The 115,343-nt window shown below is 45.1% G+C and carries 76 protein-coding genes (1 of these 76 running past the window's edge); 52 read left to right on the top strand and 24 right to left on the bottom strand.

All coding sequences use genetic code 11. From position 1 onward, the window contains the following. Positions 1-170: 170 nt before the first annotated feature. The 11 genes from HMPREF1536_RS17060 (at position 171) to HMPREF1536_RS17110 (ending at position 22,249) form a co-directional block, all read left to right on the top strand. On the top strand, positions 171-3,596 hold the full coding sequence (locus HMPREF1536_RS17060) for a SusC/RagA family TonB-linked outer membrane protein (protein ID WP_028726851.1): 3,426 nt from the start codon (positions 171-173) through the stop codon (positions 3,594-3,596). A gap of 32 nt (positions 3,597-3,628) precedes the next feature. Next, positions 3,629-5,530: a SusD/RagB family nutrient-binding outer membrane lipoprotein gene (locus tag HMPREF1536_RS17065; RefSeq protein ID WP_028726850.1), complete on the top strand. Its 1,902-nt coding sequence runs from the start codon at positions 3,629-3,631 to the stop codon at positions 5,528-5,530. Positions 5,531-5,599: 69 nt separating this feature from the next. Further along, the gene (locus HMPREF1536_RS17070; RefSeq protein WP_028726849.1) at positions 5,600-6,238 is read left to right on the top strand and encodes a hypothetical protein; all 639 of its coding nucleotides are present in this window, start codon (positions 5,600-5,602) and stop codon (positions 6,236-6,238) included. A 533-nt stretch (positions 6,239-6,771) separates the two neighbouring features. Next, positions 6,772-10,200, top strand: a complete 3,429-nt coding sequence (locus HMPREF1536_RS17075) for a SusC/RagA family TonB-linked outer membrane protein (protein WP_028726848.1) — start codon at positions 6,772-6,774, stop codon at positions 10,198-10,200. Positions 10,201-10,240: 40 nt separating this feature from the next. Next, on the top strand, positions 10,241-12,112 hold the full coding sequence (locus tag HMPREF1536_RS17080; protein ID WP_028726847.1) for a SusD/RagB family nutrient-binding outer membrane lipoprotein: 1,872 nt from the start codon (positions 10,241-10,243) through the stop codon (positions 12,110-12,112). Between the two features lie 97 nt (positions 12,113-12,209). Further along, the gene (locus HMPREF1536_RS17085) at positions 12,210-12,596 is read left to right on the top strand and encodes a hypothetical protein (protein WP_028726846.1); all 387 of its coding nucleotides are present in this window, start codon (positions 12,210-12,212) and stop codon (positions 12,594-12,596) included. Between the two features lie 482 nt (positions 12,597-13,078). Then, positions 13,079-16,246, top strand: a complete 3,168-nt coding sequence (locus tag HMPREF1536_RS17090; protein ID WP_028726845.1) for a SusC/RagA family TonB-linked outer membrane protein — start codon at positions 13,079-13,081, stop codon at positions 16,244-16,246. Between the two features lie 26 nt (positions 16,247-16,272). Beyond that, positions 16,273-18,192 carry a SusD/RagB family nutrient-binding outer membrane lipoprotein gene (locus HMPREF1536_RS17095; RefSeq protein WP_028726844.1) on the top strand — a complete coding sequence of 640 codons (1,920 nt, stop codon included), beginning with the start codon at positions 16,273-16,275 and terminating at the stop codon, positions 18,190-18,192. A gap of 121 nt (positions 18,193-18,313) precedes the next feature. After that, entirely contained in the window at positions 18,314-19,891 is a 1,578-nt protein-coding gene (locus HMPREF1536_RS17100) for a carboxylase (protein WP_028726843.1), read from the top strand. Between the two features lie 622 nt (positions 19,892-20,513). Next, positions 20,514-21,269: a DUF4469 domain-containing protein gene (locus HMPREF1536_RS17105; protein WP_028726842.1), complete on the top strand. Its 756-nt coding sequence runs from the start codon at positions 20,514-20,516 to the stop codon at positions 21,267-21,269. A 236-nt stretch (positions 21,270-21,505) separates the two neighbouring features. Continuing rightward, the gene (locus HMPREF1536_RS17110; protein WP_028726841.1) at positions 21,506-22,249 is read left to right on the top strand and encodes a sulfotransferase family 2 domain-containing protein; all 744 of its coding nucleotides are present in this window, start codon (positions 21,506-21,508) and stop codon (positions 22,247-22,249) included. A 110-nt stretch (positions 22,250-22,359) separates the two neighbouring features. On the opposite strand, the gene HMPREF1536_RS17115 is transcribed toward HMPREF1536_RS17110, so the two are convergent. The 10 genes from HMPREF1536_RS17115 to HMPREF1536_RS17160 all read right to left on the bottom strand — a co-directional run bounded on the left by HMPREF1536_RS17115 (position 22,360) and on the right by HMPREF1536_RS17160 (position 35,171). Beyond that, positions 22,360-24,039: a sodium:solute symporter gene (locus HMPREF1536_RS17115; protein ID WP_028726840.1), complete on the bottom strand. Its 1,680-nt coding sequence runs from the start codon at positions 24,037-24,039 to the stop codon at positions 22,360-22,362. A 31-nt stretch (positions 24,040-24,070) separates the two neighbouring features. Further along, on the bottom strand, positions 24,071-24,502 hold the full coding sequence (rpiB, locus tag HMPREF1536_RS17120; RefSeq protein ID WP_028726839.1) for a ribose 5-phosphate isomerase B: 432 nt from the start codon (positions 24,500-24,502) through the stop codon (positions 24,071-24,073). A 101-nt stretch (positions 24,503-24,603) separates the two neighbouring features. Beyond that, positions 24,604-26,631, bottom strand: coding sequence for a transketolase family protein (locus HMPREF1536_RS17125; RefSeq protein WP_028726838.1), 2,028 nt, complete (start codon positions 26,629-26,631; stop codon positions 24,604-24,606). A 61-nt stretch (positions 26,632-26,692) separates the two neighbouring features. Further along, positions 26,693-28,369: a ribulokinase gene (locus HMPREF1536_RS17130; RefSeq protein ID WP_028726837.1), complete on the bottom strand. Its 1,677-nt coding sequence runs from the start codon at positions 28,367-28,369 to the stop codon at positions 26,693-26,695. A 3-nt stretch (positions 28,370-28,372) separates the two neighbouring features. After that, entirely contained in the window at positions 28,373-29,881 is a 1,509-nt protein-coding gene (araA, locus tag HMPREF1536_RS17135; protein WP_028726836.1) for an L-arabinose isomerase, read from the bottom strand. A gap of 35 nt (positions 29,882-29,916) precedes the next feature. Next, positions 29,917-30,600: an L-ribulose-5-phosphate 4-epimerase gene (araD, locus tag HMPREF1536_RS17140; RefSeq protein WP_028726835.1), complete on the bottom strand. Its 684-nt coding sequence runs from the start codon at positions 30,598-30,600 to the stop codon at positions 29,917-29,919. A gap of 208 nt (positions 30,601-30,808) precedes the next feature. After that, a complete protein-coding gene (locus HMPREF1536_RS17145; RefSeq protein WP_028726834.1) occupies positions 30,809-31,501 on the bottom strand; it encodes an NUDIX hydrolase in 693 nt (230 codons plus the stop codon). Between the two features lie 26 nt (positions 31,502-31,527). Beyond that, complete coding sequence (galK, locus tag HMPREF1536_RS17150) at positions 31,528-32,673, bottom strand: galactokinase (RefSeq protein ID WP_028726833.1); 1,146 nt, start codon at positions 32,671-32,673, stop codon at positions 31,528-31,530. 99 nt (positions 32,674-32,772) lie between these two features. Further along, entirely contained in the window at positions 32,773-34,056 is a 1,284-nt protein-coding gene (locus tag HMPREF1536_RS17155) for an MFS transporter (protein ID WP_028726832.1), read from the bottom strand. 38 nt (positions 34,057-34,094) lie between these two features. Next, a complete protein-coding gene (locus HMPREF1536_RS17160; protein WP_028726831.1) occupies positions 34,095-35,171 on the bottom strand; it encodes an aldose epimerase family protein in 1,077 nt (358 codons plus the stop codon). Positions 35,172-35,361: 190 nt separating this feature from the next. On the opposite strand from HMPREF1536_RS17160, the gene HMPREF1536_RS17165 reads away from it, so the two are divergent. Next, a complete protein-coding gene (locus tag HMPREF1536_RS17165; protein WP_028726830.1) occupies positions 35,362-37,314 on the top strand; it encodes an alpha-L-arabinofuranosidase C-terminal domain-containing protein in 1,953 nt (650 codons plus the stop codon). 180 nt (positions 37,315-37,494) lie between these two features. On the opposite strand, the gene HMPREF1536_RS17170 is transcribed toward HMPREF1536_RS17165, so the two are convergent. Both HMPREF1536_RS17170 and HMPREF1536_RS17175 read right to left on the bottom strand, forming a co-directional pair. After that, complete coding sequence (locus HMPREF1536_RS17170) at positions 37,495-39,261, bottom strand: ABC transporter ATP-binding protein (protein WP_028726829.1); 1,767 nt, start codon at positions 39,259-39,261, stop codon at positions 37,495-37,497. Between the two features lie 3 nt (positions 39,262-39,264). After that, complete coding sequence (locus HMPREF1536_RS17175; RefSeq protein ID WP_028726828.1) at positions 39,265-40,989, bottom strand: ABC transporter ATP-binding protein; 1,725 nt, start codon at positions 40,987-40,989, stop codon at positions 39,265-39,267. A gap of 156 nt (positions 40,990-41,145) precedes the next feature. Between HMPREF1536_RS17175 and HMPREF1536_RS17180 the strand changes: the two genes are divergently transcribed. From HMPREF1536_RS17180 to HMPREF1536_RS17205, 6 genes are all read left to right on the top strand, one after another. Continuing rightward, entirely contained in the window at positions 41,146-42,699 is a 1,554-nt protein-coding gene (locus HMPREF1536_RS17180) for an alpha-N-arabinofuranosidase (RefSeq protein WP_081693270.1), read from the top strand. 18 nt (positions 42,700-42,717) lie between these two features. Next, on the top strand, positions 42,718-44,214 hold the full coding sequence (locus tag HMPREF1536_RS17185; protein ID WP_044191618.1) for an arabinan endo-1,5-alpha-L-arabinosidase: 1,497 nt from the start codon (positions 42,718-42,720) through the stop codon (positions 44,212-44,214). 123 nt (positions 44,215-44,337) lie between these two features. After that, the gene (locus HMPREF1536_RS17190; protein WP_044191616.1) at positions 44,338-47,505 is read left to right on the top strand and encodes a SusC/RagA family TonB-linked outer membrane protein; all 3,168 of its coding nucleotides are present in this window, start codon (positions 44,338-44,340) and stop codon (positions 47,503-47,505) included. Between the two features lie 13 nt (positions 47,506-47,518). After that, positions 47,519-49,399 carry a RagB/SusD family nutrient uptake outer membrane protein gene (locus HMPREF1536_RS17195; protein WP_028726824.1) on the top strand — a complete coding sequence of 627 codons (1,881 nt, stop codon included), beginning with the start codon at positions 47,519-47,521 and terminating at the stop codon, positions 49,397-49,399. An 18-nt stretch (positions 49,400-49,417) separates the two neighbouring features. Then, positions 49,418-50,134 carry a DUF3823 domain-containing protein gene (locus HMPREF1536_RS17200; RefSeq protein ID WP_028726823.1) on the top strand — a complete coding sequence of 239 codons (717 nt, stop codon included), beginning with the start codon at positions 49,418-49,420 and terminating at the stop codon, positions 50,132-50,134. Positions 50,135-50,239: 105 nt separating this feature from the next. Next, positions 50,240-51,337: a glycoside hydrolase family 76 protein gene (locus tag HMPREF1536_RS17205; RefSeq protein WP_028726822.1), complete on the top strand. Its 1,098-nt coding sequence runs from the start codon at positions 50,240-50,242 to the stop codon at positions 51,335-51,337. Here the strand turns inward: HMPREF1536_RS17205 and HMPREF1536_RS27940 are convergent. Further along, a complete protein-coding gene (locus HMPREF1536_RS27940; RefSeq protein ID WP_028726821.1) occupies positions 51,321-54,182 on the bottom strand; it encodes a GLUG motif-containing protein in 2,862 nt (953 codons plus the stop codon). The genes HMPREF1536_RS17205 and HMPREF1536_RS27940 overlap by 17 nt on opposite strands. A 198-nt stretch (positions 54,183-54,380) precedes the next feature. Then, positions 54,381-55,145 carry a DUF4469 domain-containing protein gene (locus HMPREF1536_RS17215; RefSeq protein ID WP_028726820.1) on the bottom strand — a complete coding sequence of 255 codons (765 nt, stop codon included), beginning with the start codon at positions 55,143-55,145 and terminating at the stop codon, positions 54,381-54,383. A 588-nt stretch (positions 55,146-55,733) separates the two neighbouring features. Between HMPREF1536_RS17215 and HMPREF1536_RS17220 the strand changes: the two genes are divergently transcribed. The 5 genes from HMPREF1536_RS17220 to HMPREF1536_RS17240 all read left to right on the top strand — a co-directional run bounded on the left by HMPREF1536_RS17220 (position 55,734) and on the right by HMPREF1536_RS17240 (position 63,449). Further along, positions 55,734-59,939: a two-component regulator propeller domain-containing protein gene (locus tag HMPREF1536_RS17220; RefSeq protein WP_167331493.1), complete on the top strand. Its 4,206-nt coding sequence runs from the start codon at positions 55,734-55,736 to the stop codon at positions 59,937-59,939. Between the two features lie 86 nt (positions 59,940-60,025). Next, positions 60,026-61,237 carry a glucose/galactose MFS transporter gene (gene gluP / locus HMPREF1536_RS17225; RefSeq protein ID WP_028726818.1) on the top strand — a complete coding sequence of 404 codons (1,212 nt, stop codon included), beginning with the start codon at positions 60,026-60,028 and terminating at the stop codon, positions 61,235-61,237. Positions 61,238-61,397: 160 nt separating this feature from the next. Further along, positions 61,398-62,153, top strand: coding sequence for a hypothetical protein (locus tag HMPREF1536_RS17230; RefSeq protein ID WP_028726817.1), 756 nt, complete (start codon positions 61,398-61,400; stop codon positions 62,151-62,153). Beyond that, a complete protein-coding gene (locus HMPREF1536_RS17235) occupies positions 62,128-62,508 on the top strand; it encodes a GtrA family protein (protein ID WP_028726816.1) in 381 nt (126 codons plus the stop codon). Before HMPREF1536_RS17230 ends, HMPREF1536_RS17235 begins: the two co-directional genes overlap by 26 nt. 5 nt (positions 62,509-62,513) lie before the next feature. After that, positions 62,514-63,449: a glycosyltransferase family 2 protein gene (locus tag HMPREF1536_RS17240; RefSeq protein ID WP_028726815.1), complete on the top strand. Its 936-nt coding sequence runs from the start codon at positions 62,514-62,516 to the stop codon at positions 63,447-63,449. A 77-nt stretch (positions 63,450-63,526) separates the two neighbouring features. On the opposite strand, the gene msrA is transcribed toward HMPREF1536_RS17240, so the two are convergent. Continuing rightward, entirely contained in the window at positions 63,527-64,033 is a 507-nt protein-coding gene (gene msrA / locus HMPREF1536_RS17245) for a peptide-methionine (S)-S-oxide reductase MsrA (RefSeq protein ID WP_028726814.1), read from the bottom strand. 204 nt (positions 64,034-64,237) lie between these two features. Here msrA and potA point away from each other — a divergent pair, with 204 nt between their 5' ends. The 8 genes from potA to HMPREF1536_RS17290 all read left to right on the top strand — a co-directional run bounded on the left by potA (position 64,238) and on the right by HMPREF1536_RS17290 (position 75,129). Further along, positions 64,238-65,620 carry a polyamine ABC transporter ATP-binding protein gene (gene potA / locus HMPREF1536_RS17250; RefSeq protein WP_028726813.1) on the top strand — a complete coding sequence of 461 codons (1,383 nt, stop codon included), beginning with the start codon at positions 64,238-64,240 and terminating at the stop codon, positions 65,618-65,620. Positions 65,621-65,658: 38 nt separating this feature from the next. Next, positions 65,659-66,432, top strand: coding sequence for an ABC transporter permease (locus HMPREF1536_RS17255; RefSeq protein WP_044191610.1), 774 nt, complete (start codon positions 65,659-65,661; stop codon positions 66,430-66,432). Further along, positions 66,429-67,220, top strand: a complete 792-nt coding sequence (locus tag HMPREF1536_RS17260; RefSeq protein WP_028726811.1) for an ABC transporter permease — start codon at positions 66,429-66,431, stop codon at positions 67,218-67,220. Before HMPREF1536_RS17255 ends, HMPREF1536_RS17260 begins: the two co-directional genes overlap by 4 nt. Positions 67,221-67,232: 12 nt before the next feature. Then, a complete protein-coding gene (locus HMPREF1536_RS17265) occupies positions 67,233-68,561 on the top strand; it encodes an ABC transporter substrate-binding protein (RefSeq protein ID WP_028726810.1) in 1,329 nt (442 codons plus the stop codon). 15 nt (positions 68,562-68,576) lie between these two features. Beyond that, positions 68,577-69,182, top strand: a complete 606-nt coding sequence (locus HMPREF1536_RS17270) for an HAD family hydrolase (RefSeq protein WP_028726809.1) — start codon at positions 68,577-68,579, stop codon at positions 69,180-69,182. A 100-nt stretch (positions 69,183-69,282) separates the two neighbouring features. Next, a complete protein-coding gene (locus HMPREF1536_RS17275; RefSeq protein WP_028726808.1) occupies positions 69,283-70,257 on the top strand; it encodes a FimB/Mfa2 family fimbrial subunit in 975 nt (324 codons plus the stop codon). A gap of 458 nt (positions 70,258-70,715) precedes the next feature. Then, positions 70,716-71,480: a DNA-binding domain-containing protein gene (locus HMPREF1536_RS17285; RefSeq protein WP_028726806.1), complete on the top strand. Its 765-nt coding sequence runs from the start codon at positions 70,716-70,718 to the stop codon at positions 71,478-71,480. Positions 71,481-71,676: 196 nt separating this feature from the next. Next, a complete protein-coding gene (locus tag HMPREF1536_RS17290) occupies positions 71,677-75,129 on the top strand; it encodes an InlB B-repeat-containing protein (RefSeq protein ID WP_028726805.1) in 3,453 nt (1,150 codons plus the stop codon). A 43-nt stretch (positions 75,130-75,172) separates the two neighbouring features. On the opposite strand, the gene HMPREF1536_RS17295 is transcribed toward HMPREF1536_RS17290, so the two are convergent. Both HMPREF1536_RS17295 and HMPREF1536_RS17300 read right to left on the bottom strand, forming a co-directional pair. Beyond that, positions 75,173-75,856 (bottom strand): queuosine precursor transporter, encoded by a 684-nt coding sequence (locus tag HMPREF1536_RS17295; RefSeq protein WP_028726804.1) that lies wholly within the window; start codon positions 75,854-75,856, stop codon positions 75,173-75,175. A 95-nt stretch (positions 75,857-75,951) separates the two neighbouring features. Then, the gene (locus HMPREF1536_RS17300) at positions 75,952-76,620 is read right to left on the bottom strand and encodes a DUF2490 domain-containing protein (RefSeq protein WP_028726803.1); all 669 of its coding nucleotides are present in this window, start codon (positions 76,618-76,620) and stop codon (positions 75,952-75,954) included. 97 nt (positions 76,621-76,717) lie between these two features. Here HMPREF1536_RS17300 and HMPREF1536_RS17305 point away from each other — a divergent pair, with 97 nt between their 5' ends. Beyond that, positions 76,718-77,389: an SGNH/GDSL hydrolase family protein gene (locus HMPREF1536_RS17305; protein ID WP_028726802.1), complete on the top strand. Its 672-nt coding sequence runs from the start codon at positions 76,718-76,720 to the stop codon at positions 77,387-77,389. 264 nt (positions 77,390-77,653) lie between these two features. Continuing rightward, positions 77,654-78,208 (top strand): GNAT family N-acetyltransferase, encoded by a 555-nt coding sequence (locus HMPREF1536_RS17310; RefSeq protein ID WP_044191606.1) that lies wholly within the window; start codon positions 77,654-77,656, stop codon positions 78,206-78,208. A 4-nt stretch (positions 78,209-78,212) separates the two neighbouring features. Here HMPREF1536_RS17310 and HMPREF1536_RS17315 read toward each other — a convergent pair whose 3' ends face one another. Then, positions 78,213-78,977, bottom strand: a complete 765-nt coding sequence (locus HMPREF1536_RS17315) for an exodeoxyribonuclease III (protein WP_028726800.1) — start codon at positions 78,975-78,977, stop codon at positions 78,213-78,215. A gap of 126 nt (positions 78,978-79,103) precedes the next feature. Between HMPREF1536_RS17315 and HMPREF1536_RS17320 the strand changes: the two genes are divergently transcribed. From HMPREF1536_RS17320 to HMPREF1536_RS17330, 3 genes are all read left to right on the top strand, one after another. Further along, positions 79,104-80,345: a PLP-dependent transferase gene (locus HMPREF1536_RS17320; RefSeq protein ID WP_028726799.1), complete on the top strand. Its 1,242-nt coding sequence runs from the start codon at positions 79,104-79,106 to the stop codon at positions 80,343-80,345. Next, positions 80,342-80,989: a response regulator transcription factor gene (locus tag HMPREF1536_RS17325; protein WP_028726798.1), complete on the top strand. Its 648-nt coding sequence runs from the start codon at positions 80,342-80,344 to the stop codon at positions 80,987-80,989. The genes HMPREF1536_RS17320 and HMPREF1536_RS17325 overlap by 4 nt, the downstream gene beginning before the upstream one ends. A 127-nt stretch (positions 80,990-81,116) precedes the next feature. Further along, entirely contained in the window at positions 81,117-81,398 is a 282-nt protein-coding gene (locus HMPREF1536_RS17330) for an HU family DNA-binding protein (protein WP_028726797.1), read from the top strand. Positions 81,399-81,484: 86 nt separating this feature from the next. Here the strand turns inward: HMPREF1536_RS17330 and HMPREF1536_RS17335 are convergent, their stop codons facing one another. The 4 genes from HMPREF1536_RS17335 to HMPREF1536_RS17350 are packed head-to-tail and all read right to left on the bottom strand — an operon-like array spanning position 81,485 to position 85,927. Then, positions 81,485-83,089: an MFS transporter gene (locus HMPREF1536_RS17335; protein WP_028726796.1), complete on the bottom strand. Its 1,605-nt coding sequence runs from the start codon at positions 83,087-83,089 to the stop codon at positions 81,485-81,487. A 15-nt stretch (positions 83,090-83,104) separates the two neighbouring features. Beyond that, complete coding sequence (locus tag HMPREF1536_RS17340; RefSeq protein WP_028726795.1) at positions 83,105-84,175, bottom strand: HlyD family secretion protein; 1,071 nt, start codon at positions 84,173-84,175, stop codon at positions 83,105-83,107. A 20-nt stretch (positions 84,176-84,195) separates the two neighbouring features. After that, on the bottom strand, positions 84,196-85,506 hold the full coding sequence (locus tag HMPREF1536_RS17345; RefSeq protein WP_028726794.1) for a TolC family protein: 1,311 nt from the start codon (positions 85,504-85,506) through the stop codon (positions 84,196-84,198). After that, the gene (locus HMPREF1536_RS17350) at positions 85,484-85,927 is read right to left on the bottom strand and encodes a MarR family winged helix-turn-helix transcriptional regulator (protein ID WP_028726793.1); all 444 of its coding nucleotides are present in this window, start codon (positions 85,925-85,927) and stop codon (positions 85,484-85,486) included. Before HMPREF1536_RS17350 ends, HMPREF1536_RS17345 begins: the two co-directional genes overlap by 23 nt. Before the next feature lie 458 nt (positions 85,928-86,385). Between HMPREF1536_RS17350 and HMPREF1536_RS27690 the strand changes: the two genes are divergently transcribed. The 3 genes from HMPREF1536_RS27690 to HMPREF1536_RS17360 all read left to right on the top strand — a co-directional run bounded on the left by HMPREF1536_RS27690 (position 86,386) and on the right by HMPREF1536_RS17360 (position 90,907). Further along, entirely contained in the window at positions 86,386-86,733 is a 348-nt protein-coding gene (locus HMPREF1536_RS27690; RefSeq protein WP_147337556.1) for a hypothetical protein, read from the top strand. A gap of 12 nt (positions 86,734-86,745) precedes the next feature. Further along, a complete protein-coding gene (locus tag HMPREF1536_RS17355) occupies positions 86,746-87,543 on the top strand; it encodes a DUF6261 family protein (RefSeq protein WP_028726792.1) in 798 nt (265 codons plus the stop codon). Between the two features lie 127 nt (positions 87,544-87,670). Further along, the gene (locus HMPREF1536_RS17360; protein ID WP_028726791.1) at positions 87,671-90,907 is read left to right on the top strand and encodes an InlB B-repeat-containing protein; all 3,237 of its coding nucleotides are present in this window, start codon (positions 87,671-87,673) and stop codon (positions 90,905-90,907) included. A 74-nt stretch (positions 90,908-90,981) separates the two neighbouring features. On the opposite strand, the gene cysK is transcribed toward HMPREF1536_RS17360, so the two are convergent. Beyond that, positions 90,982-91,929 carry a cysteine synthase A gene (gene cysK, locus HMPREF1536_RS17365; RefSeq protein ID WP_028726790.1) on the bottom strand — a complete coding sequence of 316 codons (948 nt, stop codon included), beginning with the start codon at positions 91,927-91,929 and terminating at the stop codon, positions 90,982-90,984. Between the two features lie 151 nt (positions 91,930-92,080). Here cysK and HMPREF1536_RS17370 point away from each other — a divergent pair, with 151 nt between their 5' ends. From HMPREF1536_RS17370 to HMPREF1536_RS17410, 9 genes are all read left to right on the top strand, one after another. Next, positions 92,081-92,623 carry an RNA polymerase sigma-70 factor gene (locus HMPREF1536_RS17370; RefSeq protein WP_028726789.1) on the top strand — a complete coding sequence of 181 codons (543 nt, stop codon included), beginning with the start codon at positions 92,081-92,083 and terminating at the stop codon, positions 92,621-92,623. A 106-nt stretch (positions 92,624-92,729) separates the two neighbouring features. After that, the gene (locus tag HMPREF1536_RS17375; protein WP_028726788.1) at positions 92,730-93,707 is read left to right on the top strand and encodes a FecR family protein; all 978 of its coding nucleotides are present in this window, start codon (positions 92,730-92,732) and stop codon (positions 93,705-93,707) included. A gap of 228 nt (positions 93,708-93,935) precedes the next feature. Further along, on the top strand, positions 93,936-97,244 hold the full coding sequence (locus tag HMPREF1536_RS17380) for a TonB-dependent receptor (protein ID WP_225608012.1): 3,309 nt from the start codon (positions 93,936-93,938) through the stop codon (positions 97,242-97,244). A 27-nt stretch (positions 97,245-97,271) separates the two neighbouring features. Beyond that, a complete protein-coding gene (locus tag HMPREF1536_RS17385; RefSeq protein WP_028726786.1) occupies positions 97,272-98,894 on the top strand; it encodes a RagB/SusD family nutrient uptake outer membrane protein in 1,623 nt (540 codons plus the stop codon). Positions 98,895-98,988: 94 nt separating this feature from the next. Further along, positions 98,989-101,901: a glycoside hydrolase family 2 TIM barrel-domain containing protein gene (locus tag HMPREF1536_RS17390; RefSeq protein WP_028726785.1), complete on the top strand. Its 2,913-nt coding sequence runs from the start codon at positions 98,989-98,991 to the stop codon at positions 101,899-101,901. Between the two features lie 31 nt (positions 101,902-101,932). Next, positions 101,933-102,973: a glycoside hydrolase family protein gene (locus HMPREF1536_RS17395; protein WP_028726784.1), complete on the top strand. Its 1,041-nt coding sequence runs from the start codon at positions 101,933-101,935 to the stop codon at positions 102,971-102,973. Positions 102,974-102,983: 10 nt separating this feature from the next. Further along, on the top strand, positions 102,984-104,396 hold the full coding sequence (locus tag HMPREF1536_RS17400; RefSeq protein WP_225608013.1) for a sulfatase-like hydrolase/transferase: 1,413 nt from the start codon (positions 102,984-102,986) through the stop codon (positions 104,394-104,396). 201 nt (positions 104,397-104,597) lie between these two features. Further along, complete coding sequence (locus tag HMPREF1536_RS17405; RefSeq protein WP_028726782.1) at positions 104,598-106,253, top strand: glycoside hydrolase family protein; 1,656 nt, start codon at positions 104,598-104,600, stop codon at positions 106,251-106,253. Between the two features lie 134 nt (positions 106,254-106,387). After that, the gene (locus tag HMPREF1536_RS17410) at positions 106,388-107,485 is read left to right on the top strand and encodes a 6-bladed beta-propeller (protein ID WP_028726781.1); all 1,098 of its coding nucleotides are present in this window, start codon (positions 106,388-106,390) and stop codon (positions 107,483-107,485) included. A gap of 14 nt (positions 107,486-107,499) precedes the next feature. On the opposite strand, the gene HMPREF1536_RS17415 is transcribed toward HMPREF1536_RS17410, so the two are convergent. Beyond that, positions 107,500-108,060 carry an RNA polymerase sigma-70 factor gene (locus HMPREF1536_RS17415; RefSeq protein WP_028726780.1) on the bottom strand — a complete coding sequence of 187 codons (561 nt, stop codon included), beginning with the start codon at positions 108,058-108,060 and terminating at the stop codon, positions 107,500-107,502. Between the two features lie 661 nt (positions 108,061-108,721). On the opposite strand from HMPREF1536_RS17415, the gene HMPREF1536_RS17420 reads away from it, so the two are divergent. From HMPREF1536_RS17420 to HMPREF1536_RS17435, 4 genes are all read left to right on the top strand, one after another. Then, on the top strand, positions 108,722-109,606 hold the full coding sequence (locus HMPREF1536_RS17420) for a FecR family protein (protein WP_028726779.1): 885 nt from the start codon (positions 108,722-108,724) through the stop codon (positions 109,604-109,606). Positions 109,607-109,819: 213 nt separating this feature from the next. Next, positions 109,820-113,191, top strand: a complete 3,372-nt coding sequence (locus HMPREF1536_RS17425) for a TonB-dependent receptor (protein ID WP_225608014.1) — start codon at positions 109,820-109,822, stop codon at positions 113,189-113,191. A 22-nt stretch (positions 113,192-113,213) separates the two neighbouring features. Further along, positions 113,214-115,076: a RagB/SusD family nutrient uptake outer membrane protein gene (locus tag HMPREF1536_RS17430; protein ID WP_028726777.1), complete on the top strand. Its 1,863-nt coding sequence runs from the start codon at positions 113,214-113,216 to the stop codon at positions 115,074-115,076. Positions 115,077-115,105: 29 nt separating this feature from the next. Further along, positions 115,106-115,343, top strand: the start of a protein-coding gene (locus HMPREF1536_RS17435; RefSeq protein WP_044191601.1) for a DUF5018-related domain-containing protein. Its footprint extends 251 nt past the window's final position; 238 of the gene's 489 nt are visible here — the first part of the coding sequence; it begins with the start codon at positions 115,106-115,108; the stop codon falls past the right edge of the window.

Here is a 115,343-nt window from a genome sequence, read left to right on the forward strand (position 1 = left end):
GCGGATATAAAATGTACAGAGTTCTTTTAGAACTAGGGAGACGAAAAAAGAGAAAGAAACACAATTTCACACAGACGTTAAATTACAAGACTTATACATTATATATCATTTTAAACAAAGAAGTGCTTATTCGCCAAAATAACACTTCGGTAATCTAAAAACTATCAATTATGTTGAAAAACTTAAAGCCTGTTAGCTTAGTTCTGATCGCAGGAGCACTCAGTTTCTCCGGAAATGTGTACGCCGATCTGACGCCAAGTAAGCAAAGTACCGGGATTTCCCAGCAAAGCGGGAGACTCACCGGGGTAGTAGAGGATGACTTCGGTCCCGTTGCCGGAGCCTCTATCGTAGTGAAAGGAACCACAAATGGTACAATTACCGACATGGAAGGTAATTTTACTTTGGAAGGTGTACAAAACGGAACAACCATCCAAATTTCATTTATTGGGTATGCCACACAGGAGATCAGGTATACCGGTCAGTCTTCTCTTCGTATAAAATTGAAAGAAGATTCACAAGCTCTCGACGAAGTGGTTGTTACCGCTTTAGGTATGAAACGCGAAACGAAAGCATTGGGATATGCTGTTACCGAATTAAAAGGTGAAGAACTGCTGAACAACGCGATCAACCCGGTTTCTGCTTTACAAGGTAAAGTGGCAGGGGTTGAAATTGCAGGTTCCGACGGTGGTATGTTCGGTGCTACCAAGATCCAGATCCGTGGTGCTTCTACTCTGGGTAAGAACAACCAGCCTATCTATGTAGTGGATGGCGTTATCCTGGACAATGCCATCAGAGATGGTGATGCAGACTGGACAGCCCACAACTACGACTACGGTAACGAGTTGAAGAACCTGAACCCGGATGATTTTGAAACGGTATCTGTACTGAAAGGTGCGGCCGCTACAGCTCTTTACGGTTCACGCGGTTTGAATGGTGCAGTCGTTATCACTACTAAATCTGGTAAGGGTAAACAAGGTATCGGTGTGAATGTTTCGCAGACTTTCGGTATCGACCACATGTTCAAACAACCTAAATTGCAAAACAAGTATGGTCGCGGACAGTACACCGGTAATGTCGGTTATGGAGAAACCGATGCAAACGGGAATTACTATCTGTATGACAACATCGGACAGTTCAATCTGAACTCTGCAGGAGATCCAACGCTTCGTGATGGAACAGGTCGTCACTGGGGGCCGGCATTCGACGGACGCAATATCGAAAATTATGATTATTCGACTATTGCATACAGCCCGGTTGAGAACAACTTTAAGGATGCGTACAACTTAGGTTTCAACAGCAATACGAATGTTTCAGTAAGTGGTAGTAGCGAGAAAACATCTTTCTACACCTCTCTGTCTTATAAGTATGCCAGCGGTACATTGCCTAACAACAGTTTCGACCGTACGTCATTCCTGGCTAAAGCATCTCATAAGATAACCGACAAAGTAGAAGTAGAAGCATCTATTTCTTTCGCTAACTCGAACCCTAAAAATGCCCAGCCTAATATTGGTGAGTTATTTGTAGACGGAACGTGGGGACGTACTTATGATACGAATTACTTCCGCAAACGTTATAAAGGGTCTCACGGAGGATTGGCCAGTTCTAACTACAGTGACGAGTATGGTAGTAACCCGGGAAGGGATACTTGGTGGAACATCTATGAAAATGATTATTCACAGAAAGAGACATCCGTTCGTCCGACATTAGTGTTGAACGTGGAACTAACCGACTGGATGAAATTTCGCGCCGAAGGTAACTATAACTATTACTACAGACGTTACGAAAGTAAACAACCCGGTACCGGTTATGCGAACACTAATAGCGGATATTATGGAATGGGATTATATTCTAAGGAACAAACCAACCTGAATGCCGCATTCACTTTCAACAAAAGTGTAGGCGATTTTACATTCGGCGGTTTTATCCGTGGTGAATATTTCAATAATATTCAACAGACGATGGCTGAAAATACGAATGGCGGTCTGGTTGTACCTAACCAATATTTTATAGCTAACTCCATCAATACACCTTCTTACAGTGGTGCAATTGAAGGAGAAAAGAGAATGTTATCATTATCCTTCCAGGCTAGTGCCAGCTGGAAAGATCAGTTATTCCTGGATGTAACCGGACGTAACGACTGGTCTTCTGCCCTGGTTTATTCTGATGCTCATGGTAACTACTCCTATTTCTATCCGTCTGTTTCCGCATCCTGGCTGGCTCACGAAACGTTCCGTGATCAACTTCCTGAATGGATATCTTTTGCCAAACTACGTGGTTCATGGGCACAGGTTGGTAATGATACGGATGCCTATACAATCAACTCGGCTTATTCATTGTTGACTGCCCAATTACAAGGTGGAACTAATGTGTATGCATTAAGTATTCCGACTACGGCCTATTCAACAAACCTGAAACCGGAACGTAAGAACGCTTGGGAAATCGGTTTGGACTGGCGATTCCTTTCAAACAGAATCGGCATCGATGCTACTTATTATAAGGAAAATACAAAAAACCAGATTATGTCTATCAGTGTTCCAAGTATTTCAGGTATCAGCAGCCAGTATATCAATGCCGGTAATATCGAGAACAAGGGTCTTGAAATAGCATTGAATACAATTCCGTTCAAAAACAAAGATTGGGAATGGGGGTTGAACTTTACCTACACCAAAAACAACAACAAGATCATAGAGTTGCATCCTAACGTAGCCGATTATATCACTTTGAGTGGTGAGGTTGCTTATGGTAACTACCGCGTTGGTTCGGTTGCCAAAGTTGGAGAATCTTATGGTGTATTGATGAGTGACTCTAAACCCAAAATCGATGAAAAAACAGGTCTGCCTGTATTGAATGCGACATCTTATTACGGTGGCGATAGAGGTATGCATGCCATGTATTACCAGCGTAGCGGCGAAGCGGAAGTGATCGGCTCGATGGTTCCTGACTTCCTGGGTTCTGTAAGTACTTCGCTTACTTATAAGAACTGGAGCCTGCGTGCTTTGTTAGATATGCGCTTCGGAGGTTATGTAGCTTCTTACGCAAACCGTTACGGTTTGGCATACGGTTTCACTGAAAGTTCTTTGAAATGGCGTGATTCTGAAAATGGTGGTATGACTTATACCTCTATCTGGGATGGTCAGACTTACCATGATGGTTTAATCCCTGTCGGATTAATTGAAGGCGGAACGTCTATTCCTCTGCCGAACGGAACTTCTTATATCGTAGCCGATGGCGGCGAAACGTATCAGGCTTTACATGATAAAGGACTTGTTGACCCGCAACACGCTTCCGCATGGCATTACTGGAATAATGCATGGAGTACGGGTACTGTAAATGACGACTGGGTGAAAAAGTTGAATTATATCGCTTTACGTGAAATCACCGTATCATACAGAATGCCGAACAAGATTGCACACAAACTGGGAGCCCAGCACTTGAATTTATCAGTATCCGGACGTAACTTGGGTTATCTGCTGAATACAATGCCGAATAAGATCAACCCGGAATCTGTCCGCGGTACATCTGCTTCCGAGTTCCGTATCCGTTCTTTCAACGGTCTGACTGCTAATTACACATTTACTATTAATGTTGGATTCTAAACCTGAAAAAGAAACTTTTAATTAATTAAGACATGAACAATTATCATAATATATTAATGGGATTCGGATTGGGTGTAGCCTTGCTTTGCACCACCGGATGCCGTGACGATTTCGCGGATATCAACTCCAGCCCTTCGCAGGTAACGAAGGCCGAGCCATCCTATTTGTTTGCAAAAGCTGTTATGGATTTCGATCCTTTCGATTATACATTTTGGTTCTACGATGCCCCTATGTTGACGGCATGGAGCCAGATGGCTGTACCTACCGGTAGTTTTGTTGAAAGTACCGCACTGACAACTGTTACAGGTGGTGTAAACTATGTGAATACATTAAAACTGGCACACGAAATTACCTATCTGCGCTCGAACATGAGTGAAGAAGAATCAGCCAAACATGCTGCAACTGCTACTTGTGTGGATGTTCTCACAGCTTATCTTGCTATTTCAAGCAGCGATATCAATGGTGATATCCAGTTTACGGAAGCCGGTAATGCTCTGCATGGTGGTACGTTGACTCCGGCTTACGACAGAATTGCCGATTTGTATGACCTGTGGTTAAGTCAGTTGAATGCAGCTATCACGACATTTACAACGGCTACGGATCAGATTTTCACAAGCAATCAGGATATCGTTTACAGAGGCGATCTGACAAAGTGGGCTAAAATGGCTAACTCTTTGAAACTAAGAATTGCCGCCCGCCTGATACATCAAGATAAAGCGAAAGCGCTGACAATCGCTTCGGAAGTAGCAAATGCCTCCTGTGGCTATATCGATTCACTGGAAGATGCCATGTTGTTTAATAAAAGTGTTGTAAACTCAAGCAGTGATGATTATATCTATCACTGGAGCAATGGCTTTATGGATGGAAGAGCATCCAGCCAGCGTGTAGTAGACTTCATGCTTAAAAACAAGGACCCGCGCGTTCGTTTCTGTTACCGGAAAAACGATTGGAACTCGACAATCATTCAGGAATTCTACAATCAGGGGAAAGCTATCCCTTCTTATATTGAAGAAAACGTTGAATACACTACAGATGCCAGCGGAAAGAAAACATTTGTAAGATGGAAAGGATTAGGCGAACCTTGGGTACGTTATGAAGGTCTTCCGGTTGAATATAATGCTGCCAATAATTCGGCTGTCTACGGTGAATGGTTTGATTATAGTAACCGTTATCAAATTACCGATGCAAACGGTCAAAGTGCAAAATCATATCGTCCATACTCTTTGTATCAACATATGATGGTGATCGGACGTTATTACACCTTTACCCTGCCGACAGTTCCGGGAGGTCCGGTAATCACCAGAACAGAAAACCGTCCCTGGTACGGAATGTATCTGGGTGGTAGTGAAGTAAACCTGTATCTGGCAGAGTTCAAGTTGTTAGGAGCTAATTTACCTGGTACAGCAGAAGATTATTTCAAAAAAGGTATCAGACTGTCTGTTCAGGAATATGACAAAACAGCCGGACTAAATCAGATACCTTATTACGGAACAACTTACGATTATGATCCGAACGAAGTTTCTATCGAACTGAAAGACGGTGAAATCGACGCCATGTTGGCTTCTCCCGATTACAACCTGACCGGTTCTACCAGCGACCAATTGGAAAAAGTCTATTTACAGCAAATGATACATTTCATCATGTATCCTTACGATCAGTTTGTAACTGCCCGTCGTTCCGGTTTACCTAAATTCAACTCACAATTGATCAGCCGTGAGAATTACAGTGCTATTCCTGTTACTAACTTCCCGCGTCGTTTCCAGACAGGTGTACCTAATGAAACGAGCCAGTTGTATCAGATTCAAAGGGATGCTTATGCAGCACAAGGTTATACCATTACCGGTGCCGGAGATGCAAATACATCTATTTTGAACACTGAACGCACATGGCAGGATCAGGGAGCTCCGCAATGGGGAGAAGGTCCGAAAAATTAATTTGATTTATTAATAACCACAAAGAGTAGTTGCTTAAGAAGCAACTACTCTTTCACACATTCTACCACAATGAGAACATACCTGCTAATCACCATCCTGTGCTGTATAGCAACTGTAGGCAGTGCTAATGCACAAAAGAAACGTCAGATGCTTTTCGAAGACTACTCGAAAGGTGTGGTGTTAATGAAGAACAACTCCAAGACTCCTGCAGAGCTCAATTATGATGCCGGCAATCAGAAGATGATGTTCAAAAACGGCTCGGAAGAAATGCTCCTGACCAACATTGCCCAGATTGATACGGTTTATATTGGAAATTCCAAATTCATTCCGACCGGATCGAGTTATTATGAGATTATACAGATCCCGAATGGTCTTATCGGTGTAAACTGGTTGTTGAAGAATGCTTCCCAGGGATATAAAAATGCTTTCGGCGTAACTCAGCAGGCTAAAGTGGAAAGTTTAAACACTAACCAGTTGAATTACGGGGTTTACGAAAATCAATATACAGAAGTAAACAAACTCGCCAATCAAAATGAATATTGTATATTTCGTGATGGTACCCCTCTCAAATTTAAGAATAAAAAATCGTTACTAAAGCTCTTTCCCGGCAAAGAGAACCTCATCGAAACTTATATCAAAGAAAAGAAGACAGACATGAAGAATCCGAAAGATGTCATCACATTAGTCAATTATTGCCTGGGATTATAAATGAGAAGGTGGTGTGTCAAAAATAAGTCTACAATATTTTGCGTATTCTGCATCATCGGCATTCAGTAATAAGATTTGGCACACCACTTTTTCTCTAAATATTTCTTCTTTACCAACCTAACTCTATATATAAGTAAATCAAGTCGGCAACATTCCTTCCCTTTTAAGTCGGCTAATCAATAGTAGTATGTGTTTACTTAAATTCACATAAATGGAATTAAATCACTCAATTCTTCAATAAAATCGAAGCCATTAATTAATATTTCCTAATAATTTGACTGATTGAATCGTCATATAATGCCTTTTCTTGCCTGATAAAATAGTTAATTATCGTATTGCAAAAACTGTAATAATCAATATATCAGCATATTGCATTTGTTAAATGTACAGAGTTCTTTTAGAACTAAGTAATAACGCCAACTGAAAATACGCCAAGTTCTAAATAATTCTTATGAATTATATCCAAAGCTAGTATTAAAGACTCTTGTTTCGCCAAAACAGTGTCTATTTATGTTCTAATAAAACCATCAATTATGTTGAAAAACTTTAAGCCTGTAAGCTTAGTTCTGATCGCTGGTGCATTAAGTTTCCCTATGGGTGTTTATGCAGACCTGCTACCAGCTAGGCCTGGTACCGCTATTTCCCAACAAGACGGGAAAGTCACAGGTACAGTTGAAGATGATTTCGGCCCTGTAGCTGGAGCATCAGTAGTTGTTAAAGGAACAACCAATGGTAATATTACCGATATGGACGGTAATTTTACATTGGAAGGTGTAAAGAACGGAGATGTTATTCAAATTTCTTTTATTGGTTACACTACTCAGGAAATTAAGTACACCGGTCAAGCTTCTCTCTCTGTTAAATTATCGGAAGATACTCAAAAGCTGGACGAGGTAGTTGTAACGGCTTTGGGTATGAAACGTTCGGAAAAGTCCCTGGGGTATGCGATGAAAGAGATGAAAGGGGATGAATTGAATGCCAATCTGATTAATCCTGTAGCTGCTTTGCAGGGTAAGGTTGCTGGTGTTGAAATCTCTGGGTCAGACGGTGGAATGTTTGGTTCTACAAAGATTTTGATTCGTGGTGTGTCTACATTAGGTAAGAACAATCAGCCTATCTATGTTGTAGACGGTGTTATTATGGATAACTCTATTAAAGAAGGTAATCCGGACTGGGATGGAAATAGTAATGACTATGGTAATGAACTGAAGAATTTGAATCCTGATGATTTCGAATCTGTTTCTGTGTTGAAAGGTGCAGCAGCAACAGCTTTGTATGGTTCTCGGGGGTTAAATGGTGCCGTTGTTATAACTACGAAATCCGGGAAATCCGGGAAAGGTTTGGGAATAGAAGTCTCTCAGACATTTGGTGTTGATGCGGTAACTTCTACTCCTAATCTTCAGAATGAATTCGGTAACGGTACAATTTCCGGTTTTGTGGGTTATGGAGATAAAGATGCTAACGGCAACTATTATATTTATGATAACCATAATCAGTTCCCAACAAATAACGGAATCCATAGTTTGATTCCTGATGAGGGGATGAGTTTCGGGCCGGCTTTTGATGGAAGTGATATTGAATATTACGATGGATCTATCCGTCCTTACAGTCCGGTAAAGAATAATTTTAAAAAGGCTTATAAGAAAGGTTTCAATTCAAATACGAATGTGGCTATTAGCGGTGGAAACGATAAAACGACATTCTATACATCTCTTTCTTATAAATATGCAGACGGTACTGTACCTAATAATAGTTTCCAACGTATATCCTTTTTGGGAAAAGCATCTCATAAAATTACTGAGAAAATAAAGTTAGATGCCAGCATGGCGTTTGCTAATTCCACTCCGAAGAATAGCCCGATCAATATCGGTGAAAATTTCGTGAACGGAACATGGGGAAGAATGTATGATCCTACAACTGCAAAAGATAAATATAAAGGATCTCATGGTGGACAAGCTGATTCTAAATATGGTGATCCTTACGGTGTTTATCCTGGTTTAGGAACTTGGTGGAATATTTACGAAAATGATTATACTAAGAAAGAAACATCAGTTCGTCCGACTATCAAATTGAATATCGATATTCTTGACTGGTTAAAGTTTAATACGGAAGCAAATTATAATTATTACTACACTCGTTTTGAAAATAAACAACCAGGTGCCGGGTATGCAAATGAAGGTGGTAAGTATGAAATGGGCTTATACACAAAAGAACAGACAAATCTTAATGCCAATTTTTTAGTTAACAAAACAGTAGGCGATTGGTCTTTCAATGGTTTTTTACGTGGTGAGTATTACCATAATTTTGTTCAGGAACAAACAATGAATACAGAGGGTGGTTTGATTGTTCCTAACCAATTCTTTATTGCAAATTCAAAACAAACTCCGAATTATACAGCAAAAATATCAGGGACAAAGACCATGTTATCAGTTGCTTTTCAAGCTGGTGTTAGTTGGAGAGATCAGGTCTTTTTGGATGTAACCGGGCGTAATGACTGGTCTTCTGCTCTGGTTTACAGCGATACTCACGGGACATATTCTTATTTTTACCCTTCTGTAAATGGTTCATGGTTGATCAGTTCGACTTATAGAGATCAGTTACCAGATTGGGTTTCATTTGCAAAAATCCGTGGTTCATGGGCGCAAGTAGGTAACGATACGAGTCCTTATACTATTAATACTGCTTATTCATTGAATACTTCAACTACTGCAAATGGTAATTATTATGGATTATCTGTTCCTTCTTCTACTTATGATCAGAATTTGAAACCTGAACGTAAGAATGCTTGGGAAATCGGTATTGATTGGCGTTTTATAGATAATCGGATTGGAATCGATGCTACTTATTATAAAGAAAATACAAAGAACCAGATCATGAGTATTGCTGTACCTTCTGTATCAGGTATCAGTAATCAATTGATCAATGCAGGTAACATTCAGAACCAAGGTATTGAATTAGCATTAAATACAGTACCTTTTAGAAACAAAGACTGGGAGTGGACTTTGGATTTCACTTGGACAAAGAATATGAACAAGATCATTTCTTTACATGAAAATGTTGCAGACTATATTTCATTAAATGGAGATATAGGCTATGGTAATTATCGTGTAGGTTCTGTGGCAAAAGTAGGTTCTGCTTATGGTTTGTTGCTTACTGATAGTGGATTAAAGTATGATGAAGAATCTGGTTTACCGGTATTGGCTTGGAGAGATTCAAATAGAGGTTCTCACTACTTACGTAATGAGGCTGAAATACAAGAAGTAGGGTCTATGTTGCCGGACTTTTTAGGTTCTGTATCAACAGGTTTGAAATATAAGAATTGGGCCTTGAGTGTGTCTTTGGATATGCGTTTCGGTGGTTATGTAGCTTCTTATAATTCACGCTATGGTACTGCATATGGTTTTACTGAAAATTCTTTGAAAAATGCTCCGGGGCATGGTGGTGTTTCATGGACTTCTAAATTTGATGGTAAAACGTATCATGATGGTATAATTCCCGAAGGTATTCTTCCTTCAGGAACAGCAATTACACAACCTGATGGTAGCGTTTATACTGTTGGAGGCAGTGGCCTTTCTTCTGCAGGTGAATCTTATCAGGACCTGGTTAATAAAGGAGTTATCGAACCAACTCACGCTTCAGCCTGGTTATATAGAAATAATGCCTGGACAATGGCTGGACGTAACTATGGCGTAGTTAACGACGACTGGATAAAGAAATTGAATTATATTGCATTACGTGATATCTCTTTAAGCTATCGTATGCCCTCAAATATCTGTGATAAACTTAAAGCTAAACATGTGAATTTGATTCTAAGTGGCCATAACTTGGGGTATTTACTGAACACAATGCCTAGTGGTGAGAATCCGGAATCTATATCTGGTACAGCAGCAGCAGAGTTTCGCGTACGTTCATATACAGGTGTAACCTCCAGCTTTACATTTACTGTAAATGTAGGTTTCTAAGTATAAATATAAGTAATAACTATTTTTAATTGATTACAACATGAAAAAATATAAAGCATTATTAGCTGCAACATTAGCGGGTATCTCTTTGCTATGTACAAGTTGTAGGGATGATTTTGCAGATGTAAATCAAGATCCCTCTTCCATTACAGAAGGTAATCCTGGCTATTTGTTTGCACAAGGAGTTCTGGATTTTGAACCCTCGGATTATACTTATTGGTTCTACAATGCCTCTGAAATTTATCAGTGGATACAAACTGCTGTTTCTACAGGTGGGGTTACATCTAGTATTGCAGATGGAGCCTCTTTCCAGGGTTTCAAAAGTATTAAGGTTTTGAAATATGTAAATGAGGTGAAATATGTTCGTTCAACAATGAGTCCTGAAGAAAGTGCTCAGTATGAACAATACGCTGCAGCATTGGATGTGTTATGTATCTATATGGGCATTTACGACTCAGACTTTATTGGAAATATACCTTATACGGAAGCCGCACAAGCTGCACACGGTGGTACATTGACTCCTAAATATGACTCCATTCAGGAACTGTATGATCTTTGGTTGACAACATTAGACAATGCTATAAAAAGTTTTACAACTTCATCTGATCAAATTTTTGTCTCATCACAAGATGTGGTTTACAATGGAAAGATGGATAAATGGGCGAAGCTCGCAAACTCAGTGAAGTTAAAAATAGCAGCTCGACTGATCTCTAAAGATAAGACGAGAGCATTAAAAATAGCAGAAGAGGTGGTAAATGCTTCTTGTGGCGTTCTTGATGGAGCTGAAGATGATTTCTTATTCAATAAGGCTACTCATAACAGTTCCAGCAATGATTATGCGTATCACTGGAGTAATGGTGTATTGCAGTCGGTGGGTGCTTCTCAATCTGTTATTGATTTCATGATTGATAATCGTGATCCTCGTGTTCGTTTTGTTTTCACGAAGAACTCATGGAATTCAAAAGTCGTTCAGTTGTTCTTTGATGCTAAACGAGAAAAAGATGTTCCTAAATATATTATGGATAATGTTGATTATGAAGTAGGAACAGATGGCATTTACAAATTTAAAGCATGGAAAGGTGCCGGTGAACCTTGGGTACGTTATTATGGTTTGCCGTTGGCATTTAATGCAGGGCAGCAAGCCGGAACTTATGGAGATTGGTTCAATTATGATATTAATTGTAAATATGATGAAACTCATACTTACAGACCATATTCAATGTATAATCAGGAAATGATCTATGGCCGTGTTGATTTTACATATCCTACTTGTCCGAATGATCCGGTTATTCAGGATGTCGAAGACCAGCCTTGGTATGGTATGTATATGACAACAGCTGAAGTTAATTTATATTTGGCAGAATTTAAACTGTTAGGTGCTGCGCTACCTCAGGAAGCTAATCATTATTTCTCTAAGGCTGTTCGTGCTTCTGTTGAAGAATATGATTATTTAGCAAGTAAGAATAAAATTCCTTATTATGGAACAACTTATGGTTATGACTCAAATGAAAAAACTATCGATTTGAAAGATGGTGAAATTGACACAATGATGTCAAAAGATGCATGTAAGTTGACTGGAGATAAAGCAACGGATTTGGAGAAAGTTTATATTCAGCAGATTCTGCACTTCTTTATGTCACCGATCGATCAGTATACAACCGCCCGTCGTTCTGGTGTTCCTAAAATTGGGTCTAATATATTCAATCGTGTAGATTATAGTCAGGTTCCTGTATCCTCCATTCCTCGTCGTATGGCTTTGAGTGCTCCATCACCCACAGATTTGATGTATGATGTTCTGATACAGTCATATAAAGACCAGGGATATACTGTAGGTTCTGGTACTATTTTGAATTCTGAACGTGTATGGCAAGATCAAGGAGCTCCTCAGTGGGGTGCTGGTCCAGCTCTTTAATAGCTAACTAAATAAGAAAAAGGATAGGATCATGAGTTTTTCGACAATGGTCTTGTCCTTTTTTCTATATTAATATTGTCTTTTAATAACTCGCAACATGAAAAATATATTTTTATTAGTAGTCTTTTTATTCAGCTCTTCTTGTTTTGATGTGAATTCAGTATCGGCTGAAAATGATTTTTCGCCTATTGCGGTAGAAGTAGTTAGTGGTGGTTACGTCAATTTAGGTGTATTGACAACTGTTTATGCGGATGCAAAGATTAATTCATTTACTGTAACTGTTCCAAAACCCAATGAACAAGTGTTGTCCTGTGCTCCTAATTTCGCTTGGACAGATTTAGGTAGCACATTAGTAATTACGGGTAATTTGGATGATATTGGTCTATTAAACAGGCCCTCAGGTACGGTTGTTCATTTTGAAATAGGTGTAAGAATGAATAATGGACAAATAGGCGTTTACCAAGTAAAGGTAATAGCTCGATAATCTTTTCTAAGAAACTTATAAAGAAAATGTGTCAAAAAGTCATTACGGATGTCGATGACGCAGAAAATTTTGAATTATTATATCATAATCAAGATAGTCTGCGTTTTCTAAAATGGGTTTTGACACATTTATATTAATACAGATGATTATATATTCGATGAATAAGTTATAATGGAATCTAATCGATTTTCGTCTGAATAACTTTTTCTAGTTGTTCTGCTTTACCTTTTCTATTTTATAATATGTGACTAAAAAGAAAAAAAAGTTATTATCGGATTATGATGAATCCTAAATTGCTATCACTGATCTTTTATGATTTACTGGGAATGTCTGCTTTTCAAGTGTTATTTTGTTATGCCTAATTTCTTGTTTCATTAATGTTAATCTTGCAACAACTCCTGTTTTTTTCTGTTTCAATTACCAAATGACGTTGGTTTGCGCCAAACACATTTAGTCTAATAAATTAAACAAAAAACATCAGTATGTTGAAAAGATTCAAATCTGTCAGCATGATTCTCCTGGCGGGCGCGTTGGGCTTTACCGGAAACGCTTATGCCGATCCGAATACCGGGAATCCTGCTATTGACATTTCCCAACAGGATACGAAAGTTACGGGAGTGGTTGAAGATGAGTTCGGACCCGTTGCAGGGGCTTCTGTTGTAATAAAAGGAACCACTAACGGTACGATGACCGATATGGACGGTCACTTCACACTAGAAGGCGTAAAGAAAGGAGACATTATCCAAATCTCTTTCATTGGTTTTGCCACACAAGATATTCCTTACACCGGACAGACGACCCTGAATGTAAAAATGCAGGAAGATACGCAGAAACTCGATGAAGTCGTTGTTACGGCATTGGGTATGAAGCGTGACAAGAAAGCATTAGGTTACGCTATGCAGGAGTTAAAAGGGGATGAATTATTGTCCTCCCGTGAACCTAACCTTGCCAACTCCTTATCAGGTAAGGTCTCCGGTTTGCAGATCGTCCGTTCCAGTAACGGGGTAGGAGGATCGTCGAAGATCGTGCTCCGTGGTAACAGCTCGCTGACCGGTAGCAATCAGCCGTTGATTGTGGTCGATGGGACGCCGATGGATAACTTCACCGGTGGGGTAGATGATGTATGGGGTAACTCCGGTGCCGATATGGGTAACGGGCTTTCCGATATCAACCCCGAAGATATCGAGTCGATGACGGTATTGAAAGGAGCTTCGGCGGCCGCTCTGTACGGGTCACGTGCCGGTAACGGGGTAATACTTATCACGACCAAGTCGGGGAAGAAGAACGAGGGGATAGGGATTACGGTGAATGCCGGCATCACTACCGAGTCGATCTTCCTGAAACCGGATATGCAGAATAGCTTCGGACAAGGTTCGGTCGGCGCTTATGACAACCAGTCGCGCCTGAGCTGGGGGCCGAAAGCCGAAGGACAAATGGTTACCGACTGGCTGGGCCGTCAGGTGCCTTTGCAGACATACGATAATATCGATGCTTTCTTCCGTACCGGGACTTCTTTCAATGAAGGAGTCAGTTTCCAGCAGAACATAAAGGGTACCTCTGTGTTTACCTCTATCAACCGTTCGGACGATGCAGGTATCACTCCCGAGTCGAAGCTGAACAAGACGAATATCACCTTGCGTGCCACTACTTTCCTGGATGAAGCGGAAAAGTGGAAGATCGACGCTAAAGTGAACTATATCAATATGAATGCCCACAACCGTCCGATCCAGGGTGTCAACCCTTCGAATGCATTCAACACTATTTATAACCTGCCACGTTCGCTGAATGTGAAGGAGTTTAAGAACAGTGTCGACGAAGAGGGCAACATGATCTGGTGGGACGCTTCCAAGAATCCGCAGGAGAACCCTTACTGGGTAACCAAGTACCGTCAGAATAACGATACCCGTAACCGTCTGTTAGGTAACGTCGCTTTGAAATATGCGCCTACTAACTGGTTCGACATCGAACTGAGAGGCGGTACCGACTATTATACAACTACCAAAAACGAAAAAGTATACGCCGGCGGTAACACATCGCCCCGCGGCCTGTACAACGAAGGTTCGGAAACATTCTACGAAAATAACTACAGCTTCCTGGCCACAGCCCGTAAAGATAACCTGATCGACCGTCTGGGTGGTTTCGTTACTTTCGGGGGTAACCTGATGATGCAGAAAAGAACCAAGATGAACGCTTCGGCAGGCGAATTGCTGGTGCCGAACCTTTTCTCCCTGAACAACGGTGTTAACAAACCGACCGTCACTTCCGAACTGATCCGCCGTAAGATGAATTCACTCTACGGATCCTTGCAGTTGAACTGGGACGGCTATCTGTTCCTGGATGTTACGGCACGTAATGACTGGTCGTCCACCATGTCGAAAGCGAACCGTTCTTATTTCTATCCTTCCGTTAGTTTATCCGCAGTAATCTCCGATATGCTTCCGAAGATTGGCGGTTCAATGCCCGAATGGTTCACCTTTGCCAAGGTAAGAGCTTCTTTTGCAGAGGTTGGTAACGACCTCGACCCTTATCAACTGTACAATAATTTTACGGTGGGCAAGGATGAGAATGGCAACACGACCGCCGCACCGGGCAATGTCCTTTTCGACTCGACTGTACGCAGTGAGCTGATCAAATCATGGGAAGCCGGTTTCGACGTCCGCTTCTTCAACAACCGCTTGGGATTGGATGCGGCCTGGTATAAAACCAACGCTACCCGCCAGTTGCTGAACCTGCCGATGGATCCCTTCTCCGGCTATAGTTCGCGCAAGGTGAATGCCGGTAATATCCAGAACGAAGGGGTTGAAGTCTCCCTGAACGGTGCGATCCTCGACAACCCGAAAGGCTTGAATTGGAACGCCACGGCACAGTTCTCCCTGAACCGCAACAAGATCATCGACCTCTATCCGGGTGTCACCCTCTATGATATCAAGACCCTCGATGCGATCCAGATCGTAGCCGTGCAGGGCAGTTACTATGGCGACATCTACGGCCAGACTTTCCAAAGGGTAGAGGATAAGAACAGTCCTTATTACGGACAGCAGATCGTTGGCGAGGACGGGCTTCCGCTCATCACGACCAATAAGTCGAAAGTAGGTAACCAGAGTCCCGACTGGATGCTGGGTCTTACCAACAACTTCGCTTACAAAGGTTTCAACCTGAGCTTCCTGATCGACTTCCGCATCGGCGGTGATCTTTATTCGGCCACTGCTTCCAATCTTTATTCACGCGGTAATGCCGCAGGAACGGTGGTAAACGGCGGACGCGAAAGCTTTGTCGTTCCGAACTCTGTCGTGCAGACTCCCGACGGGTATAAGGAAAACACCGTTGCCGTGACTCCGCAGAACTACTGGGAACGTATCGGTTCGACCGGTAATTACGGTCTGCCGGAAATGTACACCTACGACGCCACGAATATCCGTTTGCGTAACATCACTCTCGGTTACGATTTCAACCGGGCGATGCTGAAAAAGACACCATTCCAGCGTTTGCGTCTGTCTGCAACCTGTAATAATGTTTGGATGATCCATTACAACCTGCCGGGTATCGACCCTGAATCGGTTTCGGCAACGAATACGAATGCGACAGGGTTCGAGAATGGAGCTGCACCGACCAGCCGTTCATTTACGTTTAATGTAACGGTAGGTTTCTAATTATCAACAATTAAGAACAAATAAAGATGAATACAAAGAATATATTACTGGCAGGCTTGTTCTCATTAACTGCTTTGTTTTCCTCCTGTAACGATTTTACGGAGATAAATGAAGACCCTAACCAGGTGGGCGAAAGCAAAGTGAAGCCTGAATGGTTCCTCAATGGCTCCATCATCGGGGCACAGATGAACCCGGAGATTGCCGAACGTATCTTCATTGCCGAATGGAACCGTGCCGCCCGCTTCAACCGGGGTAGTGGTTTCACCATCGGAACGGACAACAATGACTACATCACCCTCTATCTCAGTAACTCTTATGCGGTAGGTTGGCTCAACAAGGCCACCAAAGCCATCGAGCTCGGAGAAAAGAAGGTGGCCGAAGGGGAAGCCGAACAATATCCTTATTATAAGAATGTGATACAGATGGCCCGTATCTGGCGTGCTTACCTGAATGCAGAGGTCAGCGACGGTTTCGGCCCGATCCCGGCTCTGTCCGCCTTCACCGGTGTTCCGGCCGAATACGACAGTGTCGAAGCGATCTACGGATTTATACTTAGTGAACTGAAAGAAGCCGAAGCGGCTCTCGATCCCTCGATCGATATGTCGGATATGGCCGGAGAAGATGCTTTCTATGCCGGAAATATCAATGCCTGGAAGAAATATGCCAACTCCCTGCGTATGCGTTATGCCATGCGTATCTCCGACGTCTCGCCCGCACTGGCAAAGACCGAGTTTGAAGATGCAGCCGGCAAGACCTTTATTGCTACCCTGGACGATATGGCTGCCGTACAGGAAAAAGACGGGTGGGGCGACCTGACCGGCGTTATGTCGCGTACCTGGAATGCACAGCCGATGTCGGTGACGTTCAAGAACCTCGTTGTCGGTCTGGGAAGTACGGAATTTCCCGTGCCCGACTCCCTGAAGAGCCATCTGAAGAATCCGCACGATTATATGGGATTGTATCTCTCGAAACATTTCCCGCTGAATACGAATGATCCGTGTGCCGGATTCTATTTCGACGGTATTCCCCAGTATGTCGATCCGCGTGCACCGAAACTGTTCAGTGTAGTAGGCTGGAACGACGGTATTGTCTATCCCGATTACATCGGTTCGGCCAGCAGCGTAACGACTGTCAACCTGATGGATCCTTCCGATAATTCGAAACCGATGCTTTCCATCGACCCTAAATATACCTGGGGAACATGGGTGGCCGGTGAATGGAACGACCTGGCCGGTCTGGTCAGCGAACTGACCGGGAAGAACTACAACTATCCTTCCATTGCCAAGCAGTATCGTATGAATACGATGAAACGCGTATTCTTCGGCCCGTGGGAAAGCTACTTCCTGATGGCGGAAGCCGCTGTCAAAGGATGGACTGTACCGGGTACGGCCAAGTCGAATTATGAGAACGGTATCACCGTCAGCTTCCAGTATCATGGTGTGGAAAGTGAAGTCGCCCAATATCTGGCTTCAACGGATTACAACCGGGTAGGTACTTCCGTCAGCTTCGATCATACAACGGAAGCGCAACCCTATACTGTCAATTATGTAGATCCTTACACGAAGGAGAATAAGACGATGACGTATACTTATCCGAAGAATTCAATCTACCGGGGTGGTTCTTACAACAACGATGCATTGACAAAGATCATCACCCAGAAATACATCGCACAGGTACCCTGGTTACCCGAAGAAGCATGGAGCGACCACCGTCGTCTCGGCTTGCCTTTCTTTGAAAACCAGGCAGTAGAGAAAGACTACAACCCCTTGAACCAGGTTCCGCTGACAATGGCAACCGCCAAGGAATGCCGTCTCGAGTTCTATCCGAAACGCTACCGCTATCCGGCCAATATCCAGACCAATAACCTGGAAGGCTACCAGAAAGCATTAGAGCTTCTGGGCGGAGCCGACCTGACGACTACACCTTTATGGTGGAATTTGAAATAAGAACGCCTTCTGAAAGGGCGGCTGTGTACCGCCCTTTCTTATATCCCCTCCCTTATAAACCAAATCTTAAACGCCTCTGTTTTATATATAAAGTATGACAACCAACTAAACAAAAAGAAGTATGGCACATAAACTATCTATCCGCGACGTCACCCTTCGTGACGGTCAGCAATCCTCTTTTGCAACACGAATGTCTCAGCAACAGATCGACCGGGTTCTCCCTTTCTATCGAAACGTTGGTTTCTATGCAATGGAAGTATGGGGTGGAGCTGTTCCCGATATCTCCATGCGGTATCTGAATGAAGATCCCTGGATGCGTCTCGAGAAGATCAGGGCTGCGATAGGCAACGACACCAAACTTGCCGCCCTCTGCCGGGGACGCGACCTGTTCGGTTACAATCCCTATCCCGATGCCGTTGTAAAGAGTCTTTGCCGTAATACGATCGAGTCGGGCATCAATATCATGCGCATTTTCGATGCCATGAACGATGTCGATAATATGAAGTCAGCTATCAAATATACGGATCGTTATGGTGCTATGGTGGACTGTGCCGTCTGTTATGCCATCGATCCCCATCATTCCGCACTGGAACGTATCGAAGCCGCTTTGCACGGTCACTCCCTGCATAAACCGGTCTTTACCAACGACTATTTCCTGACGAAAGCACAGCAGATGGAGCATATCACTGCCGATATCATCACCCTCGAAGATGCCAACGGACTGATCACACCGAAGCGTACAGCCGAGCTCGTCCGCCTCTTCAAGAAGGAGCTGAAGGCACCGATCGACTTCCACACCCGCTGTACGGCCGGTTACGGTCTGGCTTCCATGCTTTCCGCCATCGTCAACGGGGTAGATATTGTAGACACCAACATCTGGTATTTCGCCGGCGGTTGTTCCGCTCCCGCCATCGAACTGATTTATGTATTCTGTAAGAAGATGGGTATCGAACTGGAGATCGATATGGAAGCCGTCGCCCGCATCAACGCCGAGCTATTCAAGATCCGCAAGGAACTGAAAGGCTACGACTCCGCCACCTGCCTTCCCAACCCCTTCGACCCGTTGACCGATAAACTGCCTACCGAGATCGACCGCTTCTTCAACGATGCTATCGAAGCCGCCCGCAAGGACAAGGAAGAAGACCTGCTCCTCTTTTGCCATGCCATCGAAGAATATTTCAACTTCCCCGATCCCAACGAACTGGTACAGAAATCGCAGATCCCGCTGGGAATGTACAACCAAATCGTATCGCAGTTGAAGCAGCAAGGCCATCCCGAGCTTCTGGAGAAAGCCATGCTCCTGATCCCCCGGATACGTATGGATGCCGGCCTACCGCCATTGGTTACTCCGATAAGCAAGGTGATCGCTTCACAGGTAGTTGCCAGTGCCTTGAGTGAAATGAACGGAGAGCCGTTATACCGGAAGCCTGTCTATCCATTTGTCGCCCTGGTCAGGGGTGAATATGGAAAGACCCCTTTGCCCATCGACCCGGAATTCCGTCTTCAGATAACCGGCGACCGGGAAGAGTGTTTCTACGATCCCACCGATTACGAGATGGAAGAGAATCCTATGATCGAGGAATTAGGTGTCCTGGTTGCCGAAAATGAGAAGGAAGTATTGTTGCTCGAACTGTTCCCGATGGTAGCCCGCAACTTCCTGACGAAACGTAAGAAAGAAAAGCATCAGGCTATGATGTAAAGATAAAACAAAAGCCCCGCAGATGATGAATGTTATCTGCGGGGCTTTTGTTTGTAGTGGATTTGAGCTGCTTTTATAGACATAGTCCATGAAGAACTATGTTATTGTGGATGCAAATATAGTAATTATGAGCAGATTCCAACTGTTGATGCGATTAATTATCAGGGGTTCTATGTATATTTTTGCTTCACAGAGCCCTTTTGGGTTCTTTTGTGTGTTCTCCTGTGATACCAATACGGGATTCCGGGCTCTTGCCTTATAGTCGTTTTAGAGGAAAAAACATATATATAACAACACTTTTTTCGGCTTAATACCCTGAATAAACAAGGGATAGACATAGTTCTTCATGGACTAATCAATAATAGAATAATATGCGAAACATAATACTGGTAACATCTGCTATTGCAGGCATCGTTATAACAGAAAGGCTGAAACATATAATGCAGAAGCAACAAACGACATCAAGGCAGATTCATTATCGAATATCTCTCCCCCTACCGTCACGGCGGTGTACCATATTGAATCCAAGAAAAAAACAGCCAATTAGCTACTCTTTTTCTACTAAATGAACAACAGGATTATCTCCGTCTAACCAGCGGACTAAACTTTTAAATATAATATCATGGCAGAAAAAACTATTCTAACCGTCGACCTGTACGATAACGTACTGACAGAAAAAGCCGGCGATTACTCCGGCAAGGTATCCATCACCGGAACTGTTCGTAACGCCGATATTGCCAGACGCATCATTAAGGAGCGTACTGAATATCGCTTTGAAACTATTCTTAATATCCTTGAACTGGCCGATCAGAAAAAGATTGAAGCTATCGCGGAAGGTAAAAGTCTGATTGATGGTGTAGGGCAATTCCTACTCAACATTATCGGCTCGTTTGAAGAAGCGGCAGTATTTAATGCCGATAAGAATAAATTCGGTATCACTTTTACCCCTGGTAAGGCTCTGCTGGATGCCCTCAAATTATTGGTACCCAATTTTAGAATTGCTAAAACCGGCCCGGTTATCAATAATATCACCGACTCGACTACACAGTCTGTCAGCCAGACGCTTACACCGAATGCTCCGGCTATTATTTCTGGTTCCGGCTTATTGCTGAAAGGTGATGACTCTTCGGTAGGTGTTTATTTTACTCCTGATGGAGATAACCAAACACCTGTCAAGGCCAGTTTGATCGTATCGAATACCACTTCGCAGATCATTATCCAGATCCCGGCATTGGCCGACGGACAATATCTGTTGAGTATCACTACCCAGGCTGGTGCGGGCTATTCTGTGGTGAAGGAACCGCGTACTTATCAGCTGCCTATCTTGCTGACCGTAGGAAGTGATCCGGGTGACGACGACCGTCCGGTTATTGAGTAACCGGTTATTGAGTAGGATGGGAAAACCGTTGTTGAGACTATGCCCGGCACCGGTATTCCCACTTGCCTCAACACCCTTGTTGGCACTAGTCTCAACACCGTTGTTCCCACCCTACTCAACAGAGGTGTCGATATCGACCTCGACACTGTTGTTGATATACCCCTTATGAATAAATGTTAAATAGAGCCGATCCGTGGACGACTTATAATTTGCTAATCCTATAAAGTTGAAAATAGATGATAATAGATAAGAGCCGCAAGGTAATTTACTTGCACAACCCGAAATGCGGGGGTACTTTTTTGAGAGATATCTATCAGGAGAAATATGGTGACACAGAGGCGATACGATGGTGGAAACTTTATTCGCGTGAACATGGTACCGATCTTGGGCATATCTCTTATGACGATTTACCACGTTTCGTACCAGACTTTGAAGAATATCGTTTGCTGATGATGGTACGTAACCCTTATAACCGTTTTATTTCCGGCTATAAAGAAACAAAAAGCCAGTTTAGTACACCTGTCAGGCTTGGGGGATTGATTAATTATCCCAGGGCATATTACGGAAGTGGAGAGGAATATAATAGGTTGAGCAAAGTAGAGAAAGTTTATGAACAAATGAAATCCGCCTTGCCTTTTACATTTTTACATGAGTTACGGAAAATACAACTTCTCTCTGCTCCGGATTTTTGTAAATGGCTTGGTTCTTCTAATAGAAAGAGACAAGACTTATTCCTGCGTAATAAACGGATACCTTGGCTAAATCCCCAAAGTGATTTCATCGGTTCGGGTGTTACTGTTCTGCACTATGAGTCGGTATCAGACTGGTCTGTTTTGTTTGAAGCCTTTGGTTTGATGGAATACTCCGGTCGTTTGTCTATCGCGAAGGATTATACTATGGATGAATCCTTTTACCGGATACTCGAAAGACTCTATCCCGACGATAAACAGTTATTTGATTGGTACAAGAAGATTACCTGACTTTATAGCTTAATATTCCTCTTGCCAGGACGCTAAAAACAAACATACCAATAAGTTCTCGTTTCAGACTTGAACCTATTGGTATGTGCTATTGAAGTTTTTGCTATCTCTTACCAGAAATAAATATAGAACGCAGCCGTAATCATCAGGATGATACAGGAATGTATCACATCCCATTTATTCCAGCTTGCACGGGTGGCAGCCCGTTGTTCCGAGGTAGAGGAGCCGAATGTGAGCCCTTGTATCTGTTCTGCCGGAGCTGCCGGGGTGAACTTACTGATGATGGCAATCGCAGCCAGACAGAATACCAGCATGCCACCGCAGAAGAACAACCAGTTCGTATCGAAGAACAGCCCTTTAAACCAGCTGTCGCCGGCATCTACACCTGCTGTCGTATAATAAACCTTCGCGCCGAGACGGGTGATACCGATAAAGAAACCGATGATCAAACCCCACATACCTCCCAGCGGAGTAGTCCGTTTGGAGAGGATACCCAGCAGGAACGCTGCGGCGATACCCGGAGCCAGTACAGACTGAACATCCTGCAGGTAGTTATATAATACCGAACCAACGCTCTTCATCACCGGAATCCAGAGGATACCTAGTACCACAACGACCACAGTAGCCAAACGTCCGACATAAAGCAGTGTCTTTTCACTCGCTTCCGGCTTGTATTTCTTATAGAAGTCGATCGTAAACAACATCGCCGACGAGTTGAACAGGGAAGCCAGCGAGCTCATCAAAGCCGCCAGGATACCGCAAACAACCAATCCCTTGAATCCGGCAGGCAACAATTGCGCAACCAGTGACGGGAAAGCGGCATCGGCCGTACTCATGGTGAAAGGAACGCCATTGATCATCACCCCGTTCTTCTGCATCGCAAAAGCAATCATACCCGGGATCAGGAACAGGAATACAGGAGTCAGCTTCAGGTAAGCACCGAAGATGGTACCGCGACGAGCCTGTTGCTCATTCTTTCCGGATAATACGCGCTGTACGATGAACTGGTCGGTACACCAGTACCAGAAACCGATGATGGAAGAACCGATCAGGGCACCCAGCCAGGGGAAGTCTGGATCGCGGTTGTCGCGGATCAGGTTCACCATTGTATCTCCGTATTCGTTGGCCGGAGTCAGGCTACAGGCAGCCAGTACCTGATCCCATCCGCCTACGGCTTTCAATCCCAGTACCAGGATCACCAGCGAACCCAGGAGTAGGATAGGGGTTTGCAGCACAGAAGTGTAAAGCACTGATTTCATACCGCCTACCACCGTATAAAGGGCAGTCAGTACCACCAGTCCGATGGCCGCGATCCAGAAGAAGTCGATGCCCCAGAGTTCCTGGATGCCGAACACTTCCTTAAATACCAGACCTCCGGCATATACCGTAACGGCTACTTTGGTCAATACATAGCTGACCAGTGAGATAAGCGAGAGGATGGTGCGTGATTCTTTGTTATAACGTTTCTCAAGGAATTCGGGCATGGTCAGTACCATGCTTCGTTCGTAGAAAGGTACGAATACCCAACCGAGGATAAGGATCATCCACCCCTGGATTTCCCAGTGTGCCATTGCCATACCGCTGGAAGCTCCTGCTCCGGCAAGGCCGATAAGGTGTTCTGAACCGATGTTTGATGCGAAAATGGAAGCTCCGATTGCCAGCCAGGTGGCATCACGGCCTGCAAGGAAGTAGTCGCCGGAGCTGTCTTGTTTTTGTTTAAATACCCATACAATAATCCCAATTAGAGCTATAGCGAATAGCCCTATTACAATATAATCTAATGTTGCCATAATAGTGTCTTACATGATATACCCGTTGTCTTTACAACGGGATTTTGTCAATTCGTCGTATATGCCGACCGCCTTCGAACGGGGTGTTCAGAAAGGCCTCGACAGTGCGAGTGGCTTCCTCTTGACTGATAAATCGACCGGGCATGACGAGTATGTTGGCATCGTTATGTGCACGTGCTAATTGTGCAATATCTTCCTGCCAGCACAGTGCGGCCCTTATTCCCTGGTGTTTGTTCAGAGTCATTGCAATACCGTTTCCGGATCCGCAGATAGCTATCCCGGGATATACTTCCCCGGCTTCTACCGCATGGGCCAATGGATGGGCGAAATCGGGATAATCGCAGCTCTCTGTCGAGCAGGTGCCGAAATCCTTATAGGCTAATCCTTTGGAGTCCAGTATTTGTTTTACATACTCTTTTAACTCGTAACCTGCGTGGTCACAACATAAACCTAGTGTTTTCATCTTTATCTGTTAGAGGCAGACTGGTAGCCCTGTTGTTACGATCGTCGTAACCGAGGTGTTGCGGGTATCGTAACAACAGGGCTTCCTTTGTCTTATGTTTCTTATGCTAATAATTCTTTTACCTGATTGTATACATTCTTTCCTGTGAAGCCCAGTTTTTCGTCCAGCACCTTGTAAGGAGCGGAGAATCCGAATGATTCCAGCCCCCAAACCTTACCGTTTGCTCCGACCAATCCTTCCAGATTGACAGGCAGACCGGCGGTCAGACCAAATACTTTACTTCCGGTAGGAATAACAGATTCCTGGTATTCCTTGCTCTGGCTGCGGAACAACCCTTCGGAAGGAACGGATACGACACGAACCTTTACGCCATCGGCACGAAGCAAGGCTGCTCCTTCTTCCAGGGTAGATACTTCCGATCCGGAAGCTACCAGGATAACGTCTGGGTTTACGTCGCTTTCTACAATATAGGCACCCTTTTCAGCCTGCAAAGCTTCGTCGTAACGATTGCCTTTGCTGGGCAGGTCAGTGATGTTTTGACGGGAGAGAATCAAAGCAGTAGGAGTGGCGGTATTTTCCATGGCCATCTTCCATGCAACTGTTGTTTCGATGACATCGGCCGGACGGAGAACCAGCATAGAGTTGTGTCCCTTATGGTTCTTTAGTTTCTCCATCAGACGGATCTGTGCTTCCTGTTCAACCGGTTCGTGGGTAGGCCCGTCTTCACCGACGCGGAAGGCGTCGTGCGACCAGATGAACTTAACCGGTTGCTCCATCAATGCAGCCATACGGATGGCAGGCTTCATATAATCGGAGAACACGAAGAAGGTACCGCAAGCTACGATCACACCACCGTGCAGCGACATACCGATACAAACACATGCCATTGTCAGCTCGGAAACACCGGCCTGGAAGAAGGCACCGCTGAAGTCGCCCTTCCGTAATGAATGTGTTTTCTTCAGGAAACCGTCTGTCTTGTCCGAGTTGGAAAGGTCGGCAGATGAACAGATCATGTTTTCAACCTTTGTGGCCAATATGCCCAGTACAGTGGCGGATGCGGCGCGGGTTGCCTGGTTTGCTTTCTGTTCGATAGCTGCCCAATCCAGTTGAGGAGCCTGGCCGGAGAACCAGAATGCCATCTTTTCAGCCAGTTCCGGGTTTGCTTTCGCCCATGCGTCTTTAGCGGCATAACGTTCGGCTACGATAGCTTCCAGTTCTTTGGCACGCTTTGCATATAGTTCGGCAACGTCGGGGAATACGCTGAAGGGATGCTGAGGATCACCTCCGAGGTTCTTGATTGTTTCTTCGATAGATGCACCGGCAGCAGAGAGGGGTTGACCGTGAGTGGATACTTTGTTTTCGTAACAGCTCTGGTCGGCTCCCCGGGCTCCTTTACCCATGATGGTATTACCGATGATCAGGGTAGGACGGTTGGCTTCGGCTTTCGCTTCGTCCAACGCCTTGCGGATCTCATTTACGTCGTTTCCGTTGATGGTGATTACCTTCCAGCCCCATGCTTCGTATTTCATGGCAACGTTTTCAGACGTTACTTCTTCTACGGTTGTAGAGAGCTGGATGTTGTTGGCATCGTAGAACATGATCAGGTTGTCGAGTCCCAGTGTTCCGGCAACGCGTCCGGCACCTTGTGAGATCTCTTCCTGGATACCACCATCGGATATATATGCGTAAATAGTTTGATTCATTACGTCTCCCAGACGGGCTTTCAGGAACTTGGCAGCGATAGCGGCACCCACTGCGTAGGTGTGGCCTTGTCCCAGCGGGCCTGAGGTGTTTTCGATACCCCGCTTGATGTCTACTTCAGGATGACCCGGAGTAGGGCTTCCCCACTGGCGGAACTGTGACAGTTCTTCCATCGTGAATTTGCCTGTCAGGGCGAGGGCTGAATAAAGCATGGGCGACATGTGTCCCGGATCCTGGAAGTAGCGATCCCTGCCTTCCCATTCCGGGTTCTTAGGATCATAGACCAAATACTCAGAGAATAGTACATTGATAAAATCTGCACCACCCATTGCACCACCCGGATGACCGGAGTTAGCCTTTTCTACCATTGACGCTGCCAGGACGCGGATATTGTCCGCTGCTCTGTTCATTACTTTAATATCGTTCATTTTGATGAATTAGTTTAATTTTTGTACAAAGATAGGGAATCTCTTCATATAGACCGCCATATCATACAAACAATTCATTTTCGGTAAAGTTTCCTAATTTGCGATATTTCTCATATAGAGCCAGATAGGCTTGGTGACTCTCGTGATTCGGATAGTATTCTTTCGCGAATCCTTGTCCCATAGCTTGCTGTGCTTCTTCCACTTTAGTGTATACACCGGCAGCTACTGCGGCGAACATGGATGCACCGAAGGCACAGGCTTGTTCTGCTTTGGCTACTTTGATCGGCATATTGAGTACGTCGGCCAAGGTCTGCATGACGAACGGTGATTTCAGGGAGATACCTCCGATGCCGATCACGCTTTCTATCTTGATACCGTTTTCGAGGAAGCGGTCTACGATGGCTTTCGATCCGAAAGCGGTCGCTTCGACCAGTGCACGGAAGATAAGCGGGGCGGAGCTTGCCAGGTTCAGGCCGGTGATCGTTCCTTTTACCAGCTGGCTGGCATCCGGTGTGCGGCGTCCGTTCATCCAGTCTACTGCCAGGATGGTGCTTTCGCTTACCGGTACTTTGGCTGCTTCTTCGGAAAGGGCGGGGATGATCTTGCCGGCCGTTTCTTCGATCAGCTTCGCTTTGGTCTCCGCATCGATCAGGTTGCTCTTGGACAGGATGTTTTCGAGCGGCCAGGCCAATACGTTCTTGAACCAGGCGTAGATGTCGCCGAATCCGGATTGTCCGGCTTCCAGTCCGACCATGCCGGGGATAACGGAGCCGTCTACCTGTCCGCAGATTCCGGGCACTAGCTTGTCGCCCATCTCTTCGTAAGAGGAAACCATGATATCGCAGGTGGAAGTACCGATCACGCGGACAAATGTACGCGGGGTGATCTCTGCACCGACGGCACCCATGTGGCAGTCGAAGGCTCCTACGGCAACGGCAACGTTGGTTGTCAGCCCCAGGCGTTCAGCCCATTCTTCTGTCAGGTTACCTACTTGTGTGTCGCTGGTATATGTCTTTTCAAACAGGTGGCTACGGAAGCCGGCCAATAACGGTTCGAGCGTGGTCAGGAACTCCTCTGAAGGAAGTCCGTCCCATTTCTCCAGCCACATGGCTTTGTGTCCGGCCGCACAACGGCTGCGGTACACTTCTTCCGGTTTGCTCTTTCCTGTGATCAGGGCGGGCAACCAGTCGCAATGCTCGATCCAGGCATAGGCTGCCTGGCGGATGCTTTCGTCTTCACGGAGCACGTGTACCATCTTGGCCCATACCCACTCGGAAGAGTAGATGCCACCTTCGTAGGCTGTGTAGTCGATTCCCCAGCGTTTAGCCAGTTCGTTGATCTCGGCAGCTTCTTTGATGGCTGTATGGTCTTTCCAAAGTACGAACATGGCGTTCGGGTTCTCGGCAAACTCAGGCAGCAGGGCGAGGGGAGTGCCTTCTTTGTCTGTCAGGACGGGGGTACTGCCGGTTGTATCGAAAGCGATGCCGACTACCTTTTCAGCAGTCCCTGCCGGACATTTGGCTAAGGATTCCTTTATTGTCGTTTCCAGTCCTTCGATATAATCCAACGGATGCTGGCGGTAGCGATTCTTTAGCGGATCGCAGTATTTACCTTCCATCCAGCGTGGATAATATTTAACGGCGGAAGCCAGTTCCTCCCCTGTCTCTGCGTTTACGATTACGGCGCGGCAAGAGTCGCTACCGTAATCCAAACCTATTACATATCTTTCGTTAGCCATAGTTTAAGACTGTAATGCGCGGTTTAACATATAATACAGGTCGTTGTACTGTAATTCCTTCTTGAAGGAAGAAATTGTTGTATCCTTGTCGATAACCACCATTTCGATACCGGCAATGTCGGCATAATCTTCCAGGTATTCTACTGTCAGGTCGTACGAGAAGCTGGTGTGGTGTGTTCCTCCGGCCAGTATCCAGGCAGCGGCACCGATTTCGAGATTGGGTTGCGGAATCCACAAGGCGCTGGCAACAGGAAGTTTAGGAAGCGGCTTGCTCTTGATGCAGTCCACTTTGTTTACGATGAGACGGAAACGGTTACCCATGTCGACGATAGTGGCGGCAACCCCTTCACCCGGTTTGCTGGTGAAGACCAGGCGGGCTGTTTCGCTGTCGATACCGATGCTCAGGCGGTGTACTTCCAGTTTGGGCTTCTGTTCGGCGATAAGCGGACAGATTTCCAGCATGTGGGCTTGCAGGATGGCGCTTTGTTCGCCGTCGAAGTTCAAGGTGTAATCTTCAAGGAAAGAGCAGCCTTTCGGCATTCCCTGGCTCATGTACCACATGGTGCGGAACAATGCGGCGGTTTTCCAGTCGCCTTCTGCTCCGAAACCATACCCTTCTGCCATCAGGCGTTGTGAAGCCAGTCCGGGAATCTGGTCGAAATTACCCAGGTCGTTGAAGTTGGTGGTGAAAGCTTTTGCTCCTTTTTCTTTCAGGATACGGCGGATAGCGATTTCTGCTTTAGCCGAGTTCCATACTTTTGTGTAGGCTTCTGTTGTCTCGTCTTCCAGCTCGGGAGCGTGGTCGTAGTCTGCAAAATATTGCTGAACAAGGGCGCGTGTGTCTTTGTCGTCGACAGCGTTGTAATATGCCATTACATCGTTTATCGGGCAATAGTCTACGTGATAACCCAACTTCAGTTCGGCTTCCACCTTGTCGCCATCTGTTACGGCCACATTGTTCATCTGGTCGCCGAAACGGATGATCAGCATATCCTGTGAATCAGCCCAGGCAGCGGCAACGCGCATCCATACGGCAATACGGGCTTGTGCTTTTTCATCCTGCCAGTGGCCGACCACTACTTTGCGGTTCTTGCGCATACGGCTTACCATGTGGCCGAATTCGCGGTCGCCATGTGCTGACTGGTTCAGGTTCATGAAATCCATATCCATTGTTTCCCAGGGGATTTCTTTGTTGAACTGGGTGTGGAAATGCAGTAACGGTTTCTTCAATTCCTGCAATCCGTGGATCCACATTTTGGCAGGAGAGAAAGTATGCATCCAGGTGATAACACCGACACACTTTTCATCATTGTTAGCTGCTTTGAAAGCTGCGGTAACTTCTTTGGCAGAGTTAACAGTTCCTTTGTAGACAACCTTAATAGGTAGATTTCCTGATTCATTGAGACCTTTTACCATCTCGTTGGAATGTGCATCTACTTGTACGACTGCGTCGCCTCCGTACAGAAGCTGGGCTCCTGTAACGAACCATACTTCTAAGTCTTTAAAATTCATGGCTTGTTGATTTAATAGTTATAATGATTGTTTTATTATTGTCCGTAGTAAGCATTGGGGCCGTGTTTGCGGTAAAAATGCTTAGTTATCAGATGTTTGTTCATTGTCAGCTGTGGGTTGATACCATAAGAGATATAAGCCATTTTGGCAACTTGCTCCATTACGACTGCGTTATGTACGGCATCGTCGGCATTTTTACCCCATGAAAACGGCCCGTGATTCTCTACCAGTACGCCGGGTATATGAACCGGATTCAGGTTCTTGAATCTTTCAACGATCACGTTTCCTGTTTCTTTCTCGTATTCACCTTCGATCTCTTGCCGGGTCATTTGCCGGGTACAGGGAATCGCGTCGCTGAAGTAGTCAGCATGCGTTGTCCCTATATTGGGTATATCCCGTCCGGCCTGTGCCCAGGATGTTGCGTAGGTGGAATGTGTATGTACGATGCCGCCGATTTCCGGAAAAGCATTATATAGTACCAGATGAGTAGGAGTGTCAGACGATGGCTTCAATGTTCCCTCCAGGATATTTCCCTGTAAGTCGAGAACAACCATATCGCTGGCTTTCATTGTTTCGTAAGAAACTCCGGATGGCTTGATCACAACCAAACCTTTTTCGCGGTCAATTGCGCTTACGTTTCCCCAGGTAAAAATGACTAATCCATGTTTTACCAGATCTAAGTTGGCTTTGAAAACCTTTTCTTTTAATTCTTCAACCATTACCGTATTGTTTTGTGGCTTGTTATATACTTAATATATAGTTTTATATATGATAATAAGTATAGCGTAGTACACTTATTATTCGATGGTGTAAAAGTAACACCTTATTCGCATAATGGTACAAAAAAAGCTATGTTTTAAAACATAGCTTGTAACTTTTTAAGAGTGTTGATAACAAGTAATAAGAGAAGTAGTCCTATGTCCTTTATTATAAGGAGAAATAGAATCCCTGATCGAGCAACCTGTCATACTTTTCTTTGTTGAACATATAATAGAACGCACCTCTTTTAGAACTCTTTTTATCCTTCTCGTCAAGCTTTTCAAGGATGTCCATCGAATTGAGTTTCTTGCGGAAATTACGTTTGTCCAGTGGAGTCTGGTAAATAGCTTCGTACAGACTTTGAAGCTGGGGAAGGGTGAATTTTTCCGGGAGAAGATTGAAGCCGACAGGACGGGTTGCTGCTTTTCTCTTCAAACGAGCTAACGTATCCGTGATCATTTGATTATGGTCGAAGATCAGGTCGGGCACTTCGCTTAGTTTAGTCCATTCGGCGTTATGCTCTTTCAGTAATTCCGGATTGAAGTCATTCATATTGACCAATGAATAGTATGCTACGGAGATAACCCGTTCCCCTAAGTCGCGGGTAACATCTCCGTAAGCACCTACCTGTTCCATAAAAAGATTATCAATACCGGAGCATTCGGTAAGTACGCGTGAAGCCGCTTCGCCGATGCTTTCGCCGGATTTGATAAAACCGCCCATCAGAGACCACTGTCCTTGTAGTGGCTCAAAATTCCGTTTGTAAAGTAAAACATTGAGTTCACTGTTGTTAAACCCCAGGATGATACAATCTACTGAAACAAAAAATTTGACTTCGTTCTGATAAAATGCGGCTGTCATGATTTTATGGATATTGAATTAATTTATTAAGCGAGTTTGCGTGCGCCGTCGCTGATGACTACTTCGTATACTTTAGGTTCGTGTCCGAATTTCTTTGTATAAGAATCGAATGCTTCCTTGATGAATGCATCATGCAGTTCGTCTTTTACAAGGTTGATTGTGCAACCACCGAAACCGCCACCCATTACACGTGAACCGGTTACGCCACATTTCTTGGCTACATCGTTCAGGAAGTCTAATTCTTCGCAACTTACTTCGTATAGTTTGCTCATGCCGTGGTGCGTTTCGTACATTTTCTGTCCTACGGTTTCGTAGTCGCCTTTTTCCAAAGCTTCGCAAACGTCGAGTACGCGTTGTACTTCTTCGATCACGTATTCGGCACGCATATAGTCTTCAGCGCTGATATCGCCTTTTACTTCATTTAGCATCTCCATAGTGGCATCACGCAGGAATTCTACTTCCGGATGATTGCGACGGATGGCTGCAGCTGCGTTTTCGCAAGACTGACGGCGTTTGTTATAAGCGGAAGAAGCCAGTTCGTGTTTAACCACAGAATCCAGCAAAACCAGTTTATAACCTACCGGGTTGAACGGGAAATATTTATATTCCAAAGAACGACAATCCAAGCGGATCAGGCTTCCTTCTTTACCGAATACAGAAGCGAACTGATCCATGATACCACAGTTAACACCACAATAATTATGTTCTGTTGACTGACCGATCTTTGCTAATTCGAATTTGTCGATACCCAGAGAGAAGAGGTCATTCAATGCAAATGCATAAGTACTTTCCAAAGCGGCAGATGAAGACATACCGGCACCTAGAGGTACATCACCGGCAAATACAGTATCAAATCCCTGGATCTGGCCACCACGTTTGATGATCTCACGGCATACACCGAAAATATATCTTGCCCAGCTAGCTTTTGGTGCATCTTCTTCATTCAAACCGAATTCTGCGTAATCGTTCAGGTCGATAGAGAAAGCACGAACTTTGCCTGTGCCGTTCGGTTTGATCTCAGCGATCATCCCTTTATCGATAGCCCCCGGAAATACGAAACCACCGTTGTAGTCTGTATGTTCACCGATCAGGTTAATACGACCGGGAGAAGCATATACAGCACCTTCTGTATTGAATAACTCTTGAAATTTATTTCTGATTTTTTTCTGCATGATATTATTACTTTTAAAGGTTATATAAAAGATGAAGAAATTATCCGACCACAAATATAGTTAGATAATTTCTTCAATCATCAATTTTACACTTATTTTTTATTTAACAGGAATATCTGTATTAACATTCTTACATCCGATCAGAGCGTAGAACAACAGGTAAGCCAAAGCGATAATGATTACGACGAAGCTAGCCATAAATCCAACAGAGTCGGAAACGGCACCCTGAAGTAATGGCAACAGACCACCACCGCAAACTAATACCATAAACAAACCGGAAGCAGCTTCTGTGTATTTACCCAGACCTTCAACAGCCAGATTGAAAATACCACCCCACATGATAGAAGTACAAAGTCCGCAAAGCGCAAAGAACATGATGCTAATGGGCACCTGTGCCATACCGAATGAGATATCGCTCATAAATACCGGCATACTTACATGAGTAGTGATCGGGCTGATAAATGCCAGCGCGATGAAGATAAGTCCTAAAGTAGAAGCAAAAGTAAGCATCTGTTTACTTGAGAACTTAGCACCCAGTGATGCACCCACCAAACGGCCGATCAACATCAGGAACCAGTAAGTACCAACTACTGATCCGGCAATTGTAGAGTCGATAGCCAGACCGCCACCAGCTTCCGGAGTCATCATAAACAGACCTGCGAAGTGAGGAATACCAACTTCAATACCTACGTATACGAAGATAGCCAAAGCACCCAGTTTGAAGTGACGGAATGACAATGGGCTGTGAGTATCTTTTACATCTTTCTTTGCTGTTGACAAGTTTGGTTCCGGGATATTCATGATGAACAACACTACAAATGCAATAGCGAAAATAGCCATAGCGATATACAATGCCGGCAGTGCTTTTGCTATTGTACGTTCTTCAACAACTGTACCCATCAGGTAACCAACCAATACAGGAACGATTGTTGCAGACAAAGAGTTCAGAGAACCACCAGTTTGGATTAACTGGTTACCTTTCTTACCGCCGCCACCTAATGTGTTCAACATCGGGTTAACTACTGTATTCAACATACACATAGAGAAACCTGATACGAAAGCACCGGTTACATAAACGGCAAATCCCATAGTTGAGGAAAGTGCCTGAATACCTACACCAACAAAACCGACAACGATTGCGATCAATGCCGTTTTCTTATAACCGATCTTCTGCAATAACAGACCGGAAGGGATACCCATAAAGGCGTAAGCGATAAAGTTAGCAGCAAAACCTAAAGTTGCCTGCAGGTTGGTTGCACCGAATTCATTCTGAACGATGGCACCGAACGGTTGCGGCAGACCGGTAACGAAAGAGATCATTGCGAATAATGCGAACATCATCGCAATGGGTAGCGCGTAATTCTTCTTTTTAGTAGATTCCATTTCTTTTGATTATTTAGATTATTAATGAATCGAGTTTGTTATTCGGCAGAGAATTTATAAATAGTCTTGCTCTCGAAAACTTCTCCCGGACGAAGTACGGTCGATGGATATTCCGGTTTGTTCGGACTGTCGGGGAAATGTTGTGTTTCCAGGCATAAAGCTGCTCTTGCCGGATAGCGTTGGCCGTTCTTTCCTTCGAAATTACCGGTCATCCAGTTACCTGTATATAATTGTACACCCGGTTCAGTAGTATATGTTTCCATGATAATACCGGTTTTGGGGGATTGGCAACGGGCACAGAAACCCAGTTCTCCTTGTTCCTTATTTAATATATAGGTATGGTCGTAACCTCTTGCCCAGGTTAACTGGTCAGTCGGTTCGTCGATACGGGCACCTACCAGATAAGGAGTGCGGAAATCCATCGGCGTACCTTCCACTTTTTCAGGGGCACCGTAAGGAATAGCCGTCTCGTCCGTTGGAAGATATTGATCGGCATTGATTGTCAATGTATGATCTGCAACTGACGGATCACCGGCTCCCGACAGGTTGAAGTAGGAGTGGTTGGTCAGATTTAATACGGTAGGTTTGTCTGTTACGGCATGATACATGATCACGACTTCGTTGTCGTCGGTCAGATGATATGTAACGGTTGTTTGTAATGTGCCGGGGAAACCTTCTTCGCCATCGGCTGAAGTATATTTCAGTTCTACGGTCTGGTCATCCGTCTGGTTTGCATCCCAGACTACAGAATTGAAACCTTTAAGTCCCCCGTGAAGGCTATTGGGACCGTTGTTGATTGCCAGCTTATCGTATTTGACACCATCCAGTGTAAATGATCCTTTGGCAATGCGGTTGCCGTAGCGGCCGCAGATGGCTCCGAAGTAAGGTTCTTCAGAAACCAGATAATCGTCGAGGGAATTATGTCCGGTAACTACATCGGTTAACTTGCCGGACCGATCCGGTACCATAAGCGATACAATTTTTGCACCGTAGTTGGTAATGGTAAGTTCTGCACCTTTTTTATTGGTCAGGATACATAGCATCGTCTCCTTCCCGTCTATTTGCTTACTGAAGTTTGCTACAGTCAAGCCAGACAGTGTATTCTTGTTCTTCATGTATGTAATGTTATCAAAATTGCGTGTAAAATTAGCCTACTTCTTTGTAAGTAGGATGCACGAAAAGATGTTATAGAGCATAAAGTGGCTTTTTGTCTACCAAAAGAGTGCATTTGTCCACCTAATGAAAGCTGTATTAGTGTACATTTGCAACTAAATAAATCTTTTATTTCACAGAAAAACACTTGATATGAGAAGAAGCATGAAAAAAGCTATCTCCCTGTTCCTCTTAAGTATGGGGGTAAGCGGCCTGATGGCACAGACCAATGAGTTTAAAATAGACGTGCAGCAAACGGGTGCACCTATTCAGTCCACCATGTACGGTATCTTTTTTGAAGATATAAATTTCGGTGCGGATGGCGGACTGTATGCGGAACTGATCAAAAACCGCTCGTTCGAGTTTGAGAATCCTTTCGGAGGCTGGACTCCTTTCGGTAATGTGACCATACAGACAAAGTCGCCCTGTTTTGATAAGAATCCCCATTATGCCCGCCTTTCCTTTAATAAGGAATTGACAGGAACCGGACTGGATAATGAAGGTTTTAAAGGCATAGGTATTAAGGCTGGAGAGAAGTACGATCTGTCCTTCTATGCCCGTACGGTAACTAACGGCCCTATTAAATTCCGTATCAACCTCGTCAATGATAAGCATGATATATATGAAACCAAAGAGGTTGAGATAAACGGTAAAGACTGGAAAAAGTATTCCGTTGTCCTCACCCCTGAAGTAACAGAAGCCCATTCCCGCTTACGCATTACGATGCTGACCCAGGGAACAGCCGACTTGGAACATATCTCTTTATTCCCGCAGAATACATTCAATAACCGTCCGAACGGTATGCGTGCCGACCTGGCACAGGCGTTGAAAGACCTGAAACCCGGTGTGTTCCGTTTCCCCGGTGGTTGTATCGTGGAAGGAACCAATCTGGCAACCCGCTATCAGTGGAAGAATACAGTCGGCCCGGTGGAAAACCGTCCGATTAATATCAACCGTTGGAATTATACTTTCCCTCACAAGAAATTCCCGGATTACTATCAATCCTATGGTTTAGGCTTCTTCGAATACTTCCAGTTGAGTGAAGATATAGGAGCAGAGCCGCTTCCGGTATTAAACTGCGGTCTTTCCTGCCAGTATGAAAACGATGATCCGAATGAAAACTGTCCGGTGGATAAGTTGCAGCCGTATATCGACGATGCACTCGACCTGATTGAATTTGCTAACGGCCCTGTCACTTCCAAATGGGGTAAATTGCGTGCCGATATGGGACATCCGGCTTCTTTCAACCTGAAATATCTGGCTATCGGTAACGAACAATGGGGATCGCTGTATCCCGAACGTCTGGAGCCGTTTGTAAAACAGATCCGTGCCAAATACCCGGAAATCCAAGTGATCGGTAGCTCCGGCCCGCAGGCGGAAGGGGAAGACTTCGATTATCTATGGCCGGAAATGAAACGTATCAATGTCGATTTGGTAGACGAGCATTATTACCGTTCTCCGGAATGGTTTCTGAATGGAGCCAAACGGTATGACTCATACGACCGTAACGGCCCTAAAGTATTTGCCGGCGAATATGCCTGTCACCCGAACAACCGCGAAAACAGTTTCCTGACGGCCCTTGCCGAAGCAGCCTTTATGACTGGTTTTGAACGGAATGCCGATGTGGTTCATATCTGTACCTATGCACCGTTGTTCGCCCATGTCGATGCCTGGCAGTGGCGTCCCGACCTGATCTGGTTCGACAACCTTTCACTGGTAAAGACTCCTAATTATTATGTACAGCAACTTTACGGCCATAATGCAGGTACGAATGTTATTCCGTTGAGCATGCAGAATGAACCGGTTACCGGACAAAACGATTTGTATGCAACGGCAGCAGTCGATAAGAAGACAAACGAACTGATTATTAAAATAGCCAACACCGGCATTCAGCACAGAAAGATAAAACTCGACCTGAACGGCCTTTCCGGTGGAAAGCATAAAGGAACAGTAACCGTATTGCACGCATCCGACCTGGAAGCCAAGAATACAATCTGCAAACCCGACCAAGTTGTCCCCGTTGTATCGGATGTAGAATTGGAAGCTCCGGCAGCAGAAGTAATACTTCGCCCGTTAAGTTTCTCTGTTTATCGCATAGCATTGTAAGTTTATAGATTTAGTATTTGAATTGTGGAATCCTCCCGGTCGCCTTGTCGTCGGGGGGATTTTCTGCTTGAAAAGGAAATGTACATAGTGTATTGTTACCTAGCTAATTACAGTTTCCTCGTAGTTTCTTGGTTTGGAAACTGGAGTTTCCTGCTTAGGAAATAGTGAAGGGGTTCGTTGTTATTTGAACTGCTCCTGGTTCAGAGAATAATACTTTCCTTTCAACGCCAGTAGCTCCTGATGGCTGCCCCGTTCAATGATCCGGCCGTGTTCCAGAACGATGATAAGGTCGGCGTTCCTTACAGTCGAGAGACGGTGGGCGATGATCAGGCTGGTGCGTCCCTGCATCAGTTGGTCGAGACCCTTCTGGATAAGGATTTCGCTACGGGTGTCGATGTTGCTGGTCGCTTCATCCAGTAACAGGATAGGAGGATCGGCGATGGCGGCACGGGCGATGTTGAGCAACTGCCGTTGTCCCTGGCTCAGGTTGGCACCGTCGTTTTCCAATAAAGTATCGTATCCTTGCGGGAGACGTTTGATAAAGGAATGGGCGGCCGTGAGTCTGGCGGCTGCAATGACCTCCTCGTCGGTGGCATCGAGACGGCCGAAGCGGATATTTTCGCGTACGGTACCTGTGAACAGGTGTGTGTCCTGTAATACGATAGCCATCGATTGCCGTAAACTGTCCCGTTTGATCTGTTGGATAGAATGGCCGTCGATCGTGATCTCGCCCGACTGGATATCGAAGAAACGGGGGAGCATATTCAATATAGTGGTCTTTCCGGCACCTGTGGCACCGACAAGGGCTATCTTGCATCCGGCGGAAGCATGCAGGGAGATCCCTTTCAGGATCGTTTTCTCCGGCTTGTAACCGAAATAAACGTCTTTCATGGCTACATCGCCCTGTACATTCTGTAAAGTGATGGCATCCGGCGTATCCGGCGCTTCGGGTGCTTCATCTATGACTTCGAAGATACGTTCGGCTCCGGCAATGGCCGCTTGTATGCTGTTGTACAGGCTGGCAAGCTCGTTGATCGGGCGTCCGAACTGGCGGGAATATTGCAGGAAAGCAGCCAGTCCGCCGACATCAAATCCACGGAAGATGGCGAGCAAGGCACCGACTATCGTAATGAATACATAGTTCAACGTATTCAGGTTCTGCATAACGGGCATCATCATACCGGAATAGAACTGGGCTTTCTGCGATTTGCCTTTCAGGTCGTCGTTGAGTACGTTGAAGTCGGTTTCCACTTTCTTTTCGTGGCCGAATACCTTAACCACCTTCTGTCCGCTGATCATTTCTTCGATATATCCGTTCAGTGTGCCGATCGACTCCTGCTGCGCCTTGAAGTATTTGCGGCTTCGTCCGACAATCCCTTTGGCGAAAAGGAACATAAGCGGCACGGTGACCAGTGTCACCAGCGTAAGGATCGGACTGATATAGAGCATCAGGCAGAAGATACCGATCAGGGTGAGGGCGCTCGAAAGCATGTCCGACAGGCTGTCGGTCAGCGCATCACTGATACGGTCGATGTCGTTGGTGTAGCGGCTCATCAGGTCGCCGTGCTGGTGTGTATCGAAATATTTAACCGGCAGGTGCTCCATCTTCCTGAAAAGGTCGGAACGCATACGGGTGACGGTGCGCTGCCCGATCTTGTTCAGCAGGATATACTGGATATAGACTGCTGCAACCCCTGTAAGATAAACCCCTGCAAGGATGAGCAGTATGCGGATCAGTCCGTGAAAATCTCCGGGAATGATATAGTCGTTGATGATGGGACGCAGCATATAAGAGCCCAGCAGGTTGGCAACAATGCTGACTATTATCAGGAATCCGATAACGAACAGCAGGCGTTTGTCGCACGACAGGTACGATACCAGCCGGAAGAAGGTTTTCTTTCCCTCTTTGGCCTTCGCGTTATATTTCAGGTGATCTCCGTGTGCCATAGCTTAAAAGAGTACTTGCTGTGAATGATAAATATCCTGGTAAACGTCCGAGCTTTTCATCAGTTCATCGGGTGTTCCTATTGCGTTGACTTCCCCATCTTCAAGCACGATTACCCGGTCGGCCGACTGCATGGTGTTGATCCGTTGGGTAATGATGAATACAGTCGTGTCGTGTAGCAAGGCATTCAGGTTGTTCCTTATTTTCAACTCTGTTTCGGTGTCTACGGCACTGGTGCTGTCGTCGAGAATAAGGATCTTCGGCTTACGGAGCAGGGCACGGGCGATACAGATGCGTTGTTTTTGTCCGCCTGATAGATTGATGCCGCCACGTCCGAGCAAAGTCTCGTAACCATCGGTAAACGATTGGATAAAATCATGCGCTTCGGCAGCCCGGGTCGCTTCTTCGATCTCGGCAATGGAAGCGTCAGGCTTTCCCCATCTCAGGTTGTCGATGATCGTACCGGTGAACAGCTCGTTCTTTTGCAGTACCATTCCGATACGGGCATGCAACTCGTCCAGATTGTAATCCTTTACCGGAATATCGTCGATCCGTATTTCGCCGGAAGTCGCATCATATAACCGCCGTATTAACTGCACCAGTGAGCTCTTGGCCGAACCCGTAGCACCGACCAATGCGATCGTTTCGCCCGGATGAGCCTGAAAGCTGATATGCTGCAAAACGTCATTCTCACCACCGATATACCGGAAGCTGACATTATCGAAAGTCACTTTCCCTTTCTCTATCTTATGCTTGTCTTGTAGCCCTTCTTTCGTATTTACCAGGGATGCTTCAGTATCGAGCACTTCCAGGATACGTTTGGAGGAGGCGGATGCGCGGGCGTACGACATAATGATCATGGAGAGCATCATCAACGACATCAATACCTGTGCCAGATAGTTCACAAATGAGATCAGTTCACCCACTTTCAGTTCCCCGTGAATCACTTTTTGTCCACCCAGCCATAGGATAGCGAGAGTGGATAAATTCATAACGAGCTGCATGACAGGGAATATGGATACAACGATGTTGGAGGCACTGATTACCATATCACGCAGTTCTTCACTGCTCTTATCAAACTTCTTTGTCTCGAAATCCTCCCTGACAAACGATTTCACTACACGTATATTGATCAGGTTCTCCCTGACAACGCTGTTGAGCTGGTCTACTTTCTGCTGTACTTTCAGGAAAAAGGGAAATCCCTTGCTGAGTATCAGATAAACGCTTCCCCCTAGTATCGGGATGGCGATTATCAGCACCATTGCCAGTTCCCTGTTTATTCTGATAACAAAGAACACGGCCATAGCCAGCATCAGCGGTGAACGTAATAAGAGCCGGAGTGACATCAGGACAATCTGTTGTATACGGGAGATATCGCTTGTCAGCCGGGTAATAAGAGAAGCCGAACTGAATTTATCTATATCGAAGAAGGATAGTTGTTGGATTTTTCCGAAGAGGGTTTCCCGTAGGTCAGTGCCAAACCCGATACCGATGCGGGAAGATATATATACATTTATAATATTGACCACTAATCCGGCAATCGAAACAAGTATCATATACGTTCCGATATGAGTAATAACCGACAGGTCGCGATTCATTACCCCATTATCGATGATTTCAGCCATAAACATCGGCTGAACAGTTTCGCACAGCACGGTGATTAGTACCAGAAGCGGACTGATCAACAATCCCCCTTTATATCGTTTAAGTATTTGCCAGTATTTTCCCATATCCTACCTACAAAGATAGAACATAATTGCGAAATGATATGTTCAATGTGTTAAATACACTTTTATCCACCACAAAAAGCAATATATCCACCCCGCTGTAAAGTGTTCATCCTACATTTGCTTTCGTTAAACACGATAATCACAAATTTAATAGACATGAATACACAACGGAATTTGTTAGCCGGATTATTGCTTTTTGTGGCAATACCATTTATATCCGCGCAAGAGAAAGCCCAGATGGTTGTTAATGCCGATTTGGGTACAGAAACGATCAACCGACACATTTACGGACAGTTTTCCGAGCATTTGGGAAGATGTATCTATGATGGTCTTTGGGTAGGGGAAGACTCTAAAATCCCTAATACGAATGGCGTGAGAAACGATATTATCGCCGCCCTTAAACATATTAATATACCCAACCTGCGTTGGCCGGGTGGTTGCTTTGCCGACGAATACCACTGGCGTGACGGTATCGGGCCACGCGATCAGCGCCCGAAAATGGTCAACACTCACTGGGGAGGCGTTACGGAAGATAACAGCTTCGGTACACATGAGTTTCTGAACCTTTGTGAGGAGCTGGGAACGGAACCTTATATATGTGGAAACATGGGTAGCGGTTCTGTAGAAGAAATGTCGAAGTGGGTGGAATATATCACTTTCGACGGTGAGAGTCCGATGGCAAAATTGCGTAAGCAGAATGGCCGTGAGAAACCCTGGAAGGTTCAGTTCTGGGGCGTTGGTAACGAAAACTGGGGCTGCGGTGGAAATATGTCCCCCGAAGGTTATGCCGAAAACTACCGTCGTTATGCAACTTACTGCCGCAACTATGGTACGAACCACCTGTTTAAAATTGCCGGTGGCCCGAATGTGGATGACTATAACTGGACAAGCACTTTGATGAAGAATATCCCCGGCCACATGATGAACGGTATCTCCCTGCATTATTATACGTTTGCCGACAGCTGGACAAATAAAGGAAATGCAACCGGTTTTGATGATAACGAATACTTCCGTACCATCGAAAATGCCGCACATATCGAAGAGCTGATCGAACGTCATACCGCAATTATGGATCAGTACGATCCGGAAAAACGCCTGGGATTGATCATCGACGAATGGGGTGCCTGGTATAATGTAGAACCGGGAACAAATCCGGGTTTCCTTTACCAGCAGAATACATTGCGTGATGCTTTGCTGGCCGGTGTTTCCCTGAATATCTTCCACAAACATTGCGACCGTGTGAAAATGGCCAACATTGCACAGATGGTTAACGTATTGCAGGCCATGATCCTGACCGAAGGCGAAAAAATGATCCTGACACCGACCTATCACGTATTCGATATGTATAAAGTTCATCAGGATGCCACCCTGCTTCCGATCGAAGTGAAATGCAGTAACTATGAACGTCTGGGACGCAGCCTTCCGGCGGTTAGCGCTTCTGCATCGAAAGATAAGAACGGGGCGATACATATCTCACTCGTCAATATCGATCCGGCAAACGATATCGAGATATCCTGTGCCGTACGCGGAACGAATGCCGCCAATGTAAGTAACGCGCAGATCATTACCGGAGAGAATGTACGTGCATGTAATACATTTGATAAACCTGAAAACGTGCGCTTGGCAAACTTCAAGGGAGCAAAGTATAAAAACGGGGAACTGACCATGAAGATCCCGGCCAAATCACTGGTAACGATCGAGTTGAAATAATTTAAACACGTATCATTTATGTGTAAGACAATCATTAAGGCAGCCATTCTGATGGCTGCTACCACCCTTGTTGTCTCCGGATGCAGCTTAGGCAGGCAGCCGGTAACACCGGAAAAGAACCCTAATCCGTGGAAAGACGATTATACATCTGTCTCCGCCATGAAGGATTATCGTTCGTGGGGAACTTATAATGTACACGATCCGGCCTGTCGGAAGATAGGGGATACGTTCTATCTCTACTCGACCGATGCCATCTTCCGCGAAAACAAAGAGGAAGCGAAGGAAGCAGGCGTTCCGCTGGGATACATCCAGGTGCGTAAGTCGAAAGACCTCGTGAACTGGGAGTTTGCCGGTTGGGCATTTCCTGAAATTCCAGCAGAAGCCGTAGAACATGTCAGGAGTCATGCCGATGGGGAAGGAGCGACCAATATCTGGGCGCCTTACCTGGTACAGTATAAGGATAAATACCGCCTGTATTATTGTGTTTCGGCTTTTGCCAAATCAATCTCTTATCTGGGGATGGCAGAGTCCGACTCACCGGAAGGGCCGTGGGAACTGAAAGGCTGTGTGGTAAAAACAGACTCTACTTCCGTCATGAATGCGATTGATCCGAGCGTTGTGATCACGGAGAACGGGGAACATTGGATGGTCTACGGCTCTTATTTCGGTGGCCTGTATGAAATGCAGCTGGATCCTGAAACCGGGCTGGCTATGCGTATCGGCGACCAGGGACATTGTATCGCCCGCCGCGCCGATGGAAAGAAAGATAATATCGAAGCCCCGGAGATTGTTTACAACCCGGAACTAAAGAAATATTACCTGTTCGTCTCTTACGATCCTCTGATGACTACCTACAATATCCGTGTCGGTCGTTCGGAAAAGCCGGAAGGCCCTTTCTACGACCTGTTCGGTAAAGACATGAGCGAGGAAACCAACAACTACCCGGTGCTGACACATCCTTACCGTTTCGACAACCATCCGGGATGGGCGGGTACGGCTCACTGCGGTGTGGTAAACGACAACGGGCGTTATTTCCTGATGCACCAGGGACGGCTCAGTCCGGCTAACCATCTGATGGATCTGCATGTCCGTGAAATATTCTGGACGAAAGACGGATGGCCTGTTGTTTCGCCGGAAAGATATGCCGCTATTCCGCAACAGGAATTCATAAAGGATGATTTCGTGGGCGAGTGGGAAATGATCCTCATCCGCGACAGTAAATACGAGCGTCAGCTTTGGGCCGGACAGATCTTGTGGGGTGAAGGAGAATTGCATGATAATGAGGTGAATGTCTCAATTCATTATACCTTTACACCAGATGGAAAGATCACTGGTGAACAGGAAGGACGCTGGGCGTACTCTCCGGAAAAAGGATTGGCTATCCGTATAGGAGAAGAAGAAATGCAAGGACTCATTCCGCATATGGGACAAGACTGGGAGAATGAAATGAAGACAATCCTGTTTACGGGATTAGACTCCCACGGTTTCTCAGTCTGGGGTAAACGAGTCAAATGAACACAAAATATTCTTACAAATTAATTTAATGCCGTATGAGAAAAAGTATAGAACAAAACACAACCACCATCTTTCAGCAAGAAAGTAACGAGTATGAATTAAGTAACCTTAAAACAGTTTATTATGAGTTATCAATTTATTAAGAGTAAACAGCTACTGAAGTTACCGGTAGTCCTCTTGTTTTTATTAGTCAGCAGCCTGCAACTTATGGCGCAGACAAATGTCGTGACAGGAACTGTAACCGATCCCCTGGGCGAGCCCCTGATCGGTGTGAATGTAGTGCTGAAAGACAACCCGACCGTTGGAACCATTACCGATATGGATGGTAAATTCTCATTGGAAGCAGGGAATAGCAAAGTCTTTGTATTCTCATATATCGGTTATGCCCCGCAGGAAGTTTCCATTGTCGGAAAGAACAATATCCAGGTGCAGCTGAAAGAAGACAGCGAAACACTGGAAGAAGTGGTAGTAGTAGGTTATGGTACCCAGAAAAAAGGATCGTTGACCGGTGCTATCAGCAGTGTAAAATCGGAAGAGCTGACACGTACGACTACGCCGACAACAGCCGGTGCCCTGGTAGGTAAGACTCCGGGTATCTCAGCCCGTCAGGCCGACGGTCGCCCGGGTGCAAGTGCCGCTATCCAGATCCGTAATATGGGTACTCCGTTATATGTAATCGACGGCATACAGTGTGAAGAAGGACAGTTCAATAATATCGACGTGAATGATGTCGAAAGTATCACTATCCTGAAGGATGCCTCTGCTGCTATTTACGGTTTACGTGCAGCCAACGGGGTTGTACTGGTAACGACCAAATCCGGTAAACGCGGTGAGAAGAACCAGATATCAGCCAATGCCTATTACGGTATCCAGAACTTCATGCGTTATCCGGAGGTTGCCAACGCTTCCCAGTTCTACGAAGGACGTATGCAGGCCGACCTGAATACCTACGGTTCAACAGCCCGTACGATGGAAGAACTGAACCTGTGGCGTCAGGGCCAGGGCGAATATTCCAGCTTCGACTGGCAGAAGTTCATCACCAACAAGAATGCTCCTATCTGGTACGGTAACGTCAGTGCTACCGGAGGTTCGGAAAGAATTAACTACCACTTCGGTGTTTCCCATCTCGACCAGAAGGCCATGATCAACGGATTTAACTTTGCCCGTACAAACCTGCAAAGCAATATTGAAGCCAATATCACCAAATCATTGAAGATCGGAGCCCGTTTGAGCGGTCGTATCGAAGAACGCCATAACGTAGGTGTTCCGGGTCTGGATGACTACTGGCAACCTTATTATGCCATGTTCCAGAACTGGCCGACCCAGCATGCCTATGCCAACGATAATCCGAACTATGTGAACGCCACCCGCAACAATGCGACCGGTGCAGCTATTTTCGACCGGGATATTACAGGTTATACCGATGATATCTGGAAATCGGCAACAGCCAACGTATATGCGGAATGGCAAAGCCCGATCGAAGGCCTGAAAGCCAGAGTGGCTTATAACTACTGGATTGCTCGTAACGACCAGGAACAGTTCGAGTATACCTATAAAGTATATACCTACGATAAAGCGAACGACAGTTACAACGAACAGTGGGGAAACCAGAACCCGTGGCGCCGTCGTCTTAAAGATGAAAAGGTGGAACAGACTTTCCAGGCTCAGTTGAACTACGATCATACCTTCAACCAGAAACATCATGTGTCAGGTGTATTAGGTATAGAAACTTTTGAAAAGACAAGAGACTGGTTGCAATATAATACCTTGCCGACCAATAACTATATCCCTCTGACAAACGGTATAGCCGATATGCAGTCGATGGAAACAAAGATGACTACCGCCCGCCGTGCCGGTATGGTGTTCCGTGCCGCATACGACTACTCAAGTACTTATTTTGCAGAATTCAGCGGCCGTTACGATGGTTCCTATCTGTTTCAGGAAGGTAACCGCTGGGGCTTTTTCCCTGCTGTTTCTGCCGGTTGGAGACTTTCGGAAGAATCCTTTATGTCTGGTGTAAAAGAAGCAACCAAGCTGTCTAACCTGAAGATCCGTGCATCCTGGGGACAGATGGGAGATGACAAACTGGATGTGGATGAGGATGGCGACGGTTATCTGGACGATATCGTTTCTCCTTACTCTTATCTGAACGGATATACTTACGGTTCGGGCAACGCCGTACTGAACGGGAATGCCATGACAGGTGTCGTATACCGTGGTATCCCTATTACAACCTTATCCTGGATCAAGTCGACCCTGATCAATATCGGTGTGGATTATGGCTTCCTGGATGACCGTCTGAGTGGTACTTTTGAAGTCTTCCAACGTAAGCGTACCGGTCTGCCGGCTTTACGTTACGACGTATTGATCCCTACCGAAGTAGGTTTCTCACTGGCAAAGGAAAACCTGAACTCCGATTATCATAAAGGTTTGGAGTTAGGTATCACCTGGAGAGACAAGGTGAGAGATTTCTCTTACTCTATCGGTGGTAACTTCACGCTGGCCCGCAAAATGAACGGCGACTCCTATAAGCCGCGCTTCGGTTCGAGTTGGGACGAATACCGTAACTCAACGGAGAACCGCTGGATAAACACCAATACCTGGGGATATCAGGTAGTAGGCCGTTTCCAGAGTTACGAAGATATCCAGAACTACCATGTCGACAATGACGGACAAGGTAATACCACCATGTTGCCGGGCGACCTGATCTATAAGGATCAAAATGGCGACGGTATAATCAATAGCCTGGATGAACGTCCGATCGGTTACCAGCCGGAACAGTTACCGTACATTAGCTTCGGTATCAATACCTCTTTCGAATGGAAAGGTATCGACCTGAAAGCTGACTTTGCCGGCGCTGCCGGACAATCTTACCACATGTGCTGGGAAGTGGCTTATCCGTTCCAGGGCGACGGTAACTCTACCGCCTATTTGCTGACCGACTCATGGCATCGTGCCGATCCTACGGATGCGAACAGCGAATGGATTGCCGGAAAGTTCCCTGCTACCCGTTATGCCGGAGCAAATGTAAGTTTCAACCGTTACTCCGATTTCTGGTTGCATAATACTTATTATATCAAGTTGCGTACATTGGAGCTTGGTTATACTTTGCCGAAGTCTATTTCCAGCAAGTTCTTCGTAGACCGTCTGCGTATCTATGCAAATGCCTACAACTTGTTCAGCATCGATAACCTGAGCAAATATCAGCTCGATCCGGAAATCCAATCTAACAGTGCCCTGGTTACTCCTAACCTGCGTACCTTCTCATTCGGTTTTAATCTTAACTTCTAATTAATTGAATAGTATGAAAAAGAGTTTATTATATATCCTTGGATCCGCTGTTCTGACATGCTCGCTGTCCGGTTGCGACGAATGGCTGGGTAATACGGATCCTTCCGACTTCCTGACGACCGATCAGGTATGGAATGACAATACAATGGTGCAAGGTGTTCTTGCAAACCTCTATAACGATGTTCCTAAAAACGGCTCACTCGACGACGATGTCAACTTCTCCCTGTACGACGATTTCATGTGGTGCGGACTGATGAACCAGGACGTGGAAACAGCCCGTAACCAGATGGTATCTTATGCGTACGATATATTCAGATATTATGATTATGAATATATCTATAAGATCAACCAGGGTATCGAGTCGCTGAAGACCTCCACTTTACCCGAAGCGGATGTAGCCGTTTATGATGCCGAGTTCCGTTTCCTGCGTGCTTATACTTATTTCCAGATGTGTATCCGCATGGGGGGTATTCCTCTGGTTACGGCTACACAAAGTTATACATCGGGTATGGATATATCCGAACTTCAGACACCGCGTTCTACCGAAGCTGAAGTATACGAATATGTATATAACGAATGTATGGCGGTCAAAGAAACACTGGCAGCCAACAACAATGTGAAATATGTTTCACGGGCCAACAAATATACCGCCCTGGCACTGGCCGGCCGCTCTATGTTGTACGCCGGTTCCATCGCAAAATACAATGCAGCCATGAGCAACCCGGTTCATTCCGACCTGCAGAATGGTGTGGTAGGTATGACCGGAGCCGATGCGAACGGTTATTATGAAAAGGCGTTGGCTTGTTCCGAGGAGATCATCAATGGCGGCGTGTTCCGGTTGCAGGGTGTAGACGCACCTTCGGCCGATGCTTTCTATAACGCCGTTTCCATTAAAGATAATAATACGGAAGTGATCTGGAGCAAGGATTATTCGGCAAGCAAATTCCATAGCTTCTCCTTCGCCAATATCGCACAGTCGATGAATGAAGACAACGATAACGGTTCCGACCTCTGTCCGACACTTCAGTTGGTCGAGTCTTTCAGCAGACTGGACGGTACTTCCGCTCGGCTGGCCGATAAGGATGCCAACGGTAACTACATCGCTTACGACAACCGTGCCGATATCTTTACCGGTCGCGACTACCGCCTGCAAGGTACCTGCCTGCTTCCGGAACAGGAATTTAAAGGCGCCCACCTGGATGTACAGGCCGGTGTAGCCGTTTATCAGAACGGTTCTTACCTCTTTGTCGACGGTTCCGAACCCAACTCCAAATATGAAGCAGCCGACAACCATCCGAATGCCGACGGCGGTACGTTCGTAGGTAAAGACGGCCCTCTGAACCGTGCTACTTATACGAATACAGGTTTCAACCTGCGCAAATATGTCGATGCTACCGTTGGATCTTCCGCCCGTGGCCAGGGTTCTTATATCTGGTGGGCTTACTTCCGTATGGGAGAAGTTTATCTGAATGCGGCTGAAGCGGCTATGGAACTGGGACAGACAGGCAAAGCCCTGCAATATGTAAATGTCGTACGCCAGCGTGCCGGTTTCGGTGCCGACTCATGGACTGCGGCCGACCTGACCATCGACAATCTGCTGAAAGAACGTCGTTGCGAATTGGCACTCGAAGATCACCGTTGGTGGGATCTGAAACGTCTGCGTAAAGCGCATACACAATGGAATGGCGTTCAGTCTGAAAATACGATGTTGTATGCCCTCTATCCTTACCGCGTGATCGGTGGCCCGAACGACGGCAAGTATATCTTTGAACGTAAGATCGCCCCGCGTTTCAAAGCGCCCCGTAACTTCCGTGTAGGTAACTATTACACTTCATTCAACCAAGATGATCTGAATAAGAACCCGAAACTGGTACAGAACCCGAACTACAATTAATTAAAGATGAACATAGATATGAAAAAGATAGCTTTATTCCTATTCGTCGCATTAGCTGCCGTATTTACTTCCTGTGAATATGACAATTATGAAGAGCCTAATACGACGCTGACCGGAAAGATGGTTTTCGATGGTCAGGCGATTAATGTAAAGAATAATCAGGTGAGTTTCCGTCTCTACGAACCGGGCTGGGAACTTTCGGCCAGCACGTATCTGACCGTACAGGTGGCACAGGACGGTACATTCAGTGCCAGCGTCTATACGGGCAAGACTTATAAGTTGATCCGCGTAGCAAACGTTGGCCCCTGGGTAAACCCGACGGCTGCCGATACGATCACTGTGGAAAATTGCAGAGGCGGACAGACTGTCGATATACCTGTAACTCCTTATTACCTGCTCGACAATGCCTCCATCACTTGCAACAATAAGATTGTTTCCGGTACCTGCTCCGTACGTGAGATCACAGCCGGTCGCAACATCGAGTTTGTAGGCTTGTATGCCGGCCGTAACCTGATTGTCGACGACAGCTATAATTTCGGCGGCACAGCCGGATCGACTACAACAACCGCAACAGCCGGTAATCAGGTTTCCCTGCAACTGGATTTAAGCAGCTTATCAGTCAATTCGACCTCCAATTCGCTTCCATCTACCGGATTCATCTACGCCCGTATGGGACTGAAGATCGAAGGTATCGATGCAATGGTTTATACCGAACCGTTCAAAGTATCGATCTGATTATTCGATGATTAGCGAGAATATGCCCCGCAAGGCCTGTTATTTTAACAGCTTGCGGGGTTTTTTATTATCTTTGCCCTCGTTCTAATCTTAAATTTAATGGATATGTGCAGACACTTTCTGGCAACTCTTGTAGTTGTACTATTTATGGTCTCCTGTGGCAGACCTTCTCCTTTCCGGGATAAATTGTATGAAACTATGCAAACCTCCCTGAGTTGGAGAAACGATACGACCGGTATCTGGGAAACCGCCGGCTGGTGGAACTCCGCCAACGTATTAACCGCTACCATCCGCTACGCAGCCGTCACCGGCGACACCGATGTGCTTCCCGTCATTCAGGATGTATATGAGAAAGCCCGCCGTTACCAGGTGGGAGTGGACTCGACGGGGACACCTCGCTATTGTACGAATTTCATCAATGACTATTACGACGATGAGGGTTGGTGGGCTTTGGCATGGATCGAAGCGTCTAAGCTGACAGGGGAGAAGAAGTACCTCGATATGGCGGAAGTAATCTTCGACGATATGACTACCGGATGGAGTGAAGAATGCGGTGGCGGTATTTTCTGGAAAAAGAATCCGCTGCACTATAAGAATTCCATCGCCAACAACCTTTTCTCGCTGACGGCTATCCGCTTGTACAAGGCTACTCAGAACCCGTCTTATCTCGACTGGTTCAAGAAGAACGTGGCGTGGTATATGCAAACAGGCATGATCAATACGGATATTTACCAGATCGAAGACGGGACGGGCAAGGACTGTACCCCCAACCGGGATGCCCATTACACCTATAACCAGGGTGTGGCGATCGCTGTCCTGACTGAAATGTATCTGGTGACGAATGATAATTCTTATCTGGAACTGGCTGAAAAGATCGCCGATGCCACAATCACAACCCGGTTGGTGACAGACGAAGGTATCCTTCGTGAAATGAAACCGGCTATCGAACATAGCAACGACGGTGTACAGTTCAAAGGCATTTTTATACGCCATCTGGCTTTCCTGTATGAGGTGACAAAGAACCCGGCCTACAAAGATTTCATCATAAAGAATGCCGAGTCGATCCTCTCGAAAGATTACGACCCGGCATCCAAAAGCTTCGGCTGTTACTGGTACGGCCCTTTCCATCGGGTTAGTTCAGCCGCCAATGCCTGTGCACTGGAATGTGTGATTGAAGCCTATTCTCTTACAAAACAATTTTAAACCGTTCCTTACCGATCCGTACAAAATAGATACCATCGGGTAGTCGGACTGTCTCAACCTCTCCGACTATCAGGTGGCAAACAGTTTGCAGTTTGCCGTCGGCGGTATAGATATAACCCGGTTCGTCGGTAATGGCTTGTATATGTAGCTCGTTTCCGGTTTTCCAGACTTTCGGATGGTTGGCTTCTATCTTTTCGTTGGCTACCGGGGCGGGATTCTTCACAATGCCGTCGATAAATATATCGAGCGATTGACGAACATATTTAATGATATATGCTCCGTCACTTGTACGGGGTGTGATGGTTTCCCCACGGCTGGTTGTTATTATCGGGGCTGACTGGTCATATTCCTTGTCGAGCGAGAGATAGAACCGGAAGCTACCCCATGACTCCACTTCATACGCTCCGGCAACCGGATCGGTTGCAGCTCCCTCGACGGCCGGAAGAGTTACTGTATAGTAAACCGGAGTTGGTTCAGGTTCAGGAGTCGGTTCGGGAGTCGGATCGGGTTTACTTTCTTTTTTACTAAATATGACCTTGATGGCGACATCACTATTTACTGTATAAGAAGAACCACTGCTGAATGTAGTACCGTTTACGGTGAGTGTATTCAACTCATAATCGGCATCCGGCATAGCAGTAATTGTCAGTACTGTATTATAAGGAAGCTGATCGTCGTTATTCACTGCTATTTCAGATCCGTTCAAGGGATCGGGGCGGGTTACCGATAATATCCCGTTGCTGCCCGGATCGATTTTGACGGTATGCAGCAGGTAGGGAGCCATCAGCTTTTCAGGCTGTGAAGTAAACCCTTGCAGCTTCGGCAAAGTGCTGAAGCTATTCAAATCCCAGACAGACGTATTCCAACCATTGAAACAACCACCTGCATCACTATTCAGATTACTACTTGTAAGAGGGGTACCTTCCTGCGGATCATAAGTATCAGCCGATTTAGTAATCTGGCGTGGCATATCGAAGAAAGAGAAATTATTCACGTCGTCCGTATCTGCACCCGTACCGATTACACGGTGGGCATCAGCTGGGATTTTTGCATTAACAGCCAAGCAATGTCTAACAATACCCACATTTTCATGATCGTTAAAACCGACTATTCCGCCAGCCGTTTCGTCCATTCCATTTGTAAGGCTCGAAACAACTGCGTCGGCTGCTATTGAAACCTCTTCGGTGGCAAAACAATACTCGATTGTACCTGTATTATGTCCGGCTATTCCGCCGAGATAGGAATCAGAACTATCATTTACTTTCACGGGGATAAGATTATAGCAGTTGGAAATCGTACCGCTGTTATCGCCTGCAATACCTCCGGCATGTCTGTTTGTTCCGTCGGAAGACAAGACAAAACCTTCACCGGAGACGTAACATTGATCGATCGTTCCTTCATTAACGGCGGCGATGGCTCCGGCCCTGCTTTCTGCTCCGCTGGCGGTGGAAGTAATCCCGTCCGCAACGACATTTACCGCCACCTTTCGGACGGTTGCCCCTCCGTCGATCGTACCGAACAATCCGGCTTGCGCCTGTTTGAGATCAGCTTTGAGACTCAAAGAAACTGTGTGGTTATCGCCATCGAAGGTTCCTTTGAAGGGATGAGCAGTTGTTCCAATTGGTGTCCAGTCAGGGGGAAGGGCGATATCGTTTGTCAATTTAAAATGTTCGGTATTATTATAGCCAACACCGTCCTGATTGATTTGATAGACATAATAATTAAAAATAGTCGTAGAGTGAATCTCATATGGTGTTGCTTCACTTCCATTTCCGATAACAAAAAATTGATCAAGAGGTAGACCTTCTGTGGTAGAATCGAGTGTAGGAAGTTGACCGTCATGGAGTGTCCATCCGGCATTTTCCCATCCTGCAAGTACCCCTCCTGAATTTCCATGGAAGTTATCCCTTGTTATATCAGCTCCATTTTTATCTGTAGGGTCATTTCCCGTAGGATTAGTGATATTTGTACCGTTGACTAAAAGAGTCAAACTGCTCGAATAACAGTCTTTTATCGTTGGATTGTGAGGTGAAGCTACCATACGTTGCACTGCTATCTCTCCTTCTGAACCGGGAGCAATAACAGCTTTTATCAAATTGGCAAAAGAGAAACAATGCTTGACTGTAGTTGCATTTCCTGCAATACCTCCTGCTCCTATACTATTGCCACCACCCGTAAATATACTACTTATTTCGTTTACAGCCACATAACAGTATTCTATAGAAATGTTTCCAGAAGAATTAGCAGTACCAATTATTCCACCTGCATAGAAGGCTGATCCTTCTACTTTTATTGAACTGCCTGTAACAAAACAGTTCTTAATAGATAGCTCGCCTGATCTAGTGTATGATTCTCCGACTATTCCTCCTGCTGTCCTTGTACCTTTAATACCCTGTTCACTAATGATTACTCCGAGGTTCTGAATTGTTCCACCACTCGCATTACCAAATAAACCAGCAAACTGTACATTTTCTATTTTAAGATTTTTGATTGTATGTTTATTACCATCAAAAGAGCCCTTGAATATATTATAAAAAGAGTCCCCTATCGGTGTCCACTCTTGATTATTCAGGTCTATATCATTCATCAGCTTGAAATATTTACCTGCATAATCAGAACCTCCTCCACTATTAACAAGATTCACCTGTTGCGCCAGATAGGCAAGTTCTGCTGCAGTTGCTATTTGATAAGGATTTAGTTCTTCACCATTTCCTCCGGCGAATTGGTTCGCGATATCTGTTCCATTCCATACAGATTCTTCTTCCGCCTGCATTCCGCAGGGAGCTATCCATAAAAAAACCGCCACATAGAAGAGGCGGATAATTAATTGTAACTTGTTTCTCATACTTATTCTGTTTTTATTATATAGTTCTTCATACTCATTCTTTTAACATTAATTAGTTGGGGGTATGTCGACAACGTTATCGACACGGATGTCGAAGCCTCTGTCGATACAGGTGTCGATACCGTTATCGAGGTAGGTGTCGACAACGGTGTCGAGGGGGATGTCGATAACAGCTTCGATACTCCCCTCGACAGCCGGTTACTCGATAACCGGACGATCATCTTCGCCGCCACCCGGCTGACTGCCTACACTTAACAAAATGGGGTACTGATACGTACGCGGTTCTTTAACGAGGGTATAGCTGGCACCTGCCTGCGTCGTGATACTCAACAGATATTGTCCGTCGGGCAATGCCGGGATCTGGATAATGATCTGCGAAGTGGTGTTCGATACGATCAGGTCGACTTTGACCGGTGTCTTGTCGGCCCCGTCGGGAGTGAAGTAAACGCCTACCGACGGATCGTCGCCTTTCAACAGCAGGCCTGCCCCGTTGATAACACCCGGAGCGTTCGGAGTCAGTATCTGGTTGACTGATTTTGTTTTAGAGTCGGTAAAGCCGTTGATAACCGGCCCCGTCTTAGCTACACGGAAGTTGGGAACCAATAATTTCAGTGCCTTCAACAATGCTTTTCCCGGCGTAAAGGTGACACCGAATTTATGCAGATCGGAGTTGAAGATGGGGCTTTCTCCACCGAGCGGCCCGCTGAAGTTAAGTAACCACTGGCCTACGCCGTCTACCACGCTCTTGCCCTCTGCAATGGCTTCGACCTTGATATCGTCTGCCATACCGAGGATGTTCAGAATCGTTTCCTGGCGGTACTCGGTACGCGCTTTAACGATACGGTCGGCGATATCCGTGTTGTGGATCGTTCCGGTGATGGATACTTTACCTGCAAAATCGTTTGCTTTTTCTGTCAGTACGTTATCGTACATGTCGACAGTGAGAATTGTTTTTTCTGCCATGATATTATTATTAAATGTTGTGTTCGTTGATGAGTTCGGATAAACCCTGATGTCTGGGTAGAAACAGAGGATGAAAATCGGTAGATTTTCCCTCTCTAATACATACATAATGCTTTGTTGATATCCTGTCTATCATATATTTAGAAAATAGATTAGTTCGTTTAGAACTATGGAAGATTGTAGATAATCAAGGTTTTTATGAGTTGAATGTGTTTGAAATGTAATGGAAATCGTAAAACAACTCATTTTATGAAAGAGATATGAATTCCCTTATGGTACCAGAGCAGGCTAAAAAAGGAGGTAAATAGTAGTTTTTTATTGTCTAAATTTCACGCATATTATGAATATTTGCTCCTTAAGGATGCTATATCATATATTTTATTACCTTTGCAAACATGAATAACATAGTTCTAAACGAACTCAGTCTATTTCCATTCAACATGATCCTTATTTTACTTTGCTTCAAAAAATGTAATTACTGTTTTTCCCTTTCTGATATGTTTTTAAACTATCTTTTTTCCTATCCCAAGTCCCTTGTAATATCTTTTGTATAGTGTATATTTGTCATTTAAAATAACTATGACAGAGATGAACCACTTTAATATACAGAAAAACACCTGTTTACTCTTGTTTCTTTTCTCTATCCTGTCCCTGACAGGGCATGCCGGATTAAACCCCGAATCATACAATTTTACTTATATAACTGCCGATGAGGGATTGGCTCAGAATACCGTCGATTATATCTACAAGGATAGCCGCGGCTATATGTGGTTTGCCACCTGGAACGGCTTGAACCGTTTCGATGGCTACGATTTTATCCGTTACGACGCGCAGTCCGGAAAGAATGCACTCAATAGCCTTTTCGTACGTACTCTGGTGGAAGACAACCGTCAGCATCTTTGGGTAGGGACGGAAGAAGGCGTTAATATCATCGACCTGACTTCCGGGGAGGTTCGCAATTTCGATCATTCCCGCCAGGCTTCACACCCGATCTTTTCGGCTGTCATCAATGCTTTTCTGAAAGACAGGCAGGGACGTATCTGGGTCGGATTTAATAAAGGACTCGCTATCGCTTCGCTGAACGAACGGAACGACCTGGCTGAAATTGAACTGATACAAGAGGGGGAAGATGCAAATGTGAATGCCCTTTGTATGGATGAGGAAGGGACGGTCTGGGTGGGATATGCCGACGGACAGGTCTGCACGGTCAAAAATCTGTCCGGCAATACCTTCAGCCTGACTCCGGTAATGCAACCGTTCGGCGAGGTGTTATCCTTTTGTCCGGATGGCGACGAGCTCTGGATCGGGGGAGGGACAGGGCTGATGCGTTATAACCGCCGCTCTGGTGAAAGCCGGTTATACACCAACGACCCGAAAGACAATCATTCATTGATACAAAACTATGTAAAAGATATTGTGCTCGATGAGGAGGGTAACCTGATTGTGGCAACCTATAAAGGCCTTTCCATCTACAACAAACAGACGGATAACTTCCTGCAGATAGCCAGTGCCCCGTCCAGCTCGGATCATCTGAACAGTAACTTTATCAATTCCCTTTATGTCGAACCGACGGGAATACTCTGGATCGGGACGGAAAAAGGAGGGGTGAACAAGATGATCCGCAAGGAGGTGATGTTTGATCTGTATCGCCATGACACCAAACAACCGGCTTCACTTTCCGCCAATCCGGTGAATGCCATTTACGAAGATAGCCGGGGTGTCTTGTGGATCGGAACGGTTGAAGGGGGACTGAACAAGCGGAATGCCGATAAGAAAACCTTTACCCATTTCGTGCACCAGCCGGGAAATCCGTCTACTTTATCGCATGATGCGGTTTGTTTTATCGCGGAGGGCGACGGGTATCTTTGGGTAGCAACTTGGGGTGGTGGCATCAACCGGATGAAACTGGACAGGGAAGGGATGTTTGAACATAATACCTCTTTTGTCAAAGAAGGGACGTTCGCCAGCGACTTTATTTCCTGGATGGCTTACGATCGGGTGCAGAAAGGTATGTGGGTGGCAAGCTCGAAAGGGCTCGACTTCTATGACGAGGCCACCGGATCGGTGAAGCATGTACTGAATACTTCGGAACAGGACGAACAAAACCGGCAGATCACATCTGTATCGGGTATCTACCTGGATAGCTCGCGCCGCCTGTGGGTAGGTACGGAACTTGGACTTCATTGCATCGACCTGAACCGTTCGGATGTCAGGCTGGGTAGGATCATTTCCGAACGCTGCCGGGTGTTGTCTCCGGAAAGGAAATTGTCACGCCGGGAGAAGATCAACTGTATCTTTGAGTCTGCCGACAAGACGATCTGGCTCGGTACTTACGGCAACGGACTTTTCCGGTTGACCGGGCGGGAGGATAACCAGTATATGTTTAAAAACTACGGGACTGAATCGGGGCTTTCGGACAATGTCATTTATGCGATGGAGGAGGACGATACCGGCAATTTGTGGTTAAGCACCAACCGGGGCGTTACCAGCTTCTGTCCGCAGACGGAACGGGCAACGGCTTATTATACGACCGATGGCCTGCCCAGCAATCAGTTCTATTGGGCTGCTTCCGAGCATACTTCCGACGGAAAGTTATTGTTCGGTAATGTGGAAGGGGCTGTTATGTTCGATCCGGTGATTCGCAAATCGGATACGACCGAGCTGAAGGTGACAATCATCGGCGGCCGCCTGTATAACGAGCCGGTAAATCCGCGCGTCCTTTCCGGGAAATGGAACCTGCGGGAACAGGATAAGTCTATTTCGATCGAGTTTGCTACTTTATATTATGTGTCTCCTGAAAAGATCCGCTATGCATACCGGTTGGAAGGTTTTGATGCCGACTGGGTGGAAGTGGAGTCTAACCGTCGTTTTGCCAGTTATACGAACCTGCCGGCGGGAAATTATACCTTCAGGGTAAAATGTACGAACCCCGACGGAGAATGGTCTGACCATATTACGGAGCTGAATATCCAGGTGACACCACCTTTCTATAAAGAGAAATGGTTCCTGGTTTCCGTACTGGTGATCGTCGTTCTGCTGATCTATTATTATAATGAAATGCGTATCACCAACCTGCGCCGGCAGAAAGAACTGCTGGAAAAGAAAGTGGAGGAACGGACGCGTAAGATCGAAGTGCAGAAAGACGAGATCCTGACCCAGAAGAAGGAACTGGAAGAATCCGACCGACAGCTTCAACAGGCTACGCAGGATAAGATCAATTTCTTCACCAATATCACCCACGAGTTCCGTACGCCGCTGACGCTTATTCTGGGGCCGATCGAGCAGGCGCTGACACTTAGCCAGAACCCGAAAGTGATCGATCAGCTGACGTTGGTACGTAAGAATTCCAAATTCCTGCTTTCGCTTGTCAACCAGTTGATGGATTTCCGTAAGGCGGATGCCGGAAGCATGAAGGTGAACAAGGTGCCGGGTAACTTTATGGAGTTTATCGAGTCGATCATCCTGCCGTTTAAAGCCTTATCCCAGTCGCGGAATATACGGATCGATGAGGGGTACCGGATCACGCAGCCTTGTTTCAGTTTCGATCCTGATCTGATCCGGAAGGTGTTGATTAACCTCTTGTCGAATGCCGTCAAGTTTACTCCTGACAACGGATACATCCGTTTATCGGCTGCTTTACTGTCGAGTAAAGCAGCCGATAAACGGCAAACGATATGTAAATATCTTTATATCTCGGTAGGTGATACCGGGATCGGTATTCCCGATGATGTAAAGGCACTGATCTTCGAGCGTTTTTATCAGGCGGACAATCAAACTACTTACCCTGTTTACGGGCAGAGTGGCACAGGTATCGGCCTATACCTTTGCAAGCAGATCGTGGAATTGCTGGGTGGCTCGATCTCGGTGAAGGATAATCCTTTGGGGGGAACGACCTTCCGGCTGTTACTACCGCTGACAGCCGAAGATATGGATGTGGAGATTAACAGCGAATATTACGTTTCACCGGAAGTCTACGACCGTTCCACGGAGATCGAAGAAGAATATGAAGAAGTACATGAACCTGTGGATCAGGATAAACCGCTGTTGCTCATGGCCGAGGACAATCCCGATATGCGGGCCTTTATCAAGTCGATACTGGAAGACAAATTCACGATCGTCGAGGCTTCCAACGGCGAGTCGGCACTGAAAAAGACGTTGAAGTTTTTGCCCGACTTTATCATTTCCGATATCATGATGCCTGTGATGGACGGCCTGGAGTTTTGTAAGAAGGTGAAGAATAACTTTACGACTTCCCATATCCCTGTCCTGTTGCTGACGGCCAAAACATCGACGGATGTCCGTATTGAAGGGTATAAGGTAGGAGCAGACGGTTATATCGCCAAACCGTTTGATGCCGAGCTGCTGGTAGCCCGTATCAATAACATGCTCGAAAGCAAGAACCGCCTGCACAAAGCTTTCGGAAGCAGTCTGGATGTAAAGACGCTCGATATCCGTGAAGAGTCGCAGGATCGGAAGTTCCTCGATAAGTTAATGGAAGTGATAGAGGAAAACTACCGGGATGCCACTTTCGACGTAGCAGAGTTGATCGAGAAGATGCACATGAGCAAAAGCCTGCTTCATAAGAAACTGCAATCGCTGGTGGGGCAGTCGGCCGTGAAAGTGATCCGCTCTTACCGTCTCACGAAAGCGAAAGAGCTGATGGAGTCGGCGGAAAAGGCACCCGTTTCTGTCTCCGAAATAGCATACGAAGTCGGCTTCAACGACCCCAAATATTTCACCCGTTGCTTCACCAAACATTATGGAATGAGCCCGAGTGAATTTTTAAGCAGTTGATTGCTTTCAAGCGGCTTTTGTATGGTAATAACGAAAATATCCTTACATTTGTCTTCTAAAATATTATGAACGTTAATTAAAATAGCATGCAAAACACAAACTCTTCTTCAAAGGGGTATCTATTTCCCCTGGTGGTAATCGGCATCCTGTTCTTTATGATCGGATTTGCCCTCGGTATTAACGGATTGATTATTCCGTTCCTGCGTACAGCCTTGGATCTGACAACTGCTGAATCTTATCTGGTATTGGCTGCAACCTTCTCGACCTTTATTATATTCGGATATCCCAGCGGACTGGTGATCAAAGCGATCGGATATAAAAAGACGATGATCTTATCCTTCCTGTTCTTTGCGATAGGATTGTATTTATTTATTCCTTCTGCGGAAAATCAAAGCTTTGCCATGTTCTTGCTGGCTTCTTTCATTAGTGGTATCGGTAATACCATGTTGCAGGCAGCTGTGAATCCGTACATCACGATCTTAGGCCCGCTGGAAAGTGCGGCTACCCGTATGAGTATGATGGGTATTGCCAACAAGGCGGCCTGGGCGATCGCTCCGATCTTCCTGGGTATCTTCCTGAACCTGGGGGATGTAAAGCTGGAAGATATCAAGCTTCCGTTCTACTTCATCTCCGGTATCTTTGTGTTGCTGGGTATTTTAGTTGCTTTCGTTCCGCTGCCTGAAGTAAAAGCCGAAGGTGAGGACGAAAACGATGAGGCGGCTGCTTCCTCGTATGCGGCGAATAAGACAAGCATCTGGCAGTTCCCGCACTTGCTTCTTGGTTTGGTATCACTACTGTTCTACGTGGGTGTCGAAACGTTGGCAATGGCCAGTATCGTAGACTACGCCACCTCTTTAAACCTGCCTGATCCGCAGGTGTATACCTCTTATACGGTGATCGGTATGGTGATCGGTTATCTGGTTGGTGTATTCTTCATTCCCAAGTATATTTCACAGGAACGGGCGATGTTTGTTTGTGCGATTATCGGTCTGATCAGCTCTTTGTTGATCGTCCTGACTCCGATGAACATCTCTATCTGGTTCGTCGCAGTATTAGGTTTGGCTAACTCACTGATGTGGCCGGCTCTGTGGCCGATGGCTATGAAAGACCTGGGTAAGTTCACCAAGACAGGTTCTTCCTTGCTGGTAATGGCTATCGTGGGTGGTGCTGTATTCCCTTTACTGTTCGGTTGGTTAGCCGACGTATCCGGAAATATGCAGCAGGCATACTGGATCTGTTTCCCGGCATACCTGATGATTTTCTACTACGCTTTGAGCGGACATAAGATCCGTATCTAAGTTATTTGGATAATAACTTCCTCAAAAGGGGATAAAGGGCGTTTTTAGAGCCCCTTTATCCCCTTTTTATTCTATAATGCCAGAAATGTCGGGAAAAAGCTTTACTTTTGTCTTAGTTTCTTGTTTATTGGGTATAGTATATAACTAAACAAACAGGTCTATGAAAGAAGAAGGTGATGTATTTAAGAAGTTCCGGGAGTCTTTTAGCAAGATGGACGGACATTTTCATATATTGGAACAGCGGGTGCCGGTTGAACTTCAGATGGAGTATTTCAAATACTCCGAACAGGTTCGCAAAGGTAAGGTAAAGCAGGATTTAGATGATATGGATTATACAGCCTTCCGCGAAAGTCTGTCTGATCCCGGGTCGACTACAGATCATAAGAGATATGTATTATCCATGCTGGCAACTTCCCGCCAGGTAAAAGCATACCGAATGCTGGAAGATTATGTACAGCATCCGGATGAAGATGTGAGTAACTGGGCTTATATGGCTTTAATGGAAAGCCGCATTTCGCTGGAGTCGGAACTGTCGGACGAGAAACAGATATATATTTCGACCGGTTTAGGTGGAAAAGGCGAGAAATTGCGTTTTTATGTATTGATGTTATCGAAGGATAGAAGTCCTTTCCTCGACTATCAGCGTAAAGTGATTGATCGCGAGTTCGCTTATTTCTTACCTAAAGAAGACTGTGAGATCGAACGTCTTACAATCGGTGAACAATATGTTGAACTGGTATTTTTAATACCGGTGCGTGCAGACATCAAGTTAACCCTCGACAGGGTTATCAATGAATGTAACCAGTATGGTGATTTCCTTTCGGATATATTTACGATAACGAACGTAAAAGAACTGACGCAACAGGAAGTTACTGATATTATAAATAAGAATGGAAACAATAAAACAAGCCATTAAATATGGAGTGGTAGGAGTGAGCAACACCCTGATAACGATGGCCGTTATCTGGGTGATGATGAAACTCTTCGGGTGTCGGGAAGGTCTGTCGAATTTGACGGGATATGTAGCGGGGTTACTAAATAGTTTTATCTGGAACAAACAATGGACTTTCAAGGGAAGTTCTACCGGATGGACAAAAGGGGCGATCCGTTTCGGTGTCGCGTTTGCGGTGTGTTACATCCTGCAGTACGGGCTGGTGCTTGTCTTAAATTCCCAGTTGACGATCGATCATTATTACAATCATTTGATAGGAATGGTTTTCTATACAATGATCAATTTTATAATAAACAAGTTTTATACCTTTAAAGCTTAATGGAAATGAAGAAGCTCTCAGTCATAGTTCCTTGCTACAACGAAGAGTTAGTTATCGGCGAGTCATACCGCCGCACGAGAGAGGCTTTACAGTCGCTCCCTATTGCTACTGAGATTATATATATTAACGATGGAAGCCGGGATAAGACCCGTGAACTGCTGGATGAAATAGCCGCCGCCGATCCACAGGTAAAAGTGATCCACTTCTCCCGGAACTTTGGCCATCAGCCTGCCGTAACCGCCGGGATCAATCACTGTGATGCCGATCTGGCCGTGATTCTGGATGCCGATATGCAGGATCCACCCGAGTTGATAGCCGGCATGCTTGAGTTGCAGGAAAAGGAAAATGCGAACGTTGTCTATTGTGTCCGCAAGTCGCGTGAAGGCGAGAGCTTTTTCAAGAAGATAACTTCAAAGGCCTTTTACCGTCTCCTCAATTATATGAGTGACGTTAGTTTCCCGCTGGATACAGGCGACTTCCGTATGATCGACCGTAAGATCATGGATCAGTTCGACCGCTTCCAGGAAAGAGGTAAATATATCCGCGGGTTGATCAGCTGGCTGGGATACAAACAGGTTCCTTTCTACTACGAACGGGAAGCCCGCATTGCCGGCGAGACCAAATACCCTTTCAGCAAGATGTGGAAGTTTGCATCGACCGCCATGCTCTATTTCTCCAAGAAGCCGTTGCGTCTGGCAACCAGCCTCGGATTTATAGCCGTTGTAGTCGGAATTGTCCTGGCAGCCTGGTTCACCTTAGGCAAACTATATGGCTTCAGTAATGCAGAAAGCGGATGGACTTCCATCATGACTTCCGTTATATTCTTTGGCGGTGTGCAATTGCTGACGGTAGGCGTATTGGGTCAATATGTCGGTATCCTGTTCGATGAGATCAAGGCGCGTCCTGAGTATATTATCGACGAAAAGAAAAACTTCAGATAAAGGTGTTTCAGGTTTCCTTCGGATGTAATTTTGTTTTCATCCGAAGGAACTCTTATTTTCTCCCGGAAGGAATACAATCAGTCCGTAAATATCTTTCTATAAATATGACAATAAGGAGTCTCCCCTTTCTTGTCGTAATAATGTTGATGGTAATCCTCTCCAATCCAGAATTTCTCGGCAGGTTCCAGTGCTGTGGCAACCTTGTAACCCATGCCGAATAACTTCCCGATATAATTCTCCGCCATTTCTTTTTGCTCCTCACTGCAATAGAAGATAACGGAGCGGTACTGGCTTCCTATGTCCGGCCCTTGTCCGCCTACCTGCGTAAAATCATGCGTCTCGAAATAGAGGCGGAGCAACTGCTCGAAACTGACCTGTGTCGGATCGAAGACCACTTCGACTGTCTCTACATGGCCGGTCGTCCCGGTTTTCACTTCCGGATAGGAAGGATTGTTCAAGTTTCCACCCATATAACCGACATGCGTGCTGTCTACTCCTTTAACTTTTCCCAGATGATATTGCGTCCCCCAGAAGCAGCCGGAAGCAAAATAAGCTGTTTCCTTATGGAATTTATTCTGTACCATATTCTTATTCTTGGTTTAGATTATTCTGTTTATACTCGTGCAAATATAATCTTTTATTTTGCAATGATAGCAGGACTTCCCTGTTATATCCATCTCTTAACGCTCCAAACACTTTGAATTTTCCTTAAAATGTATACCTTTGTGCCGCTTTTTATAAATGGGAGCGATTATATGTTTAACTTGTAAGGAATAAGGGATAAGTCTATGCAAAAGTCCGACTGCATCATCAGCGTGGAGCATGTGTCTAAATTCTTCGGGGACAAGGCCGTTCTGAATGATGTGAATTTGTTTGTCCGCAAGGGCGAGTTTGTAACGATATTGGGGCCTTCCGGTTGTGGTAAGACCACCTTGCTGCGTCTGATCGCCGGATTTCAGACCGCTTCAGAAGGGGAGATCTCGATAGCAGGAAAAGAGATCACACAGACGCCGCCGCATAAACGCCCGGTCAATACCGTGTTTCAGAAATATGCGCTGTTCCCTCACCTGAATGTATTCAACAATATCGCTTTCGGCCTGAAGCTCAAAAAGCTGCCTGCCGCAGTTATCGAGAAGAAGGTGAAACAAGCCCTGAAGATGGTAGGCATGACCGATTACGAATACCGCGATGTAGACTCCCTCTCCGGCGGCCAGCAGCAACGTGTTGCCATCGCCCGCGCCATCGTCAACGAGCCCGAAGTGCTGTTGCTCGACGAACCACTGGCAGCCCTCGACCTGAAGATGCGTAAGGACATGCAGATGGAACTGAAGGAAATGCACAAATCCCTCGGTATCACCTTCGTCTACGTGACCCACGACCAGGAAGAAGCACTGACCCTGAGCGATACCATCGTTGTGATGAGCGAAGGCCGCATCCAGCAGATCGGAACCCCCATCGATATATATAATGAACCCATCAATTCGTTCGTCGCCGACTTTATCGGTGAGAGCAATATCCTGAACGGACTGATGATTAAAGATAAACAAGTCTCCTTTGCCGGACACGACTTCGAGTGCGTGGACGAAGGCTTCGGCGAGCAAGCTCCGGTGGATGTGGTGATCCGTCCCGAAGACATTTACATATTCGAACCCTCGGAAGCAGCCATGCTGACCGGTACGATTACTTCTTCTATCTTCAAAGGCGTGCACTACGAAATGATGGTGCAGACCCCCGAAGGCTATGAGTTTATGGTACAGGATTACCACAGCTTTGATGCAGGACGGGAAGTCGGCCTTCTGGTGAAGCCCTTCGATATCCACGTCATGAAGAAAGAGCGCGTATGCAACACGTTTGAAGGCAAGCTGATCGACCCGACCCACGTTGAATTCCTGGGCAATACTTTCGAATGCACGGAAGTATCCGGTATCGATCCCGACACCCCTGTCAAGGTGGAAGTCGATTTCCGTCACGTCATCCTCGAAGACAACGAAGAAGACGGCAAACTGACCGGAGAAGTGAAATTTATCCTCTATAAAGGCAACCATTATCATCTGACCGTGTTTACAGACTGGGACGAAGATATCTTTGTCGATACGACAGACGTCTGGGACGACGGCGACCGCGTCGGCATCCGGATTGCCCCCGAGAACATTCGTATTATTCATAACTAAAAGGAAGGGAAGTGATAAATAACATCTCAGCATTTTTTATGCGTCGCAGGAACTGGACGATCCCTTACGCATTATTTCTGGCAGTATTCGTAGTCATGCCGTTGCTCCTGATCGTCCTGTATGCTTTTACAGATGCCGAAGGCGCATTTACCTTCGCCAATTTCCGCAAGTTCATGATGCATCCCGAAGCGTTGAACACCTTCGTTTATTCCATCGGGATCGCTATTATCACCACGCTGGTCTGCCTGCTGCTGGGGTATCCGGCCGCCTATATACTGAGCCAGGCACGTTTCAATACCTCCCGTACGATGGTGGTACTGTTTATCCTCCCGATGTGGGTGAATATCCTGATCCGTACGCTGGCAACCGTCGCCCTGTTCGACTTCCTGAACCTGCCGTTGGGAGAGGGGGCGTTGATATTCGGTATGGTGTACAACTTTCTTCCTTTCATGATCTATCCCATCTACAACACCTTGCAGAAGATGGATCGCAGCCTGATCGAAGCCGCCCAGGATCTGGGAGCCAATCCGTTGCAGGTCTTTATAAAAACAATCTTCCCCTTGTCCATGCCCGGCGTGATGAGCGGTATCGTGATGGTGTTTATGCCGACCGTATCGACCTTTGCCATTGCCGAGTTGCTGACAATGAACAATATCAAGCTGTTCGGTTCGACCGTGCAGGAAAGCATCAATAACGGAATGTGGAACTATGGAGCTGCCCTGTCTCTTATCATGCTACTGCTGATCGGAGTCACCATCCTGTTTACCAACGAGGAAGACAGCGCCTCAAACGAAGGAGGAGGTGTGATATGATGACGAAGATACTGGCTAAAACTTATCTCTGGCTGCTTCTTTTCCTGCTGTATTCCCCGATCCTGATCATTATGATCTTCTCTTTTACCGAAGCCAAAGTGCTGGGTAACTGGACGGGATTCTCAACAAAACTATATAGTTCGTTGTTTACCGGAGGTGTGCAACGTTCGCTGGTGGGGGCTTTGTGGAATACATTCGCCATCGCCATGCTGGCCGCATCCATCTCCACGATATTAGGCAGCATCGCGGCCATCGGTATCTTCAACCTGCGGACACGTCCGCGGCAGGTGATGAACTTCACGAATGCCATACCGATGATGAATGCGGATATCATAACCGGGGTTTCCCTCTTCCTGCTGTTCGTCAGCTTCGGGGTTTCGCAGGGCTTTACGACGGTTGTGCTGGCGCATATCACTTTCTGTACCCCCTATGTGGTATTGAGCGTGATGCCCCGTTTGAAGAAGATGAACCAGAATGTGTATGAAGCGGCACTCGACCTGGGGGCGACCCCGTTCCAGGCTTTACGCAAAGTGATCCTGCCCGAGATACGTCCGGGAATGATCAGCGGCTTTATCCTGGCGTTCACCCTTTCGATTGACGACTTTGCCGTTACGATCTTTACCATTGGTAACGAAGGACTGGAAACACTTTCCACCTTCATCTATGCGGATGCCCGCAAGGGAGGTCTTACACCCGAACTGCGCCCGCTGTCGACCATTATCTTCATCACCGTACTGGTGCTCCTGATCGTGATTAACAAGCGTGCCGAAAAATCCGCTGCAAAGTAATAGTATAGAAGAATGAATAGACTGATTAAAATAGTATGTGTACTGGCCGCCTGCCTGGGAATGCTCTCTTCCTGTGCACGCACGGACAAGGAACGCAGCAAGATATTGAAGATATACAACTGGGCCGACTATATCGACGAAGGAATACTCGACGAGTTCCCCGTCTGGTATAAGGAGCAGACCGGCGAAGACATCCGTATCATCTACCAGGTATTCGACATCAACGAGATCATGCTCACCAAGATCGAGCGCGGCCACGAGGATTTCGACCTGATATGCCCTTCCGAATACATCATCGAGCGTATGCTGAAGAAGAAGCTGCTGCTCCCCATCGACCGCAATTTCGGCAAGACACCGGACTACCTCGACAACATATCCCCCTATATCCGCGAGCAGCTCAACAAGCTGAGCCTGCCCGGCATGGAGACGACCGACTACGTAGTCCCTTACATGTGGGGAACAGCCGGCCTGCTCTACAACAAGCAGTTTGTCACACAGGACGAAGTAATGACCTGGGATTGCCTCTGGAATCCCAAGTACAGGAACAAGATCCTGATGAAAGACAGCTACCGCGACGCCTACGGCACAGCCATCATCTACGCCCATGCCAAAGAACTGGCCGACGGCACCGTCACGGTCGAGCAGCTGATGAACGACAACTCCCCCGAAGCCATCGCCATCGCTGAGGACTACCTGAAACGCATGAAGCCCAACATTGCCGGATGGGAAGCCGACTTCGGTAAGGAGATGATGACCAAGAACAAGGCATGGCTCAACCTCACCTGGAGCGGCGACGCCGTCTGGGCCATAGAAGAAGCCGAAGCGGTAGGAGTAGAGCTGGGCTATGAAGTCCCCCTCGAAGGCAGCAACATCTGGTACGACGGCTGGGCAATCCCCAAGTATGCCCGCAATGTAAAAGCAGCGAGCTATTTCCTCGACTATCTCTGCCGTCCGGACGTCGCCCTGCGCAATATGGATGCCAACGGCTATGTAAGCGCCGTTGCCACCCCCGAGATACTGGAAGCGAAAATCGACACGACGATCGAAGAATACTCCAACCTGAGCTACTTCTTCGGCCCCGGCAACGACAGCATCCGGATCGACCGGGTGCAATACCCCGACCGGAAGGTCGTGGAACGATGCGCCATGATCCGCGACTTCGGGGATGAAACCGAGCTCGTACTTGAAATGTGGAGCCGTGTGAAAGGCGACAACCTTAACACCGGCATTGTCTTATTGATCTTTGCGGTATTCGGCCTGCTCTTTGTCTGGGTAGTCTACCGCAGGATACGCGATTATAAACAAAAACAGCGTCACCGCCGCCGGCGCCGTCGCTGGTAAATATTACCTGTGAGTATGGAAGGAATTAAGAACCTGATTATAGATTTCGGTGGGGTGATCATCAACCTGACCCGTAACCGTTGTGTGGAAGCATTCGAGAACTTCGGCGTGCCCGACGTGCGCGACCGGATATTGAACAGCAAAGACCTCTTTATGCAGATAGAGATGGGAACCATCACTTCCGCCGAGTTCCGCGACGGCATCCGCCATCTGACCCGGCAGCACCTGACCGACCGGCAGATCGATGCCGCCTGGATCGCCATGCTCGACGACGTGCCGGCCTACAAGCTCGATCTCCTGATGGAGCTACGTTCCAAATACAACACCATGCTGCTCAGCAACACCAACGAGATCCATTGGCTCTGGGCGGAAAAGAACAGCTTCGCCCACAACGGGCACCAGGCCGGCGACTTCTTCAACAAGATATACCTCTCGTACGAGCTCAACATGGTGAAGCCCAACGCCGATATCTTCGAATACGTTTTGCAGGATGCCGCCATCGACCCCGCCGAAACGCTCTTTATCGACGATGCCATCCCCAACTGCCGCACCGCTGAAGCACTGGGTATCCGCACCTACGCCCCCCAGCCCCGCGAAGACTGGTCGCACCTTTTCCGCTAGGAATGCACCGCTTCCGGTACGTTAATTAACTCTATTCGGAAAACCAAACGGTTTTTGTGCTGTTTCTATAAGCATAAATCTAAACAAACATTTGGTGATTATGAATAAGTTAGTATTATCAACACTCGCGCTGGCCGCCATCCTCGGCAGCTGCTCGAAAGACGACGACTGCCGGTGCGTGGACACGAACGACCTGATTACTCCCGAACTGGCGGAAATGTCGGTCACGACAGGCGACGTGACAACCGCCTTTACCGGCGTACTGATGGTTTACCCCTGCCAGGAAGACGCCAGCATCTATTACGGCAACTATTCGCTCAAAGGCGACCTGTGGCCTATCAACGCCACCTACACCATCAAAGACGGGTCTATCTATAAGGCAACCGCCCCTGTAAGGCTTCCCCTGGGCGATTACAATTTCCTCTACTGGGGATTGGCCAAGAACAGCCAGAGCGACTCCGTGTATGATGCCGCCGCCATCCGCGAACCCGGTTTGCGCCTGGGAGCCGACCTGTCGGATCTGTATATGACGATGTATCAGGAAGACTACAGCGATACGACCTATATGCCGGTCTACGATTACCTGCATGCCGTCAGCCCGATCAAAGTCGGCACCGACAAGATGAAAGCGACCCTGCAACATGCCGTAGCAGGCCTGAAAGTGACGCTGACGAATAAGGACGGCGACAAGATGGACAGCAGCATCGCTTCCGCCCGTATCCTGATCGGCAATATCGCTTCGCGGCTGAATTACTATACAGCCGAAGCCAGCGACTTCACAAAGACCGTTGCTTTTCCTCTGACCATGTCGTCCGATAGCCTGTCGATGTCGGCCAATTCAACCGTCATGGTCTTTCCCTCTTCCGACAATCCTCCGCTGACCATTCGGCTGACACTGAAAAACGGACAGGTAAAACATTTCCGGAAATCCCTGGCCAATGCCCTGACCGCCGGAAACCGCTTGAACCTCACTATCACATTAGGTGATCTGTATTCAGAAGAAACTTCTTCCGACGGCTTTGAAGTGGTGGACTGGACGGAAAGCTCCGAAACGATCGATTTGCCGGCAGGCTGACTGGATAGCATTTTTGCACCGGAGTCCATAAAGAACTATGTTATTGCTTCTGCAAATATAGTAATTATGAGCAGATTCCAACTGTTGACATGATTAATTATCAGGGGTTCTGTGTGTATTTTTGCTTCACAGAGCCCTTTTGTGTTCTTTTGTGTGTTCTCCCGTGATACCAATGCGGGATTCTGGGCTCTTGCCTTATGGTCTTTTTCCATGAAAAAACATGTATATAACAACACTTTTTTCGGCTTAATACCCTGAATAAACAAAGGATAGACATAGTTCTTTATGAACTAATCTAAAATAGTGTAATATGAAAAATAGGACATTGATGGTCTCTGTTACAGCCTTTCATTTCAATTTGAAGGATAAAATCAGGCAATTAGCTACTCTGTTTCTACTAAATAAACAACAATATCATTCCCTTCTAACGAGTGGATGAAACATTTAATTATAATATCATGGCAGAAAAAACAATTCTCACTGTCGACCTGTACGATAACGTACTGACAGAAAAAGCAAATGATTTTACAGGTAAAGTTTCCATCACCGGTACTATCCACAATTCGGATATAGCAGAACGTATCGTTAAGGCACGTACCGAGTACCGCCCGGAAACGATTTTGAACATCCTCGGTATGGCAGACGACATAAAGATCGAAGCCATTGCAGAGGGCAAGAGCGTGGTAGACGGCGTGGGCCAGTGGCTACTCAATTTCAGCGGGCCGCTCGAGGGAGAAAGCCCCATCTTTAACTCCGACGTTCATAGATTCGGTGTCACCTTTACACCCGGAAAGGCGTTGCTGAAAGCGCTGAAATTGTTGGTGCCCGGTTTCCGCAAGGCCAAAACGGGCCCGGTTATCAACGGCTTCACCGACTCGACTACCAAATCTGTCAGCCAGGTATTGACTCCCAATGCTCCGGGTATTATCTCTGGTGCAGGCCTGCTCTTGAAGGGCGACGATCCGTCGGTAGGCGTTTACTTTACACCTGATGGAGCCGACCAAACACCTGTAAAAGTGAACCTGATCGTATCGAATACCACTTCGCAGATCATTATCCAGATCCCGGCATTGCCTGACGGACAATATCTGTTGAGTATCACGACACAGGCAGGTGCAGGCTATTCTTTGGTAAAAGAACCTCGTACCTACCAATACCCTATTTTATTGAGTGTAGGCAGTCAGCCGGGTGGTGGCGAAGATGATCGTCCGGTTATCGAGTAATCCGTTATTGAGGGGGATGGGAACAACGTTATTGACACTATACTCAACACCATTGTTCCCACCTACCTCAACAACGTTGTTCCCACCCTACTCAACAGTGGTGTTGACACCTACCTCAACAACATTGTTGATATACCCCTTACAAATTAATGTTAAAACTGTGAATCTTTTATTATCAACTTAATAATAACAACGCATGAAAAATAAGTACTTAAAGAGTATGACAGCACATGTAATTATGGTGATGCTGTCTGTATTATGCCTGACCGGAGCTCAGGCGATCGGAGCACAGAACCGAAATATGGGAGGAGGATCACCTTCAGGAGGTAGCTCTGCTGCAAACGCCAGTTCTTCTCAAAAACCAATCATGCCCCTTATGACAAGAAGTACCAGCAATGCTGTTTCTGTTAATGAAACGGAATATGCAACCTGGGCGGATGCAGTAACAGCAATCAACGAATCGTCAGAGGAAAACTTTGATATTGTATTGATAAATCATGTCATGGATGCTAAAACAATGCCAAGCAAGCCTTGTACAATTAGTGGTAAAACAACAGACATTAATTTTACCTATATCGATGATAATAGTTACCTCACAAGAATCCAAATGTCAGCACCTGTTACATTTAAGAATATTACGCTTCAGGTTTGGCAGATTGCTGCGAATGGACATGCATTGACATTTGATGAAGGTGTGACTGTTGCTAGTGGATATACTATTGATAATGCGAAAAATACCGGCATCCGAAACATTTGGGGTGGTACAGATAACAATAGCAATGTTGAAAACACAAACATCACTATTAAAAGCGGTCAGTTCGGATGGGTTACAGGAGGAAGTACAACATCAGGGGATGATCCTGCTAATTCTGGAGACGTCACCGGTACATCAACCGTAACAATAATTGGAGGTACCATTAATGGCACTGTCTTTGGAGGAGGCTATGGAGGTACATGCGATAACACCATAGTAAATATGTCAGGAGGGACAACCGGATGGATTTATGGAGGAGGCGAAGTAGGCGACGTTACCGACACAGCTAAACTAACCATTTCAGGCACAGCTGTCGTTAAAGAAACCGTATTTGGCGGTAGCGATTCCGGTACTTGCGGAAGCACAGAGGTAAAACTTAATGGCGGAACGTTCAAAGGTAATATTTACACAGGAGGTTTCCACGGCATCGTAGCCGGTCTTTCTTCTATAATAGTGGATGGAGCCAAAATAGATCCGGAACAAGAATCAGGTTCGCCAAACATTTATATGGGTGGTAGTATTTACGGTGGTGGATTTGGAGATTTTAACAGCGAAGATGACAAAGGCAAAGTTGACTCTGCAACGGTCTTGATAAAAGGGCTGAAAGAAGGTAGTCATCATGTGAATGTTTTTGGTGGTGGTCTCACTTCCAGTGTGACTGAAAATACTAGTGTAACCATTGAAGGAGGCACAATTGACGCTGCCTGGGGAAGTGGTGATAATTATAATGGAAATAAAGGCTCTGTTAAAGGCAATGCAAGTATAGTAATTAAAGATGGTACTATAAAAACAGTAGGAGCAGCCAGAGGACAAATGCAAGGAAAAGCCATAGCTGTAGAGGGTAAATTAAGCATCTCCATAGAAGGAGGAAGCGTCATAGAATCCATCATGTCCGGCAATGAACCCCACGGAAGTGAGTACAAAGATTGTACATTGACACTAAAAGGTATCGGCAGTGAGAACCAGCCCTATAACTTACCGCAGATAAGAGGAATAAACAATCTGGTTCTCGATAATACGATTGCAACATGCAGAGGAAGTATTCAAACCGAAGGTGGTTCCTATAATTTGGGAGGATTTGCTTTTAATGAAGATAATCCTATACACATCAGTGGTGACGGTAAATTAGTCGGTCGCGACATCTTACTTCAAACAATGGATCTTGGTGCTTTACCGCCTAATTTACCTCTGGTTGTTACTGGAAATCTACCTAAAACAACCACCTTCGCAGGGCTTGTAAGGCTGGAGAGTGGCATTACCCCTGTCACCACTCTTATTTACAAAGCCGGTCATACTTACCGTCTGAAGAAAGCAGAGGAAACGCTATATACCGTAGGTATTGCCACCCTCGAAACAGAAGGTATAGGGACTATTTCCGTAAAATGGGATCAATATGCCGCAACAGACGTGATGCTCGAAGATGGCGATCAGGTGCCGAATACGGCAAATATCACACCTACAGCTACACCAAACGATGAAGGTATCACTGCTACCCTCAAAAATGGAGAAACAACCATCACAAACGGAAGCACACTCACACTCTCAGCCGATGCCTCTTTCCAAGGAGAATTTGAGATACAGCCTTTAGATCTGAATGAAAAGAACGAAGACATCACCATCTCCAAAGACGGAAATATATGGAAATACATGAAAGCTGCAATTACCCGGTCAACCCCTTCCTTACTCTCTTTCAACGGCACAATAAAAAACACCCTTGCCGACACAAAACGCATGCTGATTGATGAAACCGCCCAAGGCGTCTTGACGTTCGAGAATGCAAAAATCAACTCATCAACAACAGCTGCCCCTGCGCTGACAATTGCCAACGGAGCTAAGGTGTCTTTCAGAGGTAATTTAGAAGTGAAAGCCGGAGAGGCCAACCAGTATGGTATCTCAAATAACGGTAGCCTGACAATCACCGGAAAAAATACAGAAATCACAGCGACTAACACGACTACCGATAGTGACAAAGGGATCAAAGTGAACCCTCAAGCCTCCATGGTTGCTGAAGCAAATACAAAGTTAACCACTTCCGGCATGGATAATGCAGGATCTGTTGTCGTAAAAGAAGGTGCTACGGCTGAAACTACCACTCAGCAACCTTTGCAAAAGACTTATCTCGTGACCGTACTTGATCCGGGCAACGGAAACGAGCTGGTTCTTACAACCGGTACTGACATTACCGTCAGCAATCAAGATAAGGTAGCAAGCAATACCATACTTACTGTCAGTGGAATTCCGGCTTCCGGCTACGCATTGGAGTCTATCACCGCCACCCCGAAAAGTGGTCAGGCAGCAACACTCAGTAACAACAGCACATACACGATGCTGGAAAGCCCAGTCGCTTTTTCCGCTACATTCAAACAACAGATAACACCGCCTGAACCACCTGCAACGGTCTATTACAATGTTACCCTACCGGTCGTTGAGGGAGCTGTAACCGATCCGGTTGCCGGAGCGTATGAAGTGGAGTCATGGGGTAGCTTCCGGTTCTATCTCTCGCTCGACAAGGAGTATGACCAGTCAGTTCCGTTAGTAACGACCAGTCGTGGCGAAACCATCACCCCCCGTACGAGTGACGGTGCATATATCATTAAATATGTTCGTCAACCGCTCGATATATTCATCGACGGCATCGTGAAGAACCCCGACCCGGTGGCCAACGAAACCCTGGCGACCGTCCCCGCCACTGTCCGCGTCTTCGGCAATGCTTTGTCGATCACTGTCCCGCAGGCCACGACCGCCATCATCTTCGACCTGGCCGGACGTCCGCAACGCAACCTTCGCCTGCCTGACGGCGAGACGCGTGTGGAAGGTTTGCCCTCCGGTGCCTACATCGTCAAGTTTGAAAATGGGGAAGTGGTAAAGGTGATAGTAACCCGTTCCCGTACATAACAAAAGCCCCGCGTCTGTAACAGGCGCGGGGCTTTTCTTCTTCTTATATATCTTTCACTTTCAACACATTGTAAGACGTCCCGATATCATACACATCGCTTCCGTCCACTTTCTTGATATACTTCACTATGCGGATGGTGACAGGCAGGATCAGTACTTCATAAAGCGATTTCAGTACGGCCTGTGTCCCGATCATGATCAGCAGCTCTCTGGGCGGTATCAGTCCGAGGAAAGCGATCGGGAAGAAGATCAGCGAGTCGGCGCTTTCGCCCGCCAGTGTCGAAACGATGGCACGCAGCGAGAAGTTCTTCCCTTTGGAAGCGATCTTCATCTTGCTCATCACATACGCATTGAGGAACGAACCCACCAGAAACGCGATCAGGCTGGCAATGGCGATACGCGGCGCCATCCCGAATACGAAGTTGAACCCTTCTTCCCCTTCCCAGAACGGGGCGGCGGGAAGCATAACGGCCAGTTGGGCGAACCCGATCACGAGGAAGTTGGAGGCAAAGCCGCTCCAGATAATCAGGCGCGCCTTTTTAAATCCCCATACCTCGGCGATACAGTCGTTGATGATATACGAGATGGGGAATACGATCAGCCCGGCAGTGGCAGTGATGCCGAATACCTGGACTACTTTGGTTTCCAAAAGGTTGGAAGCGACCAGGCATATATTGAACAGGATGCCCAGCAGCATGAAGGGGATTGAAACAGTTGTCTTCTGCATAATTCTTGTTTTTTACGAGGTTTATCAAGTACTCGGGAAAGCCGGGGCTTTCCGTATCATGTCTTTTAATTTCGGGGGCAAAGATAAGTATTTTTTTAGAACCGGTGTGCATAGGTCAGGCCTATTGCATGTTTATAGTTCACCGGGTCGTATACATTAAATATATGGTAGCGGTAATACAGTTGCAGCGAGTTCTGTTTGTTTATCTTGTAGTCGCTTCCGGCGGACAGGCGTATCCGGTCGGCATGCATCCGCCCCTGATACCCCGTGTCGTTGAATACCTCGGCATAGGCGAAAGGGCAAATACCTGTCTTTCGGATCTTGTAGGAGAGGGTGAGCATGCTGCGGAGATAGTTCTTGGGATGCTGGCCGCCTGTTTTGTATGTGCTCTGGAAACGTTCGCGGAGCGACAGGGTGAAGTTGCCGACCGGGTAGTTGGCTGAGGCGTAGACGTAGTAACGGTTCCGCAGTTCTTCGGATGCTTTATACTGGCAGAGCAGCATGTAGGCGATGCCTGTCTTAAAGTAACGGTTGAAAGTGTAGTTCACCTCTCCGGTGGTCAGGAACCACTCCGCCTGCCGGAAGTCGCTTTGGGGACGTATGTCTTCTTCCACCAGGAAGGAGAAGCGGCGGTATATCTTCCCGGATAAACTGACCTTGAATGCCATTCCCGCCCCGTCCATAGCAGCGATGGGAGAGAGGGTTGCCGCAAAGAGGAGAATGCATAGAAGAAAGAAACGATTTCGTTTGAAATAGCTTTTCATGGAGCCTTATAAGTGTTTTTGTTCAGTATCGCTGCAAAGATAATGATAAAACGACTATTTTTGTACCTATTGTAACCTAATAAAAGAAATTCATCGTATGAAGAACATGAGAAAATGGTTTGTGTTGGCCATGTGTATGTTGGCCACTTCCTCACTCTTTAGTCAGCAGAACGATTGGGCGCAGTTCGGTCGTTATGCAGAAGCCAATAAATCGGTCGAGACACCTACGCGGGTGGTCTTTATGGGAAACTCCATCACGGACGGTTGGTGGAATACCGACTCTTTATTCTTTAAGAACAACCGTTACATAGGCCGTGGGATCGGCGGACAGACGACTGCGCAGATGCTGGTTCGTTTCCGTGCCGACGTGATCGACCTGCAACCTAAAGCGGTAGTGATCCTGGCCGGTACCAACGATATCGCGCAGAACAACGGCTATATCGCTCCCGAAAATATCCTGGGCAACATCATCTCGATGGCTGAGTTGGCTAAAGCCAACAACATCGATGTCGTCCTTTGTTCCATCCTGCCTGCCTACGAATACGGCTGGCGCAAGGGCCTGGAGCCTGCCGATAAGATCATCGCCCTGAACAAGATGATCAAGGAGTATGCCGACCGTCATAACCTGACTTATGTGGACTACCATTCCGCCCTGAAAGATGCCCGCAACGGACTCCCCGAAAAGTATTCGAAAGATGGCGTACACCCTACTATGGATGGGTATAAGATCATGGAACGCTTGATCTTGGAAGCGCTTGAAAAATATTGAAACATAGTATGTAGCCCTGCCCGTTAATGGTGGGGCTACATGTTAATATCCCGCATACCTATTGCATTTCCCGGAAATTCAGATATCTTTGCCCCGAATTATAATAACTGCTTTTTGAACACACAATCTTTACATATAGGTGCTTAATAACAGCCTGTAACTCTTTTCAGGCTGGCCACTTCTATTCTTTTGGGTAATAATCTCTACCCGAACCGATTTCTTATTTCCCTGTTTCTCTCTTTATACTTATATATAAATAAAACAATGATGGAAAATGATGTTCAGATCAGAAGGGCAACTTCTGACGATTTTAACGACGTGATGCAGATCGAAACACTCGCTTTCGGTAGTGCTAAAGAGGCTGAATGGGTAGCCGAGGTCATAGCCGTTGAGAATACGGAGCCGTATCTCTCCCTGCTGGCCTTTTACCGGGGGGAAGCGGTAGGCCATATCCTCTTTACTCCGGGGGTAGCGGAAGGTTCCGTCGACACTTCTTCGATCTATATACTTGCCCCGCTTGCAATAAAGCCGGCGTATCAGAAGCAAGGGCTCGGCGGACTACTGATTGAAGCGGGCTTACGGTATCTGCGGGAGTCCGGTGTAAAGCTGGTTTTAGTATTGGGGCATAAAGAGTATTACCCCCGGCACGGCTTCAAGGGCGATGCGGAAAGCGCAGGTTTCTTCCCGCCTTATCCGCTGCCCCGTGAGTATGCCGACTACTGGATGTACCAATACCTGACCCCCGACACGGATAACATCCCGAAAGGCCGTATCCGCTGTACAACGGCCTTGGACAAACCGCAGCACTGGCGGGAGTAATCGTTTATAGTTCTACTTCCAGTACCGCCGGGCAATGATCCGAATGTACGGCGTCATTCAGGATGTAGGCTTCTTTCAATAAGGGTTTGACCGGTTCGCTTACCATACAGTAATCGATGCGCCAGCCCTTATTGTTCTTGCGTGCACTGAAACGGTAGCTCCACCAGGTATATTGCTGCTTCTCCGGGTTCAGGTAACGGAAGGTATCGATAAAGCCGGCATCGAGGAAGCGGGTCATCCATTCGCGCTCTTCGGGAAGGAAACCGCTGTTCGTGGCGTTGCGTACCGGGTCGTGGATGTCGATCGGTTCGTGGCAGATGTTATAATCGCCGCAGAGGATCAGCTTCTTTCTTGTTTTTTGCAGTTCCACTACATAGTTCTGAAAGTCTTCCAGCCATTCCATCTTGAAGGCCTGCCGCTCGTCACCGCTAGTTCCTGAAGGGTGGTAAACGCTTACAACGGAAGTGTCGTCATAATCCGCACGGATGAAACGTCCTTCGTTATCATACTTTTCTATCCCCATGCCGATCTCCACATGGTCGGGTTCCCGGCGGGTGAGGATGGCAACACCGCTATATCCTTTCTTCTGCGCACTGAAGAGGTAGGGTTTGTAGCCCAATCCTTCAAACGCTTCAGAAGGAAATTGTTCTGGCTGGAGCTTGGTTTCCTGTATGCAAAGTACATCCGGTTGTTCCTGTGCCAACCATTCCGGCAGGCCTTTGGTTACGGCGGCACGCAGGCCGTTGACGTTGTATGTGATGATCTTCATAAATCTGACTTTTATTTTGTTTATATGAACCCAAAGGTAGTATTTAACATTCTGATGTGCTAATTTTTGCCAAATGAATAATACTTTTGTAACGGCAAAAAGAAAACAACGCTAGATTAGTACAGAATGGAAGATATTAGTTTTGAGGCCCGCGTGCTTCATACCCCTTACGAAAAGCCGGATGCATATAACGCATTATCCATGCCGGTATATAACACGGCTGCATACGAATTCGATACCGCCGAAGCGATGGAAGCCGCCTTTTGCGGAAACACATCCGACCATGCTTATTCAAGGATCACGAATCCTACCGTACAATATTTTGAAGACCGTGTACGCGCCATTACCGGAGCCATGAGCGTCACTGCCCTGAACTCGGGAATGGCCGCTATCTGCAATACGCTGATGACGATCGGACGTGCCAATGCAAATATCGTTACGTCGCCGCACCTGTTCGGGAATACGTTTTCGCTGATGAAGAATACACTGGCCGCTTTCGGTATGGAAGCCCGCTTCTGTGACCTGACAAACTCGGATGAAGTACGTGCCAACATCGACTGCAATACCTGTGCCCTCTTTCTGGAAGTGATCACGAACCCGCAACTGGAAGTAGCCGATCTGAAGCTGCTTTCTTCTATCGGAAAAGAAGCGGGCATTCCGTTGATCGCCGACACGACGATCGTACCTTTCTCCGTCTTTCATGGAAAGGAATACGGTATAGATATAGAGATCATATCCAGCACAAAATATATATCCGGCGGTGCGACTAGCATAGGGGGACTGATCCTGGATAACGGTACTTTCGACTGGAGCCATTTCATCACCCTGAAACATTGGTACGAACAGTTCGGCGAACGCGCCTTCACTGCCCGTCTGCGTAAAGAGATCCATCGTAACCTGGGTGCCTATATGACTCCCCAGGTCGCTTATATGCAGACCCTGGGACTGGAAACGATGCAGGTACGCTTCGACCGCCAGGGAATGAACTGCCTGGAACTGGCCGGACGTTTGCAGGCACTGGACGGCATTGTCTCCGTCAACTATACCGGGCTGAAAGATAATCCTTATTATAAACTGAGCACGGCACAGTTCGGTAAATACCCCGGTGCCATGCTGACGTTCGACCTGGTTTCGCGCGAAGCCTGTTTTGCCTTTATGAACCGTCTGAAGCTGATCCGCCGTGCGACCAACCTCTTCGATAATAAGACACTCGCCATCCATCCGGCCAGTACCATCTATGGCAGTTTCACGGAAGAACTGCGGCAGAGTATGGATATCAGCCAGCAAACCATCCGCCTGTCGGTCGGCCTGGAGTCGGTGGACGATCTGTATAACGATATCAGGCAAGCTTTAACCGCTGACGTATGAGAACCCTTGTCATAGCCGATAATCAGGATATCACTAAAGCCGGCATCTTATATCTCACAGATAAGATGCGGGAGGTCGGTCTGGTGACTGAAGCGGCCGACAAGAAAGAATTGCTCCGGTTGCTGGTGCGTTATCCCGATGCGGTCGTCCTGCTGGATTATACCCTTTTCGACCTGAATAGTGCCGATGAGTTGATCATCCTGCAAGAACGGTTCAAGCGGATTTCCTGGATACTTTTCAGTGAAGAATTGAGTGAAGATTTCATCCGCCGGATAATTTTCAGCAGCGAAACATTCAGTATTGTACTAAAAGATTCTTTTTTAGAAGAAATTCGTACAGCAATATTTTCCGCTTTCCGTTCGCAGCGTTTCATCTGTAACCGGATAAATAATTTACTGTCCGACAGGAAAGCCGGACAGCAAAAAGAACATCCCGTGCTGACATCTACGGAGACGGAGATATTGAAATCCATTGCTTTAGGAAAAACGACAAAGGAGATTGCTGCTGAGCGTTTTTCAAGTATTCACACCATAACCACGCATCGGAAGAACATCTTCCGCAAGATCGAAGTGAACAATTTACATGAAGCAACCCGCTATGCACTTCGTGCAGGAATTATAGATTCTGCTGAATATTATATTTAAAATAAATTATTTCATTATCTTTACGGCTGATTTAGTCGCTATCGCTTGGTTTTTAGGTTCTGATGAACATTTTCCGGGAGGTGGTTGTTTAATGACTATAATTCTTATTTTATTAATAAAAAACTCAATGAACAGAGCAGAACTCGTTGCAGCCTTAGCCGAAAGAAGCGGGCTACAAAAACAGAAAGCAAGCAAGGTGCTAGAAGCCTACATGGAGATCGTAACTGAAGTTTTGTCAGCGAATGACGAAGTAACCCTTATTGGTTTTGGTACTTTATCACCCAGACCGCAGAACAGCCGTATGGCCCGTAACCCCAAAACAGGTGAACCTGTTATGATCGAGGCCAGAAGAACTGTTAAGTTCAAACCCGGTAAGTTCTTATTGGAAGCGATGAACGACAAGAAATGAAAGAAATGAAAAAGCGTCCTTCTCTGTGACAGGGAGGGATGCTTTTTTTATAGCCTGACCTTGCGTCAGAAGATTACTTATCTGATTTACACCATATCTTCCCCTGTCTTTACAATCTCTACCTTCAGCGTTTTATGGAAAGGAGTGAAGCGCGAAATCACCATCACGACAATAGCAAAGATCAGTACGTAGCCGATGATTGTCTTTAGGGCAAGCAACAGGCTTTGCGTTTGGAGTGTCGTATAAAGACTGTTGCATGCCAGTGCTGTCGCATCGGTCATACTGTGTCCCTGCGCCAGCATGCCTGTCCTGGATTGCTCATACAACTGTGCTGCCACCGGATTATCCATACGCATATTCTCCGATAAGATCGTCATGCCCTGCAACTGAACGCGGTAAAGCATATTGTTGAAGAAAGACGATGCCAGTGCCGGAGCAATCACCGAGCGGCAGGTGATCAGGAAGAAAGCGTTATATATCATCAGCTTCGGGTTCATATCTTCTACGACAAATACACCGAAAGCAATAAACAGGATCATCATACCCATTCCCCGGAGAAACATCGGAAGGTACAACATCTCATATCTCCCGTCGGGAGTGATCCCGAAATAAAGGATGGTGAGGTAAATCACATAACACAACATTCCCCCCGAAATAAGTACCCTGAAACGCCATCGTTGCCACCGGAACCACCAGAAACAAATCACCGCCCCGCATATAAAGCCCGGCAGCATCCACAGGTTGAGGAAGTTGGCATGTACGCTGTCTACCCGGATAATACTATTCATATAACTGGTAACCAGCGAACTGGTTGCAGAAAAGAACATGACCAGCATCATGTAAAAGTAACCGATCAACGCTTTGCTGCTGTTCAGCACTTCCAGCCGGAGATAAGGATTCCGCGTCGTCTTTTGCCGGAACAGGAACAGCCAGACCAGGACGGGCAACGACAATACATAAACCGTTATCTTTGTCGACGAAAACCAGTCGAGCGTCTTGCCATAGGTGGCCGACCAGATAGTAAAAAGCAGGATAGATGCCATGAGCAGGATACTTTTCCAGTCGATCTCCTTAAACGGGAAATAAACCGGACGCCTGGCGTACCGGAAAAACATCAGGATAAAAGATATGGCCACCAACAGCAGCAAGATAACAAAATAATACATATACTGCCATTGATAATAATAAGCCAGCTGCGCCGTCACCGCCATTGAAACCTGCCCGGCGGAGAACACGATCGGGTAGAAGTAAGCGTAAAACTCGCTGCGGACATTCTTCGGACTGAACAGCGGACGGATCATCAAAATAATCTCCAACATCGCAAATGCTTTCAGGAAACCGATAAAGAAACTGCATACAATAATTATATCCATCTGGTTGACTTGCGCGCAGATAAAGCTGAGTATCACCTGCAACAAAAGGTCGATCAGCAGGATCGTCTTGGTCGTCACTACCGGGCGCACCTTCGGGATCAGCGGATAAGCCACCGCCATACCCGCTGAAGTGGCATAATAAGCCATGCTGATATCCTCGCTCAACACCCCCAACGTGCCGGAAACCTCAGTGATATTTCCGGTATAGGCACCGTTTATCAGGATGATCGGGAGCATCACGACAAAAGCCGTAACGATACCCAGCCAGCGGGGAACCCAGGGACGTATCGGTACACTTAAAAGTGCTTGGTTAGCCATTTATCCTACTCGTTTTTAGTCTTTTTTCAATGCTTCCGTCTCCACCATCATCCCGGCGCGGAGCCTGTTCATGTCGTCGGGTGACGCATCTGTGAGGTCGATCCTGACGGGGATGCGCTGCTGCACCTTGATGAAGTTGCCGGCGGAGTTGTCGGTCGGCACCAGGGAATATTTAGAGCCGGTCGCTTCGGAGATGGCCGTCACTTTACCGTGGAAGACACGGTTGTCGATGGCATCCACCTTGATACGCACCTCCTGGCCGATATAAATGTTACTGATCTGCGTCTCCTTGTAGTTGGCCGTTATCCATTTGTCGTCGCCGCGTACCAGGTTACTCAACGTCTGGCCGGCCTGCACCAGTTGCCCGGTTTCCAGCGTGCGGCGACCCATATATCCGTCGAACGGGGCGGTGACGACCGTATAGGAGAGGTTGAGCTGCGCCATTTCGAGGTCGGCTTCTTTGCGCAGGATCATGGCTTCCACACTGCCGCTTTTCTTGCTCGTCTCCGAATATTGCGACTGCGCGGCACTTTTCTGGCGCAGCAAAGCATCGTAGCGGGCTTGCATGGCTTCGTAATTGGCCTTTACCTGTTCGTATTGCTGTTGCGATACCGACTCCTCGGCCAGCAGGTTGGCATAACGGCGGTAATCCTGTTCCAGTTGCCACAGGCGGGCTTTCGTTTCGGCGATATTGGCCTCCTGCACGCTGACGTTGACTTCAGAAGTCTGTATGCCGGAGCTCAGGATGTCTTTCGAGGCGCGGGCATCGAGCAGGGCGGCTTCCGCATCTTTCAGCTTGATACGGTATTCGCGGTCGTCGAGTATAAGCAAGGTATCGCCCGCTTTTACATGCTGGTGCTCGGTGAAACGGACTTCGCTGATATAACCGGATACACGGATGTTGACCGGGGTGATGTACTGGTCGACAACGGCATCGTTGGTTATCTCGTAGTTCACGTATTTCCAGAAATAATTGACTGTCCAGGATATCCCGCTAAAAGCCAGCAAGATGCATACCGTGTTGAGGGTAATGTTGCGTATCTTCAGTCGTCTGAGTTGTTTTCTTTTCTTATGTAGTCCGGACATATCGGTTTGTTTTTATCTGATTATAAATTCCCGCACGAACGCATCAATTGGTAATAACTGTAAATGACTTCCGTCCGTGCATTCGTCAGTTGCAACTCGGCTTCCAACCGGATGCTGCTGGCATCCAGCAAGTCGGTCAGGATGGAAAGCTGGTTGAGATAACGGTTCCGCACGATCCGGTAATTTTCTTCGGCTTGCCGGACGGAGAGGAGCAAAGCCTCTACCCGGTCGAGCGCCTCATGGTGCTTGATCCAGGCACTTTTTACGTTGACACGGATATCCTGCCTGACCTGTTCTTCCCGGTTCTTCCGGATATTTACATATTGCCGCGCTTCGTGCACCTTATGCTTGTTCTGATAGAGGGAAGACAGGTTGTAAGAGAGACTGAGCGCGATGTTCCAGTTGTTGGAAAACATATCTTCCATCGTCGTGCTCAACGGGCGCGCCAGCGTATTGGCGGCACGGAGCGAAAGCGAGGGGAGATAGTCTGCCTTCGACAGGCGGATATCGTTTTCCGCCAGCCGCGTATTGTAGCGGGCAATCTGCAATTCAGGATAATTATCGTAAGCCTGCCGCACATATTCGTCACTGCTTTCGAGCGATACCGCCGTGTAGAGCAACCCCGTATCGGGTTGGAGCAGCAAGGTTTCATCCAGTCCGAGGACGACATCCAACTGCTGGGAGACGATGGCGATATTGTCGTTCGCTTCCCGGTAAGCCAATTGGTCGTTAGTCAGTTGCAACTCACTGCGCAACTCATCGTTGCGGGTGACGATCCCCTCTTTCTTCAAACGGCGGATATCTTCCAGCCGTCGCGCCGACTCCTCCACGTTACGGGCGAATACCTCTTTTTGCTTGTACAGGCTGAACAAATCCATATATTGGCCGAGCAGCAACAGCTTTATTTCGGCTTTGTCGTTGGTCGAGTTTAAAGCGGCAATCTGCTTTTCCAGCGACGAGCGTTTGATCGTATAATGTATCTTGCCGCCCCGGTAGATCGGTTGCGTCACCTCTACATTATAATTATGCGACCAGTCCGGCATGTCGGGATGCACGGGTTGCGAAAGGCCCTGCCGGAAGACGGTCGGCCGTCCGATATATCCCGTGGTAGCCCCGATACTGATGTCAGGCAGCCGCGAGGTTTGTGCTGTTTTTTCCTTGTCGGCGGCTATCACCTCCTGCATGCGGGTGGCTTGCAGCCGTAGACTATTCTCCGTACCCAGCCGGAACAGTTCGTCGAGGGTAAGAGAATAAGCCTGTTGGGAACGAGTCGCAACAGGCTTCAAAATAAACAGTAACAATAATAAACTATATCTTATCGAATATCTCATTTAGCTTCGTCAATTGCTTTATGCAGGAACCCATCTGCCGGGGATTCATTTGTTCGCCCACCTGATCGTACATACCTTTCAGTATGAACTTTATACGTCTGGCCATTTCTTCCCCTTCGGGAGTGAGGAAAATCAATTTATTCCGCCGGTCGCTGGCATCTTCCTGCCTGACAACCCAGTTTTTCTTTTCCAGGTTGTTGATCAGGTTGGTAAGGCAGGCCTTGTCTTTCGCTGTTTTCTCGGCCAGGGTTTGCTGGCTGACTCCCTGTTCTTTCCACAGGCAGTGCATAATCTGCAACATTTCGAAAGTCATGTCGACATTATTTTGTTTGAGCAACCGCTGGATGCTTTGGCGGAAGGTCATCCGTGTTTTTAATACCAGTAGATTGAGTTCGTGAGCTAATTCCCCATTTGTTGTCATGCTGTTTTTTCCCTTTGATGGCGCAAAGGTATGTATTTCTTTTGATATTAGTTTAATGTTTGACTATTTATTTTTTCGGAAAGATTAGAGATCAAAGACCCGCTGTTTTATACTCGATCATAAAAGAAAAGACTGTGTAAGTATATAGTCAATAATTATTTTTAGACGGTATTATCTATTCTATATACTGAAAATCAATTATATATAAGTGAAAAATGAGTGACTAAAAAAAAACGATCGTTTTTTCTAGTCACTCATTTTGTATTAGCGCAAAGTTAAAAACAATTATTTATAAAACAACTAATATTCAATATTTCTTTCTAAAAATCAACTGAATACAAGTTGAAAATTAAAGTCAGCATAAATGTTTATGTATGTTAATTGTTTGCGAAAAAAATGACTAGAAAAAACGATCGTTTTAGCTAGTCATTCTATCAAAAACACTAGTATTCTTAAAGATGAAAGAGCGAATAAAGCCATCCACCTACCCGAATGAAATAACGCATTCATACGCTATTTTACCGAAGGCCTACGACGGCACGATGCAACGTTGCAAAATGCCTTCGTACCCCTACAACGACGGGGTGCAACGTTGCAAGACATCGTCGTACCCCTACGACAACCCAATTCACCGTTGCAAAACGTTGTCGAAGGCCTACGACGGTACAATGCAACGTTGCAAAACACTGTCGTACCCCTACGGCGACATAATGCAACGTTGCACGGCACCATCGTACCCCTTCGATACTATACATTATTATTATATACTATCAGCAAATAATATCCGACTAAATACTAATCATTAAATCATCTACATTATGGCAAACATCCAAACATGCCCTAAGACACGGTTAAGAGCCAACGAATTTCTTACCTTTTGTCTCGCTGTAAAAAACGAAATCCAGCGGGCCGACAGGGATATTTCACTTTATAAACCCGAGTTCGAGAGTTTCGACGCCAATATCATTCAATTCGACAATAGTCTGAACCGTTTGAGTAAGAGTGAATATACCAGGAAGTCGAACGAATCGAAACGCAGGCTGAATGCTTCGCGCGACGGACTTTTCAAGAAGATAGCGGCAGACCTGAGTAATTCGCACGACGATTTTGTGGCGGCAGCTGTCAGCCTGATGATCGTTGTCGATCAGTTTACATACATCAGCCATCTGTCTTTCGAGGATATTATCGGAAAGACGGACAGTATCGTTGCTTATTTTCAATCGGATGATTATAAGGATCTTATCAAATTGCTTAAGTTGGACGACCGTGTTACCCAATTGCAGATAATCAACAATGAAGCGAAAAATATCCTTAGTAAAAAAGCTACGGAAACGGGTCGCCGCAACATGCCCCGTAAAACGCCGATCACCCGCCGTGAACTGAATGTCTCTTACGATAAACTGGTCGACCAGTTGAATTTCCTGGCTCGTCGCGACGGTGATACGGATTACCTGACCCTTTTTGCCTTTTGGAATGCCCTGATCGACAAGATGCGTGTCACGATCTCGCTCCGCAGCGGTGAAGCCAAAGGCGGTAAAACCGACAGTGGCGCAAGCAACCAGCCGACCACCCCGCCATCGAGCGGTGGCGAAGACGACCGCCCCGTAATCGAATAACTATCAGCCGATAGTAACCTTTCCCCTCTCGAGAGGGGGCAGGGGGTGTGTTATAGCCTCGCCCTAAAACGGCCTGTAACACACCCCTTTATCACTAACAAATAATCATCAACCAAATACAATAAAAATGAGGACAATATTAATTTTATGTTTATCTATCCTGTTTCTTCCGCTGACGCTGGCGGCAGAAGGATTAACAGTTACAGGAGGGGAAGAAAATACGGATTATTCTTATGCGGATAATGTGTATACTGTCCTGACAGGGACAGCACTAACCTTTTCAGGGACGACGACGACGGATCGGATTGTGATAAAAGAAAGAGTGACGGCAGATATTATATTAGATAATGTAGATATACAATTTACAACAATTGATCAATGGGGAGATGGAAAGGCTGCTTTTCATATAAATAAAAATGCAAGTGCTACTATAACATTGGCAAATACTAATATTTTAACTTCAAATGGAAAATCATCTGGTTTAGAAGTTCCTGAAGGTACATCTGTTATTATCCAGGGAGATGGACAATTAACAGCTACCGGTGGAACATCTTCTGGAGAAGCAGGAGCAGGAATTGGAGCAAGGAAAAATTGGGGATCTGGAAATATAACTATACAATCCGGAACAATTATTGCTAATGGTGGTAATGGATATGGGTACTATAAAGGTAATTATTCCGGTTATGGTATTGGTAGTTATTTCGGAGAAAATGTTATTATTAATGGAGGTATTATAGCTGCTAAAGGTGGAACTGGTGCAATATCTGGGAATGGAGATTCTATTCTTAATCTAATAATAAATGGTGGTACTTTCACTAACTTCTCTATTTCTGGAACTAAAGTAATTATAAACAAAGGAACAATCAATAATACAGATGGTAGTCGGATAACTTCAGATGAAATTATTATTAATGGAGGTAATATAAAAATTACTATTCCTCAAAGAGAGAATGGAACAGGTATACATTCTATTGAAACTAAGAAGCTGATTATTTATGGTGGAAATATTTTTATTGAAGGCCAATCTTTTAAAAATCCTACTGATGTGTATAATGATAATAAAGGAGGAAATGCTATAAATGCAACAGAATCAGTTGAAATATATGGAGGAACAATTAATTTATTAGGTGGTAGTGGAAATCCTATTGGTGGCAATGCAGGCCCTGGATTAGCAATCAATTCACCTAAAATAATTATAGATGGAGGTAGCTTATATGCAAAATGTGGTAGTCCCTGGACTGTTTTTCCATTTGATAAGTCTATTATTAAAAATCAGAATAATAATGATATTTATCTCGGCATTACTCCCGAAATAGCAAATGCAACCGATGTATCAGTAGATGGTGTTCCTTATTATATTAGTGGGAACCATCCGGATAGTGATAATAAGTTGTATCTTTATATGACAGGAACAACACATAAGGTTGCTATTCGTGCAGATGGTAAAGTAACAACCTATGATGTTGCGTATAATAGATCAGGTAATGATAATGATGGATATTTTATTTTTAGTAATAAAGCAGAACCAACTCCTTCCAAAACATCTAAAATATCTTTTGATGTCAATAATATTACTACAACTTATACCAAAGAAAATAAGGAACTAACAGTAAAACTTACTGTTACAGAAACACCGATAACCCGCAGCTCCGCCATGAACAGCGTACAACTGGCATTGACGGATGGAACAAATACTTACTATTCCGATCGCCAAACAGTTACTGGTTCAGACGAATATACATTTACCTTTGATACGCAAGGATTAGATGCAGGCAACTATACGCTTACCGCTAATTATGGCGGCTCGGCAACAAGCCTGGCTGCTAATGAGCAGACAAAGACTTTGACAATCGAAAAAGCAACACCAATCTATATTATACCTTCTGGCTTATCTGTTACCTATGGTAAGACATTGGCAGATATAAATTTGCCGGATGGTTGGGCTTGGAATGCTTCGGAAACTTCCGTAGGTAATGTAAGTTCATCCCCGAAAACTTTTGCCGCTACCTTTACACCAGCCGATACAAAGAATTATAACACAGTCGTGGAAAATCTTTCCATCACAGTGAATAAGGCAAAGCCTAGCAATCCGAAAGATCCGGAAGTTACTTCATCATCCCCTGTAACATACGGAGCAAAGCTATCCGATATAACAATCACTGACGATTGGCAATGGGAGGACGGAACGATTGTACCGACTGTGACTAATTCCGGTTATATGGCTTATTATCCTGTTACAGATTATGATAATTATGATTGGAATGGAATCTCTGGTTATAATAAAACTGATCATCAGGTTAAGCGGACAGTTGCCGTAACAGTCAACAGAGCTGATTTATCTGCTGCCGACTTTACCTTTACCGCCCCGACCGATCTCGTCTATAATGGTAATAAAAAAGCCGCTACGATTAAAGCTAACGACGGTTTAATGGGTGTTGGCAACATCACCCTTAAATATTACAAGGAGAGCGAGACAGCACCTGTCGATCCGACTGAAGTCGGTACCTATACCGTAAAGATTGACGTTGCAGAAGGCGATAACTACAATTCCGCCAACGATCTCAATGCGCTGGAATGGACATTTACCATTCTTCTGAAACAATATGCCATCGCCATCGATCCTGCGATCGCAAACGGCACAGTCACTGCCGACAAGACGCAAGCCATTGAGGGCGAAACCGTAACCCTGACCGTCACCCCGGCGCAAGGCTACGAACAGGAAACGTTGTCTTATACTACCGACGGTGGCACAACGAAAGCCATCACTGGAACAACCTTCGTGATGCCTGCCGCCGACGTAACGGTGACGGCTACTTTCAAAGTATCATCCGTACCCCCTGTTAACCCCCCGGTCATTCCAGATGATCCCGACGACCCTGCTCCGGTTCATTACACCGTCACCCTTCCTACCGTGGAGGGCGCGACAACCGATCCGGCAGCAGGCAGCTACGAGGTGGAGAGTTGGGGCAACTTCAGCTTCCTGCTTACGCTCGGCGAAGGGTATCGAAAGGACTCGCATCCGGTCGTGACGGCACGCGGTGAGACGCTTACCCCGAATGCATCCACCGGCAAATACATCATACCGAATGTGCAAAGCGATATAACGGTCGGGATCACCGGCATTGTCAAAGACGTTGCCACCGGCAACGAATCACTGTCCGACGGCTTCCGTATTACGACATCCGGCAGATTGCTACTGGTTACCGTGCCCCGCGCTACCCGCCTGTATCTCACCGATACATCCGGCCGCCTGATCCTTTCGCGCCTGCTTCCGGCAGGAGATACCCGCATCGACAATCTGGCCGCAGGTGTCTATCTCCTGACGCTGGAGGGAGAGAAAACAAAGAAGATAATCATAAGATAAATGAAAATGGGCTATCCTCCTTCAAGGGTAGCCCATCTTTATATGTAATAATACCAGGTGAATTCCAATTCTGTTTACAACGGATATTCTTCGAACGCATATAACACGGTAGACAAATACCGCTCTCCCGTATCAGGCAGCAGCGCGACGATTGTCTTACCCGCATTCTCCGGCAATTCGGCCAGTTTCAGGGCGGCATATACGGCGGCACCGGAAGAGATACCGACCAACAGGCCTTCGGTCTGAGCCAGTTCGCGGCTGGTGCGGATGGCATCGTCATTTTCCACTTGGATTACTTCATCCACAATCTTACCATTATATATCTTGGGGATAAAACCTGCACCGATACCCTGTATCTTATGCGGGCCGGGCTTGCCGCCGGAAAGGACAGGGGAGTCGCTGGGCTCTACGGCTACGATCTTTACGTTAGGGTTGTGGGCTTTCAAACCTTCGCCGACACCGCTGACGGTACCGCCCGTACCCACACCGGCAACGAATATATCGACCTTGCCGTCCGTATCGCGCCAGATTTCCTGTGCCGTTGTCTTTACGTGCATGGCCGGGTTTGCCGGGTTCTCGAATTGTTGCAGGATAACAGAGCCCGGTGTTTCATCGCGCAAGGCTTCCGCTTTGGCGATCGCACCTTTCATGCCGTCGGCTCCGGGGGTGAGGACGAGGTTGGCGCCGAGTGCTTTCAGCAGGTTACGGCGTTCCAGGCTCATGGTTTCCGGCATGGTCAGTATCAATTTATATCCTTTGGCGGCAGAGACGAAGGCCAGTCCGACGCCGGTATTTCCACTGGTGGGCTCGATGATGGTGGCTCCCGGTTTCAGGATCCCTTTTTCTTCGGCATCTTCGATCATTGCCAGGGCGACGCGGTCTTTCACACTGCCTGCCGGGTTGAAGTATTCCAGTTTTCCGATCAGTTTAGCTTTTAATCCTTTACTTGCATTGAAATTAGAAAACTCCAACAGGGGAGTGTTTCCTACCAGGTCGGTCAGTTTTTTTGCTACGTTTGCCATATTCTTTTATAATTTTAGTTGTTCTTATTTATACAACAAAGATAAGGCCTGATTGGGTTACGGGAAATACCATAAACAGGGTATATTTTGTTTTTGTTTCTTAACAATAAAATAATTCTCTTATCTTTGTATACTGTTCTGAACATACGAGATGGAGGATAATAAACTAATATCATTACTAAAACAAAGTAATAAAGACGCTTTTACTACTTTATATAAGAATTACTGGAGACAGGTATATAACTTTAGCAGGCTTTATCTTACTACCAAAGAAGCGGCTGAAGAAGTTGTCCAGGAGGTCTTTATCAAAGTATGGGAATCGCGTGATTTTATACGTGAGGAAGATAATTTTAAAGGTTTACTGTTCATCATTACTCGTAATATGATTTTTAATCAACATCGTAAAAGCGTGAATGAAGATTTCTATAAGATGACTGTGCTTACAGCAATGGAAGCTTCATACGATATTGAAGAAGAAATCGAAGCCAAAAGTCTGGGTGAATACATAGATATGCTGATTGCAGAGTTACCTCCCCGGCGTCAGATTATCTTTAATTTGAGTCGAAAAGAAAATAAAACGTATAAAGAAATTGCCGAACTATTGGATATTTCCGAAAAAACAGTTGAAAATCAAATCCGTGAAGCTCTAAAATATCTGAGACAAAACATTACTTTATTATCTCTGTTTCTATAGTAACAGATCCTTTCTTTCTTTTGTTACAAAAAAAGTAGAAAAAAAATAGTGAGCGAATAGGGGAGCCCTATGTGCTCAGGTGTATTTATTATAAAGCAGAGTGATAATGAAGCAAGATAATAAAAAATATATACTGAAGAAACTGATGCATGATGCATTGGAAGAGGAGGAACGGGGTGCCTTGAATAATGATGTACCGGTAAAGGCGCAGATGTTCAACCAATGGGAAACAGCACCGGATGCAGCCGGTTTCGATCAAACTGACGGTAATCGTATATGGTATTGTATACGTCAGAAAGTCTGGACAAATACACATGCAAAGAAGTATTTATTTTATAAGACATATAGTGTGGTAGCTTCTGTCTTGTTCTTGTTGGCAGTTGGAAGTATGTTCTTTTATTTAAAGGAAGACCGGAAAGAAGTTCCGGTTTATATCGTTACGTCAGGCATTCAAAATATGCAGTCTATCTCACTGCCTGATGGAACGGTTGTTCAGATAGGGCCTGGTAGTAAATTGACATATCCGGCTGTTTTTACAGGCAAAACACGCGAAATATATTTGGATGGACAAGCGTTTTTTGACATATATAAAAATCCTCATAAACCCTTTATTGTACATACTTCAAATATGAATGTAGAGGCGCTGGGTACTGCTTTTGAAGTTTTTAATTACGAAATAGAAAGTAAATCGGAAATAGTTCTGCTGAATGGTAAGGTGAAAATAGACCTGAATAAATCAAAGGGAGACAAGAAAGAATTTATCCTGTTACCCAATGAAAAGATAGTATATGACAAGCAGGTCGATTCGACTTATATTTCAGATGTCAATGCAGATAAATATACCTCCTGGAGGAAACAAAAGATACTGACCTTCGAGAATGAGAAGTTGTCGATGATTATTCCGCGTCTTGAACAATGGTATGGGCGTAAGATTATGTGCCAACAGAATTTGGCGGAAAAGTATCGTTTTACCTTTAAGGTCAGAGATGAATCATTGGAGCGTATATTATATATGATGGGGAAATCTTCTCCATTGGAATATAAGAAGACAAAGAATGAGAATTATATGTTAATTCTCAAATAGTTAATAACTTAATTCTATAGCCTATGGATAAAAAAGACAGTTAACCTAAAAAAATTGGAAGATACCTGCAAGTACCTTCCAATCCATGAGTTTCCGAAAAAATGCGCGTCATAAAAAGCCTAAGTAAATGACTTGCATTCAAGTATTCATCAAAAACAATACAAAGTTATGAAAAAAAGTAATGACAGGGATTGTTGTGTCCCGTTATTCAGAAAAACAATTCGTATTATGAAAATCACAACCTTATTTTCTATGGCTGTGGCCTTTTGTATTTCAGCATCTACTTATGCACAGAATTACAAAGTTTCAATCAATAAAAAGAACACTAGTATCATTGAAGTTCTGAAAGAAATTGAAAGGAATAGTGAGTTTACATTTTTCTTTAATGACAATCACGTGAATGTAAACAGGAAAACAAGTGTAAATCTAAAAAATGCTACCTTAGAAGAAGTCCTCGATCAAATATTCCGGAATACGGGATATAACTATCAGATAATAGACCGTCAGGTATTGATTAAAGCGGACGATATGGTAAAATCTACCGGAGTAAACCAACAAAATAAGATTATAAGCGGCGTTGTTACTGATATGTCAGGTGAACCGATTATAGGAGCAAATGTTGTAATCAAAGGTACTACAATTGGGAGTATTACAGATGTGGATGGAAAGTTCATGTTAGAAGTGAAGAACGGTGATATTATCCAACTTTCCTTTATTGGTTATTTAACTCAGGAAATACCTTATACCGGACAATCTATGTTGACGGTTAAATTATTGGAGGATACGCAAAAACTGGAAGAAGTTATTGTTGTAGGTTATGGAACACAGAAAAAAGTGAATATGACCGGAGCCGTATCTCAGGTTGATAGTAAAGTATTGGAAAGCCGTCCTATTCAAAACCTTTCTTCCGGGATTCAGGGATTAATGCCGGGCGTAACAGTTACTGCCGGACAGGGACGTCCGGGCCAGGATGGTGCAACGATCCGTGTTCGTGGTGTCGGAACATTAAATACGGCCGACCCATATATTCTGGTTGATGGTATCGAGACGGGGACGATGAACTCTGTAGATCCGAATGATATTGAAAGTATTTCTGTATTAAAGGATGCTGCATCGGCTGCTATCTATGGCTCCAAAGCTTCAAATGGCGTTATTCTGATTACAACGAAACGTGGTAAAACAGGTAAGCCGCGTATCTCTTATAGTGGAAATATCGGTTTCCAAAGCCCGACGACGCTTGTTGATCGTATCAGTTCGTACGATTATGCTACATTGTTAAACCAGGCAATGACGGATGCCGGTATGTCTCCCCGTTTTGATAATACCGAATTGCAGAAATTCCAAAGTGGAACAGATCCTGCGTACCCCAATAATAATTGGTATGATTTAGCTTATCGTACGGGTATTCAGCATACGCATAATGTGAATCTTAGCGGTGGAACCGATAATGTGAAATATATGGGATCTATTGGATACCTGCATCAGAACGGTATTCTTCCTAACTCAGAAAGACAACAATTTAATGCACGTACAAATTTAGATATGAAGTTAACATCTAAATTAACGGTTCGTATGAATCTGGCATATATTAAAAATGATTACTCTGATCCGACTTCTTGCTATAATGGTGGTGGTGATACGGCGTCAGATCAGATTATCCGTCAGTTAAACCGTATGGCTCCATGGATTGTTTCCCGCTATGATGATGGAACCTATGGAACAATTTCGGATGGTAATCCTATTGCATGGTTGGACTTAGATCAGACTGTTGACCGAAAGAATCAGAATTTTTCAGGAACAATTGCTGCCGATTATGATATCATGGATGGATTAAAAGCCACTTTGACAGGATCTTATGTGAATGATCAACAGCATTATGTCGAATTCCAAAAGTATATCCGATATAATGCGAATAAGGAGTCGGAGCCCAATCATTTGGATAATCGTTATTATGGCTGGAATCGTACGGTGTTTGACGCTTTATTAAACTATGATAAGCAGTTTGGTCAGCACGGCCTGAAAGCATTGGCAGGCTGGCATACTGAAAAATATAATTATTCATATAATAAGTCATACCGTAAGAATTTCCCGACAAATGATTTGACAGATATCAATGCAGGGGATGCATCCACCCAAACCAATGAAGGGTATACGCGTGAACTGGCAATGATCTCATGGTTTGCACGTGTGAACTATGATTATGCCGGCAAGTATCTATTTGAGGCTAATATTCGTTCAGATGCTTCTTCCCGCTTTGCTGACGGTCATCGTTGGGGATATTTCCCCTCTTTTTCTGCAGCCTGGCGTATGAATGAAGAAGGTTTTATGGAAGGAACAAAAGGATGGTTGAATAATCTGAAATTACGTGCTTCCTGGGGTATACTGGGTAATCAGGATGCCTTAGACGATTATTATCCCTGGATGGGAACCTATGAATTGGATGCAACTTATCCGTTTGGTGGATCGCTCAATTCCGGTTATTATCAAAAATACTATAAGTTATCTACAATTTCCTGGGAGAAAGCTCGTACATGGGGAATAGGGTTAGATGCAACGATCAATAATAAAATCAATGCTACTATTGATTATTACGACCGCAAAACGACAGGTATTATCATGGATGTTCCTGTTCCGGCTGAGTTTGGTTTAGAAGCTTATAAAGATAACGTAGGTGCTATGGTGAACCGCGGTGTTGAAGTTATTTTGAGCTATAATAACAAATGGGGAGACTGGGCGTTTGGAGCAACAGGTAATTTCTCTTATAATAAAAATAAGATATTAGATCTGGGTGGTGTTTCTGAAATGAAGGATCCGAAGAATGATAATAAGTACAGAACTGTTGGGGAACGCTTGAATTCATATTATATGTATGAAGCTAAAGGTTTCTTTAGTTCTGACGAAGAAGCACAGGCTTGGATGGATAAGTATTCCGGACAGGATGGTTACCCGTTTGGTACATCTAAGTTTAAGGGAGGTGATTTGATTTATCAAGATACAAACGGGGATGGTAAAATAACAAGTGATGACCGTAAAATCAGTGGCTCTTCTGATCCTTCCTATACTTATGGGCTGAATTTAACAGGTGGATATAAAGGTTTTGATCTTTCATTGATGTTTACTGGTGCTGCAGGAGGTCGTATGTTGTTGACAGATGATGGTGTTGGTTATTTTAAAGGTGATGACTCACATCCGTCTACAGCTTGGCTGGATGCATGGACTCCCGAGAATCAAGATGCGAAAATGCCACGTATAGCTTATGCAACAAGTTCTCCGAGTATGTATTCAAATTATGTATCGACCTTCTGGTTACAAAATACAAGCTATTTGCGTTTGAAAAACCTGCAATTTGGATATACATTCCCTCAGAATTGGATAAAACCATTAGGCGTTCAAAGTCTCAGGGTATATTATTCTGCGGAAAATCTGTTTACAATAAGTAATATGCTGATCAATGTCGATCCGGAAATAACAGTTGAAAGAGCTTCCAACTATCCACTGGTACAGACACATTCTTTTGGTGTTAACTTGACTTTCTAAATACAGTATGCTTAAACTTATAGTTTTATGAAACGAACATTAATTTATATATTGGCAGGAGTATCTTTATTAAATACTTCTTGTTCTGATTTTTTGGATACAATTCCTTATGATTCACTTTCTCCGAGCACAACGTGGCAGACAGAAGCCGATGCGGAAAAGTTTTTGATCGGTTGTTATGATGGTTGGGCAGATGCAGAGCAGATTCTTTATCTGGATTGTGCTTCTGATATTGGCTATAATAATTTTCCCTGGGAAAACTGGAAACTGATTGGTAATGGTGGTATGACGGCTTCAGGAAATGTAAATAATATGTATAAGTTCGATAAGATCCGTCGTTGCAACAATTTCTTGGAAAACATCGATAAGATAGAGTTTGCTGATGAAAATAAAAAGAACGATATGATCGGACAGATAAGAGCTATTCGTGCATATCTGTATTTCGATAAGAATTGGTGGTATGGCGGAATACCTATTATCGAGTCTTTTGAATCAGCCGCAGACGCTCAGGTTCCTCGTAATACGGAAGAAGAAGTGAAGAAGTTTGTCTATGATGAAATTGATGCCGTTATTCCTTTATTAAAAGATGCTCCTGCTGCAAGAGGATATATTGCAAAAGGAACTGCATTAGCTATTAAAATGCGTTCTGCATTATATTATGGTGATTATGAACGTGCCAAAGATGCAGCAAAAGCTATTATGGCTCTTAATATGTATGAACTGGATTCAAGTTATAGCAATCTGTTTATGGTAGTAGGGCAGAATTCAAAGGAGATCATTGCTTCAGTCCAATATATTGAAAACCTGAAAACATTATCTACTATCGGCCAAATGTATAATAATGGAGATGGAGGATGGTCTTCAATTGTGCCGACACACAACCTGGTAGATATGTATGAGATGAATGACGGATTAACAAAAGAAGAGTCTAAAAATTATGACCCGGTTCATCCTTTTGCCGGTCGTGATCCTCGTATGGCAATGACTGTTATTTTTCCCGGTCAGGATTGGAATAATAGCATTTATAATTCTTTGGATAAGCAGGCACAGAATGCAAATGGTGAATTAGTTGATAATCCCAATAATCCAGGTGGTGCAGAAAATGCATCGAAAACATCCCTGACATGGTATAAATATCTGGGACCTAAATCCCAATATGCCGATATGTGGGCGACCAATGCTTGTCCGATCATATTCCGTTATGCAGAAGTTCTTCTAACTTATGCGGAAGCCGAAAATGAATTGAACGGTCCTTCTGCCGAGATCTATGGATTGTTGAATCAGATCAGGAATCGGGTTGGTATGCCTGATGTAGATCAAGGAAAATATAATACAAAAGATAAATTGCGTGAGTTAATTCGTCGTGAACGTTCTGTTGAACTTGCAGGGGAAGGTTTAAGACGTGCGGATATCTTACGTTGGAAAGATGAGAATGGTAAAATGGTCGCAGAGAAAGTTCTGAACGGTGAACTGAAACGTATGGCGGGTACTGTTAATTATAAAGAGTCCGATCCTTATAAACGGGCAACTATAACAGGTACGGATATTTTCATTGAAAACCGTAGCTTTACAGTCAATAACCGTTATTTACCAATTCCTCAGGATGCGATAGATAAAAATCCGAAACTGAAGCAGAATACAGGTTATTAATAGATATTGGATATATCGTACTAACTAGTTTAAGGGATATATTGGATTATTTCTGATATATCCCTTCTTTTGTAAAGAAAAACACTTGAATCATATGAAGTATTATAAATCACTCTGTTTTATCCTGCTTTTCACCAGCTTTCTATCCGGATACGGATGCAGTTCCTCTTCCCCCGAACGGCAGGTATTGGATATGAATACCAATTGGGCTTTCTACCGGGGCGATGTGGAAGAAGGATATAAGACAGACCTGGATGACTCCGGCTGGATGCCTGCCGTTATACCCCATATCATGCAACTGGAGACAAAGCATTGCGGCGGAAATTCAATCTATGACGGCATTGGCTGGTATCGCCGTTATTTCAAGCTACCGGCGGAATATAAGGGTAAACGCATTGTCGTTTCTTTTGAAGGTGTCATGACAAACTGCGATGTCTATTTGAACGAAGAAAAGATAACGACGCATCACGGCGGTTATATGGGATTTGTGGCAGACCTCACGGATCGTATCAATTGGGATGGAAACAATATACTCGCTGTCCGCGTCTCTGCCGAATATGATCCGCTGACACCTCCGGGAAAGCCGCAGGATAAGATGGACTTTTATTATTATAGCGGCATCTACCGGGATGTAAGCATGGTGATCACCGATAAGGTCTACATAACAGATCCTTTGCAGGAAAATATCATAGCCGGCGGAGGACAGTTCGTCACCTTCCCGGAAGTCACCAAAGAACGGGCAAAAACGCATCTGTCTACGCATATCCGTAACCTGACGGACGAATATAAGGATCTGACAATCCTTTCCCGGTTAAGGGATACCACAGGCCATGTGGTTGCTCAGACAGAGACTCCGGTACGCCTGCTAAAACAATCGGACGAGACTGTGGAACAGGACTTGGTTATCGACAGCCCAACCTTATGGCATCCTTATACACCTTATCTCTATACGTTGCAGACGCAATTATTATCCGGAGATAGAGTGCTGGATGAAACAAATAAAAAGATCGGTATCCGTACGATCCGTTATACAGCGGAAGAAGGTTTTTTCATCAACGGGGAGAAACTGTACATGCGCGGAGCTAACCGTCACCAGGCTTATGCTAATATAGGAGATGCAGCCTCCAACTCGATGCAGGCCAGGGATGTGATCGACCTGAAACGCGGAGGTTATAATGCCGTCCGTGCCGCCCATTATCCGGCTGATCCGGCTTTTCTGGATGCTTGCGACCAATATGGCTTGCTGGTTGTCGAATGTATCCCCGGCTGGCAGTTCTACAATCCCGACTCTACGTTTATCAGGCGCCTTTATGATATCGGGCGGCAGATGATCCGCCGTGACCGGAACCATCCTTCGGTTGTGCTTTGGGAAACGGCATTGAACGAGTCCCGTTATCCGGTTTCCCTGGCAAAAGAGATACAGGAATTATCCCATGCGGAGTATCCGGGTGACCAGATGTACACTGCTGGCGATTATTTCGGGCATGCTGATATGGAACCCTATTACGATGTCTTTTATAAGCAGGTATCCCGCTTTCCGAAAGATGGTGATGTGATGAGCAATTATCCCGAAGATTTTATTTCGGTCAAGCCTTTATTTACCCGTGAATGGGGCGACGGTGTAGGAGAGAAGCCGCGTGTCAGCCTGAAAGAGAATGAAGAAGAACAGATGCGCCAGTGCCGTAGCCGTATCGAGCAGCTGAACGGACAGGGATATTTCGACTGGTGTATGCTGGATGCCAATCCACACATGGGAGGGCATTTCGTGTGGAGTTACAATGATTACGCGCGGGGGAGCCAGGATGAAACGATGTATAGCGGTGTGGTCGACATCAACCGTTATCCGAAGTTCAGCTATTTCATGTTGCAGAGTATGCGCGATCAATCTGTTTCCCAGCCGGGATTATATGAAGGCCCGATGGTTTTTATCGCCTCTTATAATGCTTCGGAAGATTTTAGTTCATCCACGACAGATATTACGGTCTTTTCTAATTGTGATGAGGTCAGGTTATACCGTAACGATAAACTGATAGGAAAACAAACGCGGGAGGAAAGAACCCCATTCCAGCGTTCGATCGTAGAAAAAGGAGGAAGCCCTGCCTTTATCTTTAATGCCGAGACATATGAAGCCGGTACATTGAGAGCGGAAGCCTTGACAGATGGAAAAGTAGTAGCCACCCATAACGTGACGACACCGGAAAAGGCGGATCATTTGGTTGTCGATATTAAAACCAATGGCATAACTCCCGTAGCAGACGGCTCGGATATGATTCCCGTTTATGTAAAGGTCTGCGATAAAAATGGTTCTTTAGTCTATAATTCTCAACAGGAGATACGGATCAAGGTATCCGGTGAAGGCACATTGATAGGCGACACGATCAGCCGTATCGGTATCAATCCGCAAAAGGTGGAAGGTGGTATCGGTTTTGCTTTTATACGGACAACGAAGAAAGCCGGAAACATAACGGTAGAAGCTACAGCAGATGGACTATCTGCCGGGAAAGCCGAAGTTAGAACAGTTCCCGCTGAAATTTCTTACCTGCCGGATGGAGAACATATCGCATTTACCGGTAAGGAGGAAGATAATGTAATCGTGAAGCCATCTTCCTGGCAAAAACGTATGCTGGAAAGACCTCGTTTAAAGATCGCTTCCGTACAGGTCGGTAGTAGCCAGAACGGTTACCCCGCATCAAATATAATAGATAACGACGATCATACCTGGTGGATCGCAGGGGAAGATAAACTCCCACAGGTGGTTACCTTGTCCCTGGATCGTCCGGTTTATGTAGCGGCCAGCCGTATCCTTTTCCAGAAAGACAGTTCTTCCTACAAACATAAAGTAGAAACTTCCCGTGACGGCGAACATTGGGAACCTCTTTACGAACGGGAATGTACCGGCTGGGAATTTAAGCCGATGACGGTAGACCGTGAAATAAAATATCTCCGTTTAACCATCGAGGATGTCTCGGAAGGACGTGCAGGGCTGGGGGAGATATCCCTTTATTAACTTGAAAAATAAATTATTAAATCAGAAAAACATGAGAATTACATTATTTATATTGATCATTTTGTTTTGTAAAACAGGACTTTTTGCGCAAGAAAAGCCTTTTGACATAGAACATGCTCCGGCTCCACTATTTCGTTGTCCGATTTATGACGGTTGTACGGACCCGACACTTGAATGGAATGAAGAAAGGCGGGAATGGTGGATTTTTTATACCCAACGTCGTGCCAATGTGCCTAATCTTCAGGATGTAGCCTGTGTGTATGGTTCTAAAGTAGGTATTGCAGCCACAAAAGACAACGGTAAAAACTGGTATTATGTTGGTACGGCAAACTTACCTGAACCATTACAGGGACAAAGCACTTTTTGGGCCCCGGATGTCTTCAAATATAAAAATACCTATTATATGATCGTTACTTTTATTCCGGGTATACATCCTTTTTGGGGGGGGGATTGCCGGCTTGTCTTTTATAAAAGTAAAGATTTGATAAATTGGGATTTAGTGGAAGAAATTAAAGGCACACATGGTTGTATAGATGCTTCTGCTTTTCAAATGCCGGATGGAAGCTGGAAAATGTGGTATAAATCACCGGATTCTAAAACATATACAGGTACCAGTAAGAATTTAGATACATGGACAGTAACAGGAAAATGCGAGATAGACGATGTCTCTCATGAAGGACCAATTGTTTTTTACTGGAAAAATAAATATTGGAATATTATTGATGAATGTAATTTAGGCTATGTCGGATTACATTGCTATGAATCGGATGATGCTTCACAATGGAAATATAATTCCACTATATTGAATAAACCAGGGCTCCGTCCAGACGATTTTGATCAGGGGAGACATTGTGATGTAGTTGTATTGGAAGATCGTGCATTTATTTTCTATTTCACTCATCCGGGACGCATATATGATATAAATGGAATAGAGGTCGGAGAAAATACATGGAATTACCATCGTGCATCTATTCAGATTGCAGAATTAGAATATATTGATGGAAAGATTGTATGTGACCGGGATAAATATGCTAAAAAAATTCCGTCACCTTTAGAAAGAAAAAATAAATAAACAGATAAAAATGAAAATAAATCAATCAATAAAGATCAATCGGTTTGTATATATATATCTTAGTACTGTTTCCAGCCTGATTTCTTGCTCATCCGGCCAAAAAGAGGGAGCAGAAAAACCAAATATATTAATAATACTTGCAGATGATGCCGGTTATGCAGATTTCGGTTTTATGGGTGCAAAAGATATACAAACTCCGAACATAGATCATCTGGCAGCTAATGGTTGTATCTTTACAGATGCACATGTGGCAGCAACAGTAAGTAGTCCATCCCGCTCAATGATGTTAACCGGTAGATATGGGCAACGATATGGATATGAATGTAATCTGGATAAAGAAGGTAATGGTATACCTGAAAGTGAAGAGTTACTTTCTGCCCTGTTAAAACGTGAGGGATATCATACCGCATGTATAGGAAAGTGGCATTTGGGCGCCCTACCATCTCAACAGCCAAAAGCTAAAGGCTTTGATACATTCTACGGATTGTTAGCCGGACATCGTTCTTATTTTTATAATCCGCAAACCAGTGATAAGGAGGGTAGTTTACAACAATATCAATATAATGGCCGGAATCTTTCTTTCGATGGCTATTTTACAGATGAACTGACTTCTAAAGCACAAAAATTTATTGCAGAAAATAATCAACCGTTTATGCTTTATATGTCTTATACAGCTCCTCATTCCCCCAATGAAGCAACTAAAGAAGATTTGGCACGTTTCAAAGACCAGCCCCGACAGAAATATGCTGCTATGATGTATGCTTTGGATCGGGGGGTCGGCAAGATTGTAGATAAACTGAAAGAAACAGGACAATTTGATAACACAATTATATTCTTTTTAAGTGATAACGGCGGCTCTACGACTAACCAATCATCAAATCTTCCATTAAAAGGATTTAAGGGTAATAAATTTGAAGGTGGACAGCGTGTTCCATTCTTTGTTGTCTGGGGCGATCGCTTTAAGGAGAAACAGCCTTTCAGTGGATTAACATCTTCTCTGGATATCTTTGCAACAATAGTTGATGCTTTAGATATTCAGAAAGATGAGTTGCATAAACCGATTGATGGTGTTTCTTTATTACCTTATCTTTCAGGAGAAAAAACAGGTAATCCGCATGATACCCTCTATTGGCACAAAATGGATACACGTGCTATACGCTCCGGTTCTTATAAGCTGATAATTACCCGCAGTGTAGACTCTGTCATGTATAACCTGGATCAGGATGTAGAAGAAATGCATAATATCTTATCCGAAGAACCTGAAAAAGCACAAGAGCTAATGAAGCAGTTAAACCAATGGGAACAAACTTGTTGCAAAGAACCACTTTGGATAGAAACCGGATGGTCTGATATCACAAACAGTTATCATAGCCGTTTAATGAAAAATCAAATAAGAACGGCTGAAGATATAAAAGAAGAGTAGCTTCCTGCAAGACTACTATTTTATCCAGCTACTCCTATAGTCCCGGCAAGATACTATAATAGTCCTGTCAAACCAGCACAATAGTGCTATTCCCCTATAAGAACTACGCAAACCTTTGCGTAGTTTTTTTTCGTATAAGCGGCTGTACCCAAGCAGCAAAAGTTATACATTTGATCCATTAATAACTTAATTCTTAATACGATGAAACTCTATTCTTTATTCTTATGCGCATCAGCCGCCCTCTTACTGAGCACTCAAAATACAGATGCACAGGTCACCGAAAGACCGCGCCCGGCAGAATGGGATCACCTGGTGGAAGGAGCCCGGTTTATGGATCGTTTTCTTCCGATGCCTGCCGGAAAATTAAGTAGTGACGTATGGGGCGCAAAAAATGTAATCCCCCGATATATAGATAACGGTATTGAAGATAATGTACGTTCTTATTGGGGAGGAAACATTATAAAAGATAATGCAGGGCAATATCATCTATACGTCTGCGGCTGGCCGGAAAACTCACCTAAAGGCCATATGTTCTGGCCGAACTCGACGGTTTACCACGCAGTATGCAACAATTCCATCGGCCCTTTTATGATTAAAGATACCATCGGCCCGGGACATAACCCCGAAGCTTTTCGCCTGAAAGACGGCCGTGTTGTCGTTTATGTCATCGACGGTTATTACCTGGCAGACGACCTTAATGGCCCGTGGACATACAATAAGTTCGACTTCGATAAACGCGACCGCCCTATAATCGAAGGCTTATCGAACCTCACTTTCTCGCAACGCGAGGACGGATCCTACCTGATGGTATGCCGTGGCGGCGGTGTATGGATCAGTCAAACAGGACTTTCCCCTTACAACCAGATTACGGATAAACGGGTATATCCCCCGGTAAAAGGCGAGTTCGAAGACCCTGTTGTCTGGCGCGATCATGTCCAGTATCACCTGATCGTGAATGACTGGCTGGGACGTATCGCCTTCTACCTGCGCTCGAAAGATGGTGTCAACTGGGTAACCGATCCGGGTGAAGCCTATCTTCCCGGTATCTCTGTCCATAAAGACGGAAAAGTAGAGGACTGGTTTAAATACGAACGTATTAAAATCCTGCAAGACGAATACGGTCGTGCCATCCAGGCCAACTTTGCAGTGATCGACACCCTGAAGCATGAAGACCTTCCGAATGATAACCATAGCTCTAAAAATATCAGTATCCCGTTAAATCCGGGTTTGCTGCTGACGGTCCTCGACACAAAACCTATTACACCGAATACGAAAACGATCCGTGTAAAGATCGCTGCCGAAGAAGGATTTAACCCGCAAACGGATATCGATCTCAACTCCTTACGCTTCGGTGCTTCTACGGAAGTAAATTTCGGAAAAGGAAGTAAAGTCTTAAGTACTGCGAAAGAAGGGAAAGACCTGATTGTCACTTTCGATGCCAAAGGTAATGGTATCACAGCCGAAGAGTTCGCTCCCAAGTTATTGGGAAAAACAACTGCCGGCAAACTACTCTACGGATATGCCCGTCTCCCTTGGATCAGCTATAACGATCCGATCCTTTCCGCCCGTATGCCTGTCTTTGCCGCAGATGGTCGGAATATGACTATCGAAGTGGAGAATTTCGGCCAGGTAACATCCAAACCGGCCGTTTTGAAACTGGAACAACTAAAGGATGGCAAAAAGACGGAAATCGGACAAACCAAACTCCCGTCACTCGCTCCTTATGGAAAAACGAAAGTGACACTCTCCGGTAAATCGAATTTCAGTAAAGAGGAAGTCGGCAATTTCATACTGACTATCCGGACAACAGATAATATAGTCTCTACTTTCAGTTATCAGACGACCCCAAATAAGTAGCAATAAAATCTGAACAGATATTCCTCTTTAGTTATAAAACATTAATAAAACATTCATTTATAAGGGTTTAATGTAATATGCCTTCTCTTTATATAAAGAAGGCATATTATGTTATACTTTTTACTTGATAGATTATGAAATACTGTTTAGCTTTCCTGTTATTTATTTTATTAGCTTGTCAACAAAATCAAAAAGGTACAGTGCCTGAGATAAATCCGGATCTGTTTATTAATAAAGAAATAAAGTTATCGGATATAGCAGACAGTGTCATATATGTATCATTTGATACGACTGTCATTTTTCGTGGCATCCGGCATTGTGAATATATAGATAGCTTCATTTTAATAAGTACGGGCGATGAATTACTAAAGTACGACAATTCCGGCAACTATATACAAACCATCGGTTCTTCAGGCCCCGGGCCGGAAGAATATACCCGGTGTTTACAATTTACTGTCGATAGGGAAGATAAAAGAATTTTCATATTATGTAATCCGGAAGTAATTGTTTATTCATTAGACGGTTCTTTTCTGAACCGGATTAAATTGCCGGATAATCTTAATCCTATTTATATTAAATACCAGAATCAAAGCTTATATTGTTTTTCGTTGATTCATACATCAATAAATCAATCTCCTTATCTTTGGGGAAGAGTGGATGCAAATAATGGCCGGATAATAACGCTTAAACCAAATACTGATATAAAATTCACCTCTGATGAAATCTCTATTCGAGGCAATTATACCTGTCAATCCGCAGATGGTACATTACTTTACTGGAATCATTTCAATGATACTATTTTCCATTTAAATGATTCACAAGAAAGTATAGCATATCTATGGTCAAAAGGAAGTTTTCGGCTTACACCGGCAAAAATGACAGATAAAACGGATAATTCTTGTCTGAAAGCAAGAACGATTTTAGATACTCCTAATTATTTATTCATCGAGTATCGTCAGAACAGCGAATATAATCTTTGTCTGTATGATAAAAGTCGGGATCTGTTTTTCCGCCATCCGGCAAGAGAAATCCTCAATGATATAGATGAAGGTATTCCTGTATCAATTTACGATTGTTGGTCTATTGGAAAAAGAGAATATCTAATCTTTTCTTATCTTGCTCAGGAGGTAAAAGAAAAACTATCTCATACTACAAGCAGGAAGCTTGCAGAATGGGCGAATGGGTTGAAAGAAGAAGACAATGATGTATTGATATTAGTTCGGTTAAAGTGATTCTTCAATTGTTTTCAATCTGCTTTTTTTAAATACGCATAAATTTTCTTGTAAGCTGTTGCAATATGTGCTTCGACCGTTTTTTGTGATATAGCTAGTAAGACTGCTATTTCCTTTTGTTTGAGTTTATCCGAAAGAAACAATCTGAATACTTCCCTGCATTTCTCTGGTAAAGAATGGATTGCTTTCTGTATAAGCTCCTGCTGCTCCTGGGCTAATAATTTAGCTTCCGGATCACTTCCATCCGAAATTATTTCTATATGATATAGCTCCAGCGAGTCTTTTTCCGGTTCATTTGTTCTCCGTATATAATGTAATGCCTGATTTTTAACAGATGTATAAAGATAGCTTTCAATGTTCTCAATCTTGTCCAACGTCTCCCGCTTCTTCCACATAATAAAGAATACATCAGACACTGCTTCTTCCGCTTGCTCTTTTGAAGATAAATAATAAAGTGCATGATGGAACAACTGTTGATAATACATGTCGAAGAGCAGACGAAAAGCCTTTTCGTCTCCCTTGGCTATATTATCGATCAGGGATGATTTAGCGTATCCTCTTGTCCTAAATTTCATACGTTCAGAGTTCAGTGGTTTATCTCGATACTAAAGAAAATAAGTAGTTTTTACAGGAGTAAATATACGGCTTTTCTTTTACGTGCAGTTTGTTCTCTATCTTTTTAATGAAATAATTAACGTAGTGATGTTCCAGTAAATCAGAGGAATACAGGAGTGATTGTGGCGATGAGCTTTTATAATTCATAAGGTGACCTATTTGTGTTACCCGGAAATTCCCCGTCCGGATTGAACATAAAGAAAGCGTGGGAACTGCTGAATATACCTAAATACGAGGTTCTAGACTACCCTATAGACGATATAAACAACATCCCACGCTCTTTATTTGATATATTAGGTACACCCATGGGCATACGTACGTATATAACAAGATAAAGAACATGAGCGTTTGTTGTCTACTATCCGTCTATAATGAAATTGTCTAGATTTCGTATTTAGGACAATATTTTTAACGCTTATGTTTTTACTATGTGAATGTGCCGCAACGCTTTGCTTTTTAAGCACGAAACAAATATATATAAAAAAGTCGGAAGCTGTATCTCCCGGCTTGTTATTTTATATCTCATTTCTTTAAATGTTAAAAGTGAACTTCCTTATTAGGGTTTTTTCTGAGACCTGTCATCTATATATATGAATGGGATAATTATTATAAATAAAGAAGATGTCGAATATAAAAAAAAGAAAAGATGAAGAGATCATGAGACGCATTCAGTTCAAGCCGGTAGAAACAGAATCGGATGTCGTCTACGATAAATTATGGCAACGAATCATGAATTCAGAAACGATCATTATGGGAGTATCTTCCGTATGGAAGTACACATCTATCGCTGCTTCGATTGCCTTACTTATTGTTTCCTCTTTTTTATATAAGATACATACCGAACCCAGGCCATTGGCGTATATGGAAATTACCTCTATGGCCGGTTCGAAGACACGGGTACTTTTGCCGGATAGCACCACCGTATGGCTGAACGGTAATTCATATATCCGTTATCCCGAAGTTTTTGATAAAAATACACGGCAAATAGAATTGATAGGGGAAGCATTGTTTGATGTAACCGAGAATAAGGAAAAGCCTTTTATCGTGAACCTGGAAGGAATGCGTGTACAAGTGCTGGGTACGGAATTCAATATCCTGGCAGACGCACACTCAGGAGTAATCGAGACTACATTGATAGAAGGATCGGTTGCATTATACAATGAAAAGAACAGTACTGCAACAGCCGACAGGATACTAGTTCCGGGCGAACAGGCACTGTTTGACAAAGAGAGTGGAAGTATAGAGGTACGTCCCGTCAGGACTTCTTCTTATACTTCGTGGGTGACAGGTGACTTCTTTTTTGAGAAAATCACATTTGGAGAGATCCTTGGTGTTTTGGAGCGTTCTTTTAATGTGAAGTTTCATTTGAAAAATGAATCGATAAAAGAGGTATTCTTAACAGCACAGTTTACGCATAAGGAGTCACTGGAGGAAATATTGTCTATTCTGCAAATCTCAATGCGCTATAAGTTTGAGATAAAGAATAGGGATGTGTATATCAGATAAATAATTGTTGAACCTTAAAAATTAATTGAAGACCATGAACAGTACGTAAGACCAGGTAAAAAAATTGGGAATGCTACCAACATCCCCAATTTATGCTCTAAGCGCAGATCATTTAAGTAAACGGCAACTACCAATTGCCATAAATAATCAATTAGATTTTGCAAATGTATGAATAAACATTTAATTAGAGTGTTTCATGGGGCAAAAAGCTCTATGAATGAGGAGAATATTTCTCCTAAGACACGCAATCCGATTTTAAAAATCACAAAATTAGCCTTATTGTTCCTCTTTGTTTGTATATGGGAAGCCACAGCATCTCTTTCTTATTCCCAGGTAACAAAATTGAACCTTGAAGTAAACGGAACGATCCTTCAGGTCTTGAAATCCATCGAGAATCAGTCGGAGTTTACCTTTGTCTACAAACTGGATGAAGTAAATCTCAATGAGAACGTATCCGTAGATATGAAAAATAAATCTATTAATGAAGTATTGGATGCCCTGTTACGTGACAAATCGTTGGGATACCGGATTACGGACAGGCATATCGTATTATTCAAAAAAGAAGAAGTAAAACAGCAGGCACAACAAAACAATACAGTTGTGACCGGTACGATTGTCGACGACTTCGGTGAACCGGTGATCGGTGCCAATGTCCTTGTAAAAGGGGAAACCGGTGTAGGTACAACTACCGATATGAGAGGTAAATTCTCTTTAGACCTGAAAGATATCAAAGCTCCTGTATTAGTTATCTCTTTTATCGGTTACACTACACAGGAAGTTGTGGTTGGCGGTAAGACGACCTTGAATATTACATTGAAGGAAGACTCGAAAGCGTTGGAAGAAGTAGTTGTTATCGGTTACGGTACAAACTCTAAACGTAATCTTACCTCTGCCGTATCTACCGTAGATGCAGAGAAAATCAAGAACGTTCCGGTTCCTAATATCACAGACGCGTTGGCCGGACGTGCTGCCGGTTTGATCGTTACACAAGCGGGTGGTGGTCTTGGTAAAAAGTCTACTGTGTCTATACGTGGTGGTGGAACACCGATTGTAGTTATCGACGGCTTTGTTTCCGAATATGATGACTTTGTTAATTTGAATACAGATGATATAGAGTCGATGTCTATCCTGAAGGATGCTGCAGCCGCTGCTGTATACGGTGCTCGTGCAGGTGATGGCGTTTTGGTAGTTAAGACAAAAGGAGGGCTGAAAGGACTTCGTGTAGATTATAGCTTTAACCAGAGTTGGAGCGAACCGACTTACCTGGAAGAAAAACTTAACTCGTTTGAGAGGGCTTCTTTTGATAATACGGTTCGTGATCTGTATGGTCTCGAAAGAAGATGGACGGATGATGAATTGAATAAGTACCGCACCGGTTCCGATCCGTATAATTATCCGAATGTAGACTGGCAAAAGGTAATGCTTCGTAACTTTGCACCTGAAAGCAAGCATTCATTGGCCGTTCGAGGCGGTTCGGATTTCAATAAATATTATGTTTCCTTCCAGGCATACGACCAGGGATCGATGTATAAAGGTAGTGCTGAAAGTTATAAGCGTTATAATATTCGTATGAATGAATCTTCCGAATTTAAAGATTTAGGTCTGACCTTAAACTTTGGACTGGACGGATATATTGAGAATATGAAAACACCCCGTTCACAATATTCTACCGGTTATTGGGCAACATGGAGCCATATTCAGAATAAAAGCCCGATGGAACTCGATCGTAATCAAGACGGACAGATCTATATTGGTTATGATAATCCGTTAGCGGAGATATCTTCAGAATCAGGTTATTATAAAGAAGACTTTAAAATGGTTAACGGCTTATTTAATGCCGAATGGAAGGTGATAGGTGTCGAAGGATTAAAACTAAAGGTTAGCGGTAACTATCGCTTCGGTATGTTCGATACCAAAACTTGGACAAAGACGGCTCCGCAATATGACCTGGAAGGCAATACGGGCCCTGACTATCCTGTTAGTTTAAGGTATAATACAGGAAGTTATCGCCAGTGGACTATGCAGTACTTTGCCGACTACAATCGCTCCTTTTTAGATGAAACACATAATGTTTCGGCTACTATCGGATATGAACAAAGCTATCAATTTTACCGTGGATTTAATGCTCTGCGTAAAAATTATATATTTATGATCGACCAGTTGGGAGCAGGCCCTTCCGACACGATGGAAAATGGTGGCAGTGAAAGCGAAGCAGGGCAAGCCGGTCTTGTAGCCAGGGCTGCTTATAATTATAAGAAGAAATATTATATTGAAGGTTCTCTCCGTCATGACGGTAGCGATTTATTTCCGAAAGATCGTCGCTGGGGTAACTTCTTTTCGGGATCTGCAGCCTGGGCTATATCGGAAGAATCATTCTTTCAGCCTCTTAAAGACCGTAATATCCTGAACTTCTTTAAAGCACGTATTTCTTATGGACAAGTAGGGCTTAATGCCGTTTCTCCATTCAGTTATCTTACTTCATATAATTTAAATGAACGTGGCTATGTGATAGATGGCAAGATTGTCCCGACCTTTGGCGAAGGTGCATTGATCAGTGATGATATTACCTGGTACACTCGTAACTCTTTCGACGTTGGTTTCGACTTCAATACATTGGGCGAACGGCTTGCAGGTAGTTTTGACTACTTCTATATGCGAACAACCGGTTATCTGACCTCTCCTTCAAATGTAGATTATGCAGACCCACTGGGACTGTCGCTTCCTAAAGTTAAGTCAAATGGCGAACATCGTCGCGCAGGTTACGAATTTAATCTCTCCTGGAAGGATCATTTTGGTGATTTTAATTATGAAGTGGGTGCTAACTTTACCTATTTCGACCAGTTGGTATCCAATGCCTGGGATGAAGACCTGGCCAGCCAGAAGAACCCGTATAGACGTTCTGTTCAGCAAACCGGATATTGGGGTAACGGATATACGAACCTGGGATATTATAAGAACTCCGATCAGGCAATGAACATGCCTCGCCGGGATGGTTCGACCAATCTTGTTGCCGGTGATATTATCTACAAGGATATGAATGGTGACGGTATTATCGACGATAACGACCAGTGGCGTATCGGTAAGAATAATTTCCCGCGTGGTAACTATGGTGTTTATGCCAACCTCTCTTATAAAGGTTTTTCTGCCAATATTCTTTTCCAGGGAGCAACATCACGTGATATGTATCTGGATGACGTAGTACGTGGACAGTCTACCGGAGGTTATACAATGGTTTATCCTTATCAGATGGATTACTGGATGCCGGATAATACGGATGCGAAATACCCGAGAATTGCAATGAACTCTAACGTGAATGGAAATAACAACTATCAAACATCCGACTATTGGTTGGTGAACGGACGTTATATCCGTCTTAAATCGTTGCAGCTCGGCTACGATTTCCGTACGAAGTTGCTGAAGAACGTTAAATGGCTCTATAAGTGTCAGGTAGTATTGAGCGGACAGAATCTATTTACGATCTCGCCTGCAACGAAATATGGTTTCGACCCTGAAAACGGTAGTACCAACAACTATGACTACCCGGTACAACGTGTGTATTCAGTAAGCGTGAACCTAGGATTTTAATCACTAAATAAAGAATTGACTTATGAAACTTAAAAATATAGTATCATTAGCATCCTTATCAATTTTACTTGGAATTACTTCCTGTAATGTATTGGATACGCAGCCTTTCGAATCGTATGATGAAGCAACCGTATGGGGGTCTAAATCAACGGCTGATGCTTTTGTTACCGGAACGATGAGTGATATAATGTATGGTTATATAAATGGAAACCAGACAACCTGGGAAGAACGGACAAGTAATGCCGTACACTCAAATGGAGGGATTGGCTTTGTTCGCGAGCAACTCGATCGGTATACAGATGTTCATGATTTTAAGAATCAGTTCTCTAAGATTCGTCGTTGTAACCTGATCATAGAGAAGGCGGCAGAATACCAGGGACAAGGACTCTCGGAATCGGAAGCAAAAGATCTTACGGCTAAAGCTAAATTGCTTCGGGCTTTATTCTATTATCAACAAGCTCGTACGATGGGACGTTTTGTGTGGATAGACAAAGTGTTGGCTCCAGCCGATACAGCCAATGCCGGTTTAATGATGCCTACCACAAAAACGACTACCGAAAGTTACACCTATATCCTGAATGATATAGATGCAGCATTGCCTGATCTGCCAACCGCTCCCAAATCCGGTGAGCTGTCACGCAACATGGCTTATGCTTTCAAATCGGAGATTGCCCTACAGGCTGCCGCTTACGAAACGGACGCTAACAAAAAGAGAGAATGGCTGAAGGCTTCAATAGCCGCAGCCGATGCAGTGGAAGGTGCTTCCCTGGCTTCTGATTTCGGGAATATCTTCAACGAGAAAGACCGTTATTCAAACGAAATCATCTTTGCCATTTACCGGGATAAGGCCAATACCAATACGGATCATATTGTCCCATTGCAGAACATAATGCCTAACACCAACAACGACAACCTGATCAAGAACGGCTGCGGCCCTTTGTTCCAGACAAACGGCGGACAACCTTTCATCGGTTGGTTATGGTGGGCTCCTACACAGAACCTGGTAGATTGCTATGACGTGATCGACGAGGCTACCGGACAAGGCGTTCCCTGGACCGAATCATCCCAGTTCAAAAATAATATTACTCTTACCCAGGGATCAGCCCCCGCTTGGACTATCGAACAGGAAAAAGCGGAAGTATTATTCTACGGTAATGCAAAAGGTGACAAGTCAGTTAGCGAGGTCATGTACAACAACCGTGACGCCCGATTCTACGGAACATTCGCTTACGATGGCTGTACCTGGTGGAATGAGGATATTTATATGACGGTAAACGGTAACTTATGGCGTAAATCAAACGGTGGCTTAGGCCCTCACATGGGACTGACCAACTACTACTGGAAGAAAGGAGTATATAACGTAGATCCTCGCGTATTGGCCGGCACACCGACCGACTACCATTACGTTGTGACCCGTTACGGACGTGTCCTGCTGAATAAAGCCGAAGCCATCTTGTGGCTGGCCGGAATGGGCGAAGGTAACTATGCGGATGCAGTCGCCATCTGTAACCAGACCCGCACGGTACACGGTAAACTGCCGGCCAAACAGGTCACCAACCTGCAGGAAGCCTGGAACTTCTACAAACAGGAACGCCGTTGCGAACTGCCGATGGAGAACGACTATTACTGGAGTTTGCTGCGTTGGGGTAAACACGGTGGCGCTGCCAATAACGGCGTAGCACCGGGTGGTAAGATTGCCGGATTTACAGAAATACCGACTTACGTAGAAATAACAAAAGATCGTACATCCTTCTACGTAGGTAAAGTGACGCATGGCGATAATGATATCCGCGAGTTCCGTGAAGACCGCCGTTACCTGCTTCCTATCCCGCAGGGACAGATCGACCGTAACGCTAATTTAGGCCCACAGAACCCGGGTTGGTAATCGATGATTAATCATTAATACAAAGAAGTATGAAAAAGAATATGATAAAACTGGTGAAGAATAGTCTGTTATTAATGCTTGTTTTGGTATGCTCATCCTGTCTGGAAGGAAACCTGGATGACCTGCCCGCATTCGAAGAAGCCAATATCACAGACGTGAAGTTTGATTTTCGCTATAAAGATCCGACAGATGTATGGATCGACGGAGAGCCGATCGTGAAAGTCGTGACTCTGTCTGTAAACGATAAAGTAATCAATGCGGAAACAG

Source organism: Parabacteroides gordonii MS-1 = DSM 23371 (assembly GCF_000969825.1).
In the GTDB taxonomy this organism is placed as follows: domain Bacteria; phylum Bacteroidota; class Bacteroidia; order Bacteroidales; family Tannerellaceae; genus Parabacteroides; species Parabacteroides gordonii.

Bases quoted from the DNA above. Each gene is read 5' to 3' on its own strand.
- HMPREF1536_RS17200 (WP_028726823.1), top strand. From the start codon at position 49,418: ATGAAAAAGATAGCTTTATTCCTATTCGTCGCATTAGCTGCCGTATTT.
- HMPREF1536_RS17340 (WP_028726795.1), bottom strand. From the start codon at position 84,175: ATGTCCGGACTACATAAGAAAAGAAAACAACTCAGACGACTGAAGATA.
- HMPREF1536_RS27940 (WP_028726821.1), bottom strand. From the start codon at position 54,182: ATGAGAAACAAGTTACAATTAATTATCCGCCTCTTCTATGTGGCGGTT.
- HMPREF1536_RS17090 (WP_028726845.1), top strand. From the start codon at position 13,079: ATGTTGAAAAGATTCAAATCTGTCAGCATGATTCTCCTGGCGGGCGCG.
- HMPREF1536_RS17330 (WP_028726797.1), top strand. From the start codon at position 81,117: ATGAACAGAGCAGAACTCGTTGCAGCCTTAGCCGAAAGAAGCGGGCTA.
- HMPREF1536_RS17265 (WP_028726810.1), top strand. From the start codon at position 67,233: ATGAATAGACTGATTAAAATAGTATGTGTACTGGCCGCCTGCCTGGGA.
- HMPREF1536_RS17105 (WP_028726842.1), top strand. From the start codon at position 20,514: ATGGCAGAAAAAACTATTCTAACCGTCGACCTGTACGATAACGTACTG.
- HMPREF1536_RS17350 (WP_028726793.1), bottom strand. From the start codon at position 85,927: ATGACAACAAATGGGGAATTAGCTCACGAACTCAATCTACTGGTATTA.
- HMPREF1536_RS17380 (WP_225608012.1), top strand. From the start codon at position 93,936: ATGAAAATCACAACCTTATTTTCTATGGCTGTGGCCTTTTGTATTTCA.
- HMPREF1536_RS17390 (WP_028726785.1), top strand. From the start codon at position 98,989: ATGAAGTATTATAAATCACTCTGTTTTATCCTGCTTTTCACCAGCTTT.
- HMPREF1536_RS17425 (WP_225608014.1), top strand. From the start codon at position 109,820: ATGAATGAGGAGAATATTTCTCCTAAGACACGCAATCCGATTTTAAAA.
- HMPREF1536_RS17370 (WP_028726789.1), top strand. From the start codon at position 92,081: ATGGAGGATAATAAACTAATATCATTACTAAAACAAAGTAATAAAGAC.
- HMPREF1536_RS17080 (WP_028726847.1), top strand. From the start codon at position 10,241: ATGAAAAAATATAAAGCATTATTAGCTGCAACATTAGCGGGTATCTCT.
- araA (WP_028726836.1), bottom strand. From the start codon at position 29,881: ATGAATTTTAAAGACTTAGAAGTATGGTTCGTTACAGGAGCCCAGCTT.
- HMPREF1536_RS17085 (WP_028726846.1), top strand. From the start codon at position 12,210: ATGAAAAATATATTTTTATTAGTAGTCTTTTTATTCAGCTCTTCTTGT.
- HMPREF1536_RS17165 (WP_028726830.1), top strand. From the start codon at position 35,362: ATGAGAAGAAGCATGAAAAAAGCTATCTCCCTGTTCCTCTTAAGTATG.
- HMPREF1536_RS17310 (WP_044191606.1), top strand. From the start codon at position 77,654: ATGATGGAAAATGATGTTCAGATCAGAAGGGCAACTTCTGACGATTTT.
- HMPREF1536_RS17430 (WP_028726777.1), top strand. From the start codon at position 113,214: ATGAAACTTAAAAATATAGTATCATTAGCATCCTTATCAATTTTACTT.
- HMPREF1536_RS17110 (WP_028726841.1), top strand. From the start codon at position 21,506: ATGATAATAGATAAGAGCCGCAAGGTAATTTACTTGCACAACCCGAAA.
- HMPREF1536_RS17415 (WP_028726780.1), bottom strand. From the start codon at position 108,060: ATGAAATTTAGGACAAGAGGATACGCTAAATCATCCCTGATCGATAAT.
- HMPREF1536_RS17405 (WP_028726782.1), top strand. From the start codon at position 104,598: ATGAAACTCTATTCTTTATTCTTATGCGCATCAGCCGCCCTCTTACTG.
- HMPREF1536_RS17335 (WP_028726796.1), bottom strand. From the start codon at position 83,089: ATGGCTAACCAAGCACTTTTAAGTGTACCGATACGTCCCTGGGTTCCC.
- HMPREF1536_RS17395 (WP_028726784.1), top strand. From the start codon at position 101,933: ATGAGAATTACATTATTTATATTGATCATTTTGTTTTGTAAAACAGGA.
- HMPREF1536_RS17375 (WP_028726788.1), top strand. From the start codon at position 92,730: ATGAAGCAAGATAATAAAAAATATATACTGAAGAAACTGATGCATGAT.
- HMPREF1536_RS17155 (WP_028726832.1), bottom strand. From the start codon at position 34,056: ATGGAATCTACTAAAAAGAAGAATTACGCGCTACCCATTGCGATGATG.
- HMPREF1536_RS17270 (WP_028726809.1), top strand. From the start codon at position 68,577: ATGGAAGGAATTAAGAACCTGATTATAGATTTCGGTGGGGTGATCATC.
- HMPREF1536_RS17360 (WP_028726791.1), top strand. From the start codon at position 87,671: ATGAGGACAATATTAATTTTATGTTTATCTATCCTGTTTCTTCCGCTG.
- HMPREF1536_RS17160 (WP_028726831.1), bottom strand. From the start codon at position 35,171: ATGAAGAACAAGAATACACTGTCTGGCTTGACTGTAGCAAACTTCAGT.
- HMPREF1536_RS17300 (WP_028726803.1), bottom strand. From the start codon at position 76,620: ATGAAAAGCTATTTCAAACGAAATCGTTTCTTTCTTCTATGCATTCTC.
- HMPREF1536_RS17345 (WP_028726794.1), bottom strand. From the start codon at position 85,506: ATGAGATATTCGATAAGATATAGTTTATTATTGTTACTGTTTATTTTG.
- araD (WP_028726835.1), bottom strand. From the start codon at position 30,600: ATGGTTGAAGAATTAAAAGAAAAGGTTTTCAAAGCCAACTTAGATCTG.
- potA (WP_028726813.1), top strand. From the start codon at position 64,238: ATGCAAAAGTCCGACTGCATCATCAGCGTGGAGCATGTGTCTAAATTC.
- rpiB (WP_028726839.1), bottom strand. From the start codon at position 24,502: ATGAAAACACTAGGTTTATGTTGTGACCACGCAGGTTACGAGTTAAAA.
- HMPREF1536_RS17290 (WP_028726805.1), top strand. From the start codon at position 71,677: ATGAAAAATAAGTACTTAAAGAGTATGACAGCACATGTAATTATGGTG.
- HMPREF1536_RS17185 (WP_044191618.1), top strand. From the start codon at position 42,718: ATGTGTAAGACAATCATTAAGGCAGCCATTCTGATGGCTGCTACCACC.
- HMPREF1536_RS17385 (WP_028726786.1), top strand. From the start codon at position 97,272: ATGAAACGAACATTAATTTATATATTGGCAGGAGTATCTTTATTAAAT.
- HMPREF1536_RS17180 (WP_081693270.1), top strand. From the start codon at position 41,146: ATGAATACACAACGGAATTTGTTAGCCGGATTATTGCTTTTTGTGGCA.
- HMPREF1536_RS17130 (WP_028726837.1), bottom strand. From the start codon at position 28,369: ATGGCTAACGAAAGATATGTAATAGGTTTGGATTACGGTAGCGACTCT.
- HMPREF1536_RS17305 (WP_028726802.1), top strand. From the start codon at position 76,718: ATGAAGAACATGAGAAAATGGTTTGTGTTGGCCATGTGTATGTTGGCC.
- HMPREF1536_RS17320 (WP_028726799.1), top strand. From the start codon at position 79,104: ATGGAAGATATTAGTTTTGAGGCCCGCGTGCTTCATACCCCTTACGAA.
- HMPREF1536_RS17325 (WP_028726798.1), top strand. From the start codon at position 80,342: ATGAGAACCCTTGTCATAGCCGATAATCAGGATATCACTAAAGCCGGC.
- galK (WP_028726833.1), bottom strand. From the start codon at position 32,673: ATGCAGAAAAAAATCAGAAATAAATTTCAAGAGTTATTCAATACAGAA.
- HMPREF1536_RS17215 (WP_028726820.1), bottom strand. From the start codon at position 55,145: ATGGCAGAAAAAACAATTCTCACTGTCGACATGTACGATAACGTACTG.
- HMPREF1536_RS17175 (WP_028726828.1), bottom strand. From the start codon at position 40,989: ATGGGAAAATACTGGCAAATACTTAAACGATATAAAGGGGGATTGTTG.
- HMPREF1536_RS17170 (WP_028726829.1), bottom strand. From the start codon at position 39,261: ATGGCACACGGAGATCACCTGAAATATAACGCGAAGGCCAAAGAGGGA.
- HMPREF1536_RS17115 (WP_028726840.1), bottom strand. From the start codon at position 24,039: ATGGCAACATTAGATTATATTGTAATAGGGCTATTCGCTATAGCTCTA.
- HMPREF1536_RS17070 (WP_028726849.1), top strand. From the start codon at position 5,600: ATGAGAACATACCTGCTAATCACCATCCTGTGCTGTATAGCAACTGTA.
- HMPREF1536_RS17285 (WP_028726806.1), top strand. From the start codon at position 70,716: ATGGCAGAAAAAACAATTCTCACTGTCGACCTGTACGATAACGTACTG.
- HMPREF1536_RS17400 (WP_225608013.1), top strand. From the start codon at position 102,984: ATGAAAATAAATCAATCAATAAAGATCAATCGGTTTGTATATATATAT.
- HMPREF1536_RS17065 (WP_028726850.1), top strand. From the start codon at position 3,629: ATGAACAATTATCATAATATATTAATGGGATTCGGATTGGGTGTAGCC.
- HMPREF1536_RS17315 (WP_028726800.1), bottom strand. From the start codon at position 78,977: ATGAAGATCATCACATACAACGTCAACGGCCTGCGTGCCGCCGTAACC.
- HMPREF1536_RS17095 (WP_028726844.1), top strand. From the start codon at position 16,273: ATGAATACAAAGAATATATTACTGGCAGGCTTGTTCTCATTAACTGCT.
- HMPREF1536_RS17260 (WP_028726811.1), top strand. From the start codon at position 66,429: ATGATGACGAAGATACTGGCTAAAACTTATCTCTGGCTGCTTCTTTTC.
- HMPREF1536_RS17295 (WP_028726804.1), bottom strand. From the start codon at position 75,856: ATGCAGAAGACAACTGTTTCAATCCCCTTCATGCTGCTGGGCATCCTG.
- HMPREF1536_RS17195 (WP_028726824.1), top strand. From the start codon at position 47,519: ATGAAAAAGAGTTTATTATATATCCTTGGATCCGCTGTTCTGACATGC.
- HMPREF1536_RS17420 (WP_028726779.1), top strand. From the start codon at position 108,722: ATGTCGAATATAAAAAAAAGAAAAGATGAAGAGATCATGAGACGCATT.
- HMPREF1536_RS17125 (WP_028726838.1), bottom strand. From the start codon at position 26,631: ATGAACGATATTAAAGTAATGAACAGAGCAGCGGACAATATCCGCGTC.
- HMPREF1536_RS17230 (WP_028726817.1), top strand. From the start codon at position 61,398: ATGAAAGAAGAAGGTGATGTATTTAAGAAGTTCCGGGAGTCTTTTAGC.
- HMPREF1536_RS17075 (WP_028726848.1), top strand. From the start codon at position 6,772: ATGTTGAAAAACTTTAAGCCTGTAAGCTTAGTTCTGATCGCTGGTGCA.
- HMPREF1536_RS17060 (WP_028726851.1), top strand. From the start codon at position 171: ATGTTGAAAAACTTAAAGCCTGTTAGCTTAGTTCTGATCGCAGGAGCA.
- HMPREF1536_RS17255 (WP_044191610.1), top strand. From the start codon at position 65,659: ATGCGTCGCAGGAACTGGACGATCCCTTACGCATTATTTCTGGCAGTA.
- HMPREF1536_RS17240 (WP_028726815.1), top strand. From the start codon at position 62,514: ATGAAGAAGCTCTCAGTCATAGTTCCTTGCTACAACGAAGAGTTAGTT.
- HMPREF1536_RS17275 (WP_028726808.1), top strand. From the start codon at position 69,283: ATGAATAAGTTAGTATTATCAACACTCGCGCTGGCCGCCATCCTCGGC.
- gluP (WP_028726818.1), top strand. From the start codon at position 60,026: ATGCAAAACACAAACTCTTCTTCAAAGGGGTATCTATTTCCCCTGGTG.
- HMPREF1536_RS27690 (WP_147337556.1), top strand. From the start codon at position 86,386: ATGAAAGAGCGAATAAAGCCATCCACCTACCCGAATGAAATAACGCAT.
- cysK (WP_028726790.1), bottom strand. From the start codon at position 91,929: ATGGCAAACGTAGCAAAAAAACTGACCGACCTGGTAGGAAACACTCCC.
- HMPREF1536_RS17220 (WP_167331493.1), top strand. From the start codon at position 55,734: ATGAACCACTTTAATATACAGAAAAACACCTGTTTACTCTTGTTTCTT.
- HMPREF1536_RS17355 (WP_028726792.1), top strand. From the start codon at position 86,746: ATGGCAAACATCCAAACATGCCCTAAGACACGGTTAAGAGCCAACGAA.
- HMPREF1536_RS17235 (WP_028726816.1), top strand. From the start codon at position 62,128: ATGGAAACAATAAAACAAGCCATTAAATATGGAGTGGTAGGAGTGAGC.
- HMPREF1536_RS17145 (WP_028726834.1), bottom strand. From the start codon at position 31,501: ATGACAGCCGCATTTTATCAGAACGAAGTCAAATTTTTTGTTTCAGTA.
- msrA (WP_028726814.1), bottom strand. From the start codon at position 64,033: ATGGTACAGAATAAATTCCATAAGGAAACAGCTTATTTTGCTTCCGGC.
- HMPREF1536_RS17190 (WP_044191616.1), top strand. From the start codon at position 44,338: ATGAGTTATCAATTTATTAAGAGTAAACAGCTACTGAAGTTACCGGTA.
- HMPREF1536_RS17100 (WP_028726843.1), top strand. From the start codon at position 18,314: ATGGCACATAAACTATCTATCCGCGACGTCACCCTTCGTGACGGTCAG.
- HMPREF1536_RS17410 (WP_028726781.1), top strand. From the start codon at position 106,388: ATGAAATACTGTTTAGCTTTCCTGTTATTTATTTTATTAGCTTGTCAA.
- HMPREF1536_RS17205 (WP_028726822.1), top strand. From the start codon at position 50,240: ATGTGCAGACACTTTCTGGCAACTCTTGTAGTTGTACTATTTATGGTC.